General features: G+C 70.4%; 92 protein-coding genes and 6 pseudogenes. 45 read left to right on the forward strand and 53 right to left on the reverse strand.

Translation table 11 applies throughout. From position 1 onward, the window contains the following. Positions 1-182 precede the first annotated feature (182 nt). Entirely contained in the window at positions 183-1,106 is a 924-nt protein-coding gene (locus ACLQ28_RS21060; protein WP_425687984.1) for a glutaminase, read from the reverse strand. Between the two features lie 133 nt (positions 1,107-1,239). Between ACLQ28_RS21060 and ACLQ28_RS21065 the strand changes: the two genes are divergently transcribed. From ACLQ28_RS21065 to ACLQ28_RS21075, 3 genes are all read left to right on the forward strand, one after another. Then, positions 1,240-1,707, forward strand: coding sequence for an HNH endonuclease (locus ACLQ28_RS21065; protein ID WP_425687985.1), 468 nt, complete (start codon positions 1,240-1,242; stop codon positions 1,705-1,707). 68 nt (positions 1,708-1,775) lie between these two features. Beyond that, the gene (locus ACLQ28_RS21070; protein WP_425687986.1) at positions 1,776-2,393 is read left to right on the forward strand and encodes a TetR/AcrR family transcriptional regulator; all 618 of its coding nucleotides are present in this window, start codon (positions 1,776-1,778) and stop codon (positions 2,391-2,393) included. Between the two features lie 89 nt (positions 2,394-2,482). After that, positions 2,483-4,033 carry an MFS transporter gene (locus ACLQ28_RS21075; RefSeq protein ID WP_425687987.1) on the forward strand — a complete coding sequence of 517 codons (1,551 nt, stop codon included), beginning with the start codon at positions 2,483-2,485 and terminating at the stop codon, positions 4,031-4,033. 122 nt (positions 4,034-4,155) lie between these two features. Here ACLQ28_RS21075 and ACLQ28_RS21080 read toward each other — a convergent pair. Continuing rightward, positions 4,156-4,536, reverse strand: a pseudogene (locus ACLQ28_RS21080) (Tn3 family transposase); the annotation flags it as partial. Positions 4,537-4,640: 104 nt separating this feature from the next. Next, on the reverse strand, positions 4,641-5,495 hold the full coding sequence (locus tag ACLQ28_RS21085; RefSeq protein WP_425687988.1) for an alpha/beta fold hydrolase: 855 nt from the start codon (positions 5,493-5,495) through the stop codon (positions 4,641-4,643). 135 nt (positions 5,496-5,630) lie between these two features. Here ACLQ28_RS21085 and ACLQ28_RS21090 point away from each other — a divergent pair, with 135 nt between their 5' ends. Continuing rightward, on the forward strand, positions 5,631-6,077 hold the full coding sequence (locus tag ACLQ28_RS21090) for a hypothetical protein (protein ID WP_425687989.1): 447 nt from the start codon (positions 5,631-5,633) through the stop codon (positions 6,075-6,077). Between the two features lie 27 nt (positions 6,078-6,104). On the opposite strand, the gene ACLQ28_RS21095 is transcribed toward ACLQ28_RS21090, so the two are convergent. Next, positions 6,105-6,578, reverse strand: a complete 474-nt coding sequence (locus ACLQ28_RS21095) for a MarR family winged helix-turn-helix transcriptional regulator (protein WP_425687990.1) — start codon at positions 6,576-6,578, stop codon at positions 6,105-6,107. A 323-nt stretch (positions 6,579-6,901) separates the two neighbouring features. Between ACLQ28_RS21095 and ACLQ28_RS21100 the strand changes: the two genes are divergently transcribed. Further along, on the forward strand, positions 6,902-7,837 hold the full coding sequence (locus ACLQ28_RS21100) for an NADP-dependent oxidoreductase (protein WP_425687991.1): 936 nt from the start codon (positions 6,902-6,904) through the stop codon (positions 7,835-7,837). Positions 7,838-8,269: 432 nt separating this feature from the next. Here ACLQ28_RS21100 and ACLQ28_RS21105 read toward each other — a convergent pair whose 3' ends face one another. Then, entirely contained in the window at positions 8,270-8,959 is a 690-nt protein-coding gene (locus ACLQ28_RS21105) for a TetR/AcrR family transcriptional regulator C-terminal domain-containing protein (RefSeq protein ID WP_425687992.1), read from the reverse strand. Between the two features lie 229 nt (positions 8,960-9,188). On the opposite strand from ACLQ28_RS21105, the gene ACLQ28_RS21110 reads away from it, so the two are divergent. From ACLQ28_RS21110 to ACLQ28_RS21120, 3 genes are all read left to right on the forward strand, one after another. Continuing rightward, positions 9,189-10,685, forward strand: coding sequence for a DHA2 family efflux MFS transporter permease subunit (locus ACLQ28_RS21110; protein ID WP_425687993.1), 1,497 nt, complete (start codon positions 9,189-9,191; stop codon positions 10,683-10,685). A gap of 164 nt (positions 10,686-10,849) precedes the next feature. Next, a complete protein-coding gene (locus ACLQ28_RS21115) occupies positions 10,850-11,173 on the forward strand; it encodes a hypothetical protein (protein WP_425687994.1) in 324 nt (107 codons plus the stop codon). Positions 11,174-11,442: 269 nt separating this feature from the next. Then, complete coding sequence (locus ACLQ28_RS21120; RefSeq protein ID WP_425687995.1) at positions 11,443-11,958, forward strand: DUF5956 family protein; 516 nt, start codon at positions 11,443-11,445, stop codon at positions 11,956-11,958. A gap of 112 nt (positions 11,959-12,070) precedes the next feature. Here the strand turns inward: ACLQ28_RS21120 and ACLQ28_RS21125 are convergent, their stop codons facing one another. Next, positions 12,071-12,349 (reverse strand): hypothetical protein, encoded by a 279-nt coding sequence (locus ACLQ28_RS21125; protein ID WP_425688074.1) that lies wholly within the window; start codon positions 12,347-12,349, stop codon positions 12,071-12,073. Here ACLQ28_RS21125 and ACLQ28_RS21130 point away from each other — a divergent pair. Together ACLQ28_RS21130 and ACLQ28_RS21135 are read left to right on the forward strand one after the other, a co-directional pair. Beyond that, positions 12,332-12,694: a Tn3 family transposase gene (locus ACLQ28_RS21130; RefSeq protein ID WP_425688069.1), complete on the forward strand. Its 363-nt coding sequence runs from the start codon at positions 12,332-12,334 to the stop codon at positions 12,692-12,694. The genes ACLQ28_RS21125 and ACLQ28_RS21130 overlap by 18 nt on opposite strands. Then, positions 12,691-12,846, forward strand: a complete 156-nt coding sequence (locus tag ACLQ28_RS21135) for a hypothetical protein (RefSeq protein ID WP_425687996.1) — start codon at positions 12,691-12,693, stop codon at positions 12,844-12,846. Before ACLQ28_RS21130 ends, ACLQ28_RS21135 begins: the two co-directional genes overlap by 4 nt. Positions 12,847-13,154: 308 nt before the next feature. Here the strand turns inward: ACLQ28_RS21135 and ACLQ28_RS21140 are convergent, their stop codons facing one another. After that, positions 13,155-13,601 carry a hypothetical protein gene (locus tag ACLQ28_RS21140; protein ID WP_425687997.1) on the reverse strand — a complete coding sequence of 149 codons (447 nt, stop codon included), beginning with the start codon at positions 13,599-13,601 and terminating at the stop codon, positions 13,155-13,157. Positions 13,602-14,360: 759 nt separating this feature from the next. Here ACLQ28_RS21140 and ACLQ28_RS21145 point away from each other — a divergent pair. Further along, positions 14,361-14,705 (forward strand): annotated as a pseudogene (locus ACLQ28_RS21145) (dihydrodipicolinate synthase family protein); the annotation flags it as partial. Positions 14,706-15,386: 681 nt separating this feature from the next. Here ACLQ28_RS21145 and ACLQ28_RS21150 read toward each other — a convergent pair. Beyond that, complete coding sequence (locus ACLQ28_RS21150) at positions 15,387-15,803, reverse strand: hypothetical protein (RefSeq protein WP_425688075.1); 417 nt, start codon at positions 15,801-15,803, stop codon at positions 15,387-15,389. Here ACLQ28_RS21150 and ACLQ28_RS21155 point away from each other — a divergent pair. The 3 genes from ACLQ28_RS21155 to ACLQ28_RS21165 all read left to right on the forward strand — a co-directional run bounded on the left by ACLQ28_RS21155 (position 15,691) and on the right by ACLQ28_RS21165 (position 17,878). Continuing rightward, on the forward strand, positions 15,691-15,924 hold the full coding sequence (locus ACLQ28_RS21155; protein ID WP_425687998.1) for a zinc finger domain-containing protein: 234 nt from the start codon (positions 15,691-15,693) through the stop codon (positions 15,922-15,924). The genes ACLQ28_RS21150 and ACLQ28_RS21155 overlap by 113 nt on opposite strands. Before the next feature lie 515 nt (positions 15,925-16,439). Next, a complete protein-coding gene (locus tag ACLQ28_RS21160) occupies positions 16,440-16,589 on the forward strand; it encodes a hypothetical protein (protein WP_425687999.1) in 150 nt (49 codons plus the stop codon). Then, positions 16,586-17,878, forward strand: a complete 1,293-nt coding sequence (locus ACLQ28_RS21165; RefSeq protein WP_425688000.1) for an MFS transporter — start codon at positions 16,586-16,588, stop codon at positions 17,876-17,878. Before ACLQ28_RS21160 ends, ACLQ28_RS21165 begins: the two co-directional genes overlap by 4 nt. Before the next feature lie 74 nt (positions 17,879-17,952). On the opposite strand, the gene ACLQ28_RS21170 is transcribed toward ACLQ28_RS21165, so the two are convergent. Beyond that, a complete protein-coding gene (locus ACLQ28_RS21170; RefSeq protein WP_425688001.1) occupies positions 17,953-18,318 on the reverse strand; it encodes a hypothetical protein in 366 nt (121 codons plus the stop codon). A 23-nt stretch (positions 18,319-18,341) separates the two neighbouring features. On the opposite strand from ACLQ28_RS21170, the gene ACLQ28_RS21175 reads away from it, so the two are divergent. Both ACLQ28_RS21175 and ACLQ28_RS21180 read left to right on the forward strand, forming a co-directional pair. After that, a complete protein-coding gene (locus tag ACLQ28_RS21175) occupies positions 18,342-19,070 on the forward strand; it encodes a sensor histidine kinase (protein WP_425688002.1) in 729 nt (242 codons plus the stop codon). A 29-nt stretch (positions 19,071-19,099) separates the two neighbouring features. Then, a pseudogene (locus ACLQ28_RS21180) lies at positions 19,100-19,162 on the forward strand (hypothetical protein); the annotation flags it as partial. Between the two features lie 181 nt (positions 19,163-19,343). Here the strand turns inward: ACLQ28_RS21180 and ACLQ28_RS21185 are convergent. Further along, positions 19,344-20,060: a TetR/AcrR family transcriptional regulator gene (locus ACLQ28_RS21185; protein ID WP_425688003.1), complete on the reverse strand. Its 717-nt coding sequence runs from the start codon at positions 20,058-20,060 to the stop codon at positions 19,344-19,346. 86 nt (positions 20,061-20,146) lie between these two features. On the opposite strand from ACLQ28_RS21185, the gene ACLQ28_RS21190 reads away from it, so the two are divergent. Next, on the forward strand, positions 20,147-21,010 hold the full coding sequence (locus tag ACLQ28_RS21190; RefSeq protein WP_425688004.1) for an NAD(P)H-binding protein: 864 nt from the start codon (positions 20,147-20,149) through the stop codon (positions 21,008-21,010). Positions 21,011-21,071: 61 nt separating this feature from the next. On the opposite strand, the gene ACLQ28_RS21195 is transcribed toward ACLQ28_RS21190, so the two are convergent. Then, positions 21,072-21,698, reverse strand: a complete 627-nt coding sequence (locus ACLQ28_RS21195) for a TetR/AcrR family transcriptional regulator (protein WP_425688005.1) — start codon at positions 21,696-21,698, stop codon at positions 21,072-21,074. A 63-nt stretch (positions 21,699-21,761) separates the two neighbouring features. Here ACLQ28_RS21195 and ACLQ28_RS21200 point away from each other — a divergent pair, with 63 nt between their 5' ends. Continuing rightward, entirely contained in the window at positions 21,762-22,922 is a 1,161-nt protein-coding gene (locus ACLQ28_RS21200; protein ID WP_425688006.1) for an FAD-dependent monooxygenase, read from the forward strand. Here ACLQ28_RS21200 and ACLQ28_RS21205 read toward each other — a convergent pair. Continuing rightward, entirely contained in the window at positions 22,869-23,540 is a 672-nt protein-coding gene (locus ACLQ28_RS21205; RefSeq protein WP_425688007.1) for a winged helix-turn-helix transcriptional regulator, read from the reverse strand. The genes ACLQ28_RS21200 and ACLQ28_RS21205 overlap by 54 nt on opposite strands. 107 nt (positions 23,541-23,647) lie before the next feature. On the opposite strand from ACLQ28_RS21205, the gene ACLQ28_RS21210 reads away from it, so the two are divergent. The 3 genes from ACLQ28_RS21210 to ACLQ28_RS21220 are packed head-to-tail and all read left to right on the forward strand — an operon-like array spanning position 23,648 to position 25,198. Further along, positions 23,648-24,031 carry a VOC family protein gene (locus ACLQ28_RS21210; RefSeq protein ID WP_425688008.1) on the forward strand — a complete coding sequence of 128 codons (384 nt, stop codon included), beginning with the start codon at positions 23,648-23,650 and terminating at the stop codon, positions 24,029-24,031. Between the two features lie 39 nt (positions 24,032-24,070). Next, positions 24,071-24,577 (forward strand): hypothetical protein, encoded by a 507-nt coding sequence (locus tag ACLQ28_RS21215; RefSeq protein ID WP_425688009.1) that lies wholly within the window; start codon positions 24,071-24,073, stop codon positions 24,575-24,577. A gap of 45 nt (positions 24,578-24,622) precedes the next feature. Further along, positions 24,623-25,198 carry a maleylpyruvate isomerase N-terminal domain-containing protein gene (locus tag ACLQ28_RS21220; RefSeq protein ID WP_425688010.1) on the forward strand — a complete coding sequence of 192 codons (576 nt, stop codon included), beginning with the start codon at positions 24,623-24,625 and terminating at the stop codon, positions 25,196-25,198. 33 nt (positions 25,199-25,231) lie between these two features. Here ACLQ28_RS21220 and ACLQ28_RS21225 read toward each other — a convergent pair whose 3' ends face one another. The 4 genes from ACLQ28_RS21225 to ACLQ28_RS21240 form a co-directional block, all read right to left on the reverse strand. Further along, complete coding sequence (locus ACLQ28_RS21225; RefSeq protein ID WP_425688011.1) at positions 25,232-26,695, reverse strand: aminotransferase class V-fold PLP-dependent enzyme; 1,464 nt, start codon at positions 26,693-26,695, stop codon at positions 25,232-25,234. Next, positions 26,685-26,957 carry an AMP-binding enzyme gene (locus ACLQ28_RS21230; protein WP_425688012.1) on the reverse strand — a complete coding sequence of 91 codons (273 nt, stop codon included), beginning with the start codon at positions 26,955-26,957 and terminating at the stop codon, positions 26,685-26,687. The genes ACLQ28_RS21225 and ACLQ28_RS21230 overlap by 11 nt, the downstream gene beginning before the upstream one ends. 130 nt (positions 26,958-27,087) lie before the next feature. Next, a complete protein-coding gene (locus tag ACLQ28_RS21235) occupies positions 27,088-27,705 on the reverse strand; it encodes a hypothetical protein (protein ID WP_425688013.1) in 618 nt (205 codons plus the stop codon). Positions 27,706-27,788: 83 nt separating this feature from the next. Next, complete coding sequence (locus ACLQ28_RS21240; RefSeq protein ID WP_425688014.1) at positions 27,789-28,274, reverse strand: DUF1992 domain-containing protein; 486 nt, start codon at positions 28,272-28,274, stop codon at positions 27,789-27,791. A 228-nt stretch (positions 28,275-28,502) separates the two neighbouring features. Here ACLQ28_RS21240 and ACLQ28_RS21245 point away from each other — a divergent pair. The 3 genes and pseudogenes from ACLQ28_RS21245 to ACLQ28_RS21255 form a co-directional block, all read left to right on the forward strand. Beyond that, positions 28,503-28,838 (forward strand): annotated as a pseudogene (locus tag ACLQ28_RS21245) (LysE family translocator); the annotation flags it as partial. Positions 28,839-29,205: 367 nt separating this feature from the next. Further along, positions 29,206-30,363 (forward strand): hypothetical protein, encoded by a 1,158-nt coding sequence (locus ACLQ28_RS21250; RefSeq protein ID WP_425688015.1) that lies wholly within the window; start codon positions 29,206-29,208, stop codon positions 30,361-30,363. 228 nt (positions 30,364-30,591) lie between these two features. Next, complete coding sequence (locus tag ACLQ28_RS21255) at positions 30,592-30,933, forward strand: RNA polymerase-binding protein RbpA (protein ID WP_030489777.1); 342 nt, start codon at positions 30,592-30,594, stop codon at positions 30,931-30,933. An 87-nt stretch (positions 30,934-31,020) separates the two neighbouring features. Here ACLQ28_RS21255 and ACLQ28_RS21260 read toward each other — a convergent pair whose 3' ends face one another. The 9 genes from ACLQ28_RS21260 to ACLQ28_RS21300 all read right to left on the reverse strand — a co-directional run bounded on the left by ACLQ28_RS21260 (position 31,021) and on the right by ACLQ28_RS21300 (position 41,354). Continuing rightward, positions 31,021-31,539, reverse strand: a complete 519-nt coding sequence (locus ACLQ28_RS21260; RefSeq protein ID WP_425688016.1) for an FxsA family protein — start codon at positions 31,537-31,539, stop codon at positions 31,021-31,023. A gap of 67 nt (positions 31,540-31,606) precedes the next feature. Further along, positions 31,607-32,416, reverse strand: coding sequence for a polyprenol monophosphomannose synthase (locus tag ACLQ28_RS21265; protein WP_425688017.1), 810 nt, complete (start codon positions 32,414-32,416; stop codon positions 31,607-31,609). A gap of 34 nt (positions 32,417-32,450) precedes the next feature. Continuing rightward, positions 32,451-34,115, reverse strand: coding sequence for an apolipoprotein N-acyltransferase (lnt, locus tag ACLQ28_RS21270; protein ID WP_425688018.1), 1,665 nt, complete (start codon positions 34,113-34,115; stop codon positions 32,451-32,453). Between the two features lie 476 nt (positions 34,116-34,591). Then, positions 34,592-35,929, reverse strand: coding sequence for a glutamate mutase L (locus ACLQ28_RS21275; RefSeq protein ID WP_425688019.1), 1,338 nt, complete (start codon positions 35,927-35,929; stop codon positions 34,592-34,594). Between the two features lie 40 nt (positions 35,930-35,969). Continuing rightward, positions 35,970-36,377 (reverse strand): hotdog domain-containing protein, encoded by a 408-nt coding sequence (locus tag ACLQ28_RS21280; RefSeq protein ID WP_425688020.1) that lies wholly within the window; start codon positions 36,375-36,377, stop codon positions 35,970-35,972. After that, positions 36,374-37,144: an OAM dimerization domain-containing protein gene (locus tag ACLQ28_RS21285; RefSeq protein WP_425688021.1), complete on the reverse strand. Its 771-nt coding sequence runs from the start codon at positions 37,142-37,144 to the stop codon at positions 36,374-36,376. The genes ACLQ28_RS21280 and ACLQ28_RS21285 overlap by 4 nt, the downstream gene beginning before the upstream one ends. After that, positions 37,141-38,700, reverse strand: a complete 1,560-nt coding sequence (locus tag ACLQ28_RS21290; RefSeq protein ID WP_425688022.1) for a lysine 5,6-aminomutase subunit alpha — start codon at positions 38,698-38,700, stop codon at positions 37,141-37,143. Before ACLQ28_RS21290 ends, ACLQ28_RS21285 begins: the two co-directional genes overlap by 4 nt. A gap of 34 nt (positions 38,701-38,734) precedes the next feature. Next, on the reverse strand, positions 38,735-40,300 hold the full coding sequence (locus ACLQ28_RS21295; RefSeq protein WP_425688023.1) for an amidohydrolase: 1,566 nt from the start codon (positions 40,298-40,300) through the stop codon (positions 38,735-38,737). 4 nt (positions 40,301-40,304) lie between these two features. After that, complete coding sequence (locus ACLQ28_RS21300; RefSeq protein WP_425688070.1) at positions 40,305-41,354, reverse strand: zinc-binding alcohol dehydrogenase; 1,050 nt, start codon at positions 41,352-41,354, stop codon at positions 40,305-40,307. Between the two features lie 153 nt (positions 41,355-41,507). Here ACLQ28_RS21300 and ACLQ28_RS21305 point away from each other — a divergent pair, with 153 nt between their 5' ends. After that, positions 41,508-42,914 carry a KamA family radical SAM protein gene (locus tag ACLQ28_RS21305; protein ID WP_425688024.1) on the forward strand — a complete coding sequence of 469 codons (1,407 nt, stop codon included), beginning with the start codon at positions 41,508-41,510 and terminating at the stop codon, positions 42,912-42,914. 32 nt (positions 42,915-42,946) lie between these two features. On the opposite strand, the gene ACLQ28_RS21310 is transcribed toward ACLQ28_RS21305, so the two are convergent. Then, positions 42,947-43,525, reverse strand: coding sequence for a TetR/AcrR family transcriptional regulator (locus ACLQ28_RS21310; protein WP_425688025.1), 579 nt, complete (start codon positions 43,523-43,525; stop codon positions 42,947-42,949). Between the two features lie 102 nt (positions 43,526-43,627). Here ACLQ28_RS21310 and ACLQ28_RS21315 point away from each other — a divergent pair, with 102 nt between their 5' ends. Next, on the forward strand, positions 43,628-44,560 hold the full coding sequence (locus ACLQ28_RS21315) for an NADP-dependent oxidoreductase (protein ID WP_425688026.1): 933 nt from the start codon (positions 43,628-43,630) through the stop codon (positions 44,558-44,560). A gap of 29 nt (positions 44,561-44,589) precedes the next feature. On the opposite strand, the gene ACLQ28_RS21320 is transcribed toward ACLQ28_RS21315, so the two are convergent. The 3 genes from ACLQ28_RS21320 to ACLQ28_RS21330 form a co-directional block, all read right to left on the reverse strand. After that, positions 44,590-45,288 carry a polysaccharide deacetylase family protein gene (locus tag ACLQ28_RS21320; RefSeq protein ID WP_425688027.1) on the reverse strand — a complete coding sequence of 233 codons (699 nt, stop codon included), beginning with the start codon at positions 45,286-45,288 and terminating at the stop codon, positions 44,590-44,592. Between the two features lie 356 nt (positions 45,289-45,644). Then, on the reverse strand, positions 45,645-45,986 hold the full coding sequence (locus ACLQ28_RS21325) for a YnfA family protein (protein WP_425688028.1): 342 nt from the start codon (positions 45,984-45,986) through the stop codon (positions 45,645-45,647). A gap of 73 nt (positions 45,987-46,059) precedes the next feature. Next, on the reverse strand, positions 46,060-46,254 hold the full coding sequence (locus ACLQ28_RS21330; RefSeq protein WP_425688029.1) for a CsbD family protein: 195 nt from the start codon (positions 46,252-46,254) through the stop codon (positions 46,060-46,062). 151 nt (positions 46,255-46,405) lie between these two features. On the opposite strand from ACLQ28_RS21330, the gene ACLQ28_RS21335 reads away from it, so the two are divergent. The 3 genes from ACLQ28_RS21335 (at position 46,406) to ACLQ28_RS21345 (ending at position 49,305) form a co-directional block, all read left to right on the forward strand. Further along, the gene (locus tag ACLQ28_RS21335) at positions 46,406-46,816 is read left to right on the forward strand and encodes a WYL domain-containing protein (protein ID WP_425688071.1); all 411 of its coding nucleotides are present in this window, start codon (positions 46,406-46,408) and stop codon (positions 46,814-46,816) included. A 703-nt stretch (positions 46,817-47,519) separates the two neighbouring features. Then, entirely contained in the window at positions 47,520-48,317 is a 798-nt protein-coding gene (locus ACLQ28_RS21340) for a class I SAM-dependent DNA methyltransferase (RefSeq protein WP_425688072.1), read from the forward strand. Positions 48,318-48,693: 376 nt separating this feature from the next. Continuing rightward, complete coding sequence (locus ACLQ28_RS21345; protein ID WP_425688030.1) at positions 48,694-49,305, forward strand: histidine phosphatase family protein; 612 nt, start codon at positions 48,694-48,696, stop codon at positions 49,303-49,305. On the opposite strand, the gene ACLQ28_RS21350 is transcribed toward ACLQ28_RS21345, so the two are convergent. From ACLQ28_RS21350 to ACLQ28_RS21360, 3 genes and pseudogenes are all read right to left on the reverse strand, one after another. After that, on the reverse strand, positions 49,235-49,741 hold the full coding sequence (locus ACLQ28_RS21350) for an Lrp/AsnC family transcriptional regulator (protein ID WP_184187052.1): 507 nt from the start codon (positions 49,739-49,741) through the stop codon (positions 49,235-49,237). The genes ACLQ28_RS21345 and ACLQ28_RS21350 overlap by 71 nt on opposite strands. A gap of 171 nt (positions 49,742-49,912) precedes the next feature. Further along, entirely contained in the window at positions 49,913-51,055 is a 1,143-nt protein-coding gene (locus tag ACLQ28_RS21355) for an acyl-CoA dehydrogenase family protein (protein ID WP_425688031.1), read from the reverse strand. Then, positions 51,052-52,160: pseudogene (locus ACLQ28_RS21360) on the reverse strand (M24 family metallopeptidase). The gene ACLQ28_RS21355 and the pseudogene ACLQ28_RS21360 overlap by 4 nt, the downstream one beginning before the upstream one ends. Before the next feature lie 202 nt (positions 52,161-52,362). Between ACLQ28_RS21360 and ACLQ28_RS21365 the strand changes: the two are divergent. Next, positions 52,363-53,730, forward strand: a complete 1,368-nt coding sequence (locus ACLQ28_RS21365; RefSeq protein ID WP_425688032.1) for a glycosyl hydrolase family 18 protein — start codon at positions 52,363-52,365, stop codon at positions 53,728-53,730. A gap of 97 nt (positions 53,731-53,827) precedes the next feature. Here ACLQ28_RS21365 and ACLQ28_RS21370 read toward each other — a convergent pair whose 3' ends face one another. Continuing rightward, positions 53,828-54,715, reverse strand: coding sequence for a winged helix-turn-helix transcriptional regulator (locus ACLQ28_RS21370; protein WP_425688033.1), 888 nt, complete (start codon positions 54,713-54,715; stop codon positions 53,828-53,830). 83 nt (positions 54,716-54,798) lie between these two features. Between ACLQ28_RS21370 and ACLQ28_RS21375 the strand changes: the two genes are divergently transcribed. Both ACLQ28_RS21375 and ACLQ28_RS21380 read left to right on the forward strand, forming a co-directional pair. Beyond that, a complete protein-coding gene (locus ACLQ28_RS21375; RefSeq protein WP_425688034.1) occupies positions 54,799-56,094 on the forward strand; it encodes an MFS transporter in 1,296 nt (431 codons plus the stop codon). A gap of 134 nt (positions 56,095-56,228) precedes the next feature. After that, positions 56,229-56,792 (forward strand): GNAT family N-acetyltransferase, encoded by a 564-nt coding sequence (locus ACLQ28_RS21380; protein WP_425688035.1) that lies wholly within the window; start codon positions 56,229-56,231, stop codon positions 56,790-56,792. Between the two features lie 177 nt (positions 56,793-56,969). Here the strand turns inward: ACLQ28_RS21380 and ACLQ28_RS21385 are convergent, their stop codons facing one another. The 5 genes from ACLQ28_RS21385 to ACLQ28_RS21405 are packed head-to-tail and all read right to left on the reverse strand — an operon-like array spanning position 56,970 to position 59,747. Further along, positions 56,970-57,407 carry a thioredoxin family protein gene (locus ACLQ28_RS21385; protein WP_425688036.1) on the reverse strand — a complete coding sequence of 146 codons (438 nt, stop codon included), beginning with the start codon at positions 57,405-57,407 and terminating at the stop codon, positions 56,970-56,972. A gap of 42 nt (positions 57,408-57,449) precedes the next feature. Then, positions 57,450-58,100 carry a hypothetical protein gene (locus ACLQ28_RS21390; RefSeq protein WP_425688037.1) on the reverse strand — a complete coding sequence of 217 codons (651 nt, stop codon included), beginning with the start codon at positions 58,098-58,100 and terminating at the stop codon, positions 57,450-57,452. Positions 58,101-58,114: 14 nt separating this feature from the next. Beyond that, positions 58,115-59,005 carry a WXG100 family type VII secretion target gene (locus ACLQ28_RS21395; protein WP_425688038.1) on the reverse strand — a complete coding sequence of 297 codons (891 nt, stop codon included), beginning with the start codon at positions 59,003-59,005 and terminating at the stop codon, positions 58,115-58,117. Then, positions 59,002-59,328 (reverse strand): type VII secretion target, encoded by a 327-nt coding sequence (locus ACLQ28_RS21400; RefSeq protein ID WP_425688039.1) that lies wholly within the window; start codon positions 59,326-59,328, stop codon positions 59,002-59,004. The genes ACLQ28_RS21395 and ACLQ28_RS21400 overlap by 4 nt, the downstream gene beginning before the upstream one ends. Further along, positions 59,325-59,747: a hypothetical protein gene (locus ACLQ28_RS21405; RefSeq protein WP_425688040.1), complete on the reverse strand. Its 423-nt coding sequence runs from the start codon at positions 59,745-59,747 to the stop codon at positions 59,325-59,327. The genes ACLQ28_RS21400 and ACLQ28_RS21405 overlap by 4 nt, the downstream gene beginning before the upstream one ends. Positions 59,748-59,933: 186 nt before the next feature. Here ACLQ28_RS21405 and ACLQ28_RS21410 point away from each other — a divergent pair, with 186 nt between their 5' ends. Next, positions 59,934-60,161: a hypothetical protein gene (locus tag ACLQ28_RS21410; RefSeq protein ID WP_425688041.1), complete on the forward strand. Its 228-nt coding sequence runs from the start codon at positions 59,934-59,936 to the stop codon at positions 60,159-60,161. Between the two features lie 58 nt (positions 60,162-60,219). Then, complete coding sequence (locus ACLQ28_RS21415; RefSeq protein WP_425688042.1) at positions 60,220-61,146, forward strand: 5'-3' exonuclease; 927 nt, start codon at positions 60,220-60,222, stop codon at positions 61,144-61,146. Positions 61,147-61,262: 116 nt separating this feature from the next. On the opposite strand, the gene ACLQ28_RS21420 is transcribed toward ACLQ28_RS21415, so the two are convergent. Continuing rightward, on the reverse strand, positions 61,263-61,553 hold the full coding sequence (locus ACLQ28_RS21420) for a GNAT family N-acetyltransferase (RefSeq protein ID WP_425688043.1): 291 nt from the start codon (positions 61,551-61,553) through the stop codon (positions 61,263-61,265). Positions 61,554-61,697: 144 nt separating this feature from the next. On the opposite strand from ACLQ28_RS21420, the gene ACLQ28_RS21425 reads away from it, so the two are divergent. From ACLQ28_RS21425 to ACLQ28_RS21435, 3 genes are all read left to right on the forward strand, one after another. Further along, positions 61,698-62,396 carry a DUF1223 domain-containing protein gene (locus ACLQ28_RS21425; protein ID WP_425688044.1) on the forward strand — a complete coding sequence of 233 codons (699 nt, stop codon included), beginning with the start codon at positions 61,698-61,700 and terminating at the stop codon, positions 62,394-62,396. A gap of 40 nt (positions 62,397-62,436) precedes the next feature. After that, on the forward strand, positions 62,437-62,844 hold the full coding sequence (locus ACLQ28_RS21430; RefSeq protein WP_425688045.1) for an MmcQ/YjbR family DNA-binding protein: 408 nt from the start codon (positions 62,437-62,439) through the stop codon (positions 62,842-62,844). Positions 62,845-63,002: 158 nt separating this feature from the next. After that, entirely contained in the window at positions 63,003-65,903 is a 2,901-nt protein-coding gene (locus ACLQ28_RS21435) for a glycosyl hydrolase (protein WP_425688046.1), read from the forward strand. Positions 65,904-65,993: 90 nt separating this feature from the next. On the opposite strand, the gene ACLQ28_RS21440 is transcribed toward ACLQ28_RS21435, so the two are convergent. Continuing rightward, entirely contained in the window at positions 65,994-67,388 is a 1,395-nt protein-coding gene (locus ACLQ28_RS21440) for an endo-1,4-beta-xylanase (RefSeq protein WP_425688047.1), read from the reverse strand. A 29-nt stretch (positions 67,389-67,417) separates the two neighbouring features. Between ACLQ28_RS21440 and ACLQ28_RS21445 the strand changes: the two genes are divergently transcribed. Then, on the forward strand, positions 67,418-67,645 hold the full coding sequence (locus tag ACLQ28_RS21445) for a hypothetical protein (RefSeq protein ID WP_425688048.1): 228 nt from the start codon (positions 67,418-67,420) through the stop codon (positions 67,643-67,645). A 254-nt stretch (positions 67,646-67,899) separates the two neighbouring features. On the opposite strand, the pseudogene ACLQ28_RS21450 reads toward ACLQ28_RS21445, so the two are convergent. After that, positions 67,900-68,431: pseudogene (locus ACLQ28_RS21450) on the reverse strand (family 43 glycosylhydrolase); the annotation flags it as partial. Between the two features lie 672 nt (positions 68,432-69,103). Here ACLQ28_RS21450 and ACLQ28_RS21455 point away from each other — a divergent pair. Then, entirely contained in the window at positions 69,104-71,437 is a 2,334-nt protein-coding gene (locus tag ACLQ28_RS21455) for a beta-L-arabinofuranosidase domain-containing protein (RefSeq protein ID WP_425688049.1), read from the forward strand. Between the two features lie 183 nt (positions 71,438-71,620). Next, positions 71,621-72,502, forward strand: coding sequence for an endonuclease/exonuclease/phosphatase family protein (locus ACLQ28_RS21460; RefSeq protein ID WP_425688050.1), 882 nt, complete (start codon positions 71,621-71,623; stop codon positions 72,500-72,502). 57 nt (positions 72,503-72,559) lie between these two features. Here ACLQ28_RS21460 and ACLQ28_RS21465 read toward each other — a convergent pair whose 3' ends face one another. Together ACLQ28_RS21465 and ACLQ28_RS21470 are read right to left on the reverse strand one after the other, a co-directional pair. Further along, a complete protein-coding gene (locus ACLQ28_RS21465; protein ID WP_425688051.1) occupies positions 72,560-73,444 on the reverse strand; it encodes an MHYT domain-containing protein in 885 nt (294 codons plus the stop codon). 165 nt (positions 73,445-73,609) lie between these two features. Continuing rightward, positions 73,610-76,411, reverse strand: coding sequence for a DEAD/DEAH box helicase (locus ACLQ28_RS21470; RefSeq protein WP_425688052.1), 2,802 nt, complete (start codon positions 76,409-76,411; stop codon positions 73,610-73,612). Between the two features lie 86 nt (positions 76,412-76,497). On the opposite strand from ACLQ28_RS21470, the gene ACLQ28_RS21475 reads away from it, so the two are divergent. Beyond that, positions 76,498-77,265, forward strand: coding sequence for an HAD family hydrolase (locus ACLQ28_RS21475; protein WP_425688053.1), 768 nt, complete (start codon positions 76,498-76,500; stop codon positions 77,263-77,265). Between the two features lie 206 nt (positions 77,266-77,471). Then, complete coding sequence (locus tag ACLQ28_RS21480; RefSeq protein ID WP_425688054.1) at positions 77,472-78,389, forward strand: EamA family transporter; 918 nt, start codon at positions 77,472-77,474, stop codon at positions 78,387-78,389. Here ACLQ28_RS21480 and ACLQ28_RS21485 read toward each other — a convergent pair. The 6 genes from ACLQ28_RS21485 to ACLQ28_RS21510 form a co-directional block, all read right to left on the reverse strand. Beyond that, positions 78,352-79,275, reverse strand: a complete 924-nt coding sequence (locus ACLQ28_RS21485; RefSeq protein WP_425688055.1) for a diacylglycerol kinase family protein — start codon at positions 79,273-79,275, stop codon at positions 78,352-78,354. The genes ACLQ28_RS21480 and ACLQ28_RS21485 overlap by 38 nt on opposite strands. Positions 79,276-79,419: 144 nt before the next feature. Then, the gene (gene tatC / locus ACLQ28_RS21490) at positions 79,420-80,373 is read right to left on the reverse strand and encodes a twin-arginine translocase subunit TatC (protein ID WP_425688056.1); all 954 of its coding nucleotides are present in this window, start codon (positions 80,371-80,373) and stop codon (positions 79,420-79,422) included. A gap of 18 nt (positions 80,374-80,391) precedes the next feature. Then, positions 80,392-80,691 (reverse strand): Sec-independent protein translocase subunit TatA, encoded by a 300-nt coding sequence (tatA, locus tag ACLQ28_RS21495; protein ID WP_425688057.1) that lies wholly within the window; start codon positions 80,689-80,691, stop codon positions 80,392-80,394. 160 nt (positions 80,692-80,851) lie between these two features. Continuing rightward, complete coding sequence (locus ACLQ28_RS21500; protein ID WP_425688058.1) at positions 80,852-81,097, reverse strand: hypothetical protein; 246 nt, start codon at positions 81,095-81,097, stop codon at positions 80,852-80,854. Between the two features lie 10 nt (positions 81,098-81,107). Then, entirely contained in the window at positions 81,108-82,187 is a 1,080-nt protein-coding gene (locus ACLQ28_RS21505) for a helix-turn-helix transcriptional regulator (protein ID WP_425688059.1), read from the reverse strand. Further along, positions 82,184-83,182 (reverse strand): helix-turn-helix transcriptional regulator, encoded by a 999-nt coding sequence (locus ACLQ28_RS21510; protein ID WP_425688060.1) that lies wholly within the window; start codon positions 83,180-83,182, stop codon positions 82,184-82,186. The genes ACLQ28_RS21505 and ACLQ28_RS21510 overlap by 4 nt, the downstream gene beginning before the upstream one ends. 126 nt (positions 83,183-83,308) lie before the next feature. Here ACLQ28_RS21510 and ACLQ28_RS21515 point away from each other — a divergent pair, with 126 nt between their 5' ends. Both ACLQ28_RS21515 and ACLQ28_RS21520 read left to right on the forward strand, forming a co-directional pair. Beyond that, positions 83,309-84,301 (forward strand): cation diffusion facilitator family transporter, encoded by a 993-nt coding sequence (locus ACLQ28_RS21515; protein ID WP_425688061.1) that lies wholly within the window; start codon positions 83,309-83,311, stop codon positions 84,299-84,301. A 61-nt stretch (positions 84,302-84,362) separates the two neighbouring features. Then, entirely contained in the window at positions 84,363-85,448 is a 1,086-nt protein-coding gene (locus ACLQ28_RS21520) for a DUF3866 family protein (protein WP_425688062.1), read from the forward strand. A 24-nt stretch (positions 85,449-85,472) separates the two neighbouring features. Here the strand turns inward: ACLQ28_RS21520 and ACLQ28_RS21525 are convergent, their stop codons facing one another. From ACLQ28_RS21525 to rfbA, 4 genes are all read right to left on the reverse strand, one after another. After that, positions 85,473-85,667 carry a hypothetical protein gene (locus tag ACLQ28_RS21525; protein WP_110567409.1) on the reverse strand — a complete coding sequence of 65 codons (195 nt, stop codon included), beginning with the start codon at positions 85,665-85,667 and terminating at the stop codon, positions 85,473-85,475. Positions 85,668-85,734: 67 nt separating this feature from the next. Then, positions 85,735-87,093, reverse strand: coding sequence for a Pup--protein ligase (gene pafA, locus ACLQ28_RS21530; protein ID WP_393136488.1), 1,359 nt, complete (start codon positions 87,091-87,093; stop codon positions 85,735-85,737). A gap of 68 nt (positions 87,094-87,161) precedes the next feature. After that, on the reverse strand, positions 87,162-87,785 hold the full coding sequence (gene rfbC / locus ACLQ28_RS21535) for a dTDP-4-dehydrorhamnose 3,5-epimerase (RefSeq protein ID WP_425688063.1): 624 nt from the start codon (positions 87,783-87,785) through the stop codon (positions 87,162-87,164). Further along, entirely contained in the window at positions 87,782-88,672 is an 891-nt protein-coding gene (gene rfbA / locus ACLQ28_RS21540; protein WP_425688064.1) for a glucose-1-phosphate thymidylyltransferase RfbA, read from the reverse strand. The genes rfbC and rfbA overlap by 4 nt, the downstream gene beginning before the upstream one ends. Before the next feature lie 87 nt (positions 88,673-88,759). On the opposite strand from rfbA, the gene rfbB reads away from it, so the two are divergent. Then, positions 88,760-89,738 (forward strand): dTDP-glucose 4,6-dehydratase (gene rfbB, locus ACLQ28_RS21545; RefSeq protein WP_425688065.1); only part of this gene is annotated, 979 nt, incomplete at its 3' end.

An 89,738-nucleotide genomic window follows, 5' to 3' on the forward strand; every position in this document is an offset into this window, starting at 1 on the left:
CCATGTCAGCGGGCGGTGGCTTTCCAACTCGCACCCCGGATGCGCGACACCGCAGCCCGCCCGCCAACGGCTGAAGCGGAGTGTGGCATAGGGTGACGGAAGTCGACCACCTCTGCAACGTCAAAGACTGCGTCGAGCCCACGCACCTGCGACAGGTCAGTCACGCAGACGATGGCCCGCCGTCAGAACACCGATAGTCCCGTGAGCGTCGTGAAGCGGTCCAGCGCTGCAACTCCCGCCACCGAATTGCCCCGCTCGTCCAGGCCGGGCCCCCACACGCAGAGCGTGCAGCAGCCGGGGACAACGGCGATGATGCCGCCGCCGACGCCGCTCTTGCCGGGCAGACCCACGCGGTAGGCGAAGTCGCCCGCGGCGTCGTACGTTCCGCAGGTGAGCATGATCGCATTGACCTGTTTGGCCTGACTCTGGGTCAAAAGACGGGTGCCGTCCGCGCGGATGCCGTGCCGGGCGAGGAAGCTGGTAGCCAGGGCGAGGTCGGCGCAGGATGCCTCGATTGAGCACTGGCGGAAATACTGGTCGAGGAGGACCGCGACCGGGTTTCCGATGTTCCCGTACGACGCCATGAAGTGCCCGAGCGCGGCGTTGCGGTCGCCGTGGGCGGACTCGGAAGCGGCGACGCCATCGTTGATGGCGAGCACCGCGTTGCCGCTCTCCGCGCGCAGGAACTCCAGGAGGGTGCCCGCCGCGTCGCCGGTCTGGGTGTGGAGACGATCGGTGACGACGAGTGCGCCGGCGTTGATGAACGGGTTGCGCGGGATGCCACTCTCGTACTCCAGTTGCACCAGCGAGTTGAAGGGGTTGCCGGAGGGCTCGCGGCTGACGTGCTTCCACAAGGTGTCACCCTCGAGGGCGAGGTCGAGGGCGAGGGTGAAGACCTTGGAGATGGACTGCGTGGAGAAGGGCTGCCGCCAGTCTCCGACTCCGTACACCGTGCCGTCCAACTCCGCGACTGCCATGCCGAACCGGCGCGGGTCGTATACCGCGAGCGCCGGGATGTAGTCGGCAGGCCGACCACGTCCAGGCATGCGCTCGATCTCGGCGGCGATGCGGCGCAGAATCGGCTGAAAGGTGTGGGACGAAGTCATGATCGCCATTGTGCGTCGGGCCCTGCCGGGCCCGCGCATCGGTCGGTTGGAGCTGGCTGGCGGTCGACCAGCCGTGCGGCCGCAGGTGCCACTGGCCGCAGCGATGCGGAGGTGTGTGGCATAGGGTGACGGTGTGCTGAGCAAGGTCAACGGTTTGTCACGACACTTCACCGAGGACAGTCTCCGGCAGCATCTCACCGAGCGATCGATCAGACAGGATGACGGCTGCCTGATCGTCCGTGGCTACGGCACACAGCGCGGCGTCTACCAGAAGGTCGCGGGCCGGGCGTGGGCACACATCGCGGCGTACGCCGTCTTCGTCGGGGGCTATGACCCTGACTTGGAAGTCGACCACCTCTGCAACGCCAAGGACTGCGTCGAGCCCACGCATCTGCGACAGATCAGTCACGCGGAAAACTGCCGCACGAGAGTGCAGGGCCCGACATGCCGCAACGGCCACGACCGCGAGGTTGATGAGTCAACGGGGCGGTACCGCCGGACGTGCCGCGCGTGCAATCGCGACAGTCAGCGCCGTTGGCGAGAGCGCCAAGCTGCTGAGGTGGCTCTGGCACGCGCGACGTACGCCCGGAAGAGCGACTAGGTACCTAAATATGATTGCCTTGTGGGCAAAATTGCCTTCAAGGCAAACATCCAGGTACCGTGGTTCTCATGCCGGAGGAAGCACGGTCGAGCCTGCGCGAACGCAAGAAGCTCGACACCCGCAAGGCGTTGAGTGACGCCGCCCTGGAGCTGATGTTCGAGCGTGGTTTGGACAACTTCGTCCGGGAGGATGTCGCGGCGCGCGCCGGGGTGTCCCTGCGAACGTTCAGCAACTACTTCGCCAGCAAGTACGACGCCCTGGCATACCGGGTGAACTACCGGATCCGCCGCAGCGCCGAGCTGCTGCGTAGCCGCCCGGCGGAGGAACCGCTGTGGACGGCGATTGCCGAGGCCTTGATCGAGCCGCTGCGCGACGACGGCGTCCCGTTCGGGCGGCCGACCGACGAGCAGATCCTTGAGGTACGCAAGCTCAACGCGACACCGGAGATGCAGGTCGCCCTGGCCCGCGACACTATCGACGACCTGGTCGAGGCGATCGCCGAGCGTTCCGGCACCGACCCGAAGGCCGACCTCTATCCGCGGCTGGTCGCCAACGTCACCGTGGGCGCGGTCAACGCCGTCCTGCACCGCTACGTGCAGACCGACCCGTCGGTGGCAATGTCGTCGGTGCTGCGCGAGGTGTTCGCCAGCATCGCGGAGGGGTTGCCGCCACCGCCCCGTACGTAATCGGGCTCTTTCTTTGGTGCAGCGGGCGTCGTCGAGCGCCCGGGATTCAACGCGTCCACATGCAGTTAGGCCGGGGAGGGCGAGCCGCCATGTCCGAAACGACCACCGCCGCGCCGCCGGCGTCAGCGGGGGAACATCCCCGCTTCTTCAAGCTCGGGATCGCCGGCGCGCTGTTCGGCATGTTCCTCGGCATGATGGACAGCTACATCGTCGCCACCGCGCTGCCGAGCATCGTCGGCGATCTGGGCGGCCTCACGTCGATGACCTGGATCATCACGTCGTACGCGCTGGCGATCGCAGCCTCCACGCAAGTTTGGGGAAAGCTCAGCGACCTGTACAACCGCAAGACCATGTTCCTGCTGTCGGTGGCGGTCTTCCTGGCCGGCTCGATGCTGTGCGGCCTGGCCCAGAGCATGGGTGAGCTGATCGCGTTCCGGGCCCTGCAGGGCGTCGGCGCGGGCGGCCTGCTGGTCGGCGCGGTGGCCATGGTCCAGGCGCTCCTGCCGCCCAAGGAGTCCACCCGGGTCTCCAGCTGGACCGGGCTGCTGCTGGGCATCGCGCTCATCGCCGGCCCGCTCGTCGGCGGCGTCATCACCAGCGGGCTCACCTGGCGCTGGATCTTCTACGTCAACGTCCCGTTCGGACTGCTCTGCCTGCTCGGCACGGTCGTCGGGGTCAACGTGCCGATGCGGCCGAAGGCGACCCAGGTGCGCATCGACTACCTGGGCGCGGTGCTGCTGACCGCGGCGGTCGTCTGCCTCACCCTGGTGACGGGCTGGGCGGGCACCACCTACTCGTGGAGGTCCGGGCTGATCCTCGGTCTCTGCACGGTGGTGGTGGTCGCCACGGCCGCGTTCGTCTACGTCGAGCGCCGGGCGCCCGAGCCACTGGTGCCGTTCCGGATGTTCGGCACCCGCAATTTCTCCCTCGCCCAGGTCCTCGGCTTCGCGTTCAACGTGACCATGGTCGCGACCGTCAACTTCCTGCCGCAGTACTTCCAGAACGCCCGCGGCGTCGACCCGATCAAGAGCGGCTTCCTGCTGATCCCGATGATGGTCGGGATGGTCGTGGTGATGAACCGCAGCTCCGCCTACATCCGCCGGACCGGGCGGTACCGGATCCTGCCGATCATCGGTGGAGCCGGGGTGGTGGTCGGCATGCTGTTGGTGCTCCTGCTCGGGCCGGACACCAACCCGGTGCTCGCTTCCCTGGTCGGGATTCCGCTCGGCATCGGCCTCGGCTGCCTCATCCAGAACACCATCCTGATCATCCGGATGAGCGTCGAGCCCCGCGACATCGGCGCCGCTATGGGCGTAGGCTCGCTGACCCGCACGATGGGCAGCGGCATCGGGGCGGCACTCTTCGGCGCGCTCTACTTCGGCGCCCTGACCAGCACCCTGACCGACAAGCTGGGCTCGGCTGACCTGCTGTCGTCCGGCGGCGCCCGGCTGGACCCGGAACAGCTCGGCGCGATGGCCCCGGCGGTGCGCGCGGCCTGGTCGGCGGCCGTGACCCACGGCCTGCACATCGTCGCGATCGGCACCGCGGTGGCCGGCGCGGTCGCGTTGCTGTCCGCGTACTTCATCCGCGAGGTACCGCTGGTCGACAACCGCCCCGGCGTGCGGCGGCCACCGTTCTGACATCCCCTGGAAGACGGGGCTGAGGAACATCGGTGCAGCCGTTGGCGCTGAGATTGATCATGGAGCGCGGGGTCCGTCTGCTCGTTGCGGTAGAGCGTGGATGCGCCATCGCGGCGTGCCCGGGACAGCCGACTTCGTCCCAGGCAGTTGAGGTGTTTGTGGCCCAGCGGGGACAGCCGGGCCACGTCCTCGTCGCGGATGTCGTGGCCCTCGGCGCGGAGCTGCGCGACGGCGGCGTCGAGGTAGCGGGTGGTCCACAGCACGGCCGCGTTCACCACCAGGCCCAGCGCGGCGAGCTGGTCTTCTTGGCCTTCACGATAGGCCTGGAAGATCTGACCGCGTTTGCCGTGGCAGATCGTGCGGGCCAGGCGGTGGCGGGACTCCTGCACGGTCAGCTGCCGGTTCATGGTGCGGCGGTATGTGTCGTCGACAGGGTCGACCACCGCGAGCAGGTGCATGGTCTTGTCGATGCGCCCGTACTCGGCGAATGCCTGCTCACCCTGCTCCCCTCGCCTCGCGGCGGTGGCCGACCAGCAACGCCTTGTCGAGGTCGGGCCGGCGGGCGAGCTTGCCGGACGTTGTCGAGGACGATCTCACGTCGGCTGACTCACGGCGCTCCCGCCAGCCGTGCTTGGGCAAGGTCGCCGATGAACTCCGACAGCAGGGCGGCGAACTGCTGCGGTGCCTCCTGATGTGGAGCATGGCCGACGCCGGGCAGCACGTGGATACCGCCGCGCCACAGGGTCGGGATGGTCAGCTTGCGCAGGTAATCGACGCTGACCAGTTGCTCGTCGGCACCCTGCACGATGGCGAGCGGCTGGCGGAGTGCTGAGATGACCGCGATCTCGTCCGCGAATCGGCCGGCCCCAACGCTGGCCCCCAGCCCGGCGCGGGCGGCGCCGTCGGTGGCCAGGATGTCGGCGACGAACTCGGCGGTATCCAGCGACGAGCCGGTCGCGATGAAGCTCTCAGCGGCCAGCTTCGCCTCGGATTCGCTGACGTGCTCGGTGAACAGAGCACCCATCGCCGGGTTCGGCAGGAACGCCTCCCCTATCTGCTCAGGCGACGTGACCGGCGGCGCGCCGAAGATCACGAAACCCTCCGCGTTCGGCAGTTGGGGCGCCGCTTCCATCACGATCTGGCCGCCGAGGCTCCACCCGACGATGACCGGGTGGGCAATGCCAAGTTCCTGCACGAGACCGGTGAGCAGGGCTGCGTATCCCGGCAGCGAGTAGTCGGCCGGATCCCTGGCCGGCTCGGACTGCCCGTGGCCGGGCAGGTCCAGTGCGATGCAGCGAAACCGCCGGCCGAACTCGTCCGCCATGAGCGGACGCCAAGTCTTGGCCGACGACGAGTTGCCGTGCACGAAAACGACCGTGGGGTCGTCTGCGTCGCTACGGTCGGCAGAGCTCTCCAGGTACGCGATCCGCTGGTCGTTGATCTTCACGCTCGGCTGACTCACTTGACGCCTCTCATTCTGCGAACTCCCGGCCTGGCCGCTGCCCGAGCCAAACGCCTTTACAGGCTCGGCATCCATCTCAGGTTGACGATCAGCTGGAGTCACTGGTTCAAAGGAGGGTCGGGCGGCCTCACGTCGATGACCTGGATCATCACGTCGTACGCGCTGGCGATCGCAGCCTCCACGCAAGTTTGGGGAAAGCACAGCGACCTGCAGCTCACCTGGCGTTGGATCTTCTACGTCAACGTCCCGTTCGGACTGCTCTGCCTGCTCGGCACGGTCGTCGGGGTCAACGTGCCGATGCGGCCGAAGGCGACCCAGGTGCGCATCGACTACCTGGGCGCGGTGCTGCTGACCGCGGCGGTCGTCTGCCTCACCCTGGTGACGGGCGGGGCGGGCACCACCTACTCGTGGAGGTCCGGGCTGATCCTCGGTCTCTGCACGGTGGTGGTGGTCGCCACGGCCGCGCTCGTCTACGTCGAGCGCCGGGCGCCCGAGCCACTGGTGCCGTTCCGGATGCTCCTGCTCGGGCCGGACACCAACCCGGTGCTCGCCTCCCTGGTCGCCTCGTCGTTGGTGAGATGAGCCGTGGTCGCTCTTTGAGGACGGCGCTCAGCCTCCTTCGAGTTCCCGGCGCACGGTAGCGGCGATGCGGGTGAGTCCGGCCTCGATGTGACGGCGCTGAGCGGCGCTGAGCGGATCGAACACGAGCCGCTTCACCTGCGCGACGTGTTCCGGTGCGCTCTCGACGAGCTTCTGCCGCCCGGCGTCGGTCAGGGCGGCGAGGGTGTATCGACCGTCGCTGGGGTCGGGTCGGCGGGCGACCCAGTCGCGGGCTTCGAAGCGATCCATCACCTTCGACAGGCGGGGCTGGGTGCTGTCGCAGAGCCGGGCCAGGTCGCTGAGCCGCATCGTGGCCTCGTCGGCCATGGACAGCTGGGCCAGGACCCCGTACTCGAAGTTGGAGATGCCTGCGTCTCGCTGCAGCTGGCGGTCGAGGGCCGCCGGAAGGGCGATGACGACCGTGAGGAGCGCCTGCCACAAGTCCTGCTGGTCGTCGTCGAGCCAAGGCGACTGAGTGTCCATGAGGCTCATCATACTTGCCTGGGCAACTCGTATCACTTGCCTAGGCAAGCGTTCATGGGCTACCTTATGACTTGCCTAGGCAAGTGAAAGCACTTTCCCAGGCAAGCGAAGGAGTTGATTTCGATAACCGCCACGAGCAGCCTGGGCTCCCCCTTCTCGTCGCGCACACCAGCCGCCAGCGCCACGAGCGCCATCGACCGCACGGTGATGGGCAACACGACCCGGTCGGTGCAGCTGACCCGAGCGGCCTCGATGCGCTCACCTTCCCGCCTGATCGCCGCATTCCTTGGCGACGACATCGATACACCCCGGAGGAAAGTGCCATGAAGGCAATGCGTTTCCACGATTTCGGCAGCAGCGAGGTTCTGCGCTACGAGGACGTCGACCGTCCGGTCCCCGGCACCGGCCAGGTGCTGGTGCGGGTGGCGGCCACGTCGTTCAACCCGGTCGACGACCATATCCGCTCCGGTGTCCTGGCCGAGATGATCCCGATAACTCTCCCGTACGTGCCGGGGATCGACCTGGCGGGCACCGTCGCTGAACTCGGTGCGGACGTGACTGGCCTGAAGATCGGCGACCGGGTCGTGGCGATGCTGCCCCTCGGCTCCGCTGGCGGCGCAGCCGAGTACGTACTCGCCCCGGCCGATTCCCTGGCCCCGGCGCCCAGGACGATCGAGCTGGTCGACGCCGCGGCGCTGCCGCTGACCGGCCTGGCGGCCTGGCAGACGGCATTCGAGCTCGCCGAGCTGAAGCCCGGTCAGACCATCCTGGTCAACGGGGCAGGGGGCGCGGTGGGCAGCCTCGTGGTGCAGCTCGCCGTCGACGCCGGGGCACACGTGACCGCGGTGGACGCGCCGCGGCACGCCGACCGCCTTCGGGGCTACGGCGCGGACCGGGTTGTCGGCCCCCTCGCCCACGCTGCGGGCCCGGCCGCTGTGGGCGGTCCGTTCCAGGTCGTGGTGAACCATGTGCGCGTCTCCCCGGAGGAGCTCGCGCAGCTGACGAACTACGTCGCCGACGGCGGGGTCGCCGCCAGCACAGCCGGCCCGATTCCCGAGGACCCCGCTCGGGGGGTGCGCAGCGCGAGCCTGTGGGTCCGCAGCGATGGAGCCCAGCTGACCAAGTTGGTCGCCAAGGTGGATGCCGGCAAGCTCCGGGTCCACGTTGCCGCCCACCGCCCGGTGGCCGAACTGGCCGCCGTGCATGAGGACGCCGGTGCCGGGCGGCTGTCCGGCAAGACGGTCGTGCTCGCTCCCTGACCGCACCCGACCGGGCCGCCCGCTGTTGGCTCTCCCGCCAGTGGGCGGCCCGCAAGTTCGATGGCGAGCCGCACCCGCGACCCGTCCGCACCGACGAGGCCATGCGGCAGGCCCTGCACTTGAGGCCCGGCGCTGCCGCTCACCCACGTTGCCCGGGCCGCCGAAGCGTCCCGGGCAACGTCGTCTTCACCCGGGGGCGTCGTCGGTCCTACACCAGCCTGATGCGTTACGCACATTAACTGTCATTATGGTGTGCCACCGATTCACCCCTTTTGTGTAGGTGAATTATCGGATTGTTGTTATCGACAAACCGATAATTAGGGCAGGGCTGTCAGAGGCACGATCTTCCAGCCGGCATGAGGCCTTCACCCGCGACGGGCATCACCCGCGAGCGGGCTCGGGTTGGCGTCAACCCCAACCCACCGAACCTTGCTAAGGCGTGTCCGGCTGCGCGTCGGCTTCCGCGGCGAAGCCGGCCAGCAGCCAGTCCAACCCAGCGCGGAACGCGTCGCCCGCGATGTCGTCGCTGAACTGGGCCAGGTGGGGCACCTGCCCGGTGCGTGAAAGCCGTGCGAGGTGGGCGCCGGTGGATGCCTCCCACTGCGAGTCGGTGAGCCCGTCGCGTTGCCGCATCGCCCGCTCGGCCAGTTCCAGACTGCCGAAGCCGATGGTGAACGCGTCGACCGCGATCAGCAGCGCGCGGGCCCGGCCGGGATCGAGACCGAGACGGGAGATTGCCGCCATGGACTGCTCGGAGTGCCGGACAGCGTTCGGCCCCATCGGCGGGCGCTGGCTGATGGCGGTCATCAGCCACGGGTGCCGGTGCCCGGCTGCCCGGGTCTGCGCGGCGATGGCGTGCAGCGCCTCCCGCCACCCGGCCGGCAGCTCGTCGACGATCATCTCGCTCATGACCTCATCGACGATCATCTCGATGAGGTCATCCTTGCGGTCCATGAACGAGTAGAGACTCATCGGCCGCGCGCTCAGTTCGGCGGCGACCCGCCGGATCGAGACGGCGTCGAGCCCGTGCGCGTCCGCGAGGCCGATGGCCGCGGCGACGATTGCCTCCAGCGACAGGCGCGGGGGCTTGGCGCGGGGAAAGCGGGTCCACACGGAACCCACGGCGAGTCCGTTGTCAGGGGGCGTCGACGACATTCCGTCACGATACAGCCACCGTATTTCTGATACGGTGCATCCATTCCGATACACCGTATCGTTGTCGTGAGGGGCAGCTCGAGTCGCTCGAGGTTCCGCCACGGTTCTTGATCTACTCCGCGCCGTTCCGACTCAACCCATCCGGGCTCGCTGCTCCCCCAGCATCGACCGCCCGCCCCCTCGACGGGAGCTGCTGATGACCACTTCGACCCCACCCGACGCGGGTGACGCGCCCGACGACTCGGCCAGCCGCATCACCCCCGCACTGCTGAAACTGGCCGGGGTGATGATGCTGGGCGCGCTGATGGCACAGCTCGACTCCACCATGGTCAACGTTGCTATCGACACCCTCGGGCAGGAGTTCGAGGCACCGGTCGGCACCATCCAGTGGGTCAGCACCGGCTACCTGCTTGCGATGGCGACCGTCATCCCACTGACCGGCTGGGCGGCGGACCGCTTCGGTGCCCGCGCCACCTGGATGTTTTGCATCGTCGCCTTTCTCGGCGGCTCGATGCTCTGCGGCATCGCCTGGTCCGCGGAGAGTTTGATCGCGTTCCGGGTGATCCAGGGCCTCGGCGGCGGCATGATCCTCCCGCTGGCCCAGGCGATTCTGGTGCTGGCTGCTGGCTCACAGCGGCTCGGGCGGCTGATGAGCGCGATCGGTGTGCCGGCCATGCTCGGCCCGGTGCTTGGCCCGGTCATCGGCGGCTCGCTAATCGACCAATTCTCCTGGCGCTGGATCTTCTACGTCAACCTGCCAATCTGCCTGGTGACGCTGGCCCTCTCCTGGCGGATCGTGCCCAGCGGCACCGTCGACGCCTCGAGGGCGAAGCGGCTCGACCTGCTCGGGCTGGCGCTGGTCTCGCCGGGCTGCGCGGTAGTCATCTACGGCCTCTCCGAGGCTGAGCGGCACGGCGGCTTCACCGACCGGCACGTAGTCATCCCGCTTGTCGCGGGCGCCGTGCTGCTGGCCGGGTTCGCATGGCACGCGCTGCGGACCACGGTCGAGCCGATCATCGATCTGCGGCTGTTCAAGGCCCGCAGCTTCGCCGCCTCGTCGGCGGTGCTGTTCATCTTCGGCATGGCCATGTTCGGCGCCATGCTGTTGCTGCCGCTCTATTACCAGCAGGTGCGCGGTGACAGCGCGGTCAAGGCCGGGCTGCTGCTCGCGCCACAGGGCGTGGGCCTGGCCATCGCGCTCATCCTGGCCGGCCAGCTCACCGACCGGATGGGCCCGCGCTGGATCGCGTTCGCCGGCCTCCTTCTCGCCTGCGTCGGCACCATCCCGTTCTGCCTGGTCCAGGGCGACAGCAACCAGCTACTACTCAGCGCGTCCCTGGTGATCCGGGGCGCCGGGCTCGGCGCGGCGCTGGTGCCGTGCATGGCCGCGGCCTATCGAGGGCTGCCCGAGGAGTCCGTCACCCGGGCCAGCAGCGCCGTGCGGATCTTCCAGCAGCTGGGCGGGTCGTTCGGGGTGGCGATCGTGGCGGTGATGCTCCAGCACCGTACCGAGAACGTGATCGCCGACGCCGGCGGCCGCCCGAGCTTGGACCACCTGGCCGGCGCGTTCGGGAACGTCTTCTGGTGGACCGTCGCGTTCGCGACCGTCGCGGTGATCCCCGCGTTGCTGCTGCCCCGGACCCTGCACGATGCCGCCGCGCCGGCGCCCCGGGAGCCCGCCTCGACCGCCTGACGAAGGCGTGCCCTGATCTGGGCTGAGCGCCCGGATCAGGGCACGGGGTCGAGCCTGGTCTGAAAGTCCACCCGGAACTCCACGGTGGTGCCGGCCGCGAGTCGGGTGGGCCCGCGCACCAGATCGCGCTATGCGGACAGTCGTCCCAGCCATTCCGTCAGGAGTTGCTGTTCGGCGCTGCTGAGGGCGTTCTGGCTGGGCAGGGCGGCGCGCAGGGCGCGAGCGGCGCCCGCCAGGCCCTCTTCCTGCACGGCCGGTTCCTGACTGGTGACGGCGGTGATCATCGCTTCGCGCAGCGCGACCAGGAGAGCGGGGTTTCGCTCGGAGTCGGGCAGGGACAACCAGGTCAGGACGGCGCCACGGGCGGTGGCGTGGATGATCTGGGCGGCGAGGTTCTCGTCGACTACTCGTTCCGATTGCCCGAGCTCGGCGGCGCCTGGCGCCCGCTACGCGACCCCGACCACACCGATCCCGACGAGGACGCCTGAGGCCGGACCGTTTAGGCCAGGGTCGGCCTGGCCGTCGGCGCGCTGCGCCGCGACGGCCGCGCCGCCGTCGACGACGAAGTCCTCGCCCACATCTGGCCCACCCACCACGCCAACGTGCACTTCTACGCACCATCGGGTCGACATCGACGTGAACTCGCCCAGCTCGACGCCGACGGCTACCGGCCGCTGCGCCTGCCCGAGCCTTTTGACGGGTTGTGAGCTGGCCTAACAGCGATGCTGACCGGGCAGCGCGGTCGTACAGTGCGGGGGTGGACATCGCCTACGACTGGGGCCTCGATGAGCCTGCCAACCCGGTCGCCGACCGGGCGGGCGAGGCGGCCGGGCTCACCCCGGAGCAGCTGCCGGAGGTGCGCGAGCTGACCGCGCGGGGCTGGCAACTGGCCCCTGACGCGCCGCTGTACGCGTTCCTGCCGGCGGTGTGGCCCCGTAAGCTGCGGACCTGGGTGCCGGACCGGGCCACCAGCTACGACACCTGCTACGAGCAGGACCCGAAGACGCACACCGTGCTGCCCACCCAGACTCGCGTGGCCGGCCCGGCGGAGATCGACGAAGATCACGACTGGACGTTGGCCCGCGTCGGGATCACCGGTCGGCCCCGGGGACGGTTGTGGCTACTCAAGCCGCCGCACGGGTATGACAGCGTCGACGCGCTCCTTGACGAGGTGTGGCAACGCGCGCAGCAGCAGGGCATTGAGGCGACGATGAACGAACCCTTCGTGGAGCTCACCGCCCGCACCGTGCGAAACGACACCGCCACACCCTGACTCACGTCCCACCGGGTCCGGCAGTGTCCATTACCGGCCCTGCTGCCCGTCGGCATAACGCGGACTCGGGTGGCCACCGACGGCGGCCACCCGAGTCACGATCAGCGGTCGGTCAGGCCCAGGGGACCTGGTAGTAGCGGCAGCCGGGGCTGACGTTGCACTGGTTCCAGCGGCCGGTGTGGATGGTCGGAGCGTAGAACAGCAGTGAGTAGCCGGCGGCGAAGAACGAGCCGTAGTTGTCGTCGTGGTAATTGCCGCTGCCTGCGGTGAGCTGGCTGTTGTAGTAGTAGCCGGTGGTACTGGGCTTGTCGCTGCGCCAGCCGGCCGCGCCGTCCGGACAGCGTTCATCGCCGACTACCTCGCCGACCCGGCCCTGCGCCGTGAAATCCACGAAGGGCTCCAGGTCGTCGAGCAGTGGAACTCCGCGAACGTGGCGATCCACTACGGCCGCGAGGCCGAGCTGCCCGGTGCCGACCGGGAGGCCCAGGAGATCTCCATGCTCGCCCTGCACCTGCTGCAATCGGCGCTGGTGCTGGTCAACACCCGTATGGTCGACCGGGTCCTCGACAGCCCGGACTTCGCCGGCCGGCTTACCGACAACGACCTGCGCGGCCTCACTCCGCTGTTCTGGTCCAACGTGGCCCTCCACGGCACGCTCCAGCTCGACCTCGACCAGCGCGTCGACTACGAGCGTGGCATCGCGGCCGCGTCGGCCGCGACGGAGGAACAGCGATGACGCCCACCCCACCCAGACAGGTACCCGAGGACGACGCCCACCCGGCGGGCCCGGCCATGTACGCCCTGACCGGTTGGCCGGTCCTCGCTGTCCAGTTGCCTCGCTTTGTGGGCAACGGCGAGGACATAGCCGACGTGTCGGCGCCTCGGTGACCATGGTGCCGTCGGCGTCGACCCCGACCGCGGTGGCGAACAGTGGCGCCAGGGATCCGGGCGGCCCACAGCCGACGTCGAGCAGCCGGCCGGTGCCGTCCAGGCCCAGTACGCGGGTGACGGTGTCGGCGACGGCCGGCGGGTACGGCCACCGGCCGATCGGGTAGTACGCGGCGCTGCCGGCGTACAGCGACTCGTCCCACGTCCGCTGGTCCACCCGCACGCCCCGTAAAGTACCGGTCCGCGCGTACGGCGGCACGGGTCCCCGCCCGCTCCGGCGGGGACCCGTGCCGCTTGTCAGGTCCGGGTCAACAGCCTTGTCGCCCGCTGCTGACCTGGTAGCGGTAGCCCTGCCAGTCGATGTAGCCGATCGCGGCGACGCAGTAGTTGGCGGTGCCGGTAACCCCACGTGGTCCGGCGTAGTAGGCGTAGTTGCCGAAGTCCGCGCTGGAGCTGGCCGCGATGGTGCACGGCTGTCCCTCGCCGGACTGCTCCGTACACCGGTACGCGCGTACATAGGTCGGTGCGGCCACCCCGTACGCGGCACCCTTGTGGTAGAAGCAGGCGCTGTTCGTACCGCCGTTCGAGGTGTTGTAGAAGATCGTCAGCTCGCCCGGACCGTAGGTACGGCTGTAGGTGATGGTCCCGGAGCACGAGACGGCGGCCTGCGCGGGTGACGCGGTGAGGACGACGAATGCGCCGCCCGTGGTCACCAGGGCCAGGAGGAGTGCGAAAACTCTGCGGACGTGACGCAAAAGCTTGCTCCCTTCGATGCGTTTCCGGTCGGGACGGACCCGCGGGCCGACGGGAGGATCTCGAACGCCGAAGCCCGGCGGGCGGCACCCGGTAGGCCGCACGGCACTGCCGGATCAGGTGCCTCGCGGAGGTCGCCGGTCGTCCGTTCCGCAGACGGACCGGCGACGCTGACCGGAGATCGGCCCCGGTCAGGTCGATAAACGATCCCACCTCAAACGGTCATTCGAGATGAATGTGTTTCAAGAGCGCATAGTGCAGAGTTTGCCAAACATCGATGCTTGGGTCGATAGCGGATGACTGTCGAATCAACGACAGCCGTCCGCTAGACGCCGCCCCCGGTGACCGGGACGGGGGCGCTCCGGGCGCGCAGCAGCCAGTGCACCCCGCGACCAGGGGCACGACGCCGACCGGATACCAGGCGAGGTCGGTCGGGTCGAACTGCACGCCGAGCACCAGCCGGGCCAGCAGGCCGACAGGCTGCGGGCCGACAGGGCGGCCGGGATTCTGGTGATCATCGCTGGTATCGGCTGGTTCTACCTCGCCCGGTCTGGCGACTGGCGCGGCGCGGAGCCCCGGATCCGGATGGGCCACAGCAGCGGCACGTGGCTGAAGGTCAGATCACCGCCGAGCAGGCGAGCGGGCTGGCCGCCGCGCTGCGCACTCTCACCGAAGGAGCACGATCATGATCACCGGGCTCAGCGCCTTCCCCCCCAACCCCGTTCGCTGCGGATGGCGCCGTCGACGAGCGGGCCTTCACCGGCCTGGTGGCTCGCCTGGTCACGGCCGGGGTCGACTCGATCGCGCCGCTCGGGTCGACCGGATCGTACGCCTACTTGCGCCCGGAGGAGCGGGCCGGGCTGGCACGCCTCGCGGTGGAGCACGCCGCCGGTATCCCGGTCATGGTTAGCATCGGCGCGACCCGTACCCGTGATGTGCTCGCCCTTGCCGAGGACGCGCAGAAGGCCGGAGTGTCGGCGGTGTTGCTGGCGCCGGTGTCGTACCAGGCGTTGACCGCCGATGACGTCTACGGCCTGTACGAGGACGTCACCCGGGAGTTGTCCGTGCCGCTGACCGTGTACGACAACCCCGGCACCACCCACTTCACCTTCACCGACCAGCTCTACCAGGCCGTCGCCGGGCTGCCGCACGTGGCCTCGATCAAGATCCCCGGAGTGCCCGCCCACCCCGGCGAGGCGTCGGCGCACGTCGACCGCCTGCGTGCCCTGCTGCCCGCGCACGTCACCCTCGGGGTCTCCGGCGGCGCGTACGGCGCCGCTGGGCTGATCGCCGGCTGCGACGCCTGGTACTCCGTCATCGGCGGCACCCCTGCCCCGGACGGCGCTGGCGATCACCCGCGCCGTGCGATCCGGCGACACCGCCGCTGCCGTGGCCGAGTCGGCCCGGCTGCAGCCGTTGTGGGACCTGTTCGCCCGGCACGGCGGCAGCCTGCGGGTGATCGCGGCGATCGCCGAGCACCTGGGTCTGGTGGCGGCGCCGGCCCTGCCCCGGCCGATCCGCGGGCTGTCCGGCGCCGACCGGACCGAGGTGGTCGACGTCGTCGAACGGCTGGGCCTGACCGGATGAGTTCCGCACTGATCAGGTATGTGGCCAGCCCCCAGTGCCGGCGGTACGCGGTGACGTCGCCGGCCTGCTCCGCGGCGACCAGGTAGCCGGCCCAACTGGCGCGGGCACGACATCGACGCATCCAGCATGCTGAGCTGGCCGTGGTCGCGGCCTTGTCTGTTCGGGCTTGACCTACCCGCGGGACTCAGCCGCCCTGTGTCTCATCGAGTGAAGCCGGCTTCCTGGTCCGCCGCAGCCACTTGATCGTGGAAACGCTGGTGGACCCAACCACGCTCGCCGAGAATCGTCACCTGCGCCCACCGCTTGGAGACCGGGCCGAGCTGGGTGTGGCGGGGCAACGTTCCCAGAAGGCGCTGCGGCTTGCCCCCACCCGAGAGCTTGGCGCTCTCCAGCACATAGATGGCGTCCTGAGTGACCGCCACACACCGGTATTTGACCCAGAAGATCGAAAGGCCGGTGAGGTAAACAATGATGAAGAGTAGGAAGTGGGGCGCGGTCTGGTAGATGAACGCCTGGCGGATCTCGCTGCCTGGGGGCAGAAAAGGTGCTGACCGCTCTACCAGACCCTTCCGCGGCTCGGGGCTTCTGCGGGTGATTCGATCGGGTCTACTCGTCACCTGCAAGTTCCTACCACCTACACGTCGCGCCGCCCCGGCCGGGTCGCCGTGCCGGACAGGCAAGGGCAGGGTGGCCGTCCGGTACCACACCGCCCGCGCAGCCAAGCCGACAACGGTCTGACCGCAGCCACCCCGAATGCTGCCTGGCGCAGAGCGCGACCGGATGGCACTGCAACCGCTACGCCAACCATCACGGTGGCCACGCCTTCGTCATCGAGAACTGGCGACGGCACCAGGTCCGGCCCGTCGACCAACCAAGGGTCGGCGGGCCGGACCTGCGCGTCAGGGCACGGGGTCAGCGTCATGCACCTCGACCAGGCCCAGCAGCCCGGCCCGCACCTCTGCCGACAGTCGGCCCGCGATCCGCCCGGCCAGGGCCTTTCGACTTGGTGCAGCCCTGAGCGCACGACGCGCATCGCGTCCACGGTCGACGGCTCGATCGGCCTTCCGCCAGTAACGCGCTGTCGACCAGCTCGAACCGACGTTCCTTGTCGCCGGTGACAGGCCAGCGGCGGGAGGGTGCGGGCCGCAGGTGCCTTGTGCAGGAGCGAAGGCCCACCGCGCCGGACAGCGGGTTCCGGAAGACCGGTTGGAGCTCGCTTGACAAATGGTCAAGGGTTGTTGACCATTGCTCGCATGCCTGTTGATGATCACCCTGAGCCGTTTCAGGTCACCACTGACGAGCAGCTACGCGCCGTCTCCAATCTCACGCGCCACCGGAACATGGCCGCGCTCCGCTTCCAGCCGTCGACGATCACGCAGATCGTCGAAGGGGGCGCCAAGTGACCTCAGACGCTCAGAAGTTGCCGACCGGGTTCGGACGACTGTGGACCGCGCAGACGGTGTCCTCGCTCGGTGACGGGGTGATGCACGCCGCGCTGCCGCTGCTCGCGTTGACGCTGACGCGGGATCCGATGGCGCTCGCCGTCGTCACGGCGGCCGGGACGCTGCCGTGGCTGCTCTTTGGGGTGCTCGGCGGTGCGTTGGTGGACCGCTGGGACCGCCGCCGCACGATGTGGGTCGCGGACGCGGCGCGTGCGGTGCTGCTCGGGATACCCGCGGCGGCGGCCATGCTCGACGTCCTGAGCGTCCCGCTGCTCGCGGCCGTCGCCTTCCTGCTCGGCCTCGGCGGACTCTTCTTCGACACGGCCGCCACGGCCTATCTGCCGGATCTGCTCCGCCGCGACCCCGCACTCCTGGAGCGCGCCAACTCCCGCTTGCGCGGTGCCCAGACCGCCATGTCCGGCTTCGCGGGGCCGCCCGCGGGCAGTGCGCTGCTCGCGCTCGGTCGGGCGGTTCCGCTGCTCACCGACGCGGTGTCGTTCATGCTCTCCGCACTGCTCGTGCGGTCGCTGCCCGCCATGCCCCGGCCCGTGCCGGAGGTCCGTGAGTCACTGCTTCGGCAAGCGCGGGTCGGGGCCTCGTACGTCTTCCGGGATCGGTTGCTGCTCGGGCTCGCGCTGCGCCCGGCGGTCGGGAACGTCGCCTTCCTCGCTGTGGAGACCGTTCTCGCTCTCTTCGCACACGACCGCCTCGGCATCGACACCTACGGCTTCGGTCTGCTCCTCACGGCGGAGGCCACCGGCGGCCTGCTCGGCGCGGGCATCGCCTCCTACCTTGGCCGACGACTCGGCACCGGCACCGCCATGACCTGTACGGCCGCTGTCGAAGGGCTTGCCATCCTGGGCCTGGCCGCTGCCCCGAACCCGTACGTGGCCGGGCTGGCGCTCGCCGTCTGCGGGGCCGGCATGGGCGCCACGATGGTGCTCGGGCCGTCCCTCCGGCAGGCGATCGTCCCCGCCCACCTGATGGGCCGGGTCGCCTCCACCTCCCGCATGCTGGCCATGTGCGCTGCCCCGTTCGGTGCCTTCCTCGGTGGCTGGCTGGCCACCACGTACGACCTCCGCACTCCGCTCTTCGCCGCGGCCGGTCTCCTCCTCGCCATGACTGCCGTCACGGCGAGCATGACCACCAACCGCCGGATCGAGGCGGCGCTTGGCGCTGCCTCGATCGGCGGTCCTGATCACCCGGAATCCGAGGTTCCCGTACGGGAGGGTGCACCCGCATTGTTGTGAGGTTTGCACGGAAGCTCTGGGGTGGGCGTCGGCGTCAGTTGCTCCAACCGTTGCCGGGAGGCCGGTGAGGGCGATCAGCGTGCCGTGGGGAACGCGGCGCGCAGTGCGGGGCCGCGGGTGATGAAGGCGATTCGGACGATGGGCAGCATGCAGACAACCTGCAGCACGGCGTACCAGGGCGGGCAGACGCCCGGGATCACGTCGACGCCGATGATCGCGATCGGCATGATGACGGTGACGGCGGCCACCCGCTCGAACGCCCGCCGAGATCCCCGGGAAGCGGAGACGGCAAGCTTGTAGATCAGCAGAGCGGCTGCCGGCAGCAGGACCGCCCGGACCCACATGAAGGTATTCACCAGATGACCGCTGCTCGACACCACGATGACGGTCACGAGGGCGACGGCGCTGAGCGCGGCGTAGACCTTGATGCTGCTCGTCATCGTGTCGAAGGCTTGGCCTGGTCGTGGCGTTCGTCTCCGCCCCGTACGCCTGGCGGTGTGTCCAACCGGTGGCCGTGCGCTTCCTGGGCTGCCCGTCTCCCGCATTGGCGCTGGCGGATCGGGTGGACGAGTTGACCGCCCAGCGTGCCGACGCAACTGTCGCCCAGGCTGCCGAGATCCGCCGGATCGAGCGGGACCTGCACGACGGGGCGCAGGCCCGTCTGGTCTCTCTTGGGCTCTCCCTGGCGACCGCCGAGAAGCTGATGGAAACCGACGCCGTCAAGGCCAGGGCACTGATGCGGGATGCGCGAGCCGTTGCCGCCGCGTCATTGACCGAGCTCCGCGACCTCGTCCGAGGCATCAATCCACCGGTGCTGAACGACCGGGGACTCGTTGATGCGGTCAGCGCACTTGCATTGGACAGCCCGCTCGAAGCCGTTGTCAGCGCCGACCTTCGGCTGCGCCTGGACCCGCCGATCGAGTCCGCACTGTATTTCGGAATCGCCGAACTGCTGACCAACGCGGTCAAGCACGCCCACGCGACCCGGGCGCGGATCTCCATCGCCCAGGACGACACCACCATTGTCGTTGATGTCGAAGACGACGGCCGCGGCGGCGCCGGCGACCGACCCGACGGTGGTCTCGCGGGGCTACGCCGTCGCCTCGCGGTCTTCGACGGCACCCTGGAGATCACCAGCCCTGCGGGCGGCCCAACCAGCGTACGGATGATGGTCCCCTGCGAATCGTTGTAGCCGAGGACCTCTACCTCCTACGCGACGGGATGGTCCGCCTTCTCGAAGCGTACGGACACCAGGTGGTGGCGACGGCAACCACCGGAACCGAGACGCTCCAGGCGCTCCTGCGGCATCGGCCGGATGTTGCGGTCGTCGACGTCCGCATGCCGCCGACCCCTGTTCGGCAAACTCGGCATCACCGACGACAACAACAATCGCCGCGTGCTTGCCGTCCTGGCCTACCTGAACAACCCCTGAGTCGCCTCGGCCCCGTCGCGAAGGGCCATCCGGTCACGATGATGAGGTCAGCGAGCGGTTGAGCCACTCCGTCATGAGTGAGCGTTCGGCGTCGGTGAGCCCCGGGAGGTCGGGCACCACCGTGGCAAAGGTGACCGCGATCGCGCTCATGGTCGTGTCGGGTGTCGCCGGAGCGGTCACGAGGATGCTGCTGATTACGGCATCGAACATCGCGTCGCTCAGGCCAGGGTCGCGCTTCTCCGCGGACGTCGCCAGTAGGGCGAGAATGGTTCCGTTGCCGGCGGCGTGAATCATCATGAGTGCGCGCTGCTCGTCCACACGTAGCAGGCCGGCTGCGGCCAGTCGCCGTACGCGCGTGCGCAGCACCTCGATGCCCGCGGCTGTCGCCGGCGACGGCCCGCTGCGCCCCCGAGCACCGATGAGCGCGTACAGCTCAGGATTGGCCAATCCGAACTCGACGTGCACCCGCCATCCGGAGCGCAGGTCCGCTACGGGATCACCGTCGGGGGTCTGCGCCGCAACCGCCTTGGCAGAGACGTAGGTGGCCATGACGTGTTCCGCGACGGCGTCGATCAGGCCGTCCTTGTCACCGAACAAGCGGTAGATGGTGGGCGCCTGCACGCCTGCCGCCTGGGCCACCGCTCGCGTCGTCACCGCGTTCGCACCCTTCTCGCGCAGCAGTTGGCTAGCTGCCTCGACGATGCCGGACCGGACGTCGTCCCGAGATGTCGTGTCCTGTGCCGCAGTCATGAACCAATGCTAACAGCTTCTTGTTATCCTCGCATTACCAGTGCTAACGTCGAGACGATAACGCCGATAGCACAGGAGTGTTCATCATGTTCGTCATCACCGGTGCCACCGGTCAACTCGGATCCCAGATCGTCGACCGGCTGCTCGAGCGGGTTCCCGCCGACACCGTCGGCGTCAGCGTGCGCGACGTCGGTAAGGCCGCGGGCCTCGCCGAGCGCGGCGTACGGGTCCGTGCCGGAGACTTCACCGACCCGACCACGCTGGAATACGCCTTCGAGGGCGCCGACACGGTCCTCGTCGTGTCAGCCGCCATCCGCGGTGGCGCTGCGGTCGACGCGAACCGCGCCGCCATCGACGCCGCTCACGCTGCTGGTGCCAAGCGCATCCTGTACACCAGCCACCAGGCCGCCTCCAGGCAATCGCTGTTCGCTCCCCAACCCACTCACGCCGCGACCGAGGAGTACCTGGCGGGGCTGGGCGTCCCCTTCACCGCACTCCGCAACGGCTTCTACGCGAGCACGCTCAGCTTCGCCATTGGTGCGGCACTCGAAACCGGACAGCTCGTGGCGCCGGCGGACGGTCCAGTCTCCTGGACCGCACACGCCGACCTGGCCGAGGCCGCTGCCATCGCCCTCGCCGAGGACGGCGCACTCGACGGGATCACGCCTGCCCTGACCGCGTCAGAGATGCTCGACCTCGAAGCGGTCGCTGGCGTCCTCACTGACATCACCGGCCGCACCATCAGGCGCGTCGTCGCGGATGACGAGCAGTGGAGGGCGGCCGCCATCGAGCGTGGGATGCCCGCTGCCGCTGCCGACTTCACCCTCGGTATGTACCGTGCGGCCCGCCGAGGAGAGTTCGCCGTCACCGACCCGACGTTGGAGACCCTCATCGGCCACCGTCCGACGTCCGTCCGCTCGGTGCTCGAGGTCATCGCCTCGCAAGCCTGAGAGGCTCGGAGGCCGAACGAGAGCAATCTCTGAGCGGCAGAAAGGCTGTCGGCCGCCCGCTCTAATGGGCGGCCGACAGCCAGGGGCGCAGCGCTGCCGTGACCGCATCGCGCATGCGCCGCTGCAGCTTGCGGGGGTCGTCGAGCGCGCCCGGCTCTTCGAGGAGGACTTGAAGCGCGCCCATCACCGCGCCGAGGAACGCCCCGACCAGGGCGCTCGCCCGCACGGCGTCGAGTTCGTCGGGGAATGCCGCCTGGAGGTGGCGGGCGATCTCAAGTTGCGCGTCGAGCTGGATCTGCAACCCGCGGCCGCGCACGGCCGGAACGGTCTGCATGAGCCGCATCCGCAGCAGCGCGGTGGGGCTCGCCATCTCGGTGCTGTGTTCGTTGACGTCGCGCAACGCCCGGACGAGCAGGTCGGCCGGGCTGTCACCGGACTTGCGGGCGGCGATCGCGGAGACGGCGGCGGCGACGCGCGCGTCGCTCTCGGGGAAGAGCAACTCCTCTTTGCTGGCGAAGTAACTGAAGAACGTCCGAGTGCCGATCTCTGCCGCTTCGGCGATGTCGGCGATTTTCGTGCCTTCGTAGCCGTGGCGCTCGAAGAGGTCGACCGCGGCGTCGACGATGGCCTGCCGGGTCCGTTCGCGTTTGCGCTCGCGCAGGGAGGATTCCGCCATGGTCGGCAGCATACTGCACCCAACGCATGCCAGCACTCATTGCAATTCTGCACTGAGTGCAGATACCCTTCGGACATGACGAGCGTGAAGACCGTGCTGATCTCCGGAGCCGGCGTCGCCGGCCCCACCCTCGCCTATTGGCTGGCCCGCCACGGGTTCCGGCCCACCGTCGTCGAGCAGGCGCAGGGCCTGCGCTCCAGCGGCAGCCCCGTCGACGTGCGCGGGCCCGCCGTCGGAGTCGCCGAGGCGATGGGCATCATGCCGAGGCTCCGCGCTGCGGCGACCGACGTGACCGCCCTGACCTTCGTGGACGACAACGGTCGCCGGGTCGGCGGCATGCGGCTGGGTCAGACGCGCGGGGAGGTGGAGCTGCCCCGCTTCGACCTCGCGACGATCCTCCACGAGGCGGCCCGCGAGGAGGCCGAATACATCTTCTCCGACTCGATCGCCACCCTCGCGCAGGACGACGGCGGCGTCGACGTCACGTTCGAGCGCGCTGCGCCGCGCCGGTTCGACCTGGTCGTCGGCGCCGACGGCCTGCACTCGCGGACGCGCCGGCTCGTATTCGGGGACGAGGGCCGGTTCGTGCGGCACATGGGCGTCTGGATCGCGACCCTGTCCGTCGACGGCCTCGACCTCGCGCCGCACGAGATGTTGATACACAACGCACCCGGCCGTGCTCTCGCGCTGCACCCGAATCGCGGAAATCCGGGCGCAGCGTTCATCTTCCGCGGCCCATGGGAGCCCGGCTTCAACCACCGCGACACCGCCGAGCACAAGCACCTACTCGCGGCTGCCTACTCCGGCGGCGGCTGGCGAACACCCGAGCTCCTTGATCGGGTACGCGCGAGCGACGACCTCTACTTCGACTCGGTGAGCCAGGTCCGGCTGGACCGGTGGTCGGCCGGCCGGGTGGCGCTGCTCGGCGACGCGGCGTCCTGTGTGTCCCTCTTCGGCGAGGGGTCGTCCCTGGCGATGGTGGGCGCGGCGACGCTCGCGGAGTCGCTGGCCGCGACGCCCGGCAACCTCGCGGAGGCACTGCAACGTTACGAGCAGACCCACCGGACGCTGGTCGCGCCGAAGCAGCGCAACGTCGCGCGGGCCGCGTCGCTCCTCGTGCCCGCGACCCGGATCGGAATCACGACCCGCAACGTCGCCACCCGACTGCTGTCGCTGCGACGGCTACGTACCGACCCGGACACCCGGCCGACGACCTCCGGCCCTCATGTCGAGTAGTCGACGCAGCGCGGCGTCTTCTCCGCTGACGACGGCCGCGCCGGTGGTGCGAGCGGTGGCCAGTGAGATGGAGCCGTCGAGCAGGGAGTTGAGCGTCGAAGGGTCGGTGCGTAGGCCGGCGTCGGGGTCGGCTGGTTCGCCGGGTTCGACGTGGACCTGGCCATCCCGGGTGTGGACGGTCCACACCTGGTTGTCGAGCTCGAACCGGTAGGTGGCCGGCGGCGCCTGCGGGTTCGGGTGCCGTGAACCGCGCAGGAACAGCAACACCGAGGTCGCGCTGAGGTGGGCTGGCGCCGGCGGCAGGGGTACGCGTAGGCCCCAGCCGCCGAGGGCCAGCACGATGGGCTCCAGTTCCCGGCCGGACGCGGTGAGGTCGTACACCGTCGAGGCTGCGGGGGGCGGCAGTCGGCGCTGGCGCAGCACGCCATGGCTTTCCAGCTCGCGCAGCCGGTCGGTGAGCATGTTGGAGCTGACCGCGGGCAGTGCCCGGCGCAGGTCGGAGAAGCGCTGCGGCCCGAGGAGCAGTTCACGGACGACGAGCAGCGCCCAGCGTTCCCCGACGACGTCGAGGGCGCGAGCGATCGCGCAGGCGTCGCCGTAGGTGCGGCTGGTCGGCATGCAGGGCTCCATTTCCCACTCGACTCTGGACGTTGAACACTACCGTGTGGTTGTTTTTAACAACCAAGGCCATTACGGTCTGACGAAACAGAGACAGGGAGGAATCCATGGGAATGCCAGTGGTGCATTTCGAGATCATCGGGGCCGACCCGCAGCGGTTGCGGACCTACTACGGCGAACTCTTCGACTGGCAGTTCGACGTGGGGGACGCAGCCGCCGAAGCCGTCTCGGCACCGGGCGCCTACGGGTTCGTCCACCCGCACGACGGCGGAATCCCGGGCGGCGTGGGCGGTGGCGCGGGTTACCCGCACCGGACACTGTTCTACGTCGGGGTGCCCGACGTGGAGGCGGCGCTGCGGCAGGCCGAGCGTCTCGGCGGCACCCGCGTGTCAGGACCCCACCCCAACCGCGACGAGACCCTGGTGGTCGGCTTCTTCACCGACCCCGAAGGACACCTCGTCGGGCTTGCCGCCGCCGGGCAGCCCCGGTGATTTGACCCTCGACCGGGTTGAGGGTCGAGCATCGGCGACATGGACGACCAGCCCACACCCGACCCCACCATGACGCGCATCATCGAAGCGGTGCAGCTCGGCCACTCCGGTTCTCCGGGCCAGGCCCGCGACCTGCTCACCGCACTGTGGGACGAGATCGGCCCCACCGGCGACGCCCTGCACCGCTGCACCCTCGCCCACTACCTCGCCGACCTGCAGGACACCGCCGAGGCCGAGTTGGTGTGGGACGAACGCGCCCTGGCCGCCGTCTCCGACCTGACCGACGACCGCGCCCGGCAATACCATCACGCCCTCCAGGTGCAGGGCTTCCTGCCGTCGCTGCACCTGAACCTGGCCGACGTGCACCGACGGCTGCGCAACACGACCCTGGCCTGGGCACACCTGGCCACCGCGCGGAGCCTCGTCGAACAGTTGCCGGCCGACCAGTACGGCGACCTTGTCCGCGCGGGCATCCAGCACGTCGAGCAGGCTCTGGCGGCGGGTTCGACGGCCCGGCTCGACTCGCATCCCTCGGTGGCTGGCTGACGATCTCAGTTGCGTCACCCCGGTCCGCACTGCGAGGGTCGACGGATGCCAGCGGTGACCAGCGTCGACCTGCTTGAGGCGGCCGACGAGATGACCCAGGTGTTGCTCCCGCACCGGGAGCGCGACTGGTCGGTGCCCGCCGGCACCCTGACCTGGAGCTGCTGGACCACCGCGGCGCACGTCGCGCACGACCTGCTCGGGTACGCCGGCCAGGTCACCGGCCTCCCACAGGACGCCTACCTGCCGTACGACCTGCGGGTCTCCCCCACCGCGAACCCGGCGCAGGTGCTCGCCGTGGTGCACGCCTGCGCCGGCCTGCTCGCCGCCGCTGTCGACACCGCCGCATCGGACGCGCGGGCCTGGCACTGGGGCCCCTGCGACCCGGCCGGCTTCGCCGCGATGGGCGTCGCGGAAACTGTGCTGCACACGTACGACATCACCGTCGGCCTCGGCGTGCCGTGGCAGCCGCCGCAGCGGTTGAGCACGGTGGTGCTGCGACGGCTCTTCCCGGACGCCCCGGACGGCCCAGCACCCGACGTGCTGCTGTGGATGACCGGCCGGGTCGAGCTTCCCGGCCGGGCGAGGCGCACATCCTGGGTTTGGCGGGCCGCAGTCGACTGACTCGTCCCTCAGCCGGCTGCGGCAGGCCGGCGCTCAGCAGCGCATCCGTGGTGCCAGCCGGACGTCGGCGGGACCATCGCGGTCCAGGTAGGTCAACTCGCTGAAGGCCAGGAAGCGTTCCGCGTCGGCCGCGGTGGAGGCCAGGCCGAAGGAGACGCGCACCGCACCGCCGGTCGGCAGCCCCAGCGCGGCGAGATGCTGGTCGATCGTGTCGACGTGCGCGAGGTTCGTACGGCGCAGCAGTCCAGGGTTGATCCCGAAGGCGGCCTCGGCCGAGCCCGGATTGCAGAAGCAACCGGTACGCAGGGCGAATCCGGCGGCCGAGGATTCGAGTGCGACGAGCCGCTCGTCGACGAGTGTGCCGTCCGGGTAGCGGAAGTTGAACGCCACGGTGCCACCCCGGGCGTCGCCCGTCGACGGCCCGTAGATCCGGACCAGCGGCTGACCGTTGCGGTGCCGCAACGCCGTCAGACGCGCCAGCAGCCAGGCGGTGAGCAGGCCGACCCGGGTGTGGACGAGGTCCACGCCGATCGAATCGAGCCAGCGCAGCCCGAACTCCACATCGGGGATGCTGAGGAAGTTGAGCGTGCCGTCCTCGAACCCCGTCTCGTCTCCCATCGGCTGGTGCCAGTCACCCTGGACACTGACCGCCCGGATGGTGCCACCCGCGAACCAGGGGCGACGCAGCCGGGTCAGCGCGGCACGCCGGGCGAGCAGCGCCCCCACGCCCGTCGGGTAGCCAAAGAGCTTGTACCAGCTCAGGCAGACGAAATCGGGTCGCACGACGCTCAGGTCCAGCCGGTTCGTCGGGGCGAACGCGGCGGCGTCGAGCAGCACGTCGTAACCGTGTTGCTGGGCCAGGTCCACCCACCCGAGCGGATGCTGCACGCCGGTGAAGTTGCTCTGCGCCGGGTACGCGAAGAGCCCCACCGGGCCCGATCGCCGCGACCAGGGACGGCCTCCAAACGCGGCCAGCGCGGCGAGCACGTCGGCTTCGGCCACCCGCAGGTCGGGGCCGGCTGGCGGCACGTAGCGGACCGGCGCTCGGGCCGCGCGAGCGTACTCCCGGATGCCGTTGACCGAGTTGTGGTTGTCCCAGGTCAGCACGAGCGGCCGGCCCCGACCGAAGCCGTACGCCTCGCCCACCAGGCGGCATGCGCCAGTGGCGTTGGGCGTGAAGATCACCGCGTACTCGGCCGGGTCGGCGCGGAAGAAGTCGAGCACCGCCCGCCGGGCCGAGGCGACCAGCCCACCGGTCGCCTCGGAGGTGAGGTTCTCCGAGTGCGGGTTGCTGTAGAGGGCCGAGAGCAACCGGTCGTGATGGGCGACGACCTGTGCCTGTGCGGCCACCCCGGCCCCCGTGTAGTCGAGGTAGACGCGGCCGTCACGGTCGAGGTGCCGGTATTCCGTGGCGCGCAACTCGTCGATCCGGGCCGTGCTCGCGTAGGCGGCGGTCGCGGGGAGCCGCGCCGAGGACTCCCGAGGCTCATCCGCCATGTCGAGTGTGGACCCACTGGCTCAGGGCACGCCTGCCGAGTTTGCCGTTGGGCAAAGTGGACAAAGACTCCACCGGCTCGAACACGGTGGGCACGGCCACGGCGGGCAGCCGGTCGAGCAGGTGCGCGCGCAGGGCCTTCTGATCCACCGATTCGGTGCAGACAACGTATGCGACACCCCGATAGGGGACGGCGACGCCAGCGAGAAGCACCGCCGGGTGGGCCATCAGGGCGTGCTCGATCTCGGCCGGCTCGATACGCATCCCACCAATTTTAAGCTGCTCGTCAACGCGTCCGTGGTACCGCAGCAGGCCGTCGTCGCCCATGCTGACCCGGTCGCCGGTGCGGTACCCCGGCCCCCCGGACACCACCCCAGGCGAGGAGATGCACAGCTCACCGTCGCTGATCGAGACCGTCGTGCCGGGCGAGCGGTGCCATCAGCCCCTCGGCGGCGTAGGTGAAGGCGCTGGCCATCCAGAGAACGAGGATGTAGGAGCGCCGCCGGGTATCGGCGAAGATCACCCGCAGACCGATCGCCCGGCCAGGGCGGGTGGGGCTCGACGGCGGTCGGGGCGCGGGTCGGGACCGTACGCCGATCGTGATCAGAAGGGCGGAGACCAGGAACGTGCCGGCATCCACCAGCAGGGCGCCGCGCAGCGACAGCAACGCCACCAGACTCCCCCCGACGGCGTTGACCACGAAGAGGAGCACCACCAGGGCCGCCAGCGGCATGAGCGCCGCGCGGCCAAGGTCGCACGCGATCATGACGCGGCGTCGGGGGAACCGGTCGGCGAGGCCGGTCAGCAGCGGCCCGCCCGTGAGCCAGGCCAGGTAGGAACTGGCGTAGGCGGCGGCAGCCAGCGCCGCGGAGCCGGTTTCGGTGAAGACGGGGTACGCCACGGTCACGGCCGTGAGCTGGTCGCCTGCCAGGGACAGCAGATACGCCCCGAACAGGTGGCGGTATTCGCGCACCGCGAACACCTCGGCGTACGTCGCGGCGCGCTCGGTCACTTCGCCCCCGTCAGGTCCCAGCGCCCGCTGTCGTCAGGGCGCTCGGCCCAGACCGTAGCCGCGCTGGCACGTGCGAGGCCGGGTCAGCCCCGGCGACGCCAGCGCAGCCACCAGCCGCGGCGGGGCCGGAGGGCCGGTGCGGCACCGGTCTTCGGCTCGGTGGCGGGCATGCGGACCTCGCGTCGGGCACGCCCGGCGCGCCACTGGCGGACCACCTCGTCGGCGTTGACCGGCCGCACCGCCACGCGGGGACCTTCGGGGTTACGCAGCCAGGCCACGATCTGGGCGTTGAGCTGGGCCACGAAGTCCCGTACGGACTGTTCGGTGGGCAGGTCGCGGACCTCGTCGGGGACCTGCTCGACACGCCGACGCAGTTGCAGCGGGGTGGGCAGGAGCAGGTCGCTGGGCAGCGCCTCGCGCTCCAGGAAACTCTTGATCCACCACGACTCGTCGTACGGTGCTCCTCGGCCGGGGATCGGCTTGCCCATGCCGGGCAGGTCGTCGAACTCGCCGCGTTGGACGGCTCCCCGGATCTGGGCCTCCATGGCCGCTTCCCACGCATCGGTCACCCTGCGGCACCTCCCCTGGCCACCGTAACGCGCGTCTTCTCGACGGCGACGCGCACTGCAACGGATCAGCGCACCCGCCCCGGTGAGCATTCCCGGTGGACGCCGCCCAGGCGGTTTCCGCCCGGATGACCGGTTGCCCGAGGCAGGCCACGACCTGCCCGTTGGCCCTGCTCCGCGACGCTCGGCTCGCCTACGGTCGGGATGAGTGTTCGAGGAACGGGGGCCGTCATGGTGGGTGCGGGTGCACTGCTGGGTATCGCGCTGGTCGCGTTGGGGCTGGTGCTCACGCCCGGTCCGAACATGGTCTACCTGGTGTCCCGCTCGGTGGCGCAGGGCCGCCGGGCCGGGTTCGTCTCGCTGCTCGGGGTGGCCGCCGGGTTCGGCGTCTACCTGGCGACGGCGGTCGCCGGCCTGGCCGCCGTCTTCCTCCTGGTGCCGACGCTATACGCCGTGGTGAAGCTGGCCGGGGCCGCCTACCTGCTGTGGCTGGCCTGGCGGACGCTGCGCCCGGGCGGGCACTCCCCGTTCACGCCCGCGCCGCTGCCGGCAGACCCGCCACGGAGGGCAGCTGCGGGACGACTTCGACCTCGCTGACGTCACGCTCCTGCTCCTGGCCAACAGCGGCGTCGGCGGAGAGTCGCACCAGGTCTCGCTGGCCGCGTCCCGACGACTGGTCGCCTACCTCCTGCAGTCCTTCCGGGCCGGCCACACCGAACCCTTGCCCCCGCCTCCCCCGCTGGCACTGCACCACATTCACCGACCTCCGCCCCGCCGCTAGGACTGCTCCCCGTCCCGTGGGCATCCGGGCTTCGAAAGCATCTCGTTGCGCCCTTGGTCGCGGCGCTGCTATTGCAACGCCGCTACACCCTGGACGCGACCGCCCGGGCCGCGAGCTGACCCGCCAGTGGCCGCGCACTAGACTGCGACCTCGATGGACGCCCAGCCCACCACCACCGAGACCCGCCCGTGTGCCCACTGTGGACGGCCGGTGCCGCAGCGTGTCGGCGCGGGTCGACCGTTTCGTTACTGCCGGGACAACGACGGCGCCTGCCAGCGGGCCTCCCGCAACAGCCGGATGCGTCACCGCAACGCCCCCGGCCTGCCCGGCCAGGTGGCCCGCACCTGGGAGGCGGTGGACCGCCTCGATCAGATCGTCGAGACGTTGACCGAGTCGCTGCACGCCGAGTTGTCCCCGGTGGGTGTGCAGCGGCAGCTCGCCCAGGCTCGCGCGGAGGCCGCCACCGAGATCGCGGCGGCGCAGACCGAACGCGACGAGGCCCGCGACGACGCCGAGACCGCGGCCGCCGACGCGGCGCGTGCCCGGGAGCAGGCCCGGGGCGCTCTCGCCGATGCCGACGACGCCCGGCAGCGCGCCGAGCAGGCCGTGCGGCAGGCCGCCGCGGCCGACGAGCGGGCGCAGCGCGCCGAGGTTGCCCGCGATCAGGCCCGGCACGACGTCAGTGCCGCCGAGGCGTTGCGTACCCAGGCCGAACGCGACCGCGACCAGGCCCGCGTCGAGGTGCGCGACCTGCGCACGGAACGCGACGCCGAGCGGCAGCGGGTGGCCGACCTGAGCGTGGAACGCGACGCGGCGCGCGCCGACGCCGAGCGGGCCACCCGGGCCGCCGCCGAGGCGACCGAGCGGGCCGGGCGATGGCAGGCCGAGGTGCAGGACGTGCGGCGCCAGATCGAGCAGGCCCGCGCCGACGCCGCACGGGCCCGCGCCGAGGCCGCCGACGCCGCTCGCGCGCGGGAGCAGGCCGACCGGGCCCGCGACCGCGCCCAGGTCGCAGCTCTTGCGGCCGACGACGCCCGGCAGGAAGCCGCGGAGCTCGCAGCGCGGCTGCGCGCGGAGCTCGCCGCCACGGCCGCCCACCGCGACACGCTCACCGCCGAGCTGACCGCCGCCCGGCAGGCCGCGGCGACCGCCGAGGGCAGCGTCACCGCCCTGACGGTACGGCTCGACGCCGCCGAAACCGACCGGGACCTGGCCCAGCGACGGGCGGCGCAGCTCGGTGACCAGGTCAGCGACCTGGCGCTGGCGCTGGCGCGGCTCGGTTCCGCCAAGCCCGACGACGCCACCCGGTGATCGCCGCGCAACCTTCGCTAGGCTCGGACGGTTAACATCCCCGGTGGCAGCGGACAAACATCCCCGTTGCGACCCGCCTGGGGATCACCTGGCCGGGTGTCCGTCCCGGCCGGCTACCCTTGGTCGCGGCCCACCCGTGGACGCCTCACGCCCTCGGGCGGGAATGGCTCGACGGGAACGCACCGTTACACCCAGAAGACCAGCACCACGAACGAGGGGAAGTCGATCATGGGCGAGCGTATGCTGCGCGGAAGCCGCCTTGGCGCGGTGAGCTACGAATCCGACCGCAACACGGAGCTCGCGCCGCGTCAGACCCGCGAGTACCTCTGCGCCAAGGGCCACCAGTTCGAGGTGCCGTTCGCCGTCGACGCCGAGGTCCCGATGACCTGGGAATGCAAGTTCGACGGCAGCGTCGCCCGACTCGTCGACGGCAACGAGCCGGAGCAGAAGAAGGCCAAGCCACCGCGTACCCACTGGGACATGCTGCTGGAGCGGCGCTCGATCGCCGAGCTTGAAGACATCCTTGAGGAGCGCCTGCAAGAGGTTCGGACCCGTCGCGGCCGCGCCTGAGCCGCACGACGCACAACGACGGCGCCCCCGGGGTTTTCCCCGGGGGCGCCGTCGTGTCTGTGGCTCAGTGGTGTGGCTGGCCTTGTCTCAGTGGCGACCCGGCTCGATGATCTCGCCCTCGATGGCCCGACCGCCGTCGACCACGACCGGCTGTTCCGGCTGCGGGGCCGGTTGCGGCGCACCTTGGCGCACCCGCACCGTGCGGGGCCCGAACAGGTCACCGGCGACCATCGACGACACCCGCCGCTCGGTGGTGCGTCGCACCCCGGCGCGGGCCAGTCGACGCACCGGCGGCACCAACAGCAGCAACCCGATCAGCCCGCTGACCAGACCGGGCACCGCCAGCAGCAGCGCGCCGGCCAACCCGACGAGGCCGTCGGTCACCTGCCCACCCGGTGGCTGCCCGGCCGCCGCGGCGGTGCGGAAGCCACGCCAGGCGCGCATCCCCTCGCGGCGCAGCAGCACCAGCCCCAGCAGGGACGCGGCGAACACCAGCAGCACCGCCGCCCCGAACCCCAGGGCGTGCCCCACACCGACGAACACCGCCAGTTCCAGTACCACCGCCAGCAACAGGGCCAACGGTACGAACCTCAGTCCTCGGCGCATCTCACCTCATCGCCATTCCCGCGACACCATGGACGTGTCCCGCTCATCCAGCATGACACGGCCGCGCTCACGGCCACCGCGCCTGACCGGTGGACGTGCCGTGCAGGCCACGGCGTACCGCCTGCCGCCGGTCCTGCACACCCCAGGCGGTGATCCGCCACAGCGCCTCGGCGACGATGCGCGGGCTCATCTTGCTGTCCCCGCGTTCCCGTTCGGCGAAGGTGATCGGCACCTCCACGATCCGCACCCCGGCCCGGTGCGCCAGTCGGGACAACTCCACCTGGAACGAGTAGCCCTGCGACGTCACCGACCCCAGGTCGATGGCGTCCAACGCGCCCATCCGGTACACCCGGTAGCCGCCGGTGGCGTCCGAGACGGGCATGCCCAACGCGAGACGCGCGTACAGGTTGCCGCCGCGCGACAGCAGCAGCCGCCGCAGCGGCCAGTTCACCACCTGCGCACCGCTTGTCCACCGTGACCCGATCACCACGTCGGCGTCCCGGGCGGCGTCCAGCAGCGCCGGCAGGTCTTCGGGCGCGTGCGAGCCGTCGGCGTCCATCTCCACGACCGCCTCGTAGCCACGCTCCCGCGCCCAACCGAACCCGGCCAGGTACGCCGCGCCGAGGCCCTGCTTGCCCTGGCGGTGCAGCACCTGCACGTGCGCGTCACCGTCGGCGAGGGCGTCCGCGATCGCACCGGTGCCGTCGGGGCTGTTGTCGTCGGCGATGAGGATCTGCACCGCCGGGACGGCGCGCCGGACCCGACCCACGATCGCGGCGATGTTGTCGGCCTCGTTGTAGGTGGGGATCACCACCAGCACCCGGCCCACACCGGGCACCTCGTCCGGGCGTCGGATCGTATCGGTCGCCTGGATCATGGTTCCTCCGCTCCCGCCGGCGTACCGGCTGTTGCTATCCGGGCATGACCCGCTGCCGTCGGCGCAGCACCGCCGCGCCGACCAGGGCCGCCACGGCCAGCGCGGCGAGCGCCACCTCCGGCCACCAGCCGAGGCGGGTGGCCAGGGTACGTCCGTCGTCGAGCCGCAACTGCCGCACCACGACCTCCCGGGTGTTGAACCCGGTGGCATCGCTTACCCGCCCGTCGGGTGCGACGAACCCGGACACGCCGACCGTCGACGCCATCAACGCCGGCCGGCCGTGCTCCACCGCCCGCAGCCGCACCATGGCCAACTGCTGGCGGGCCTCCGCCACGTCGAAGGTGGCGTTGTTGGTCTGCACCACCAGCAGTTGCGCGCCACCGACGACGGTGTCGCGCACCACATCGTCGTACGCGACCTCGAAGCAGATCACGTCACCGAGCACGGCCGGGCCGGCGCGTACCACGCCCGGGGTGCTTCCGGGCACGAAGTCGCTGCGGATCAGGTCGACCTGCTTGCTGACCTTCCGGGCGATGTCGCGCAGCGGCACGTACTCGGCGAACGGCACCGGGTGGCGCTTCGTGTACAGCTGACGCATGTCGGCGCCGGTGCCGGGCCGCCACAGGATGCCCGCGTTGCGGACCTGCCCGGGGCCGGGGCCGAGCAGCACCGCGCCGACGAGGATCGGCGCGTGAACGGTGTCGGCGGCCTGGGAGATCCGCGCCCCGGCCTCGGGATTGCGCAGCGGGTCGATGTCGCTGGAGTTCTCCGGCCACACCACCAGGTCGGGTTGCCGTTCCTGACCGGCGGCGACCCGCCCGGCCAGCTCGATGGTGGCGTCGACGTGGTTGTTCAGCACCGCCTGCCGTTGGGCGTTGAAGTCCAGGCCCAGCCGCGGCACGTTGCCCTGCACGATCGCCACAGTGACCGTGGCGCCCGACCCTTCGGTGGCGCCCGGCACCAGCAGACCCACGGCGGTCAGCGCGACCGCCACAGCGGCCGGTACGCCCACCGGCGCCCACCGCCGTACGGGCGGGCCACCCTGCGGGCCGCCACCGTGCGGTGCGTCGTCGTGCGGGGTGCGCCTGGCGGTGGCCCAGCCCCGCCAGGCGGCGGTGACCAGTAACCCGCCGACGAGCGCCGTCGCGAAGGTCACCAGCGGCACACCGCCCAGGGAGGCCAGGCGCAGCAGCGGCGAGGTGTCCTGGCTGAACGCCAGCCGCCCCCACGGGAACCCCCCGAACGGGGTGCGGTCGCGCAGCGCTTCCTGCCCCACCCACAGCAGCCCGGTCAGCACCGGCCACGCCCAGCGGCTGCGGTCGGCCAGCGGTGACACCCAGGCGGTGGCCGCGCCCAGCAACGCCAGGTAGCCGGCCTGCAGCAGCGACAGCAGCACCCACGGCAGGTAGCCGGTGTGCAGGTTCGTCCAGGCCAGCAGCGGGGCGAAGAACGCCACCCCGGTGAGGAAGCCCAGGCCGGCGCCGGCACGCAACCGCCGTCGGTGCGCGGCGGCGGCCAGCATCGCCACGCCGACCGGCGCGAGCGGCCACACCCCGTACGGGGGGAACGCCAGCAGCAGGGCCAGCCCGGCGACCACGGCCAGGGGCGCGGCGATCCTCAGCGGCAGCGGCCGGCCGGTGACGACTGGCCGGGGCAGCGCTGCCGGGGTGTGGGTCTCATCCCGGTCCAGGGTCGTCACCGCTTCACCTCGATCACGGGGCGAAGGCTACCTGGCTGGCGGGTGCACCGACCGCATCGGGCCGCCGGGCACGGACCGCCCAGGGGGAATGAAATCGGGGCGCGGCTGACGCCGCGCCCCGATGCTCCCAGGCCCTTCCCGGCCGGTGTGGCGAGGATGGGGCACGACGACCTTCGGACCGACCAGGCGTGGACTGGCTGCCCCCGCCGGGCCGTTGTCTACTGGCCGTGCACCTCACCCTGCCCGTACACCGGTAACCGCGGCCGGTTCGCGCCGCCCCGCCGACCCCCGCCCGCTGGACCTGGCCGCCGCGACTTGACGCTGAAAATGTCGCTCGGCCAGCGGACGAGAGGACGAAGCGAACAACAGCCGCTTCCCGTGGTAGGACTCAAAGACGGTACGTGCCGACCCCCGTCCGTTGTCAACCCACCCCCGGCCTGTCGTGTGTTGCGACACGGCGTGTCGGTCGGCGAGTCTCAATGCCTGCGGAGGTGGTGGCGCAGCAGCGCCCCCGCCGCCGCCCGGTGTTCCTCGGCCAGCAACCCCCCGGCGGCGAGCACATAGTCGGCGTCGACCACCGCGGCGGCGGCGCGTGGCAACGCCCACCCGCCGGCGTGATCGGCGAGGACCGCCGCCAGCACCTGCCGCGACGCCTCGGTCGGCGCGTGCCGCAGCACCCCACCGGAACCCACCAGCAGCCGCACGTCGCGCAGGTCCCGCCCGGCCCGCTCACCTGTGGCGGCACCCCGGGCGTGGCGCCGTAACGCCACCGTCGCCGCGAGGGTGGCGATGCGGGCGTCCACGGCCCGTTCGACATCGTCGACGGCCAGGAACGCCGGGTCGGCGGCCCGGCGCGCCGCGGCGGCGGCCAGGTCGTCGGCTTCACCCGCGGCGAGCAGCCGCTCCTCGGCGGCGGCACGCACCACCTGAGGGGCACTCCACCGCATGCCCAGGTCACCCTCCACGGTGCGGGCCCGCCACAGGGTGCCGGCGACCTCCCTGGCGGGCCCGGTGGCGCGTTCGTCGGGGGTGAGCACCGAGTACACGTCGGTGGTGGCGCCTCCCACGTCGACCACGGCGAGGTCACCGCCGATGCTGTCGGCGAGCACCTCCACACCGGTGAGCACCACGTCGGGGGTGGCTGCCCGCACCAGCCGCGCGAAGCGGGTGCCCTTCGACAGCCGTTTACCGCCGATGACGTGACGCAGGAACACCGCGCGGATCGCCGCCCGCGCCGACGCGGGAGCGAGCACCCCGATGCGCGGCAGCACGTTCTCCGCGCCCGTCACCGGCACCCCGGCGGCCTCCAGCAGCCCGGTCGCCTGCTCGCGTACGTCGCTGTTGCCGGCGAACACCACCGGCACCCGCCAACGGGCACGGGCCAGGCGGGTCGCGTTGTGGGTGATCGTCTCGGCGTCACCGCCGTCGGTGCCACCGACGAGCAGCACCACGTCCGGTCGGGCCGCCCGTAACGCCGTCAGGTCCGCCGCGCCGAGCCGACCGGCGGCCACGTGCACCACGTGCGCTCCGGCGGACAACCCGACCCGCTGGCCCGCCTGCGCGGTCACCAGCGGCTCGTAGCCGATCACGGCCAGCCGCAACCCGCCACCGGCCGACGAGCACACGTACCACGGCACGTCACGCACACCGAGCCCGGCGGTGGCCGCCGCGACCGCGGTGTCCAAGCCGTGCAGCACATCGGTGCCCACCGTCGTCGGCGCGGCCGCCGCCCCCACCAGCACACCCGCGGCAAGGTCCACCACCGCCACCTTGGTGTACGTGGACCCGACGTCCGCGCAGACCGCCAGGCTCACGAGCCCTCCTGTTCGCGGCTGCGGGGCTCGCAAACCCGGCTCACTCCTCGCGACTCACTGTGACGGCGGGAACGACCACGGTGCCGGTCGCGGTGACCGCCACGATCGGCGGGTCGAGGACCTCGGCGGCGGACTCGGAGCGGTCCGGGCGGCCCCGGCACACCACCGCGCAGCTGAACTCCAGGGTGCGGCTGCGGGTGCCGACCCGGGACACCTGCGCGGTCACCTCCACCACGTCACCGGCGCGGATGGGCGCGGTGAACCGCACGTCGGAGTACCCGGCGAACAGACCCTCGTCGGAGTCGGTGCGGATGCACACCTCGGTCGCCACGTCCCCGAACATCGCCAGGGCGTACGCCCCGTCGACGAGGTTCCCGGCGTAGTGGGCGTGCGAGTACGGCACGTACCGCCGGTGCGTCACCGTCAAGCCGAGCCTGGAGTCGGTCATGCGCTCGCCTTCCGCTGTGTGATCAGGGCGTGCACGAGGTAGCTGGCCACCTCGCCGGGCGTGGTACCCCGGCCGAAGATGCGGTCCACGCCCAGTTCGTCGGTCATCGTCTCGTCGAAACGGGGGCCACCGACGATCAGCAGTGGCCGCCGGCCTGCCGGCATCGCCTCGCGGAACGCGGCGGACATCTCCCGGGTGTTGTGCAGGTGCGCGTCGCGTTGGGTGACCACCTGCGACACGAGCACCGCGTCGGCTTTCTCCACCCGGGCGGTCTCCACCAGCTCCGGCACGCTGACCTGCGCACCCATGTTGGTGACCTTCAACTCCCGGTAGTACTCCAGGCCCTTCTCCCCCGCGATGCCCTTGACGTTGAGGATCGCGTCGATGCCCACGGTGTGCGCGTCGGTGCCGATGCACGCACCGACCACGGACAGCTTGCGCCGCAACCGCTGTTTGATCACCGTGTTGACGTCCTTCGCCGACAGCAACGCGAAGTCCCGCTCCACCACCTGCACCGCGTTCAGGTCGACCAGGTGGTTGACCCGCCCGTAGACCACGAAGAAGGTGAACCCGTCACCCATTCCCTTGGCGTGCACCACCATCGCCGGGTCGATGCCCATCCGGTTGGCCAACTGCACCGCCGCGCCCTCGGCCCGCTTGTCGTGGGTCACCGGGAGGGTGAACGACACCTGCACCATCCCGTCGCCGGTGGTGTCCCCGTACGGCCGCACGATGTGTCTCTGCGCCCCGCCGCTGTGCTCGCTCACGCCGCCGCCTCCAGGATGTCGGTGGCCGGGTTGCAGTAGTCCGCCTCGTGCGCGGCGACCCCGGCCAGGCCCTTACCCCGATCCGCCGGCCGCTTCATGATCCCGAACGTGCCCTCGGCGATCGCCGTGAGCAACGTCTGCTCCCCGATGCGTTCCAACAGGTCCAGCGCCTCACCGAGGACCTGGTTGGCCCGGCGTCGGATGAACCCGCCGGGGGCGGGCACGAAGTCCTCGTGCAGGCCACCGGCCGCGCCCAGCACGTACCGCACGTTCTGCAGGGCGATGTCCCGGTCGGACAACCATGGCGTCACCACCGCCTCGGTCATCATCCCCACCAGCAGGATGCCCTGACCGGTCAGCGCGCCCGCCAGGTTGAAGAACCCGTCGAGCAGGTTGCCCCGGAACACGTCACCGGTCATGTGTTTCGTCGGCGGCATCCACTTCAGCGGCGCGTCGGGGAACAACTCCCGGGCCAGCAACGCGTGCGCCAACTCCAACCGGAACGACTCCGGCACCTCCGGGTTGATCTCGAACGCGTGCCCCAACCCCAACTGCCAGTCCGCCAACCCCGCCTCGTGCGCGAAGAACTCGTTGAGCAGCTGCGACACCGTCACCGTGTGCGCCTCGTCGACCGCGTCGGCGGTGGTCAGGTAGTTGTCCTCACCAGTGTTGATGATGATCCCGGCGCGGGCGTGCACCTGCCGGGAGAACCGCTGGTCGACGAACGTACGCACCGGGTTGATGTCACGAAACAGGATCCCGTACATCGAGTCGTTCAACATCATGTCGAGCCGTTCAAGGCCCGCCAGGGTCGCCATCTCCGGCATGCACAACCCCGACGCGTAGTTGGTCAACCGCACGTAACGGCCAACCTCCTTCGACGACTCGTCCAGGGCGGCACGCATCAGCCGGAAGTTCTCCTGCGTGGCGTACGTGCCGGCGAACCCCTCCCGGGTCGCGCCCTCCGGCACGTAGTCCAGCAACGACTGCCCGGTCGAACGGATCACCGCGATCACGTCCGCGCCCGCCCGCGCCGCGGCCTGCGCCTGCGGAATGTCCTCGTAGATGTCCCCGGTCGCCACGATCAGGTAGATCCACGGCCGCTGCGCCGGATCACCGTGGCGCTTCACGAGACGGTCCCGCTCGGCGCGCCGCCGGTCGATACGCCGAATGCCCGCGCCGACCGCCTTGCGGGCCGCCGACCGGGCCGCCGTGGCGGCCCGACCGGTGGGCTGGGCGAAACGCACCGACCCGGCGGCGGCCTTCTGCGCCAGCAACGTCACATCGGTGCTGCCCTCGCGGACCAGGGCGTCGAACACCGGCACCGCCACCCCATGACCCAGCCCCACATCCGCGGCGACCGCGTCGACGAGACGGTTGACCCACGGGATGCCGTCCGGGTCGGCGCCGGTCACCCCGGCCAACCGCAGCACCGCCCGCTCCACCGACACCGTGGTGTGGCTACGCGCCAGGTCCACCACCGGCTGCCCGGCCCGACGCGCCAACTCCCGCGCCCGCGCCACCAGCACCGGATCAAGATCAAGCTTGCTGGTCACGCCGTCGCCCCCGCCACATCGATCAACCGCTCGCTCACGACGACCCTTCCTGATAGATGACCTCACCGCGCAGCACCAGGCTCCGGCACGTCGGCAACGGCGTCGGGTCGTCCGGACCCCGCAACTCCGGGTCCTCGGCCAGCAGCACCGGCAGACCCCGCTCCACCCCCGCCGGCGTCGACCACACCGCGAACGTCGCCGGCGCACCCAACGCGAGGACCCCCTCGACGTCCAGGTGCACCGCCCGCCACCCACCACGGGTGTGCGCCGCGAACGCCGCCCGCACACTCATCCGCTGCGCCGGGTTGTGGTGCGCCGCCGCGGCCCGCACCGACCCCCACGGGTCCAGCGGCGTCACCGGCGAATCCGACCCGAACGCCAACGCCACACCGACACCGTGCATCGCACCCATCGGGTTCGACTCCAACGACCGGTCCAACCCCAACCGCGACTCGTACATCCGACCCGCACCACCCCACAACCGGTCGAACGCCGGCTGCATGCTCGCCACGATCCCGTACTCCACGAACCCGGCGATCAACCGCTTGTTCATGACCTCCGCGTGCTCGATACGGTGCCGGGCGGCCCGCAGCCGCTCCACACCCACCGTCCGCGCCGCACCCGCGAACCCCTCCAGCACCGTGCCGATCGCCGCGTCACCGATCGCGTGGAACCCACCCTGCAGGCCGTGCGCCACACAATCCAGCAGATGATCACGCACCTGCTCGGCCGTCAGGTACCCGTGCCCGCAGCCGTCACCATCGCCGTACGCCTGCGACACGTGCGCCGTCCGCGAACCCAACGCCCCGTCGGCGAACAGGTCACCACCGGCGCCCACCGCACCCAACTCGCGGGCCCGCGCCGCGCCACCCAGCTCACCCCAGTACCCGTACACCTCCGGCAACCCCGCACCGGAGATGCCCAGCAGGCCGGTGAAGTCCTCCTCGTCGGAGATGTCCGGGCCACCGCACTCGTGCACCGCAGCGATTCCCAGCGACGCCGCGTGGGCAAGGGCCACCCGCTGCGCGGCGACCCGCTGCGCCCGACTCACCGACCCCTGCGCCGCCGCCCGCACCACATGATGCGCGTCGCGACGCAACCACCCGGACGCGTCGTAACCGGCAGCCTCCACCACCTGCGGACACGCCGCCAGCAGCGCCGACGACACCAACGCCGAGTGGATCGACGCCTGCGACAGATACACCCGACGACCACCGGCCGCCCGGTCCAACGCCGCCGCGTCCGGCAACGTCGGGTCCGACCAGCCCGACTCGTCCCAGCCGTGCCCCAGCACCACCGCGTCACCCGGCAGACCCGCCGCGAAACCCGCCACCGCGTCGAGCAACTGCCCCGCCGAGCGCACCCCGGACAACTCCAACCCGGACAACGCCAACCCGGTGTCGGTGGCGTGCACGTGCGCGTCGACGAACGCCGGCGTCACCAACGCCCCACCCAGGTCCACCACCCGGTCGGCCGGCGGCGCGTCACCGTCGGTCCCCAACCAGGCAATCCGCCCACCGGACACCAGCAGCGCGGTCGCACTCGGGTCGGCGGGGCAGTGCAGCACGCCGCCGCGGTACAACGTCGAGGGGTTCGTCATGGCCTCAGTCTGCCGCGATCCGCGCCGCGAACAGCTGACGCACCCCCGGCTCGGCGCGCAGCAGCCCCAGCGCCAACTCCGCGTGCCCCGGCACGTACCCGTTGCCCACCAGCATCGTCACGTCCGCGGCAAGTCCTTCCGCGCCCAACGCGGCCGCGGAGAAACTCGTCGCCATCGAGAAGAAGATCACTGTGCCGCCGTCGGCGGTGGCCAACACCGCCCCGTGCTCACACCCCGGCACGTCGACGCAGACCACCGTGACGTCCGCCGGGACACCCAGTGCGGTGGTCACCGCCGTGGACAGCCCCACCGGGTCCCGCGCGTCGGCCAACGCCACCACCGACGCCAGACCGGCCGCCGTCAGCGCGTCCCGCTCCGCCGCCACCGGAACCACCCCGACGGTACGCCCGGCGCCTGCCCGCCTCGCCGCGGCGAGGGACAGCGACCCGCTCTTGCCCGCCCCGCCGATCACCGCGACCCGCACCGGCGTCGGGTCACCGGTGCGACGACGCTCCTCCACGTAGCGCGACACCACCCGGGCGGTCAGCGCGGGTGCCCCACACACGTCCAGCACCGCGAGGGACAACTGCGGGTCCTCGTCGTCGGGCAGCACCGCGGCGATGGAACGGGCGAACAGGATCGCCCACCCGTCACACGGCACCTGCTCGCTGCGCCCGTCCCAGCGGGCCAGCCCATCGGTCACCACCAGCGGCGTCAGCGTCAACGACACCAGGCTCGCGACCCGCTCCCCCGGCTTCAGCCCGAGCGGGGAACGTCGGCCGGCCTCCTCGACCGTGCCGATCAGCATCCCGCCGGAACCGGTCACCGGGTTCTGCATCTTGCCCCGCGTCGCGATGATCTCCAGCACCTCGGCGCGGACCGCGTCGCCGTCCCCACCGTGCTTCTCCGACAACTGCCGGAAGCTCGCCGCGTCCAGGTTGAGCCGCTGCACCCGGATCCGCACCTCGTTCGGCGCGATCGCCGCCGACGTGTCCAGGCGCCAAGCCGCCTGCGGCAGCACCCCCGTCGGTTGTACGACGCGGTGCAGTCCCACCGGTGACGTCACGCCGACCTCCCCTGCCCAGCCGCTCGAAGCCCCGGTCAAGGCTCGCGTAACGGGAAAACTTACGGCAGACTAGTTTCTACGCCGGATATTTTCCAGTAGCCTTCGAGCTTCGATGATCAGCCGCAACACCGAGGAGGGGCCGTGACCCAGACCCAACCGGTTGAGACCATCCCTCAACCCCGTCACGCCCCGGTCGCCGTACCGACCGCCGGGCAGCCGTACGAATACCACCGCCGCCCCCTGGTCGAACCCGACTGGACCCGCTTCCCCGGCTGGCGCCACGTCACCCGCGACCAGTGGGAATCCGCCCAGTGGCAGCGCGTCAACTGCGTCAAGAACATCAAGCAGCTCCGCACCGTCTTCGGCGACCTCATCGACGAAAGCTTCTACACCGACCTTGAGGCCGACCAACAGGCCCTGGCCACCATGTCGATGCTCGTACCACCCCAAATGATCAACACGATGGTGCCGTTCGCGCCCCTCACCACCGAGGCGCTGCTCGCCGACCCCATCCGCCGCTACATGATCCCGGTCGCCTCCGACCGACGCACCGACTGGCCCTCACACCCCTACGCCAGCCGCGACAGCCTCCACGAGCACGACATGTGGGTCGCCGAAGGCCTCACCCACCGCTACCCCACCAAGGTCCTCGCCGAACTGCTCTCCACCTGCCCCCAGTACTGCGGGCACTGCACCCGCATGGACCTCGTCGGCAACTCCACCCCCGCCGTCGACAAGCTCAAGCTCACCCTCAAGCCCGTCGACCGCTACGACGCCCACATCGGCTACCTCAAAACCCACCCCGGCGTACGCGACGTCGTCGTCTCCGGCGGAGACGTAGCCAACGTCCCCTGGCGCAACCTCGAGTCCTACCTCATGCGCCTACTCGAACTGGAAACCGTCCGCGACATCCGACTCGCCACCAAAGCCCTCATGGGCCTCCCCCAGCACTGGCTACAACCCGACGTCGTCGAAGGCCTCGAGCGCGTCGCCCGCACCGCCGCCCGCCGCGGCGTCAACCTCGCCATCCACACCCACGTCAACCACGCCCAGTCACTCACCCCACTGGTCGCCAAGGCCGCCCAGACCGCCCTCGACGTCGGCGTCCGCGACGTCCGCAACCAGGGCGTCCTCATGCGCGGCGTCAACGCCACCACCCCCGAGCTGCTCGACCTCTGCTTCGCGCTACAGGGCGAAGCCGGGATCCTGCCGTACTACTTCTACATGTGCGACATGATCCCCAACGCCGAACACTGGCGGGTCCCGGTCTGGCACGCCCAGCAACTCCAACACGACATCATGGGCTACCTGCCCGGCTACGCCACCCCACGCATCGTCTGCGACGTGCCCTTCGTCGGCAAACGCTGGGTCCACATGCTCACCGACTACGACCGCGAACGCGGCATCTCCTACTGGACCAAGAACTACCGCACCTCCATCGAATCCGCCGACCTGGAGGCGCTCAACAAGCGCTACGCCTACTACGACCCAATCGACACCCTGCCCGCCGGCGGACAGCAGTGGTGGACCGACCACCGCGACGACTGACCACCAACCAACCGCAGCCGGCGCCGCCTCGATCAACTGTGCCGAGGCGTCTCCTCGCCGCGGATCCCGGCGAGGACGAGATCGGCAAGCTTGCCGATCACTCGAGCGCTCACCGCCGGCGGCAGCCGCCGCAGTGACGCGATGGCCAGCAGGCCAGCCCGAACATCGTCCACGTCGACACCATCGCGGAGCACGCCCGCAGCCCGTGCGCGAGCGACCAGCACGGCCAACGCCTGGGCGTGCTCCCGACGCTCCGCACCGAAGGCAGCAGCCAGGTCGCCAGCGCCCAGCAGCGCCTCGTTGAGTGCCTGGTCATGGATCTGCCGATCGGCGAAATCGAGGACCGTCCCGGACAACGCCCGCCACGGGTCCGGGTCATCCAAGGCGCGGCGCATCTGCACACCGCAGGCCTCGACACGTTCCGCGAGGACCGTGGTGACCAGCTCCGTACGGGTAGGAAAATGGCGGTACAGGGTCGCCACACCGATCCCCGCCCGTCGGGCCACCTCACGCATAGGCGCGTCAAGCCCCCCTGCGGCGAACGTCTCCCGCGCTGCCGCCACGACCCGCTCACGATTGGATCGGGCGTCAGCACGCTGCTTCTGAGGCATCTTCGACCCTCCCCCTTCTCACTTCACCCCACAGCGGAACAGCTGCTCCGTTTCCGACCTACGGTACTGCTACGACCACGTAACCGAGGCAGAGGAACGCAGATGTTCGCAGTGCAGTTCGACCGATTCGGCCCACCAGAAGTGCTTCATTTCGCCACCGCCGACGCGCCACGACCAGGACCCGGCCAGATCCGCATCCGCGTACAGGCCGCCGGGGTCTCCCCCGTCGACGTCGGCCTCCGCTCGGGCCGCACGCCAATGAGCGCCCGGTTGCCGCTACCGCACATTCCCGGCGTCGACGCAGCCGGAGTCGTCGACGAGATCAGCGACGACGTCGACGGCGTGGCCATCGGCGACCACGTCTTCGGAGTCGTAGACGTCGCAAAACTCGGCGGAGCGACCGCGCAATTCGCGGTACTGCACCTCTGGGCACACAAACCGACCGCCATGCCCTGGGCGCAAGCGGGCGCAGCCGGCTCCAGCACCGAGACCGCCACCCGGGCCCTCGACCTACTGGACCTACAGCCCGGCATGACACTCCTGATCGACGGCGCCACGGGCGGCGTGGGCAGTATCGCCGTCCAACTCGCCACCGCCCGCGGCATCCGCGTCATCGGCACCGCCCGCACCGACAACCACGACTTCCTCCGCACACTCGGGGCGACACCGGTCACCTACGGGCCCGGCCTCGCAGACCGGGTCAACGCCCTGGGTACGACCCGAGTGGACCGCGCACTCGATGTCGCCGGCGCCGGGTCCCTGCCCGAACTACTCCAACTGACCGGCAGCACGGCAACCGTGGTGACCCTGGCCGACTTCACCGCACCCGCACAGGGCATCCGCCTGTCCATGGGGCAACTGGCCGGTGAGCCCGACGGCCGGCACGGCCTGAACACCGCAGCCGAGTTGTTCACCGAAGGCCGGTTCACGGTGCCGATCGACGCAACCTTCCCCATCCAGAAGGCGGCCGACGCACACGAGACGGCCGAGCACGGATCCCGCCGCGGCAAAATCGTCCTGACCATCGACGACTGACCCGCGACACCCCCGGACACACCTGCCGGTCAGCCGGCGGCCAACACCTCGGACAACGGTGCCGGCACCAGGTCACGCTCACGCAACCCGGCCAGGATGTGCGGCAGCGCCTCATCGGTCATCGCGGCGTTCGCCTCGGTCACATGCATGATCACCACCGACCCGGGGCGGACGTGGTCCAACACCGCCCGCACCAACGGCTTCCACGCCGTCGCGAACGGATCCCCGCTGACCACGTCCCCGTCGACCACCGTCACACCCAGCGGCGCCAGGGCGTCCAGCGCCGCTGGGTCGTGGCAGAGCCCCGGAAACCGGAAGTACCGGGTCTGCCGACCCCCGTACGGTTCGATCACCTCGAACGTCTTCGCCACGTCGCCGCGCAACTCGCTGACGGGCTGCGCGGGCAGGTCGTAACAGTCCCCGGTGAACGCCGCATGCCCGTACGTGTGGTTGGCCAACTCGAAGCGCGGATTGTCGGCGATCCGCCGGGTCACGTCCGGATACCGCTGCACCCACTTGCCTGTCAGGAAGAAGGTCGCCGGCACCTCCTCCCGCTCCAGCAGGTCGAGGATGCGCAGGTTCGCGTACGACTTCACTCGGCCGGTGCGCAGGTTCTTCAGCATCCCGTCGGTCATGTCCGCGTCGAAGGTCAACGCGACCCGGTTACCGGTCCGCGGCCCGTGGTCGACCACCGGTGGCCGGCTTCCCACCCGCGTCGTCCCGGGCACCGTGGCAACCGTCGGCGTCGGAACCGCCCGCGATGCGGTACCGCTGACCGACGGCACGACAGGAGAGGCGGACGAACCAACGAAGACCGGCCCGTCCGGTGGCACCCGGGTTGCCGCGCACCCGGCACTGCCGACAACGGCCGCCGCCACCAGTACGCCGCACCACAACGGGCGAAGCCAAGGTCGGATCACGCCGCCGATCATCGCAGACGCGAGAACGCCTCACCGTCCCGTCCGCCGCGCCGCACTGTCATGTCCCCGCCCGCCGCGCCGATCTTGCAGTTTCGGTTGTCGATATGAGTGGGATGCCCCTTGTGTCGGGACAGCAAGCGCAAGATCGCGGAGCGAGGACAGGGTTACGGCAGGTTGGCGCGGGGCGCGTACATGATGACCGCGACGCCGAGCAGGCAGAGGGCCGCGCCGGCAAGGTCCCACCGGTCCGGGCGGAAGCCGTCCACCACCATCGCCCAACCCAACGAGCCGGCCACGAACACCCCGCCGTACGCGGCCAGGATCCGACCGAAGTTCGCGTCCGGCTGGAACGTGGCGACGAAGCCGTAGCAGCCCAACGCGACCACCCCGGCCGCGATCCACCACAGCCCGCGCTGTTCCCGCCAGCCCTGCCAGATCAGCCAGGCGCCGCCGATCTCGGCCAACGCGGCCAGCGCGAACAACACCAGCGAACGGAGCACGGTCACTGGGCGACTTTAGCCGCTGCACACGACGGGTCCCCGGGCGACGGTGCACCCGGGGACCCGTGGACCGCTCAGGTCACTTGGTGAAGGAGTCCTTCATGTTGCGACCGGCTTCCTTGACGTTCTGACCGGCTTGCTTGGCGCGCGCGTCGCTCTGCTGGCTGGCGCCCTCGCCACGCATCCGCTCGTTGTCGGTCATGTCGCCGACGCGCTCTCTCGCGGCGCCGGCCATCTGCTCAACCTTGTTTCGTGCCTTGTCGGTGAAGCTCATCGCGCCTCCTCGGTCTGGCGTCTGTCCCCGCTCGCTTGCCCGGTCTCCGGGTGCCGAAACCGGTGGTGCCGGTCGGCACACCGCGTAAGGCATCCTAGGAAGATAGGTTGAGGAACTCGCCGAACCGGCACAGCGACCGGACCGAGTCGATCTGGACCGGGCCTGGCAGGAACGCAGCACACAGTTTCGGACTGGCGGCGAGCAGGTCACCGTGCTGGTACGGGTGAACCCCGCCCGGCGTGAGGACCTGGTGGGCACCGCGCTGGCCATCCGCGCCGAAGAAGCCGACGCGGACGGCTGGCTGCGGCTGGAGGTCATCTTCCAGGACCCAAGACACGCCGAATGGGCGCTGTGGCAGCTGGCCACGAATGCGGAAGCCCTGGCCCCCCGTGGTTGCGCACCGCCCTGCACAACCGCGCCGCCGCAATCGTCTCCCGCTACGGAGACTCATCCTGACCGGAGTCGCCTCCCGCCATCGCCCGCGATAGTCGCGCTACCCCCTACATGGCGCCGGAAGCTACAGGAAGGGATAGATCGCCGGCACGCCCTCAGCCTTGCCTGACCGGATCAGCCGGTTTCCGGCGAGATGGGGGGCCGGGCGTGGGCCGCGTCGGCAAAGGTGGTGACCGGGTCCGTACCTCGGCGCCTGATGGCGGCTGCCGGCCTCTACGACCCAGCCGGCTCCGGCCGCATGCTGTTCGCGTTCTTCGCCACGATGGGCGAGACCGAGCGGGAGAACATCCGCGAGGCCACAGCAGTTGTACCTCCGGCGCCGGATCGGCCACGGCCATCTGCTTGAGCAGCACCTCGTGGAGCGGTTCGGCGAGCTGTCGCTCCTGCGCGGCGACGTTCTCCACATGGGGTCCTTCCGGTAGATCAGATTCCGTCGCAAGAACCTGTCTACCGAGGGCCCCACGCCCTGTCTCCGAGCCTCCGTCATGGACGCGATTCCCGTGCATCCCGACCTGGGCCCGGGCCCTTGTGGAGATCACCTCAGTGGACACACGGGTAGGTTCGGATGCGGAGTTTCATAGAAGTTCAGCTATGAAGCGCTATTTCGGTAGGGCGTTCCTCACAGAGGCTTCCATTGACGTCGCCTTCAGTAAGGAAATACCATTAATTACAATCACTAAGCTTTTATTTGCGCGTCTCGTAGGCGAAATCATGAACGCTTCGTCAAGCGTACCTTATACGCTCACCGACACTTGGAAATCCGTCATGAATTGCGGTAATGGATCGTCGTCAGTCATCCGGGAGTGAAGAAGATGGGCCAGCTAACCGGGAATTCGATGCTGAACCGTTCGCCGGTGGCGATTTACGACAGCGTGGCCGAACAGTACGACCGAGAGAGGTCGACGGCAACGTACGAGCAGAGACTAGAAATCTATCGCACCCTGATGGATGAGCACGCACCCACCGCACGCCGCGTTCTCGACCTGGGTTGCGGGACCGGGACGTTCACGCGGCTGCTCGCCGACCGCGGGTTCGACGTCGTAGGCCTGGACGCCTCGCGCGAGATGTTGCGGATCGCTGTCGGGTCTGAGCGCCCGCAAGGGTCTGCTGCCGTGACGTTTGTCCATGGCGACTTCATCAAGCTACCCAACCTGGGACAGTTCGACGTGGCGCTCACCGTCGGCGAACCCTTTAACTACCTCAAAGACGAGGCGGAACTGGTCCACGTGCTCAGGAACGTGGCGGCCGTGCTGGATTCTCCCGGCCTGCTGATCTTCGACGTGCTTAGCCGCCGCTCCTTCACCCGCATGACAAAGGTCCCGCACGTGGAGGAGGTGGCCGGGGTCATCCGCGTCATCAAGGGCGAGGCGGAGGACGACGCCACGCACATCAACATCAGGGAACGTAGATTCTCGCCCCATGGTGACCTATGGAAACTCGTTACGAACGTCCACCGGCACACTCTGTTCGATTCCGACGCCATTCGACGATGTGCGAGCCAGGCCGGATATGCCGGCGTGCAGTTGTACGGAATCCGCCAGGGGCGCCTGCAGGACAGATTCGATGATGAGCTGCACGCCTGGTGCATCGCGGTCGCGTGGAAACAGTAAAGCATTTCCGGAAATCGGGAATGTCTGCACGTGGCAGCTGTGCACCGTGTCCAACGAGCGCTGGCGACGGAGGGAGGTGATTAACATGGAGATTCGATGGATTCCCCCGGATTGGCTAGACGAAGACGACGCCTGACAGTCATTTGGGGGGTTCCGCGGTGCGACGACACCCGCGGAGCCCCCCGAACCGCTGGACTCGAAACCCCACCAGCAACTTCAGTCACAGACACACCAGCACGAAGCGTCCGTCACGGGCTGCTGGCACTGTCACAACCAGCGACGAAGACGTCGAGGACGGCACGGCTCCAGCTACAGATACTGGGCTGAAAGCTACGGGCGATCCATGCCGAGCTGACCTCAGTGGTTAACTGGCCGCATGGGAGAGCTCCTGCTGATCCGGCACGGCGAGACCACCTGGAGCGCCAGCCTGCGGCACACCTCGTACACCGACCTGGAGCTGACCCCCGACGGCGAGCGACAGGCTTGCACCCTCGCCGCGTTCCTCGCCGGCCGGCGGTTCGCGACCGTGCTGAGCAGCCCGCGCTCCCGGGCGCTGCGCACCGCGCAACTGGCCGGGCTCACCGTCGACGCCGTCGACGAGGACCTCAGCGAGTGGAACTACGGCGAGTACGAGGGCCGCACCACCGTCGACATCCATGAGGACCAGCCGCACTGGAACATCTGGACCGACGGCTGCCCCGGCGGGGAGTCACCCGCGCAGGTGGGCGAACGACTCGACCGGGTGCTCGCCCGCGTGACCCCGCTGCTCGACCAGGGCACCGTCGCGCTGGTCGGCCACGCGCACAGCCTGCGGGTCCTCGGCGCGCGCTGGATCGGCCTGCCGCCGTCGGAAGGCGGGCGACTGCGCCTGGAAACCGCCACGGTCAGCGCGCTCGGTCACGAGCACGGCCGGCAGGTCATCCTGCGGTGGAACCAGCCGGCTCCTCCGGCACCCGGGACCGCGACCGACTCGGTGCCGCAGCACTGATCTTCGGCGGCCGATTCTCGTACGGGGTGGACAGCACCACGGTGGTCCGGGTCGTGACGTTCGCCGACGTGCGGATCTCCTGCAGCACCCGCTCCAGATCGGTCGGGCTGGCCACCCGCACCAGCAGCATGTAGAAGTCCTCCCCCGCCACCGAGTAGCAGGAGTCGATCTCGGGCAGGTGAGCCAGCCGCTCCGGCGCGTCGTCCGGCTGCGACGGGTCGAACGGGCGGATCGCCACGAACGCGGTCAACGGGAGGTCCAGCGCCTCGAACGACACCCGCGCGGCGTACCCCTTGATCACCCCGCGCTGCTCCAGCCGGCGCACCCGCTGGTGCACGGCGGACACCGACAGCCCCACCTTCTCGGCCAGGTCGGTGTACGACAGTCGGCCGTCGGCGGTCAGCGCGGCGACGATCGCGCGGTCGATCTCTTCCACGGCGTGCAACCTACCGGGAAAACGGCCCGACGGCGACGAGGTACCCGTCGACAGTGCTGGCGGCGCGGCACGGTGGACCCACCTGCGCCCGCCACCGTTCGCGACTGCGGGGCTCGCGAGCTCACTCCTCGCGCTCACCGCAGCCGCACCACCGGCGTCTCGTTGGCCTGCTCAGCCCTTCGCCAGAGCTCGGGAAATCACCATCCGCTGGATCTGGTTGGTGCCCTCCACGATCTGCAACACCTTCGCCTCACGCATGTACCGCTCCACCGGATGGTCGGCCACGTAGCCGGCACCACCGAGCACCTGCACCGCGTCGGTGGTCACCCGCATCGCCATGTCGGTGGCGAAGAGCTTCGCCTTGGCCGCCTCGATGGCATACGGCCGACCAGCGTCGCGTAGCCGAGCCGCGGCGAGGGTCAGCGCACGGGCTGCGGAGATCTGGGTGGCCGCGTCAGCGAGGATGAAGCCGAGCCCTTGGAAGTCGATGATCGACCTGCCGAACTGCTGCCGCTCCCGGGCATACCCGACGGCGTAGTCCAGGGCCGCCTGGGCCAGCCCGACAGCGCAGGCCGCGATGCCCAGGCGGCCCGAGTCCAGTGCGGACATCGCGATGGTGAAGCCCGCTCCCTCGCCGCCGATCAGCCGGTCGGCCGACACCCGCGCCTCGTCGAAGACGATCTGCGCCACCGGGGAGGCGCGCAGTCCCATCGTCCGCTCGGCCGTCTGCGGGGTGATGCCGGCTGTGCCCGCATCGGCGACCAGGCACGAGATCCCCTTCGGGCCGGGCCCTCCGGTGCGGCAGAAGACGTTGTAGAAGTCGGCCGTCCCAGCGTGGGTGATCCACGCTTTGGTGCCGGACACCAGGTACGCGTCGCCGTCACGAACCGCCCGGGTGCTCAGCGCCGCCGCGTCCGAGCCGCCCTGCGGCTCCGAGAGGCAATATGCGCCCAGCAGGTCACCGCCGAGCATGTCCGGCAGCAGCTTGCGCTGCTCGTCGCTGCCGAACGCGAACACCGGGTAACAGGACAGGGTGTGCACGCTGACCGCCTCGGCGACCGCGAGCCAGCGGCTGGCCAGGATCTCCAGCACCTGCAGGTACACCTCGTACGGCTGGGCCGCGCCGCCGTACTCCTCGGGGTAGGGCAGGCCGAGCAGGCCCGCGCGGCCCAGGGTACGCAGCACGCCGCGGGGGAATTCGGCGCGTTCCTCGAAGGCTGCGGCCTTCGGCGCGAGCTCGCGGTCGGCGAGCTCGGTGGCGAGACCCAGCAGGTCGTGGGCCTCGTCGGTGGGCAGGATCCGGTCGACAGTCATAGTGCGATGAGCTCCGTGGGGGTGGTGTTGAGCCGTTGCACGCCGTCCGTGGTGCAGACGACGATGTCCTCGATGCGGGCGCCGTGCCGGCCCGCCAGGTAGATGCCCGGTTCGATGGAGAACGCATCCCGGCTTCGAGCGTGCGGTCGTTGCCGGCCACCAGGTACGGCTCCTCGTGACCGTCGAGACCGATGCCGTGGCCGGTGCGGTGCAGGAACGCGGGCCCGTAGCCGGCGGCGGCGATCGGTGCCCGGGCCGCGGCGTCGGCCGCCGTGCCGGTGATGCCGGGTCGCACAGCGGCGACCGCGGCGCGTTGGGCGTCGTGCAGCACCGCGTAGTACTCCAGGAAGTCGGCCGGCGCCGGCCCACCCGCCACATAGGTGCGGGTGCAGTCCGAGCGGTAGCCCGATGCCATCGTGCCGCCGATGTCGACCACCACCGGCTCACCGGCGCCGATCGGCCGGTCGGAGGTGCCGTGGTGCGGGCTGGCCCCGTTCGGTCCGGCCGCCACGATGACGAAGTCGACGGTGACGTGCCCGGCGGCCCGGATCGCCGCGGCGATGTCGGTGGCGACCTCGGCCTCGGTGCGCCCGGGGCGCAGCCACCGCGCCATCTGCAGGTGCACCTCGTCGATCGCCGCTCCGGCCTCCGCGAGCGCCGCGACCTCCGCCGGGGACTTACGGATGCGCAGCTCGCGCAACACCTCCCCGGCGAGGCGTTGCGCGGTGCCGGGAAGGGCCGCGCGCAGCGCAAGGACCTGCTCGGCCCACATCCGGTCGGCCAGCCCGACCGCCGCGACCGGGCCGTCGAGGGCGGCGACGACCAGGGGGTACGGGTCGGAGCCGTCGACGTGGTCGACGATGCGTACCCCGGTTGCTGGTGCCGCCTCTGCCGCCGGGCGTTCCAGTTTGGGCACGATGAGGGTCGGCTCACCCACGGCTGGCAGCACCAGGCAGGTCAACCGTTCCCCCGCGTGGGCGTCGTACCCGGTCAGGTAGCGCAGGTCAGAGCCCGGCGTGAGCAGCAGGGCATCCAGACCGGCAGCGGCGGTGGCGCGCTGCGCGGCGATCAGCCGATCCGGCGGATACAGCTCGTCGATTCCCACCGCACCAGCTTAACGGTCGTTTGGGTAAACCCCTATATTGGCGCCGGCACCGCAGAAATTCATGGATGTTGATTGACGCGGACAGTTAACACTCTTTAAGATTTGGCTGCCTCGAGGCCCACCCATCCCTGCGTCCGCACCTCCCGCCCGCGACAACCCTGCGCGGGCGGGTGTCGTCCCCCCGCCCACGGGAAGGCCCCCGATGTCCTCACCACTACGCCGCGCCCTCGCCGCCGGCCTGCTCGCGCTGGCCACCGCTGGCGCCACCCTCACCGTCACGTCCACCGCCGCGCAGGCCGTGGTGCTACCGAACAACTTCAAGAGCGTCGGCTACATGCCCTCCTGGGCCGGCAACATCAACACCATCCAGTACAACAAGCTCACCCACATCAACTACGCCTTCATCCTGCCCAACAGCAACGGCACCCTGCAGGGGGTGGACGGGGCCCGGCTCTCCTCGCTGGTCTCGCAGGGGCACGCCAACAACGTCAAGGTCTCCATCGCCGTCGGCGGCTGGAACGACGGCAACGACTCGGCCTTCGAGGCGCTCGCCGCCAACGCCACCAGCCGCACCAACTTCGTCAACAACCTGGTCAACTTCGTCAACCAGTACAACCTGGACGGCGTCGACATGGACTGGGAATACCCCGACCCGGGCGCCTCGGCCAACAACTACACGGCGCTCATGACGCAGCTCAGCAGCGCCCTGCACAGTCGCGGCAAGCTGCTCACCGCCGCCGTGGTCTCCGAGGGCGGCAGCGTCCAGGGCGTACAGACGGCCGTGTTCAACCAGGTCGACTGGCTCAACATCATGGCGTACGACGGCGGTAGCCCGCACGCCAACTACGACTGGTCGATCAACAGCATCAACCTCTGGAAGGCCCGCGGCCTGCCCGCCAGCAAGGCCGTCCTCGGCATCCCGTTCTACAGCCGCCCCGGCTACTACACCTACTCGGCGCTGGTCGCGCTGGACCCGGCCAACGCCAACCGGGACTGCACCACCGCCGGCGGCGCGCAGCAGTGCTACAACGGCATCCCGACGGTCAAGCGCAAGACGCAGTGGGCACTGGCCAACGCTGGCGGCGTGATGAACTGGGAGCTGTCGCAGGACACCAGCGGCTCGACCTCGCTGCTCAGCGCCATGTACGACACCATCATGGGCGGCACCACCCCGCCGCCGACCGGTCGCACCGGCCAGATCACCGGGATCGGCGGCAAGTGTGTCGACGTGGCCGCGGCGAGCACCGCCAACGGCGCCGCCATCCAGCTCTACGCCTGCAACGGCACCAACGCGCAGACCTGGACCGTGGCCAGCGACAGCACGCTGCGCGCCCTCGGCAAGTGCGCCGACATCGCCAGCGGCTCCACCGCCAACGGCGCGAAGGTCCAGCTCTGGGAATGCAACGGCAGCGGCGCGCAGGTCTGGCAGGCCCAATCCAACGGCACGCTGCGCAACCCGCAGTCGAACAAATGCCTGGACGCCACCGACAACAGTTCCGCCGACGGCACCCGGCTGCAGATCTGGGACTGCTTCGCTGGCGCCAACCAGCGCTGGACGCTCCCGGCCTGACAGCGCCGCCCACAAGGTCCCCGGTCGACGCCCCGCGTCAGCCGGGGACCTTGGTTGGCGCGGGGCGTCAGCCGGGGACCTTGGTTGGCGCGGGGCGTCAGCCGGGGACCTTGGTGTGCTCGCGGACCAGGGCGAGCATCTCCTGCACCGAGCCGGCCGGGTCCGTGACCGGGAACTGCACGGCTCGCACCACCGCCGTGGGGTCGACCAGCAGCGTCAGCCGCTTGAACCGGGTGATCCCGCCGGCCCGGAAGGTGGGCAGCAGCAGCCCCGCGGCGAGCCGGCTGTCCTGGTCGGACAGGAGCGGGAACGGCAGCCCGGCGTACGCGGCGAAGTCGGCGAGTTGGTCGGGCCGCTGCGTGCTGACCCCCCACACCCGCGCCCCGGACGTCTGGAAGTCCGCGTACCGGTCGGCGTAGGTGGTCGACTCCAGGGTGCAGCCACGGGCGCCGGGAATGTCGGCCCAGCCCGGCGGGTAGCCCTGCGTCCCGGGCGCGTATGCCCCGGGGAACAAGTAGAGGACGCTCCACGTGCCGCCGTCCGTCAGCGTGACCGGCTGCCCGTCCGGCCCGGGCAGGACGACCTCGGGCAGTCGCCGCCCGATCAGGTCGTGGACCCGGCGCGCCTCGGCCGAGTCGGCGTCTGCGGTCGCGGTCAGCTCACCATCGCCCATCAGATGTCTCGTTCCCCAGTCCTGCAACGCGATCAGCACCGGCAGCAGCCCCTCGCCCTTCGTGGTCAGCAGGTAGTCGTAGCGCGGCGGGTGTCGGGAGTACGGCCGGCGCTCCAGCACACCATGCTCGACCAGGGCGGCGAGGCGTTCGGTCAGCGCTCGCCGGCTCACACCCAGCTCACGCTGCAGCGCGTCGAAGCGGGTCGTCCCACCGGCGACGTCGCGCACGATGAGGAACGTCCACCAGTCCCCCAGCACGCCGAGCGCCTGCGCGATACCGCAGTCCGCATCGGCAAGATCCTCTCGCCGCACCCGCTACCCCCGTTCGTCCCCGTCCCGACTATAGTCCGTTTCAGATCGGAACTCACTGGTTCGACGAACGGGGGGCCGACGACATGCGCGTCGACGAACGGGCCGGAGTGTTCTGGCGCTGGTGGACCGCCGGCACGACCAGCATGGTCGGGTCGGCGGTCGGCGCGGTGGCTCTGCCGCTGACCGCGCTCACCGTCCTCGACGCCTCCGCGTTCCAGATGGGTGTGATCGCCGCGGCCAGCTACGTCGCGTGGATCGTGATCGGGCTGCCCGCTGGCGTCATCGTGCAGCGTCTGCCGCTGCGCGGCGCCCAGGTGGGCGCCGACCTGGCCCGCGCGGTCGCCGTCGCGTCCATTCCGCTGGCCTGGTGGTGGGGCCACCTCACCGTCGCCCACCTGGTGGTCACCGCGCTCGTGGTCAGCTTCGCCAACGTGCTCTTCGACGTGGCCAACTCGACCTTCCTGCCCAGCATCGTGGACCGCGAGCAGTTGCAGTCGCGCAACAGCCTCACGTCGGCAACCCACGCCGCCACCCAGCTCAGCGGCCCTTCCTTCGGCGGGCTCGCCGTGCAGGCCCTGGGCGCGGTGCCCACCCTGCTCGTCGACTCGGCCAGCTACCTCGTCTCGGCGGCCCTACTGCGCACGCTGCCCGCCCGCCGCGACGACGCTCCGGACCGCTGGCCCCCGATCGGTGAGTTGATCCGGGAGGGCTGGCGCTTCGTCGTACGCCACCCGGTGATGGGGCCGAGCATGTGGGCCGCCACGGCGATGAACTTCGTCTGCGGCGCGCAGCATGCGCTCTTCCCGCTCTACCTGGTCCGCGAGCTGCACGCCCCGGCCGGCCTGGTCGGGGTGCTGATCGCCGTCGAGGGGGTCGGCGCGCTGGTCGGGGCCGCGCTCACCGCACGGATCACCGCACGGATCGGCAGCGCCCGCGCGCTGGTCATCGCCGGCTTCACCACGGTCGCCGGGGCGTTCCTGATCCCCTGGGGCACCGGCCTGCTGGCGTACGCCGCCTTCGCCGCCGGCAGCATCGTCTTCTCCCTCGGGACGGTGGTGCTCAGCGTGACCACCCGGACCTACCGGCAGATCGCCAGCCCACCCGACCTGCTCTCCCGGGTGATGGCCACCGTGCGGTTCGTCTCCTGGGGCGCAATCCCGGTCGGCGGGCTGGTCGCCGGCGCGCTCGCCGGCCCGCTCGGTGCCCGAGCCACCCTGTACATCTTCGCGGCGACGCTGGTGTGCGCGCCGCTGGTGCTGCTGCGCTCCCCCGTCCGGCACCTGCGCGACCTCACCGACCACGACCGGGACGAGGCCGGATCGGCAAGGCAGGCGACAACAGGACCGATCGACGAGATGGCAACACGAGCGCGGCGCTGAAACGACCTGCTGTCGTCGGCACCAGACAGATCGTCAGAGGCCGCGCGGTGGCGCTCGGAGGCGGTCAGCACGACGGGCACAGTTGCCGAGGAAAACCGTTGGGCTGCCCGACTTGCTTCAGACATGATCGACTCGTGGACACCTACCTGGAGACCGGGCGCCTGGCGTTGCGCCGCTTCACTGCCGATGACGCGGACCTGCTGATCGAGCTGGACAGCGACCCGGCGGTGATGCGCTACCTGACCGGCGGCAATCCGACCGCGCCGGAGATCGTCCGCGAGCGCTACCTCCCGAACATCCTCGCCGGCTACGAGAAGTGGGACGGCAACCTCGGACTATTCGCCGCGCACGAGAAAAACAGCGGCGCGTTCATCGGCTGGTTCATCCTGCGTCCCGAGCCGGAGGGCCCGCTGGACGAAGTCGAACTCGGCTACCGTCTGCGGCAGGCGGCTTGGGGCAACGGTTATGCCACCGAGGGCTCGCGGGCCTTGCTGGGCAAGGCGTTCACCGAGCTCGGTGTGCGCATGGTCTGGGCTGAGACGATGTCCGTGAACCGCGGTTCGCGCAACATCATGGAGAAGCTGAAGATGATGCTCGCGGACACCATCCCTACTCCATCCGACATGGAGATGGTCGAGGGCTCCGAGCATGGAGGCGTACGGTACGAGATCACCAAGGAGCAGTGGGAGCGGCAGTAGCCACGGTGCGAACGGCCGTTCTGCATCCACGGCGGTCGAGCCGAGGCGGAGTCCGGGCGGCGATCTGGCACGGCGCGGTTTCGTTCGGACACTGGTGTTGTATCCGAACGAAACCGCAACGCCGCCGGTCGTCGTCCGGACTCCGCCGCAGGCCGACCAGTTCTTATGAAACAGGCCCTATGAGCGGGACGCTGACACGAACGGAGATCCAGCCTCACCGGTCTCCATCATCTCGCTCATCCAGTCGTTGAGCTCCTCCTGCATATCGGCCTGAGCCACCTCGGTCACCGTCTCCGCCAGGTCGTCCGCCAGCATCGATCCCGCGAATCGCCGGGCCGGCAGGCCGTCGCGGTAGACGACGATGGTGGGCAGCGCCCGCAGATGATGCAGCTCGGCCAGGTCTTTCTGCTCGACGGCTTCGACCGTCCAGACCGGGCACTCCGGGTACTGAGCGACAAACTTGTCGAGTTCCGGCTGAAACTGCTGACACGCCGGGCTCCCGCTCCACCGGAAGACCAGTACGGCGACTCCCGACGCCAGGACGACGTTATGTTCACTGCTTGACAATGCTCGCATCACATCGCGACTGACGTCCGACAGAAGGCCCTGGTTCAAATTCGACGCGGGCCACGTTTCCGCAGGTGGCTGATCGACGGATCAGCCGGCGCGGGACGAAGCCATCCGCGACGCGGTTGCGGCGTCCGGCGGGCCAAGCACGATCCAGGAGCCGTCAGCGAAGAGCAGCGCCAGGCGCCCGATCGTGCCGCCGGGCAGCGCGTCGAGACGGGCCACCTGCTCGAGGCCCACCTGCCAGACCACCTCCAGCGGCACGTCGCGATCCGCCGGGCTGGGCCCCTGCCAGGCCGCCCGCACCTGGCGAGCCGCCGCCGACAGGCGGTCCCGGAGCCCGCCGCCGGGAGGCGGCTCCGTGACCGTCGGTCGAACGCCCTGCCGGCGCAGCACCAGCACACGACGGTTTGTCAGCGCCAGCACCTGGGCGACTCTGGGCTCGGGCAACTGCCCGTCAAGCTCGACGCCCAGCGAACCTGGCGGACCGCCGAGCACCCCGTTGCGGGCCGCCTGGTACCACTCGATCCCCGGCCCGGTGGAGGCTGTCACCCCAGCAGCATCCCAGGCCAGCCCTTCCGCCACCCGCAGCGGGTTCAACTCGGCACGGAACACCTCCCCGGCCGAACGGCGGCCCGGGACACGGGTGAACCAGCACGCCTCCCGCAGTGCCTCGCCCGGGGCCAACCGGGCCCCCACCTGACCGAGCAACTCCGCCCGGCGCGTTGCCAGCTCGTCCATCGACCCTCCCCGAGTCACGGCACCTGGTCGGCAGCCGGGTCCGTCCAGGAACTCACCGTACGCCGCCAGCGACTGCCGTCTCCGTCGTCACCGCCGCGCCGGTCCTCGTACTCGTCGGCGGAGGAGTTGATGACCATGTCACCGACCGACTCCAGCCCCTCGCCGACGATCGACCCGTCCAGCGGGGTCGCGAGCTTGATGCCCATCTTGAGCCAGTGCTTCGGTCCGTACATCTTGTTGATGGTCCATGCGGCGATCTTGCCGACGGTGCCCATCGCCTTGAGGGCCTCCATCATGGCCTTGTACGCCTCCAGCGCCCGGTGCAGCTGCGCCAGGATCCGGGTGGCCCGGCTGACCGCGACGCCGGTCTCGGCCGCCGAGGCGACCGCGGCGGCTGCCTCGGACGCACCGGCGGTGATGATCGCCAGTGCCTGGGCGGCGAGCCAGGTGATCACCAGCCACTCGACCAGCTCCCGGATGATGGTCCGGATGATCTCCTCGCAGTCGCGCAGGTCCATCGCGGTGTCGCCGAGGCTGTCAGCAGTCCGGGCCATCTCTCCGGCCGCCGCCTCCAACCCCTGCACCAGCGCGTCGATCCGCCGGGCGTACGCCTCAGCCGCCTGACCGGTCCACTCCGGACGCACCGCGTCCAGGCCCTGCCGCTCCTGCTCGGCGACCTGCCGCAGCTGCGTGGCGGCGTTGCGCCAGGCACCCGCGTGCGCGTCGAGCTGGTCGGGGTCGCCGACGCAGAGCTCCAGTAGTTGCAGTAGCGGCCAGACGAACGGGTAGAGCAGCGTGTCCAACCCGGTGTTGAGCGCCTCGGAGGCGGGGCTGGTCACCTGGTTGTAGGTGTCCCGGGCCTGCTGGAAGCCCTTGGCGACGTCGACGGCGTTCGGCTGGCTCATGACCGCTCCCGATACTGGCTCGCCAGGTGTTCGGCGTTGCCCGAGTCGGTGTACTCATATGCTTCGGCGTTGGCGCGCAACCCGTCGGCCAGGTCGTGCAGGTGCTGGACGAGCCCCTCCAGTGAGGTCACCTCGTCGGTCACCCAGCCGCGGTAACCGGCATCCAGGCCGGCCAGCTGGCCGATCACGCCGAAAAGGTTGCCCTGCGCAGTGGCCGACTCGACGGCACGGGCGGTCGATTCGGCAGCTCCTGCCGCAGCCTCCTGACCAGTGGCCGCCGCGCGCAGCGCCTCCGGCTGGACGGTGAAACCAGTGCCGCTCACGGGCGCCCGCCGAACTGTTCGTCGGCAGAGTCGAGCCGATCCTCGGCCTCACGGAACCGACCCTTGTCGATTGCCCGGTCGACCATCGCCCGCACGTCAACCGCCCCGTCAGTGGCTGGGCCGACCAGCTCTTGGACCGCCTCGGCCTGCCGCCGCCCGGCCTCGGCGGCGGCCTCGCGCTGAGTCGCCACGATGCGCTCCGCCAGCGCCTCCGGCCCCAGCCGCAACGCGGCGGTGCTCAGCGTGAGCCGGACCGGCATCCCCCCGGGCGCCACCACCGCGACGACGCCGTCCGGGGATTCGGCCTCGCCGTACAGTCGCTCGGGATCGTCGCCGAGCTCGGCCAGCCCAGCGAACCGCTCCCGCGTGTCCGCCACCAGGCGCCCGAACCAGGCCCGGGTCTCGTCACTCACACTCACCGTCGCCCTCCCCCGTCAGAATCGTACGAGCGACGAGCGTACCGATGCTTGTCCACCGGGTTGCTCCGCGGTGACGGCTCGGCCCGTACGGCGCCCGCCCGTACCGTGGTTTTCCCATTCGGGTGGCAGCCGGGGCCATAGCCTGGGTCGGGGAGCCCGCGCGAGCTTCCCGGCCGGGAGGACCACATGGCAGCGAACGAGGCGAACCGGGCGGCGACACGCCGTCGTCGCCAACTGTGGGCCGGGGTTTTCGCGCTCGTCGGCCTGGTCCTGCTGATCATCGGCCTCACCGTGGCCGACGGCGTCGCCGCCTGGGTCGAGGTTCTGGTCGCAGTCCTTCTGCTGGTGACCAGTTACGTCGTGCAGCACCTGGCTCGGCGGGAGACCGTCTACCGGCACGACGAGCAACGCTGACATCGCCGGCGGCCGGGCGTACACCGGAACGTCGGAGGGTTGTGCCAGGCTGTCCGGCGTGGCACATCGACCCCCGATCCTGCTGATCGACGCACCCAGCCTCTACTTCCGGGCCTACTTCGGCATTCCGGAGTCCGCCGCCCGAGCCGAGGACGGCACCCCGGTCAACGCGGTGCGCGGCTTCCTCGACATGCTCGCCACCCTGATCCGCGGGCGCGGGGCCGACCGGATGGTCTGCGCGATGGACTACGACTGGCGCCCCAAGTGGCGGGTCGATCTGTTGCCGTCGTACAAGGCGCACCGGGTTGCCCCGCAGGGTGGCGAGGTCGTTCCGGACACGCTCTCCCCGCAGGTGCCGATGATCCTGGAGGTGCTGGCCGCGATCGGCATCACCGTGGTCGGTGCGACCGGTTACGAGGCCGACGACGTGCTCGGCACGCTCTCGGTGACGCAGCCGGGCCCGGTCGAGGTGGTCTCCGGCGACCGGGACCTGTTCCAGCTCATCGACGACGCCCGGCCGGTCCGGCTGCTCTACATCGGGCGCGGCGTCGCCAAGCTCGACGACTGCGACGACGCCGCGGTGCGGGCCCGCTACGGCGTGCCGGCCGACCGGTACGCCGACTTCGCCGCCCTGCGCGGCGACCCCAGCGACGGGCTGCCCGGGGTGGCGGGCGTCGGCGAGAAGACCGCGGCCCGGCTCATCGAGCGGTACGGCAGCATTGCCGGCATCCTGGCCGCACTCGATGACTCCGACTCGTCGTTCGCACCGGGCCTGCGCACCAAGCTCGCCGCAGCACGCGACTACCTGGGCGTCGCACCGACGGTGGTCCGGGTCGCCCTGGACGTGCCACTGCCGGAGCTGTCCACCGCCCTGCCGACCGCCCCGGTCGACCCGGACCGGCTGGTCGAGCTTGCCGAGCGGTGGAATTTGGCCGGCTCCGCCCGCCGGCTGGTGGACGCCCTCGCCGCCCGCGCCGACGCCTGAGCGCCGCGACACCACCTCGGCGATGTTGGGGGTATCAACCGCCCCGGATACCCCGACGTCGGCGATCTGGAGCGGGTCAGTGCGGCACGGTAGCGCGACTCCCGCCCGTTCGGGCCTTATTTGACCTTGCGCGTCGTCCGGACCACGATGCCCTCGTACTCCGGGTGCTTGACCAGCCAGTCGGCGAGGAACGGGCAGATGGGCACCACGGTCCGCTTCTTGGCCCGCGCGTCGTCCATGACCGCGCGAGCCAGCGTCGACCCGACGCCCCTGCCCTCGAACGCCGGATCGACCTCGGTGTGGGTGTAGGCGATGATGGTGCCGGTCAGCTGGTAGGTGACGAACCCGGCGACCACACCCGCCTCGTCGCGCGCCTCGAATCGCTCCCGCTCTGGCACGTCTGTCACGGTGAACTGCACCAGGCCATCCAACCACCCACCCCGCCACCACTCACCGTGAGGCCGGGCTGGGGGGTGACACCGCGCGCATTGTCTCGGCCGTAACGGGAAACGCAGCGCCGCCCGGGCGGTACGTGAGAGGAGACGCGCCATATGACGAACCCGTCGACGGACGGCGGCGTCGCCGTCGTGGAAATGTTCACGTCCCAGGGCTGCTCGAGCTGCCCTCCCGCCGAGGAGGTGCTGACCGACATCGAGCGCGACGCCCGGGAGCGGGGGCAGCCCGTCTTCGCCCTCGGATTCCACGTCGACTACTGGGACGACCTGGGCTGGCCCGACCGATTCGCGGACGCGTCGTACACCGCACGGCAGGAGACGTACGCCCGCGCCTTCGGCACCGGACGCCTGTACACCCCGCAGATGGTCGTCAACGGCACCGTCGAGTTCGTCGGATCCGATCATCGACGGGCGGCGGGTGCCATCGCGTCCGCCCTGACGTCGACCGCGACCACGCCTCTCACACTGTCCGTGCAGGACGCCGACGGCGGGCACCGGGTGGTGGTGGATTATCAGGCCGAGCAGCCGCCGCAGCGCACGGTGTTGAACGTGGCGCTGGTGGAACGCGATCTGGTCAGCGAGGTCGCCCGCGGGGAGAACGCCGGGCGGACGTTGCGGCAGGACAACGTCGTACGCGCCTTTGTGTCAGTGAGCCTGAGCCCCGAGCGGGGACGGATGGAGCTGTCGGTGCCCCCGGATCTCGATCCCCGGAACGCCACGGTCGTCGGTTATGTGCAGGAAGGCGGCAACCGGACCATCCTCGGTGCCACGGCCATCGACCTGTCCACCGCGTAATCTCAACCCATGCTGATGGTGGGCGGTGTGAGGGGGTTCGGTGGCTGACGCCGATGACGTGCGCCGTGTGGCGCTGGCCCTGCCGCAGACGGTGGAGATCGCCAGTGACGGCTTCGACTTCCGGGTGGCCGACAAGGGCTTCGTCTGGTCCTATCCGGAGCGCATCCCGGGGAAGCCGCGGGTGATCCGCCTCGACATCGCGGTGCTGTTCGTCGGTGACGAGGCCGAGAAGCAGGCTCTGCTGCTCGGCGAGCCCGACCTGTTCTTCACCACGCCCGGCTACGAGGGCCTGCCCCTGGTGATGCTGCGCCTGGCGGCGGTCGACGTCGAGCGCCTGAGCGAGCTCGTGACCGACGCGTGGCGGATGCGCGCGCCCGAGGCACTGCTGGGCGACCTCGACGAGTCTGACGGGTCGGTCGTCGCGACAAGCGCGGGCGCTGGCAACTAGCGACATCAGCACGCAACGACTCGGACACATTGACGGGGATCTCAGTACTCCACTACCGTGACTGTGAGAGCGCTCTCTCGCTCGATCTTCTCCCCCATTTCAGACGCATCGCGTCGGACCCGGCACGGGCCGCACCCCCGGCGCGCGATGGAGGCACCATGACACCTCCCGTCCCCCACCGCCGATGGGCCTTGGCCGCCGCCACCGCGTTGGCCCTGGTCGTCGGCGGCCTCGCGATCCCCGTCACCCGCGCAGCCGAAGCCGCACCCGTCGGCGCCGGCAGCTACACCACCACCCCCGTCGGCCCGCTCCCCAGCGGGTGCGGTCCGATGTCCAGCAACCCCCGGCAGTTCACCACCGCCAACGCGCCCGCCGGCCCGATACCCACCAACGACTGGTGGTCCTCGCTGCTGTGGAAGCGCACCGACTGCTCCTTCAGCGAACCCCTGCACGCCCACCCGACCTCGTACGACACCTTCACCGACGGCCTCGGCTTCTCAGCCAACTCCACAGCCGCCATCAGCGGCACCGCCACCGGCGTCGGCGAATACCACTACCCGTACGTGCAGGACATCCGGGTCGGCGTGGCCGGGCTCGCCGCACCCCTGGTCAAAGTCGACGGCTGGACCGACTGGACGGTCAGCCCGCACTGGAGCGACGGGACGCGCACCATGCGCGCCACCATCGGCCACGGCCTGCCCTTCGCGTACTTCCAGACCACCGGCGGGGACGCGGTGATCAGCACCGCCGGCACCCCCGACGTCTGGTCCAACAGCGGCGCCACCATCGGCTTCCGGGTCAACGGCCACGACTACGTCGGGTACGCGCCCAGCGGCGCTAGCTGGACCATCGCCGCTGGCCGGATCTCGTCCACCCTGGCCGGCCGGGGCTACTTCTCCGTCGCACTCCTACCGCCGACGTCGAGCGCAACCGAACGCGCCGACCTGGCCGCGACCTACGGCCGGTACGCGCACGCCCACGTCACCGGCACCCAGGTGTCGTACGTGTACAACCCGGCGACCAGCGGCCTGACCACCACGTACGCGTTCACCACGACCGCTCGGGAGGGGACCGCCACGCAGACCGTGGTCAGCCTCTACCCGCACCAGTGGAAGTCACTGAGCGGGTCCACCGCGATCACACCGACCTACCCCTCCGCCCGCGGCCGGATGAAGGTGCTCACCGGCGTCAACCAGTTCCGCACCGCCATGAAGTTCCAGGGCGTCCTGCCGGAGCTGCCGGCCGTCGGCGACGGAAGCGGCACCGACCTGGCCGCGCTCACCGGCCAACTGGCCGCCGTCCGGGCGAACCCGATGGATCAGCGCGGCAACGACACCTACTGGACCGGCAAGGGGCTCGGCCGGGCCGCCCGAATCGCCGAGATCGCCGACCTGGTCAACGACACCACGACACGCGACAGCGCGCTGACCGCGATCCGCAACACGCTCACCGACTGGTTCACCGCGTCCAGTGGCAAGACCAGCAAACTCTTCTACTACGACAACAACTGGGGCACGCTGATCGGCTACCCGGCGTCGTACGGCTCCGACCAGGAGCTCAACGACCACCACTTCCACTACGGCTACTTCGTCGCCGCCGCCGCGACGTTGGCCAAGTTCGACCCGACCTGGGCGACCACCAGCCGCTACGGCGGCATGGTGGACCTGCTGATCCGCGACGCCAACAACTACCGCCGCGACGACACCCGCTTCCCGTACCTGCGCGACTTCGACATCTACGCGGGTCACGACTGGGCGTCCGGGCACGGCTCGTTCGGCTCCGGCAACAACCAGGAGTCCTCATCGGAGGGCATGAACTTCGCCAACGCCCTGATCCAGTGGGGGCAGGTCACCGGCGACACCGCCGTCCGCGACGCCGGCGTCTTCCTCTACACCACCCAGGCCGCGGCCATCCAGGAATACTGGTTCGACGTCAGCGACCACAACTTCCCCGCCGCCTTCGGGCACTCGACGGTCGGCATGGTCTGGGGTGACGGCGGCGCGTACGCCACCTGGTTCAGCGGCGAGCCGGAGATGATCCAGGGCATCAACCTGCTGCCGGTCACCGGCGGACATCTCTACCTGGGCAACAACCCGGCGTACGTGCGGACCAACTACGCCGAGCTGGTCCGCAACAACGGCGGGCAACCGACGGTGTGGCAGGACATTCTCTGGCAGTTCCAGGCCCTGGGCGATGCTGACGCGGCGCTGACGAATCTCCGCGCCAGCCCCGATTACACCCCGGAGGAGGGCGAGAGCCGGGCACACACCTTCCACTGGATCCGTAACCTCGCGGCCCTGGGCACCGTCGACACGACAGTGACCGGCAACCACCCGCTGTCGGCGGTGTTCTCGCGCAACGGGGCGCGCACCTACGTGGCATCGAACCCGACCGCGTCGCCGGTCACGGTGACGTTCTCCAACGGCACCAACCTCACCGTGGGTGCCGGCAAGACGGCCACCACCGGGGCGTACACCTGGAGCGGTGGCAACGCGGCCGGCGGGGTACCCACGACTCCCCCGCCGACGACCACGCCCCCGACGACTCCCCCACCGACGACTCCCCCGCCACCGACCACCCCGCCGCCGAGTTCGGGCAGTCCGACGCGGTACCTGCTGCCCGGGGGTGGGTTGGGCACCGCCGGCAGCGCGGCCACGACGACGGTCGCGGCGGCCAACGGAAACCACGACGGTACGCCCACCAACCCGCAGGTCTTCACGGCGACCGGCCTCAACCTCGCCTACTCCGGCGGGCAGACCACGTTCGACCTGTTCGTGGACGCCGGGTCAGCGGTCGGCAACGGCGTGCAGGTGCGGATCTCCTACGACCTCACCGGCAACGGCAGCTGGGAACGAGTGGAGACGCTGCGTTACTTCGCCACCGACCCGGTGCCCGGCTACGAGCACTACACCCAGAGCGCCGGCCTCGCCTCGGCCACCGGCACGTTGGGCACGCTGAGCAACGGCACCGTCCGAGTGGAGATCTGGTCGGCGATCGGCAACAACCCCAGCACCGTGGGCATCGGCAACCAGTCGGTGCTGCGCCTTGCGTACTCCTGATCGGCTCGTGCACCACGAACGGCCGGTGTGCGGGACCAGGAACGGTCCCGCACACCGGCCGACGGGGACGGGTCAGTCAGGTGTGCTCGGTCAGGAGGCGGTGCAGGTGGGCGTCATGCCAGCCCCGCTGCCGGTGCCCTGGAAGCCGAACTCCGTGACCTGGCCGGCCCCGAGCCGGCCGTTGTAGTCCACGTTGGTGAACCGCACCGTGCCGGTGGAGCCACTGGCCGTGGCACTCCAGGTGTTGGTGACACTCGCACCGCTGGGAAGCGTCATGCTGACGTTCCACCCGTTCGTGCCGGCCGAGCCGGCGGTGACCTTCACGGTGGCCACGAAACCACCGGTCCACGAGTTGAGCGACACCGACGCCGCGCAACCACCCTGCCCCGGCGGAGGCGTCGTGGGCGGGGGCGTCGTGGGCGGCGGGGTGGTGGGCCCAGGCGTCGTCGGCCCAGGGGTCGTCGGCGACGGGGTGATGCCGGGTCCGGCGTTGAGGGCGTTCAGGACGCTCGTGTACGCCGCCTTCTTGTTGCCGCTGCACTCGAAGAGCAGGGCGTTGTCCGACCCACGCCACGAGTCACAGTCGCGCACGCCCCACGTGGTGATGCCGGTGCAGCGCGAGACGTTCATGCAGGCGCGGGTGACGGCGCCGAAGATGTTGGCCTGGTTGCCGCCGCTCATCACGTCCAGTTCGGTGATCTGCACATCCACACCGAGGTCGGCAAAGCGCTGCAGATTCGCCTGGTAGTCGCTGGCCAACGAGGTGCCCAGGTGCGACTGGAACCCGACGCAGTCGATCGGCACGCCACGAGACCGGAAGTCCCGCACCATGTTGTAGATGCCCGTCGACTTCGCGTTGATCCCATCGGTGTTGTAGTCGTTGTAACACAACTTCGCACCCGGATCCGCCGCCCGCGCAGCCCGGAACGCCGCCTCGATCCAGTCGTTGCCGGTGCGCTGCAGATTGGAGTCACGCCGCCCACCACTACCACCGTCGGCGAACGCCTCATTCACCACATCCCAGGCATAGATCTGCCCCCGGAAATGAGTCGCGACCTGGGTGACATGGTTGATCGCCGCACTCCGCAGCGCACTGCCGGACATGCCCTGCGCCCAACCCGGCTGCTGCGCGTGCCACAACAACGCATGACCCCGCACACTCATGCCGTTCGCCCGAGCATGACTGACCAGACGATCACCACCGGTGTAACTGAAACGGCCCTGCTGCGGCTCGGTGGCGTCCCACTTCATGTCGTTCTCGGGCACCACACTGTTGAACTCGCGGTTCAGGATGGTCACGTACGTGTTGTCGGAGAGCTTTTGCCCCGCCACGGCAGCGCCGAAGTAGCGGCCCTTCTCGGCCGCCGACGCCCTCAGGGTCGTGCCGGCACTGGCCGTGGAGGTCAGTGTCATCGTCATTCCGGCGGCGAGTGCGCCGGTGGCTGCGACGGTCACCGCCAATCGCAGGATTCTCTTGTGATTCATGCGAATTCCTTGTCTGTGGTGGTTCGGTGATGGAGGCGCAGCGCCCGAATCTGCTCCCGCGAGGTCGTGACACCGACACCGGCGATGCGGACGCCGAGTGCCGGTCCAGCCGCGGAGTCGGCCCGCAGTGGCGGACCATGACGAGCGAGAGCCCGGTCGCCGTCACGGCACCAGTGGTGGGAAGCTCCGACACGACGTCCGGCATGCCCTGGGCGGACGTCGTGCTCCGAGGCGCGACCAGCGGGCTCGCCCGGTGAGCCACAGGGTGCGGTCGCCCTCAACCATCGACTGTGAGCGATAACATGCCGTTCGTCAAGTCGTAACGAGGCGCGCGAAGTGCGGTTCGCTCCGGTCGTGGCGCCGGAATGCGGCCCTGTGCTGCCGGAGCGGTGCGAGCACGGCTCCGGCACCGCGCATCACTGCAACGATGCGTCGTCGACGAGGAGGCTGTCGGTGCCTGCGACCGTCTCGACGTAGAAGCTGGCACTGGACAGCGTGCCGCTCCACGACACGGCGCCCCGGTCGTGCTCATCGTGATCGTCGGGAACATCCCGGTGGAGGTGTAGGAGAACTTCTCACCGCCACCGACCTGGTGTAACCACTACCGCCGGGCAACGCCCCGTTGTGATAGAAAAAATACGAACCACCGTTGAAGTCGACGACCCCGGCGTGGTTGGTGAAACTACTGCCCTGCCGCGGCATGATCATCCCCCGGTACGTCCACGGCCCCGTTGGCCCAGCAGCCGTCGAGTACGCGATGAACTCCGAACAACACTCCGCCGCGAACACGTTGTAATACAACCCGTTGCGCTTGAACACCCACGGCCCCTCCTCGTACAGCGTCGGCCGACTGGCGTTCCCCGTCCGAGTGCCGAAACCCGCTGTCGTCAACGAAATCCGCGTCGCGCTGCCCGAGTAGGAGATCATGTCCGCGTTCAACCGCACGTACCACAGACCCAGTTCACCATGTCCGCCGACGAGAACACCCGCCACTCACGCATGGTGAAGTACGTCGAACCATCCTCGTCGTGCCCGGCGTACAGACACGAGTCACCGCTCTCCGGGTTGCCGGTCGAATGGGCTGCACCGTGCGCGTGCGAAGGAGCACGGGCGGCAATCGTGTTAGCGCTAACAGATCCTTGTCGATGTTCTCCTCGGGACGTGACCTGGACTTTTGGGCGATGCGAGGTGCCCGTCGCAACGACAACGCCGCAAGGATGTAGCGACCATGACATCCAAGATTTACGATGCGACGTACTGAGCCGTGCGGCCGACGTCAACGGGGAGGCAGCCGCCCTTCGGCAACGGCTGCCCGTTACGCGCTGTTATCTTGTGGTGGCCAGAAGCCCCATCCGTGTCCATTCCGGACCAGCGGCGACCCTCTCGACCGCCGCCGACCAGGGGCTGCGGGGTGCTGCCACCGGACCGACGCGCCAGGGTGATCGGCGAGGTGCTCCCGGGGGTTGCGGGCGTGTTAACGACCAACTATGTTAGCGATCACATCGATGTGCCGCGATAGGCCTCCGGGCAGCCCGTCGCGTCCACGGCGGCAACTGCTCCACCACGACCGCGACATTCGTGCGTGTTTCCGCTGACGACCCCGCCGCCACCGGTGGCGCCATCACCGTAGCCGGCCCCCGCCTACCGCCCGCACGCCACCGTGCGTATCACCCCGTAGCGCACCCGTCCCCGTACCGAAGTTCCTGGAGGTTCCCATGCCACCCCTGCCCCTCAGCCGCCGCCACCTCCTTCAGGCCGCCGGAGCCACTGTGGCGCTCTCCGCGACCGGCGCCACCCTCGCAGCCGGAAGCGCGGCTGCGGCCGTGGTCCCGCCGGCCCGGTCGGACATCGGCGTCTCGGCGTACGCGTTCGACCTCGGTCAGGTGCGGCTGACCTCCGGTCGCTGGATGGACAACCAGACGCGGACGCTCAACTACCTGCGGTTCGTCGACGTCGACAGGATGCTCTACAACTTCCGCGCCAACCACCGGCTGTCCACCAACGGCGCCGCCACCAACGGCGGCTGGGACGCGCCGAACTTCCCGTTCCGGACCCACATGCAGGGCCACTTCCTGAGCGCGTGGGCGTACGCGTACGCGGTGCTGGGCGACACCACCTGCCGGGACAAGGCGAACTACATGGTCGCCGAGCTGGCCAAGTGCCAGGCGAACAACGGGGCTGCCGGATTCGGCGCTGGTTACCTCTCCGGCTTCCCGGAGTCCGACTTCACCGCGCTCGAGGCACGAACGTTGTCCAACGGCAACGTGCCCTACTACTGCATTCACAAGACCCTCGCCGGGCTGCTCGACGTCTGGCGCTACATCGGCAACACGCAGGCCCGCACGGTGCTGCTGTCGCTGGCGGGCTGGGTCGACACCCGGACGTCGCGGCTGAGCTACAGCCAGATGCAGTCGATGCTGGGAACCGAGTTCGGGGGCATGAACGACGTGCTCGCCGACATCTACCAGCAGACCGGTGACAGCCGGTGGCTCGCCACCGCACAGCGGTTCGACCACGCCGGCATCTTCGACCCGCTGGCCTCCGGCCAGGACCAGCTCAACGGCAAGCACGCCAACACGCAGGTGCCCAAGTGGATCGGCGCGGCCCGGGAGTTCAAGGCCACCGGGACCACCCGTTACCGGAGCATCGCCAGCAACGCGTGGAACATCACCGTCGGCGCGCACACCTACGTCATCGGCGGCAACAGCCAGGCCGAGCACTTCCGGCCGCCGAACGCGATCGCCGGCTACCTCACCAACGACACGTGCGAGCAGTGCAACACGTACAACATGCTCAAACTGACCCGGGAACTGTGGCTGCTCGACCCGAACCGGGCCGACTACTTCGACTACTACGAGCGCGCGCTGATGAACCACCTGATCGGCGGCCAGAACTCGGCCGACAGCCGCGGCCACATCACCTACTTCACCCCGCTGCGGCCGGGTGGCCGTCGGGGTGTGGGCCCGGCGTGGGGTGGCGGCACCTGGAGCACCGACTACAACTCGTTCTGGTGCTGCCAGGGCACCGGCCTGGAGATCAACACGAGGTTGATGGACTCCATCTACTTCTACAACGGCACCACGCTGAGCGTGAACCTGTTCACGCCGTCGGTGCTGAACTGGACGCAGCGCGGCATCACGGTCACCCAGACCACCAGCTTCCCGGTCAGCGACACCACCACACTGGCCCTGTCCGGCTCGATGAGCGGCTCCTGGAGCATCCGAGTGCGGATCCCGTCCTGGACCAGCGGCGCGACGATCGCCGTGAACGGCACGGTGCAGAACGTCGCCACCACACCGGGCAGCTACGCCACGGTCACCCGCACCTGGGCCGCCGGCGACACCATCACCGTGCGGCTGCCGATGCAGGTCGCGATCAAGGCCGCCAACGACAACGCCAACGTCGGCGCGATCACGTACGGCCCCGCAGTGCTGGCCGGCAACTACGGCAACACGGCGCTGAGCACCCTGCCCACCCTCACCGTCTCCTCGATCACCCGGACCAGCACCAGCTCGCTCGCGTTCACCGCCACCGCCAACGGGTCCACGGTGAACCTCGCCCCCTTCTACGACGCCCACGGCTACAACTACACGGTCTACTGGAACACCAGCGGAAGCGGCGGCCCCACCGGCAGCTACCGCCTGCAAAACGTCGGCACCGGGCTGGTCCTCGGCGTCCAGGACATGTCCACCGCCGACGGTGGTCTGGCCGTGCAGTGGGGCGACAGCGGCACCGCGGACCACAACTGGGTGGTCGTCACCGACGGCAACGCCGTCCGGTTCCGCAACGTCAACAGCGGCAAGGTGCTGGGCGTGGAGAACATGTCCACCGCCGACAACGCCCGGGTGCTGCAATGGTCGGACAACGGCACCGCGGACCACCGGTGGATCCTCGTGGACAACGGCGACGGGACCTACAAGATCCGCAACGTCAACAGCAACAAGCTGCTGGGGATCCTGAACGGGTCGACCGCCTGGGGTGCGCAGGCCGTACAGGACTCGGACAACGGCAGCGCGGACAACCGGTGGCGGTTGGTCCGCAACGCCTGACGTCCCAACGGCCGCTTCACCACGCCACCGACCCCGACCACGCCGTACACGGCCGTCGCGGTCCGCGCCCACTGAGCGACCCGAGGGGGTACGCGCACCGCGTGTGCCCCCTCGGCAGCCGTCCGACAGTACGATCAGTGGCAACTCGCCGAAGACTGTCGCCCTCTTCACCCGGAGGCCCCCGTGGCCGACCGTTCCTACCGGCTCCTGCGGCGAGCCCTGGCCGTCGGGTGTCTGCTCGCCGCCGCCGGACTGCCCGCCGAGCCGCCGGTGACCATCTCGCCGTCGGTGACCAGCTCGGCAGTGACCGCCGAACCCACGATCCTGCGGGTGCTTCAGATGAACCTCTGCAACAGCGGCCGCGCCAGTTGTTACACCGGCCGATCGCTGGCCACAGCCGCAGAGGTGATCAGCGCGGAGGCACCCGATCTGGTCACCCTCAACGAGATCTGTCAGGACGACGTGGCGGCCCTGGAGCGCGTGTTCGCCACCGTCCACACCGGTCGGTCCGCCGTGTCCGCGTTCCAGGCTGCTGGCGACCGCCGGAGTGGCGCCGACACGCGGTGCCGCAACGGCCAACCGTACGGCGTCGGGCTGCTGACGCACGTGCAGACACCGGACACCCCGCACGCCGTGTACAGGGGCATCCACCCGACGCAGGACCTCGCGGACCCCGAGGAACGACCCTGGCTCTGCGTCAACGTCGACAGCGTTCTGCTCGCCTGCACCACGCACCTGGCCGCAACCGATTACCACGTCGCGCTCGCCCAGTGCAGCCACTTCCTCGACACGATCCTGCCGACGATCCGCAGGCACGGCGGGTATGCACCCACCGTGCTCAGCGGCGACCTCAACCTCCGCGATGACGGCGACCCCGACGTGCGGTCCTGCACGCCGCCAGATCATCAGCGCGTCGACGACGGCGCGCTGCAACACATCATCGCGACACTCGACATCAAGCTCTGTTGCCGCAGGTCCCTCGTCATGCGTGGGGCGACCGACCACCCCGGGTTGCTGGCCACCCTCAGCATCGACGGCGGTCGGCCCGGCCGCCCGCCGGCCTGATCCCGCGACGAGCGCGGCTGACCGCGGACGCACCGTGGTGACGGACGCCGCCCGGCGTCAGCGGCGCGGCGTGTCCCGGCGGGACGGGAACGGGGTGCCCGGCTGGCCGAGGGTCGAGCGGGCGCGCAACCCGACCGGGTCCGGAGCAGCGACGGGCGTCGCGGCCGCTGGCTCCGGGACCCGCCGCCCGTCCAGGTACGCGGCGGCGGCCCGGTCGTCGTCGTTCGGGGCGGCGAGCAGGGCATAGAGCAGACCGACCACGCCGAAGATCACCGCCACCACGATCGGCACCAGCAGCGTGCTCACCTCGGCGCCGGTCACCCCACCCGCACGTTCGTGGGGGTGCACCGACAGGGCACTCATCCCGGTGAAGTGCATTCCGTTCACGGCGATGCCCATGACCAGCGCGGAGGCGAAGATCGCCAGCCCTCGCCGGACGGTCATCGCGAGCCACAGCGCGACGGTGGACGCCACCACAGCGATGACCACCGAGAGCACGACCCGGATGGTGTCGTAGCCCAGACTGCCGTTGAGGCGCATCGCCGCCATCCCGGTGTAGTGCATCGAGGCCACACCGGCACCGGTGAAGACGCCACCGGCGATCAGACGTACCAGGTTCAACCGACCGGTGCCCACGATGGCCAGGCCGATACCGACCGCCACCACGGCGATGACCGTGCTGGCGGCGGTCAGTGGCACGTCGTAGCGGATCCGGGTGCCGTCGACGGCGAAGCCGAGCATGGCCATGAAATGCATCGCCCAGATGGCGGTGCCGCCCAGTGCCCAGGCTGACAGCAGACCCCACCAGGCCCGCTGACCGGCCGTACGCGCGGTGCGGATACGCCCGGCGCAGACCAGCCCGAGGATCGATCCGAGCACGGACAACGCGTAACTCAGCGCGGGCGTAATCCACCCGTACTCAAAGTGATTGATGTCCGCCACGGCGGTTTCTCCCCAATGCTTGGCGACGCGTCAACAAAGGCGCTCGGGCAATGATCGGGGTTGCCGTGATCAGGCGCGACAGCGCCCCCCGAGCTATTCGGGGGGTGCTGTCACGGTGACAGTCCGATACGTCGATTCGTCAGCGATGAATATGGAATGTGAGGATCAGGCAGAGGTGTGGTACGCCAATACGCCCCGGTTGATGGCCGCGATTGCCTGTCGGGCGGTCGAACGCAGCTCCGGCGAGACACCGCCAGAGTCGGAAATCTGACCGAGAAGGTCGACCACCTGTCTCGCCCACCGGACGAAGTCACCGGCGGGCATCTCACCGTCGATCTCGTGACCGCTGCCGAGCACCTTGGCCAACGCCTCGCCCCGAGCCCACCGGTAGACGGGCCAGGCGAAGCCGAGATCCGGCTCCCGGGTCGCGGTCAGCCCGCGTGCCGCCTCGTCGGCCTCGATCTCCCCCCACAGCTTCAGCGTCTCCTCCACCGCGTCGGCCACCGGCCCGCGCGGCAACGACGCCCGCTCGTCGACGTCGCGGCGCGCCTCGAAGACCACCACGGACACCGCGGCGGCCAACTCGGACGGCGACAGCCCGTTCCACACACCCCGGCGTAGGCACTCGGCGACCAGCAGGTCCGCCTCGGTCCAGATCCGACCGAGCATCCGCCCAGCATCGGTGACCGCGCCGTCGCGGGCGAGATAACCGCGCTCGGTCAGCAGCGCCACGATCCGGTCGAAGGTCCGCGCGAGGGACCCGGTACGCCCGGAGACCCGCTCGCGCAGCTCCTCGGTGTCGCGCTCCAGCCGCCGACGGCGCTCCGCCCAACGGGCGTGGTCCTCCCGCTCCGGGCAGGCGTGGCAGGGGTGGTTCCGCAACTCCGAGCGGAGCTGGGTGAGCCGGTGGTCCTCGCCGGTCACCTGCCGGGAACGGCCACCCCGTCGGCCGCCGTGCCGGTCCAGGCCGAGGCCGCTGACCTCGGCGGCGAGATCCCGCCGGGCGCCCGGCGAACGATGGCTGAAGTGCTTCGGCACCCGGATCCGGGCCAGCACCTCGGCGGGAGTGGTGAAGTCGCCGGGGCTGACCCGCCCGGCCCAGCGGTCCTGGGTGAGCACCAGCGGTCGGGGCTCACCGAAACCACCGGTCGCCGGGTCCAGCACGACGGCCAGCCCGGCCCGCCGGCCGGACGGCACCCGGATCACGTCGCCGACCCGCAGCCGCTCCAGCGACGCCACAGCCGCGGCCTTGCGCTGGGTCTGCCCCTGCCGGGCGATCGCCTTCTCCCGGTCCGCGATCGCCACCCGCAGCGCGAAGTACTCATCGAAGTCGCCGTGGTGGCAGGCGGCCTCCGCGCCGTACGCCTCGATGGTCTCGGTGTTGCGCTGCACCTGCCGGGCCAGGCCGACCACCGACCGGTCCGCCTGGAACTGGGCGAACGAGGACTCCAGCAGAGCACGGGCCGGCTCCGCGCCGACCGTGCCGACCAGGTTCACCGCCATGTTGTACGAGGGTCGGAAGCTGGAGCGCAGCGGGTAGGTGCGGGTGGATGCGAGCCCGGCGACGTGCCGTGGGTCGGTCTCCGGGGACCACACCACGACGGCGTGCCCCTCCACATCGATGCCGCGGCGGCCCGCCCGGCCGGTGAGCTGGGTGTACTCCCCCGGGGTCAGGTCGACGTGCGCCTCGCCGTTGTACTTGACCAGCCGTTCCAGGACCACGCAGCGGGCTGGCATGTTGATGCCCAACGCCAGGGTCTCGGTAGCGAAGACCGCCTTGACCAGGCCACGGACGAACAACTCCTCGACGATCTCCTTGAAGACCGGCAGCATGCCTGCGTGGTGGGCGGCCAGGCCACGCTCCAAGCCGTCGAGCCATTCCCAGTAGCCCAGCACCGACAGGTCCTCGCCGGGAATCGCGGTGACCCGCGACTCGACGACACGGCGGATCTCGGTCCGTTCCTCGGGCGAGGTGAGCCGCAGCCCGGCGGCTAGACACTGCTGCACCGCGGCGGCGCAACCGGCCCGGCTGAAGATGAACAGGATCGCCGGAAGCAGACCCTCCCGATCCAGGCGGTCGACGATGTCCGGGCGCAACGGGCCCCGCCAGCGCGGGCCGCGGCGGCCGGCGCCGGGCCCCGCGCTGCGCCCCTCGCCCAGCTCCAGCCGCCGCGCGGTCTCTCGGGTGTAGCGCAGCAGCTCCGGGTGCACATCGTGCTTGCGGGCGGCGTCAGCGTCGTGGAACAGGTCGAACATTCGCTTACCGACGAGCATGTGCTGCCACAACGGCACCGGCCGGTGCTCGCTGACCACCACGGCGGTCTCGCCGCGCACGGTGACCAGCCAGTCGGCGAACTCCTCGGCGTTGGAGACGGTCGCCGACAACGAGACCAGGGTGACCGAGGCGGGCAGGTGGATGATCACCTCTTCCCACACCCCGCCGCGGAACCGGTCGGCCAGGTAGTGCACCTCGTCCATCACCACGTACGCCAGCCCCTGCAGGGCGCTGGAGCCCGCGTAGAGCATGTTGCGCAGCACCTCGGTGGTCATCACCACCACCGGCGCGTCACCGTTGATCGCGTTGTCGCCGGTCAACAGGCCAACCTGCTCGGCGCCGTACCGGGCGACCATGTCGTGGTACTTCTGGTTGGACAACGCCTTGATCGGCGTCGTGTAGAAGCACTTGCGCCGGACCGGCGGGATCGACGCGTCGGCAGCGGGCACCGGGTCGTCGGGCCGCCCGCGCAACGCCAGGTGGACAGCGAACTCCCCGACCACGGTCTTACCCGCTCCGGTGGGGGCGCAGACCAGCACACCGCTGCCCCGCTCCAGCGACTGGCACGCCTCTCGCTGGAAATCGTCGAGATCGAACCCCAGGTCAAGGGCGAACTCGTCCAATGCCGGAAACTGTGAGGCCTGCGCGGCCCGGCGGCGCGCCGCTGCGTACCGCTCGGCGGGGCTCGACATGGCACCAAGATTAGTGCGTGCCGTGACACGACACCCGACAAGGCCGTCCGGCCGGGCCGTCGGCCGGGGTCGGTAGGGTGCACGGCGTGCCGGACCATGCCGAACCGCCCCACACCCCTCCGCCGGGCAGCGCCGAGGCCGCCGCCCGACGGGCGTCCCGACGGCCCGTCAAGGCGGTGCTCTTCGACTTCCACGGCACCCTCGCCCAGGTGGAGGAGCCCCGGCAGTGGGTGCTGGAGGCCGCAGCGGCGTGCGGGGTCACCCTGGACCGGGTCCGCGCCACGTCGCTGGCCGACCGGCTGCTGACCGCCGGACGCGCCGGCGGGCCACTGCCAGCGCGGGTGCCGCCCCGGCTGGCCGAGCTGTGGGCCGACCGGGACCTCTACCAACACGCCCACCGGGGCGCGTACACCGGGCTGGCCGAGACCGTCGACGCGGGCATCGACGGCTTCGCCGAGGCGCTCTACGAGCGGCTGCTGATCGCCGAGGGCTGGCTGCCGTACGCGGACACCGCGCCCACGCTGACCGCGCTGCGCGACGCCGGGGTGCGGGTGGCGGTGGTCAGCAACATCGGCTTCGACCTGCGACCGCATTTCGACGCCTGGGGGTTGACCGACCTGGTCGACGCGTTCGTGCTCTCGTACGAGGTGGGGCGCTGCAAGCCCGACCCGGCGATCTTCTGGCGGGCGTGCGGGATGCTCGGCGTCGACCCGGAGCAGACGCTGATGGTCGGCGACTCACCGGCGGACGCGGGCGCGGTCGCCGCCGGCTGCGCGGTGCTGGTGCTCCCGGCCGCCGACCCGGGCCGGGAGAACGGGCTGGGCGCCGTGCTCGACCTGGCCCTGCCGGCCTGACCCGTGGTTGCGGTGCCGTCTAAGGCACTGCCCGGGCCTAACGGCCCTCCCAACCGCGAGCCTTCACCCCGGCCTGAAGGCCGGAGCACTGGCCCGCATTCCGGTAGCACCGCGTTGGCGACAGTTAACTGCCGTGTCGGCGCGGACTGTCGCGTTTCGCAAGGTGGACACCGCCGGAGGGTGCTTGTAAGGGACCGCCTACCGTCGTGCCCGTGACCGAGACACTGCTGCCCGCACCAGCGCCGACCGACACCCCATCGGCCCGGCGCGGTGGCGTCGCCGCCGTCGGCCTGGTGCTCGGCGGGGCATTGTCGGTGCAGTTCGGCTCCGCCCTGGCCGCGCTGCTGTTCCCGCGCACCGGCGTGGCCGGCGCGGTGACCCTGCGACTGACGATCTCGGCGGTGCTGCTGCTCGCCGTGTGCCGGCCCCGACTGCGCGGGCACAACCGGTCAGCCTGGCTCGCGGCAGGCGCGTTCGGGCTGGCGCTGGCCGGCATGAACTCGCTGTTCTACCAGGCCATCGAACGCATCCCGCTGGGCCCGACGGTGACGCTGGAGGTGCTCGGCCCGTTGGCGCTGTCCGTGTTCAGCGCCCGACGACTGGCCAGCTGGGGCTGGGCCGGGCTGGCGTTGGCCGGGGTGGCGCTGCTCGGGCAGGGCGGCTTCGACCGGCTGAACCCGGCAGGAGTCGCCTTCGCGTTCGGCGCGGGCGCCATGTGGGCCGCGTACATCGTGCTGAGCGCCCGGGTCGGCGGGCATTTCCCGGGCGCGGACGGGCTGGCCCTGGCCCTGACCCTCGCCGCACTCGTCACGCTGCCACTGGGCATCGTCGACGGTGGTGCGGTGCTGCTCGACCCACAGGTGCTGGCGCTCGGCACCGCCCTCGCGGTGCTCGCCTCCGGGCTGCCCTACACCCTGGAGCTGCTGGCGCTACGGCGGATGCCCACCGCCACCTTCGCGGTCCTGATGAGCCTCGGCCCGGCCATCGCCACACTCGCCGGGTGGCTGGTGCTGCGGCAGGCGCTGACCCTGCTGGAGTGCGCCGCCATCGTGCTGGTCATCGCGGCCAGCATCGGAGCGGTACGGGTCAACGCAGCAGCCGCACGGCCCCCGGAACCGCAGTGATCGTCACCGGCAGGTCCAGGGAACGTTCCCCGTCGGCGTACGTGGTGATGCCCTCGGCGGCCATCTCCACGGTGCGGGCCCGATAGCTGGCCACCAGGGGATGGCTGACGTGGGTGCCCTGGTAGATGCGCGGCTTCACCCGGATCAGGGTCCGCCGGTCGACCCGCCCCGCCACCACCACGTCGAGCAGCCCGTCGGTCGGGTCGGCGTCGGGGCAGATCCGCATACCCCCGCCGTACGTCGGGCAGTTGCCCACCGCCACCAGCACCGCGTCCAACTCGTGCGGCACCCCGTCGAGGCGCAGCGTGTAGCGCCGGGGCCGCAGCCGGGCCAGCTCGACCAGGATCGCCAGGTCGTACCGGCGAGGGCCGCGCGGCCAGCGCATCCTGTTGGCCCGCTCGTTGACGATCGCGTCGAACCCGGCCCCGAGCACCGCCCCGTACCAGCGCCCCATGCCGTCGGCCCCGGTCATCCGGGCCAGGTCGACCGGCCAGCTCCGGCCGTCGCGCAGCGCTGACGCGATCACGTCCGCCGCCGCGAGGGGGTCGGCCGGAAAACCGGTGTCCAGGGCGAAGTCGTTTCCGGTGCCGGCGGGGATCGGGCCGAACGGCACATCGGTGCCGGCGACGGCCTGCAACGCCCGGTGCACGGTGCCGTCCCCGCCGATCGTCACCAGCGCGCCAGCACCATCGGCGAGCGCGGCACGGCAGGCCGCCTCCGCCTCGGCGGGGCTGGACGCCGGCAGCAACCGGACCGGCCGGCCCGCGGCGGCCAACCCGTCCAGCAGCCGGGGCAGCAGAACGCGGTGCCGTCCCCGACCAGCGGTCAGATTGGCGAGCACGGCGACCGGGCCGGGCGGGTGATCGTCTGCGGTCACGGGCAGCACCGTACCGGTCGGACACCCGCCGTTCACCAGAGGCGGGCGGCATCACGATCAGTCCCGGCGTCGGCGCTGCCGGTGAGGTCGCGGATGCAGCGACGCCGCCCCCGGGAACCGGGGACGGCGTCGGCGGACCGGACGGCGCAGCCGTCAGGTCATGTCGTCGTAGCGACGCTCGATCGGTGCCGGTGGGGCGATCGGATCGGGTACGCCGATCGGCGCCGTGGCGTCGACCCGCTGCCCGGCCACGACCGGATCCTTGTCGAACTCCAACGGCGACACCTCGTCGTCGTCGATGCCCGCGTAGATCTCCTTACCGCGCCCACGCCGCTTGTCGTTGATGAACGCGATGCCCACCGCCACGAAATACAGCAGCGAGAGGGAGGCCGCCAGCAGGGTCATGCCGAACGGACCCGGATCTGGTGTGGCGATGGCGGCAAAGGCGAAGCAGATGAAAATGACCGCCCGCCACCAGCTCAGCAGTCGCCGGGCGCTGGCGATCCCGGCGAAGTTGAGCATGAGCAGGATCAGCGGGAACTCGAACGCCACCCCGAACAGCAGGATCATGTTCGTGATGAACGCGATGTAGGCGCCGACCTCGAACTGATTTGAGAGCCCGCCCACCCCGGACTCCATCAGGAACCCGAGGCCCTTGTCCACGACGACGTAGGCCAGCATCGCGCCGGCCGCGAAAAGCGGCGCGGCGATCGACACGAAGACGTAGGCCCATTTGCGCTCGTGCCGGTGCAGACCGGGGGCAATGAACGCCCAGAGCTGGTAGAGCCAGACCGGCCCGCCGATGATCAGGCCGAGCCAGAGTGCCAGCTTCAGCTTCAACACGAAACCGGTCGTCGGTGCCAGCGCCAAGAGGTCCTGACAGTTGCCCAACGCGTCCCTGGTGTCGGGCAGCCGGCAATACGGCTGTTTCAGAAGCAGGAAGACCGGTTCGGCGAGCACGAACCCGACGATCAGGCCGCCAACGATCGCCAGCGAGGCGCGGAACAGGCGGTTGCGCAGCTCACGAACATGCTCGATGAGCGTCATCGAGCCGTCGGCGGCCCGCTCAAAGGTGCTCGGGCCGCGTTTACGCAGTGCGAAGGCCACGGTGGTGGGGCCCTTCGGTCAGTTGTCGCGGACGCGGTGCACCGGGTCGACGACCGGCTGCTGCACCGGCGCCTGCTGCTGCGGCTGCGCGTACGGCGCCTGCTGCCCGGCGTGCGGCGGCAACGGCTGGTAGCCGGCCTGCGCGTCGGCCTTCTCGGCGAGGTCGCGGTCGTCGTCCTGCAGGCTCTTGGTCTCGGCCTTGATGATCCGCAGCGACCGCCCCAACGAACGGGCGGCGTCGGGGAGGCGCTTCGCACCGAACAGCAGGATCAGCACAACCACGAGAACAGCGATGTGCCACGGCTTGAGGGCACCCATGAGAAGCTCCAGTCGCTCTGTGTCCGAGGGGTGGTTCGCAGCCCATCGTACGTGTGGATCGGCTGGTTGCCACCCGCCGGGTGGTGGTGGTCTGGCCGAAAGAGTGAAGTCTTGACCAACGCGCGATGATCCGTCAACCGCCGCCGAGACGAGGGCTCGATCAGCCGCGCTTGGCCTTGATCACCATGATGCGCCGCTGCGTGGTGTCGAGTTGATGTTGGATGCCCTCGGCGCGCTGCTGCAACGCCTCGGCGGTCTCCCGCAGCGCCTCGGCCTCGCTTGCCCGCCGCTGCAACGCCACCGCGGCGCGACGCAGCTGAGGCAGCCGGGTCAGCACCGGGCGCACGGCCAACGCGAGCGCCACGAGCGGAAGCAGCACCACGGCAAGCACGATCCAGATCAGCACGGCGGTCAGCCTACTGGGTGCGGCCGGCCACCGCCGGGTCACCCGACGGCGCGCCGAGCGCACCCCCGGGGTCAAGCGTCACCGGATCAGACGCGGGCATCCGGGGCGCGGCTGTGAGGGCGGGCACGGCGTACGCGTCCAACGCGGCGGCCGCCGCCGCCCGTACCTGCTCGGCCAGCTCAACCGGGGCGACCACGATGGCGTCCGGGCCCAGGCCCAGCACGAACCGGCGGGCCCACCCCAGGTCGGTCACCCGCAGGGAGACGAGCCACTGATCGCCGTCGCCGGCCTCCACCCGCTCGCACGGGTAGTACTCGGTGATCCACCGCTCGCCCCGGCCGATGCGCAGCGTGATCAGCGGCAGGTCGGGCGAGGGCCGGAAGACACCCTCCGTGAGGTCGTGCGGGACGGCCTGCGGCGGGACGGCCGCTGGCTCGCCCAACTCGGTGATCGCGTCGATCCGGTCGGCCCGGAACAGGCGGACCGCCTCCGCGCGCCGACACCACGCCTCCACGTACGCCCGGCCGCCGACCATGAGCATCCGCAGTGGGTCGATGACGCGCTCGGTGGTCTCGTCCCGGGCCGCCGTGTAGTAGGTGATCCGCAGCGCCTTTCCGCCCTCCACGGCGGCACGCAGCGCCTCGACCCGCCGGGTGTCCCCGGGCAGCCGGACCGCCACCGGCGCGCCCACCAGGTCCCCCGCGTCCTCGATCTTGGCCAGGGCCCGTTCGACGGCCTCGCGGTTGGCTACACCGGGCGTCTCGGCGAGCATCCGCAGCGCCACCACCAGCGCGAGAGCCTCGTCCGGGGTGAGCCGCAACGGCCGGTCGATGCCGGCGTCGTAGGTGATGGTGACCCGGTCACCGTCGAACGCCATGTCGATCAGATCACCGGGGCCGTAACCGGGCAGCCCACACACCCAGAGCAGCTCCAGGTCCTCCCGTAGCTGCCGCTCGGTGACGCCCAGGTCACCGGCCGCCTCGGCGATCTCGATGCCGGGCCGGGCCAGCAGGTAGGGCACCAGGTTGAGCAGTCGGGCCAGCCGATCGGCGGACGCGCGGGAACCGCCCCGGGCAGCCGGGCGCGTCACCGGGCACCACCGGTGGCAGCCAGCTCGTCGTGTCGGACGGCGATCTCCTTGAGTCGTTGGATGACGGCCTCGCGGACCTCCGGTGGGTCGAGGACCCGCACGTCCGGGCCGTAGCCGACCAGGTGGCCGGCCAGCCCGTCCGGGTCCGCGAACGGCAGGACCAACCGGTCGCCGTCCGGCCCGGTGGTCACCTCCACCGCCCAGCGGCGCAGCCCGGCGGCCCGACCCGGTGCGGCCAGCACGGTGGCCCGGCCGGTGCGTTCCACGGGGCCCGACCAGCGGGCCACGTGGCTGATCAGGTCGACATTGGCCGGCGGCTCGTACGCGCCGGGCGCACCGGTCACCCGGACCGTGCCGACGACCCGGGACAGCCGGAAGCAGCGGGTCGCCGCCCGGTCCAGGTCGTGGCCCACCACATACCACCGGCCGCGCCAGCAGACCACGCCCCACGGCTGCAGCCGCCGACGGCTGGGCGCGTCGCGGTCCGGCACCCGGTAGTCGAAGCCGACCTCGCGCCGGTCCCGGGCGGCTGCGGTCAGCGGCGCGAACGCCGGGTCGACCGTGACCATCGGCTCCAGGCCGAGGGTGGCCTGCGGGTCCACCTCCACCCCGGCGGCTCGCAGCTTCGCCAGCCCGGACGACGCGGCGGCGGCCAGCCCGGCGTGCTGCCACAGCCGTGCGGCGATGCCCACCGCGGCAGCCTCGTCGGGTTCGAGAAGGATGTCAGGCAACGCGTATTCGCGGTGGGCGATCCGGTAGCCGGGCTCAGCGTCGAAGGCGCTCGCCGTGCCGGTCTCCAGTGGCACACCCAACTCGCGCAGCTCGGCCTTGTCCCGTTCGAACTTGCGCTGGAACGCTTCGTGGTCACGCGCGTCGTCGGGGTCGTGCTCGTAGCCGGGCACGGTCGCGGCGATCTGCGCGGCGGTCAGGAACCGTCGCGTGGACAGCAGACAGATCACCAGGTTGACCAGGCGTTCGGTGCGGGTCCGCGACACGCGGTAGACGCTAGCAGCCGACGCGCCCGCGACGTGCACCCGCGCGGGCGTGCCGCACATCTGTTCGGATCGGTGGTGTCTCCGGGAGTCCTGCGGCGGGTCGCCGCCGGTCATAGGGTGGCCCTCATGCCGCAACCGGACATCAAGACCGAGAGCGTCGGCACCGTCATCGTCGCGGGTGCCGCCAACCTCGCCATCGCGGTCGCCAAGTTGGTCGCCGGGGTGATCTCCGGGTCGGCCGCGATGCTCTCCGAGGCGGCACACTCGGTCGCCGACACCACCACCGAGGTGCTGCTCTACCAGGCGCTGCGCCGCGGTGCCCGACCGGCGGACCAGCGGCACCCCTTCGGGTACGGCAAGGAGAGCTACGTCTGGGCGTTCTTCGCCGCGATGTTCACGTTCGTCGCCGGCGCCGGCTTCGCCGTCACCCACGGCGTCACGACGATCCTCGTGCACGAGCACAGCGGCGACTACCTGATCTCGTACATCGTTCTGGCGGTGTCGTTCGTCATCGAGTCGATCTCGCTGGCCCGGGCCCTGCGGCAGGTCCGCAGCGAGTCGAAGCGCTGGGGGACCACTCCCTGGCGCTTCCTGCGCCTGACCGCCGACACCACTGTCAAGGCGGTCTTCCTGGAGGACAGCGCGGCCCTGATCGGTCTGCTGCTGGCCGGGGCCGGCGTCGGCCTGTCCCACGCCACCGGCGACGAGGTCTGGGACGGCATCGCGTCGATCCTGATCGGGCTTCTGCTGCTGGCGGTCGCCGGGATCCTCGCCGGCAACAACCTGTCGCTGTTGGTCGGCCGGGCGGTCCCGGAGCGGCTGCGCCACGAGATCGAGCAGGAGTTGACCGGGCTGGCCGAGGTGGAGCGGATCGACACCCTGATGACCATGCAGCTCGGCCCGGAGGACATCCTGGTCGCCGCGAAGGTCGACTTCCGTGACGAGGCCACCGGCGCGGCCATCGAGGCCGCCGCCGACGAGGCCGAACGACGGCTCACCAGGCGGTACCCGGAGATCCGTTACGTCTTCCTCGACCCCACCCGCTCGTTGCCCGGCGCCACCGGCCGGGCCCGGCACACCCAGGCGGACCCGGACGCGGGCGACGAGCCCGACCGCTGACCCACGGCCACGGCAGCACCCGCGCGCGGGCCGCCACGCCCGCGCGGCTAGCGTGCCCGTCATGGTGCGATGGCGTACGGGGACGGTGGCAACGCTGCGACGGCAGTGGACCGGGGCGGTGGAGCTGGACGTGGACCTGCCCGACGGCACGCGCATGCGGGCGCTTGCCTATCCGGAACTGGTCGGCACGCCCGAGCCCGGCGACCGGGTGCTGCTCAACGCCGGTGCGCTGCTGATGGGGTTGGGCACCGGCGGGTACGCCCTGGTGGTCGCCCTGCCGGACCGACTGCCGCCGGATCCGCCGGACGTCAGCGACACCCGCGATGCCGGGCACCTGGTCAAGGCCCGCTACACGCCATTGCAGCCGATCCTGCTCGGCGTCGACGAGGAAGCGTCACCGCACCGCGATGTGCTGGCCGACGCGGACGACCTCGGCGGTCTGCCGGTGGTCACCGCCGACCTGCACTCGGCGCTGCCGGCGATTCTGGCCGGCATTCGGGCCGACGCGCCGCAGGCGCGGGTGGCGTACCTGCTCACCGACGGTGGGGCACTGCCAGCCTGGTTCTCCCGCACCCTCGCCGGGCTGCGCGCCGAGCTGGCCGGCACGATCACCGTCGGGCAGGCCTTCGGCGGCGACCTGGAGGCCACCACCCTGCACGGCGGCCTGCTCGCCGCCCGGTACGTGCTGGGCGCCGATGTGGCCATCGTGTCCCAGGGGCCGGGCAACCTGGGCACCGGCACCCGGTGGGGCTTCTCCGGCGTCGCCGTCGGTGAGGCGGTCAACGCGATCGCCACGCTGGGTGGCCAGCCGGTCGGCTCGCTGCGCATCTCCGACGCCGACCCCCGTCCCCGGCACCGGGGCGTGTCGCACCACAGCCTCACCGCGTACGGCCGGGTGGCGCTCGCCTCGGCGGAGCTGGTGGTGCCCGAGGACCTGAAGCCGTCCCTCGCGGCCGAGGTGGACGCGGCGCTGGCACCCCTGGCGGCCCGGCACCGGATCGTCCGGGTGCTCACCGACGGTCTCGACGCCGCGCTGCGCGCCAGCGCCGTGCCGCTGTCCACCATGGGCCGTGGCCTCGACGCCGACCACGCGTACTTCCTGGCAGCGGCAGCCGCCGGCCGCCACGCCATCACCCTGCTCCCCTGAGGAGCCCCGGGAAGCGGTCGCCGATCAGGCCAGGAAGATCAGGGCCAGCCAGCCGCCGACGATGAGCACCAGCGCCAGGGCCAGCACCCACGTCGGCACGGTGTATTCACCGCGGCGGTTACGGTCGACCTCGGCGCGGATCTTGTCCCGCCGGCGTTCGACCCAGTTCTGCCGCTCGGTGCCGCGCTCGGGGCGGTCGGAAGGTCCGGAAGTCGTCATGGCGCGCTCAGCTTACCGGGCCTGCCGGCCCCGCCAGCGGACACCACCGCCGGGGCCGGCACACCTGTCACATGCTGGCGATGAGCCGCTCCACCCGCTCGTCGTACGCCCGGAACGGGTCCTTGCAGAGCACGGTGCGCTGCGCCTGGTCGTTGAGCTTCAGGTGCACCCAGTCGACGGTGAAGTCCCGCCGCTTCTCCTGGGCGTGCCGGATGAACTCGCCGCGCAACCGCGCCCGGGTGGTCTGCGGCGGAGTCTCCTTGGCCTCGAAGATCTCCGGGTCGGTGGCCACCCGGTCGACCTCGCCACGCCGCTCCAGCAGCCCGTAGAGGCCTCGGCCGCGACGCACGTCGTGGTACGCCAGATCCATCTGCGCCACCCGGGGGTGCGACAACGGCAGGTCGTGCTTGCGCTGGTAGCGCTCGATCAGCCGCAGCTTGCTGACCCAGTCGATCTCCCGGGAAACCGGCTCCAGGTCCCCGGTCTCCACGGCGCTCAGCACCCGCCCCCACAGCTCGACGACCCGCTTGGCGGCCTGGTCACCGCCGCGACGCTCGACGAACTCGGTGGCCTTGGCCAGGTATTCCTGCTGGATGTCCAGGGCACTGACCTCCTTGCCGGAGGCCAACCGCACCTTGCGCCGGCCGGTGATGTCGTGCGACACCTCCCGGATCGCCCGGATCGGATTTTCCAGGGACAGGTCGCGCATCACCACCCCGGCCTCGATCATCCGCAGCACGATGTCGGCGGTGCCGACCTTGAGCAGCGTGGTGACCTCATTCATGTTGGAGTCACCGACGATCACATGCAGCCGCCGGTAGCGCTCGGCGTCGGCGTGCGGCTCGTCGCGGGTGTTGATGATCGGGCGGCTGCGGGTGGTCGCCGAGGAGACGCCCTCCCAGATGTGCTCGGCCCGCTGTGACAGGCAGTAGACCGCGCCGCGCGGAGTTTGCAGGACCTTGCCCGCCCCACAGATCAACTGCCGGGTGACCAGGAACGGAATGAGTACGTCGGCGAGCCGACCGAACTCGCCGTGTCGGGAGACCAGGTAGTTCTCGTGGCAGCCGTACGAGTTGCCAGCCGAGTCGGTGTTGTTCTTGAACAGGTAGATCTCACCTGCGATGCCCTCGTCGTGCAGTCGCTTCTCCGCGTCGACGAGCAGGCCCTCCAGGATCCGCTCGCCAGCCCGGTCATGGGCGACAAGATCGGTCACCGAGTCGCATTCCGGTGTGGCGTACTCCGGATGCGACCCGACGTCCAGGTAGAGCCGGGCCCCATTGCGCAGGAAGACGTTGCTCGACCGACCCCAGGACACCACGCGACGGAAAAGATATCGCGCGACCTCGTCCGGGGACAGCCGCCGCTGCCCGCGATAGGTGCAGGTGACGCCGTACTCGGTCTCGAGGCCGAAGATTCGCCGCTCCATGGTGAGACATTAGCCGCCCGGAGGCCCGATTCGTCACTGTCACACCACAGGTCGTACCCCGGGGGCGGTCACATACCGGTTGAGTGCGACATTCCGTCCGGTCCGAGGCTCGCCACGAACCGCCGGCAGCTGTCGTACTCCGGCAGCAGGCCCCGCTCGCGGGCCTGCGCCAGCGTCGGCGCCGCGTCGTCACGCGCGGACAGCAGCGGAACGTCGGCGGGCCACTCGATGCCCAACTCCTCGTCCAGCGGGTGCACCGCGTGCTCGCCGGTCGGGTTGTAGCTCGCCGAGCAGAGGTAGCTCAACGTCGCGTCGTCGGTCAGCGCGCAGAAACCATGCCCCAGACCCTCGCTGAGGTAGACCGCCCGACGGTCGGTGTCGTCCAGCCGGACGCCCTCCCAACGGCCGAAGGTCGGCGAACCCACCCGCAGGTCCACGATCATGTCGAGGACCGCGCCACGCACACAGGTGACGTACTTGGCCTGCCCCGGCGGAACGTCGGCGAAGTGGATGCCGCGCACCACGCCTCGCGCGGAGACCGACAGGTTGGCCTGGGCCAGGCGCAGCGGATGCCCCACCGCCTCGGCGAGCTTATCGAAGCGGTACCACTCCATGAACATGCCACGCGGGTCGCCGTGCTGCTGGGGGGTGATCTCCCAGGCGCCCTCGATGCTCAGCTCCCGGATCTTCACCACATCACCCCGTCGCGGCCGTTCGGCCCATCCAGCAGGCCAAGCAGGTAGTCGCCGTAGCCACTCTTCGTCAACGGTGCGGCCAGCGCGCGCAGCTGGTCGTCGTCGATGAGGCCGGCCCGCCACGCCACCTCCTCGACACAGCCGATCTTCAGACCCTGCCGTTCCTCGACCACCCGGACGAACTCGGCTGCCTGCATCATCGAGGTGAACGTGCCAGTGTCCAGCCAGGCGGTGCCCCGATCCAGCACCGTCACCGACAGCTCCCCGGTCTCCCGGTACACCTCGTTGACCGCCGTGATCTCCAGCTCGCCGCGGGCGCTCGGGGTGAGCTTGCGGGCGATGTCCACCACCCGGTTGTCATAGAAGTACAGGCCGGGCACCGCGTAACGGGACCTCGGCCGGGCCGGCTTCTCCTCGATCGAGAGCACCCGACCGGCGTCGTCGAAGTCGACCACGCCGTACTCCTGCGGGTTGGCCACCTGGTAGGCGAAGACCCGCCCGCCGATCGGGTCACCGTGCTCGGCGAGCTGCCGGCCCAGACCCACACCGTGGAAGATGTTGTCGCCGAGGATCAGCGCCACCGACTCGGCGCCGATGAAGTCCGCACCGAGGATGAACGCCTGCGCGATGCCCTCCGGGCGCTCCTGGCTGACGTACTCCAGCCGCAGCCCGAACTGGCTGCCGTCGCCGAGTAGCCGACGAAACTGGTCCTGGTCGTCCGGAGTCGTGATCACCAGGATCTCCCGCACCCCGGACATCACCAGAGTGGAGAGCGGGTAATAGACCATCGGCTTGTCGAAGACCGGCATCAGCTGCTTCGAAACCGCCCGGGTGATCGGCCAGAGCCGGGAGCCGGTGCCGCCGGCAAGAAGGATTCCACGCACCGGGGAAGCGTAGCGGCACAAAAGCAGAAGGCACCGGGGGGTCACACCCCCCGCGCCGCTCCAAACTTCGCGTACACTTCCCGACCCGTGAGGATCCTCGTCACCGGCGGAGCCGGATTCATCGGGTCGGAGTACGTTCGCCTGCTGCTGGGCAAGCCCCTCGGCAGCGCCGAGGGCGTGCCGCCGCTTGAGCCGGCGGTCGTGACCGTGCTCGACAAACTGACCTACTCGGGCAACCTGACCAACCTCGACCCCGTCCGCGACGACCCGCGGCTACGGTTCGTCCAGGGCGACATCTGCGACCCCGTCGTGGTCGACGACGTCGTCGCCGGCCACGACGTGATCGTGCACTTCGCCGCCGAATCACACGTCGACCGGTCCATCGCCGGCGCCGCCCCGTTCGTCACCACGAACGTCCTCGGCACCCAGACCCTGCTCGACGCCGCCCTACGCCACCGCACCGGCCGCTTCGTCCACGTCTCCACCGACGAGGTCTACGGCTCCATCGACGAGGGATCCTGGACCGAAACCTGGCCCCTCGCACCGAACTCCCCCTACTCGGCGTCGAAGGCCGGCTCCGACCTCCTCGCCCTGGCCTACCACCGCACCCACGGCATGGACGTCGTCGTCACCCGCTGCTCCAACAACTACGGCCCCTACCAGTACCCCGAAAAAGTCATCCCCCTGTTCGTCAGCAACCTCCTCGACGGCGCCACCGTCCCCCTCTACGGCGACGGCGGCAACATCCGCGACTGGCTACACGTCCACGACCACTGCCGCGGCATCGCCCTCGTCCAGCAGAAGGGCCGCGCCGGCGAGGTCTACAACATCGGCGGCGGCACCGAACTGACCAACAAGGAACTCACCGGCCTGCTCCTCGACGCCTGCGACGTCGGCTGGGACCGCGTCGTACCCGTCACCGACCGCAAGGGCCACGACCGCCGCTACTCCCTCGACATCACCAAGATCCACGAGGAACTCGGCTACACCCCCAGCATCACCCTCGACCAGGGCCTCGCCGACACCGTCACCTGGTACCGCAACAACCGCACCTGGTGGGAACCCC

Source organism: Micromonospora sp. DT201 (assembly GCF_049841575.1).
Classification (GTDB): domain Bacteria; phylum Actinomycetota; class Actinomycetes; order Mycobacteriales; family Micromonosporaceae; genus Micromonospora.

Coding starts and splice junctions, on each gene's coding strand:
- tatA (WP_425688057.1), bottom strand. CDS start 80,691: ATGGGTGCCCTCAAGCCGTGGCACATCGCTGTTCTCGTGGTTGTGCTG.
- ACLQ28_RS21515 (WP_425688061.1), top strand. CDS start 83,309: ATGCCGCAACCGGACATCAAGACCGAGAGCGTCGGCACCGTCATCGTC.
- ACLQ28_RS21365 (WP_425688032.1), top strand. CDS start 52,363: ATGTCCTCACCACTACGCCGCGCCCTCGCCGCCGGCCTGCTCGCGCTG.
- ACLQ28_RS21200 (WP_425688006.1), top strand. CDS start 21,762: ATGACGAGCGTGAAGACCGTGCTGATCTCCGGAGCCGGCGTCGCCGGC.
- ACLQ28_RS21520 (WP_425688062.1), top strand. CDS start 84,363: ATGGTGCGATGGCGTACGGGGACGGTGGCAACGCTGCGACGGCAGTGG.
- ACLQ28_RS21190 (WP_425688004.1), top strand. CDS start 20,147: ATGTTCGTCATCACCGGTGCCACCGGTCAACTCGGATCCCAGATCGTC.
- ACLQ28_RS21230 (WP_425688012.1), bottom strand. CDS start 26,957: ATGCGTATCGAGCCGGCCGAGATCGAGCACGCCCTGATGGCCCACCCG.
- ACLQ28_RS21210 (WP_425688008.1), top strand. CDS start 23,648: ATGGGAATGCCAGTGGTGCATTTCGAGATCATCGGGGCCGACCCGCAG.
- ACLQ28_RS21095 (WP_425687990.1), bottom strand. CDS start 6,578: ATGGACACTCAGTCGCCTTGGCTCGACGACGACCAGCAGGACTTGTGG.
- ACLQ28_RS21170 (WP_425688001.1), bottom strand. CDS start 18,318: ATGACGAGCAGCATCAAGGTCTACGCCGCGCTCAGCGCCGTCGCCCTC.
- ACLQ28_RS21090 (WP_425687989.1), top strand. CDS start 5,631: ATGACCTGGATCATCACGTCGTACGCGCTGGCGATCGCAGCCTCCACG.
- ACLQ28_RS21100 (WP_425687991.1), top strand. CDS start 6,902: ATGAAGGCAATGCGTTTCCACGATTTCGGCAGCAGCGAGGTTCTGCGC.
- ACLQ28_RS21155 (WP_425687998.1), top strand. CDS start 15,691: ATGAACGCCTGGCGGATCTCGCTGCCTGGGGGCAGAAAAGGTGCTGAC.
- ACLQ28_RS21425 (WP_425688044.1), top strand. CDS start 61,698: ATGACGAACCCGTCGACGGACGGCGGCGTCGCCGTCGTGGAAATGTTC.
- ACLQ28_RS21195 (WP_425688005.1), bottom strand. CDS start 21,698: ATGCTGCCGACCATGGCGGAATCCTCCCTGCGCGAGCGCAAACGCGAA.
- ACLQ28_RS21315 (WP_425688026.1), top strand. CDS start 43,628: ATGTTCGCAGTGCAGTTCGACCGATTCGGCCCACCAGAAGTGCTTCAT.
- ACLQ28_RS21395 (WP_425688038.1), bottom strand. CDS start 59,005: ATGAGCCAGCCGAACGCCGTCGACGTCGCCAAGGGCTTCCAGCAGGCC.
- ACLQ28_RS21075 (WP_425687987.1), top strand. CDS start 2,483: ATGTCCGAAACGACCACCGCCGCGCCGCCGGCGTCAGCGGGGGAACAT.
- ACLQ28_RS21255 (WP_030489777.1), top strand. CDS start 30,592: ATGGGCGAGCGTATGCTGCGCGGAAGCCGCCTTGGCGCGGTGAGCTAC.
- ACLQ28_RS21205 (WP_425688007.1), bottom strand. CDS start 23,540: ATGCCGACCAGCCGCACCTACGGCGACGCCTGCGCGATCGCTCGCGCC.
- ACLQ28_RS21135 (WP_425687996.1), top strand. CDS start 12,691: ATGACGCCCACCCCACCCAGACAGGTACCCGAGGACGACGCCCACCCG.
- ACLQ28_RS21330 (WP_425688029.1), bottom strand. CDS start 46,254: ATGAGCTTCACCGACAAGGCACGAAACAAGGTTGAGCAGATGGCCGGC.
- ACLQ28_RS21110 (WP_425687993.1), top strand. CDS start 9,189: ATGACCACTTCGACCCCACCCGACGCGGGTGACGCGCCCGACGACTCG.
- ACLQ28_RS21160 (WP_425687999.1), top strand. CDS start 16,440: ATGCCTGTTGATGATCACCCTGAGCCGTTTCAGGTCACCACTGACGAG.
- ACLQ28_RS21345 (WP_425688030.1), top strand. CDS start 48,694: ATGGGAGAGCTCCTGCTGATCCGGCACGGCGAGACCACCTGGAGCGCC.
- ACLQ28_RS21375 (WP_425688034.1), top strand. CDS start 54,799: ATGCGCGTCGACGAACGGGCCGGAGTGTTCTGGCGCTGGTGGACCGCC.
- ACLQ28_RS21280 (WP_425688020.1), bottom strand. CDS start 36,377: ATGACCGACTCCAGGCTCGGCTTGACGGTGACGCACCGGCGGTACGTG.
- ACLQ28_RS21340 (WP_425688072.1), top strand. CDS start 47,520: ATGGGCCAGCTAACCGGGAATTCGATGCTGAACCGTTCGCCGGTGGCG.
- ACLQ28_RS21410 (WP_425688041.1), top strand. CDS start 59,934: ATGGCAGCGAACGAGGCGAACCGGGCGGCGACACGCCGTCGTCGCCAA.
- ACLQ28_RS21455 (WP_425688049.1), top strand. CDS start 69,104: ATGCCACCCCTGCCCCTCAGCCGCCGCCACCTCCTTCAGGCCGCCGGA.
- ACLQ28_RS21185 (WP_425688003.1), bottom strand. CDS start 20,060: ATGACTGCGGCACAGGACACGACATCTCGGGACGACGTCCGGTCCGGC.
- ACLQ28_RS21250 (WP_425688015.1), top strand. CDS start 29,206: ATGGACGCCCAGCCCACCACCACCGAGACCCGCCCGTGTGCCCACTGT.
- ACLQ28_RS21355 (WP_425688031.1), bottom strand. CDS start 51,055: ATGACTGTCGACCGGATCCTGCCCACCGACGAGGCCCACGACCTGCTG.
- ACLQ28_RS21390 (WP_425688037.1), bottom strand. CDS start 58,100: ATGGACGAGCTGGCAACGCGCCGGGCGGAGTTGCTCGGTCAGGTGGGG.
- ACLQ28_RS21435 (WP_425688046.1), top strand. CDS start 63,003: ATGACACCTCCCGTCCCCCACCGCCGATGGGCCTTGGCCGCCGCCACC.
- ACLQ28_RS21295 (WP_425688023.1), bottom strand. CDS start 40,300: ATGACGAACCCCTCGACGTTGTACCGCGGCGGCGTGCTGCACTGCCCC.
- ACLQ28_RS21220 (WP_425688010.1), top strand. CDS start 24,623: ATGCCAGCGGTGACCAGCGTCGACCTGCTTGAGGCGGCCGACGAGATG.
- ACLQ28_RS21260 (WP_425688016.1), bottom strand. CDS start 31,539: ATGCGCCGAGGACTGAGGTTCGTACCGTTGGCCCTGTTGCTGGCGGTG.
- ACLQ28_RS21525 (WP_110567409.1), bottom strand. CDS start 85,667: ATGACGACTTCCGGACCTTCCGACCGCCCCGAGCGCGGCACCGAGCGG.
- ACLQ28_RS21265 (WP_425688017.1), bottom strand. CDS start 32,416: ATGATCCAGGCGACCGATACGATCCGACGCCCGGACGAGGTGCCCGGT.
- ACLQ28_RS21225 (WP_425688011.1), bottom strand. CDS start 26,695: ATGGCGGATGAGCCTCGGGAGTCCTCGGCGCGGCTCCCCGCGACCGCC.
- ACLQ28_RS21440 (WP_425688047.1), bottom strand. CDS start 67,388: ATGAATCACAAGAGAATCCTGCGATTGGCGGTGACCGTCGCAGCCACC.
- ACLQ28_RS21310 (WP_425688025.1), bottom strand. CDS start 43,525: ATGCCTCAGAAGCAGCGTGCTGACGCCCGATCCAATCGTGAGCGGGTC.
- pafA (WP_393136488.1), bottom strand. CDS start 87,093: ATGGAGCGGCGAATCTTCGGCCTCGAGACCGAGTACGGCGTCACCTGC.
- ACLQ28_RS21445 (WP_425688048.1), top strand. CDS start 67,418: ATGGAGGCGCAGCGCCCGAATCTGCTCCCGCGAGGTCGTGACACCGAC.
- ACLQ28_RS21470 (WP_425688052.1), bottom strand. CDS start 76,411: ATGTCGAGCCCCGCCGAGCGGTACGCAGCGGCGCGCCGCCGGGCCGCG.
- ACLQ28_RS21060 (WP_425687984.1), bottom strand. CDS start 1,106: ATGACTTCGTCCCACACCTTTCAGCCGATTCTGCGCCGCATCGCCGCC.
- ACLQ28_RS21070 (WP_425687986.1), top strand. CDS start 1,776: ATGCCGGAGGAAGCACGGTCGAGCCTGCGCGAACGCAAGAAGCTCGAC.
- ACLQ28_RS21215 (WP_425688009.1), top strand. CDS start 24,071: ATGGACGACCAGCCCACACCCGACCCCACCATGACGCGCATCATCGAA.